A 115,343-nucleotide genomic window follows, 5' to 3' on the forward strand; every position below is an offset into this window, starting at 1 on the left:
CGAGCGGGCGGTGTTCGTACTGCGGGAGGTCTTCGACCTCGGCTATGACGAGATCGCGGACGCCGTCGACAAGACCCCGGCCGCCGTCCGCCAGATCGCCCACCGCGCGCGCAACCATGTCGCCGCGCGCCGACCGCGGGGGGACGCTTCCCCGGCCAAGGCCCGCGACGCGCTCGACGCCTTTCAGCGGGCGGTCCAGACGGGCGACATGCAAGGCCTGCTCGACGTCCTCGCACCGAACGTCGTCCTGCTGACCGACGGCGGCGGAGTCGCTCGAGCCGCGATGGCGCCCGTCGTGGGCGCCGACCAGGTGACTCTCGTGCTGGGTCGGCTCGTGACCGCGGCGTCGCTGCGGACGGTACAGGTCAACGGAAACCCCGCGCTGATCGTCAGATTGGAGGGAGAGGCCGACAGCGTCCTGACGGTGCGCATTGACGACGGCCTCGTCACCGGGCTCTATGCCGTGTGCAATCCCGAGAAACTGGCGCGGATCGGCCTTGAGACCACAGTGAGCCGCTGCCCCGAAGAGCTCAGATGACCCGGCCCGTCAGCCACCGTCCACCCGCAGCCAAAGAAGCCGCAGAACACATCACGTCGCTCCTGGCCCCGCAACTCGCGCAGGTCGACGTCAAAGTCGACTTCACCGTCGGCATGAGAACGGAAGATCGCCAACACGTCGGCAGTCGGCCAGACCCGCAGGTCCGGGCACTCGGCATCCGCCGGCCGGAACAGCACGGCCTCCGCCCGGGGCACCGGAAGCACCGCCTCCCCCTCGGAGTACCGGCACTCCCAGCCCTTCTCCGCGACAAGGTCGAGGACCGCCTGCCAGTCCTGCATTGAGGCATCCGGGACACGCACGTCCGGCAGCGACCCCATCAAGTCCGAGTCGAAGAGGCACTGCACGTCATCCCACAGCAGATCAGCCCCGCGCCACGCTGCCCGGCCCACCGACCCGACGCGCTCCCGTTTCCCTTGACCAAGGACATGGAGGCCCTCCGCGCACCTGGCGCACCCCGGCCGCCCTGCCCGCCGCCGCATGACCAACGCTTCCCGGCCACCGGCCTGCCACTTCGCCCGCCACGTGTCCACGGCCTTCGGCGACGCCCTGAAGACCACCGCCGCATCCTCACGGTTCCGCCCCGCCACCGACGCGGCCACCGCCCTCCACCGCACGACCTCCTGCACCGACGGCGACAGATGCCGCGCGCCCCACCAACAGATCTCTCACCCAGCCCAACGGCCCAGGACCCGAGCCGTCTCGGACCAACGGGGAGGTCCGACCCCGTCGAGGTGCGTACCGCGTGCGTTTCTCTCCATCCACGCACACGGTACGGAGAATCGGCAGCACGCCCCCAGCCGAACGATCTCGGTCAGCCGAGAAAACTCAGCCGCACCTTCCGGTCCGCATTGTCGACGTTGGTGTCCACCAGGCACACCGACTGCCAAGTCCCCAGTTCCAGTCTGCCGTCGATGACCGGGAGGGTGGCGTGCGGGGGGACGAGGGCGGGGAGGACGTGGTCGCGGCCGTGGCCGGGGGTGCCGTGGCGGTGGTGCCAGGGGTGGTCGGCGGGCAGGAGGGTGCGGAGGATGGCGAGGAGGTCGTCGTCGCTGCCGGCGCCGGTCTCCAGGACGGCGATGCCGGCGGTGGCGTGGGGGACGAAGACGTTGAGGAGACCGTCTCGGCCGGCCGCGACGTCGTCGAGGAAGCTCGCGCAGTCGGCGGTGAGGTCGCGGACCGTCTCGCTGGAGCCGGTGGCGAGGTGCAGGACACGGGTGTCGAAGGCGTCAGGCATACCGTCATCCTCGGGCATGGGCCCCGGCGCGCGCGGGGCGACCCGCCCTGCCGGTGGACCGGAACCTCCGGAACGGGTGGCGGGCGGAAGGCACGGATCCGATAGGCCGCGTCCGCCCACCGAGGCACCATCGACCGTGCGTGGAGGTCTCGTCACGTGCGGCGGCATGTCGCGATCCGTCCTGCTCGCCACGCGCGGTCACACCCGACCTGCCGCGGGTGTCTCAGCCGCGTGTCGACGCGACCGCTGACGTCCTTCCTCCCCGCCTCCCTCGCGCGCGAGGCCGGAGCCGGACGCCCGCGGGTTGCTCGACCGGCCCGGAAGCAGCGGCGCGGGCGGAGCCCTTTTGGCGGCGGGCGGCCGCTGACCGGCGGAGCGGCACGGGCGGGGCGTCGGGAAGAACCCGGCGCCCCCGTCCGTTCGCAAGGACGTGAAGCAGAACGGGACCCCGCACTCCGAAGCCCCCCGCCCCGTCGACGTGCTCGTGGCCGGCGCCGGGCAGGCGGGCCTGTCGGCCGCCTACCACCTGCGCAGGTCGGGGCTCGAGCCCGGCGAGGACTTCCTGGTCCTCGATCACGCGCCGCGTCCGGGCGGGGCCTGGCAGTTCCGGTGGCCGACGCTGACGTACGGCCGTGTGCACGGTATGCACGCCCTCCCCGGTATGGAGCTGACGGGCGCGGACGACTCCCGCCCCTCCGCCGAGGTGATCGGCGCGTACTTCCGCGAGTACGAGGAGACGTTCGGGCTGCGGGTACGCCGGCCGGTGCACGTGCGGGCCGTGCGCGAGGGCGACGGCGGGCGTCTGCTGGTGGAGACCTCTGAGGGGGACTGGGCGGCCCGGGCCCTGATCAGCGCGACGGGCACCTGGGACCGGCCGTTCTGGCCGCGCTACCCCGGGCAGGAGGAGTTCCGGGGGCGACAACTGCACACGGCGGGCTACCCGGGCCCGGAGGCGTTCGCCGGGCGGCGGGTGCTGGTGGTGGGCGGCGGCACGTCGGCGGTGCAGCACCTGCTGGAGATCGCGCCCGTCGCCGCGGCGACCGCCTGGGCCACCCGCAGGCCGCCGGAGTTCCGGGAAGGCCCTTTCGACGAGGACCAGGGCCGGCAAGCGGTGGCCCGGGTCGACGAGCGGGTTCGGCAGGGGCTGCCGCCGCGCAGCGTGGTCTCGGTGACGGGCCTGCCGATGAACGAGGCGATCCGGCGGGGCGTGGCGGACGGGACGCTGGCACGGCGCCCGATGTTCGAGCGGCTCACCGCCGAGGGTGCCGTGTGGGCGGACGGCTCGGCCTTCGAGGCAGACGTGGTGCTGTGGGCGACCGGGTTCCGTGCGGCGGTGGACCACCTGGCGCCGCTGAGACTGCGCGAGCCCGGCGGCGGCATCCAGGTCGACGGGACCCGGGTGGTCCGCGACCCCCGCATCCACCTGGTCGGCTACGGCCCCTCCGCCAGCACCATCGGCGCCAACCGGGCGGGCCGGGCGGCGGTCCGGGAGACAGGCGCGCTGCTGGCCGGGGAGGCGGTCGCGGTCTGACCGGACAGCCGGCGGTGCCCCGGGGTGGGCGGGCGCTCGGTGATCGGGCCCCGGTCCGTGGTCCGTCCTCGCCTGGCTCGGGCCGCTGCTTTCGCGCGCCGCCGGTCAGCCCGTGCCGCCGGCGGAGCCGGAGCGGCGTTGACGGTTGAACTCTTCGACGTGGGCGCGGTGTTCGGCGTAGTTGTCGGTGAAGCGGGTGTCGCCGGGGCGGACCGTCACGAAGTACAGCCAGTCGCCCGCGGGCGGGTCGAGAGCGGCGCGCAACGCGTGCTCGCCCGGGTTGCCGATGGGGGTCGGGGGCAGGCCCCGGCGTGCGTAGGTGTTGTACGGGCTGTCGGTGCGGGTGTCCTCGTGGCTGGTGTCGAGGGTGGAGCGGCCGAGGGCGTAGTTGAGGGTGGAGTCCATCTGCAGGGCGCGGTCCTGGTCGAGGCGGTTGTGGATGACGCGGGCGACCTTGCCCATGTCGCCGGGGGTGTCGGCCTCGGCCTGGACGATGCTGGCGAGGATGACGGCCTGGTAGGGGGAGAGACCGAGCCGGCGCGCTCCGGCGTCGAGCCCGGCCCGGCGGAAGCGTTCGTCGGCGGTCTCGGCCATGAAGGTCAGCAGGGATGCGGGGGTGGTGGAGTCGTCGAGGGGATAGGTGGCGGGGAAGAGGTACCCCTCGGGGTTCCCGTCGGCCGCGTCGGGGAGGGCCAGGCGGGTGTCCTTCGCCGCCTGCCGGGTGGCGCCCGCGTGGAGGCCGAGGGCCTGGTCGGCCAGGGCGTAGACCTGGGTGGCCCGGCGGCCCTCGGGGACGGTCAGTGAGCCCTGGCCGCGAGGGCTCTCCTCGTCCGGGAGGAGCAGGACCGTGACGACCGTGGCCGCGGCGGCCAGCAGGCCGGCGGTGAGCAGGGCGAGCCGGCCCCGGCGGGTGAGGCGGGGAGTCCGTCGGGGGGAGGCGTGCGGCATGGGCGCACGCTATCCCGCCGAAGTGGTCAGTTCGGGCATGTCGCCGGGGGTGGCGGCCGTGGGGTGGGCGTCCTTGCGGACGAGTGCCGCGTACAGGCCGTCCTGGGCGAGGAGGGCCTCGTGGGTGCCGCGTTCGGCGATGCGGCCGTGGTCGAGGACGACGATCTGGTCGGCGTCGCGGACCGTGGAGAGACGGTGGGCGATGGTCAGGGTGGTGCGGTCGGCGGAGAGGGCGTCGATCGCCTCCTGGACGGCCTGTTCGGTCCGGGTGTCCAAGGCGCTGGTCGCCTCGTCCAGGACGAGCACCGGCGGGTCGCGCAGGATGGTGCGGGCGATGGCCAGGCGCTGTTTCTCGCCTCCGGAGAAGCGGTGTCCGCGCTCGCCGACCACCGTGTCGTACCCCTCGGGCAGCGCCGCGATGTGGTCGTGGATCTGGGCGGCGCGGGCGGCCGCGACCAGTTCGGCGTCGGTGGCCCCGGGCTTGGCGAAGCGGAGGTTCTCCGCGACCGAGGCGTGGAAGAGGTACGTCTCCTGGGAGACGACCCCGACCGCGCGGGCGAGCGTGGCGAAGTCCAGCTCCCGCACATCGACGCCGTCCAGGGTGACGCGGCCGCCGGTGGCGTCGTAGAGGCGGGGGACGAGGTGGCTGAGGGTGCTCTTGCCGGAGCCGGTCTCCCCGACGACGGCCAGCGAGGTGCCGGCCGGTACGGCGAGGTCGATGGCGGAGAGCACCGGGCTCTCCTGCTCGGCGTAGGCGAACTCGACGCGCTCGAAGCGGATCTCGCCGCGGATCTCCTCCAGCCGCACCGGCTTCTCCGGTTCGGTGATGTCGGCCTCGAGGTCGAGGTACTCGAAGATCCGCTGGAAGAGGGCGAGGGAGGTCTGCACCTGCACGCCGGTGGTGAGCAGGCTGACCGTGGGGCGGAAGAGGCCCTGCTGGAGGGAGACGAAGGCGACCAGGGTGCCGAGGGAGATCTCGGGGCCCTGGACGTGCTGGGAGAGGCCGGCGGCCCAGTAGATGAGGGCGGGCATCGCGGCCATCACGATGCTGATGACCGACATCCGCCAGCGGCCGGCCATGCTGGAGCGGACCTCCAGGTCGACCAGGCGGTCCGACTCGTCGCGGAAGGCGCGGGTGAGGGAGTCGCCGCGGCCCATGGTGCGGCCGAGGAGGATGCCGCTGACGGAGAGGGACTCGGTGACGGTGGCGGCCATGGCGGCCATCTGCTTCTGCCGGTCGGTGGCGATGCGTTTGCGTTCACGGCCGACCCGGCGGCTGATCCAGACGAAGGCCGGCAGGAGCACCAGCGAGACCACGGTGAGCCGCCAGTCCAGTGCGAGCATCGCGACGACGGTGGCGATCACGCTGGTGAGGTTGGAGACCAGCGAGGTGGCCGTCGAGGTGACGGTGGCCTGCATCCCGCCGATGTCGTTGGAGATCCGGGACTGGATCTCCCCGGTGCGGGTGCGGGTGAAGAAGGCCAGGGACATGCTCTGGAGGCGGGCGTAGACGGCGGTGCGCAGGTCGTGCATGACGCGCTGGCCGACGGTGGTGGAGATGAGCGTCTGGAGGACGCCGAAGACGCTGGTCATGACGGCGGCCGCGATCATGCCGAGGGCGAGCAGGCTCAGCAGGCCGGTGCGCCGCTCGGGAATGGCGGTGTCGAGGATCTCCCGGAGCAGGAACGGCGTGACGACCGAGACCAGCGAGGCGGCGGCGACGAGCAGGCCGACCATCGCCAGCCGCCCCCGGTACGGGCGGAAGAGGCGGACGATCCGCCGGATCTGGCGTGGCCGGCGCGGGGCGTCGGGGTCCTCGGGCGGTGGGGTCCAGGTGGGGGACGGTTCGGGACGCATGGGCTCCTTCGACGGGGCGTGGCGGTCGGCGCCCTCCACGCGGAGCGCGGGCCCGTGCGGTGCGGGCACGGCGGCCGGCCGACAGGCGCGGCACCCCGGCGCTTTCGCGGGCGCGGGCCGCTCGGTGTCCGGATTTTCCGGACACCGAGCCAAGGACAACGCAGACCATAGCTCATTGTTACCTATGTACACAATGAACGAGGTCCTGTTAGTGTTCCCGCATGGATTCACCCGACCCGGACGGGGTTCTCGCCGAGCAGCTCCTGCGCCTCACCCGCCGGCTGCACCGGCTCCAGCGCCGCCAGCTGGAGCCGCTCGGCATCACCCCGGCCCAGGCCCGCCTGCTGCGCACGGTCGCCGTCTGCGAGCGGCCGCCGAGAATGGCCGACCTCGCCCAGCGCCTCGAAGTGGTCCCCCGCGCGGTCACCAGCCTGGTGGACGGGCTGGAGGAGGCGGACCGGGTCCGCCGGGTGCCCGACCCGGAGAGCCGGCGGGTGGTCCGGATCGAGCTGACCGAGGGCGGCCGCCAGGCCCTGCGCGCCATGCGCAGCGCGCGCCGGGGCGCGGTGGAGGAGATCCTGACCCCGCTGACCGCCGAGCAGCGGTCGACCCTCGGCGGTCTGCTGGCGACCCTCGTCGACAGCCCTGGCCTGTGCGGCGAGACCGCTCCCCCGCCGGGGGTGGACCACTGAGGCACCGTGGCGCCGGCCGCCCGTCGAGCCACCGGCTTCTCCGCCCGGCCCGCCGCGCCCGGCGCGGACCCTCCGCTCGGGGCCGCCACCGGCCCGCTTCTCACCTGCTCCCGGGCGGCGGTCCCGCGATCTGCTCGGAAAGCCGTACCAAGTCGTCCAGCCGCCTTTGGAGTTCGCGCGGCCCCCGCATACCGGGAAAGCGTACGGTCACGATCCCGTCCCGCAGTTCCCAGCCGTCCAGGTCCAGCTCCAGCGTCCGCGCTCGGACCTCCTCGGTCACCAGCGCGCGGGCACGGGCCCGGTCCCGGGCGGCGATCCGGTAGCGCCTCTCGAAGGGGTCGCGCCCCCGCGCCGGCCACCTCAGCACGGGTGCGGGCGCGTCCACCCGCACCCTTGGCAGGTCCTTGACGCGCCTCAGCGGCCGCAGGTGGACGACGACCGAGCGCACGACCTCGGCGCCCAGCCCCATCCCTTCGTGGCAGACGACCCAGACGTCCACCCCTTGGAGGCGCTGCCGTCCCACCATCCAGGGCGGGTCGCCCGCACGGATACCGCGGCGCACCGTCGCCGGCTGTTCGGGCATCCTTTCGTCGGTGACGACCCGCCAGCCGTACGCGGCCGCCCCCTCCCGGAGCGACGCGCGCCTCCGTTCCGCGGCCTGCCGCTCGGGCCGCCCGGCCCGGACCAGGAGGAACACCCCGGCGAGGAAGGCGACGACTACCGAGACGAAGACGATCGTGAGCGTCGACATCACCCATCCGTACCCCATCCGCCGAGGCCGCCGCCAGGGCCCGGGGCAGGGCCCATGGGCCCTGCCCACCGCGTTCGCCCACGCGTCGGGCGCCACGCGGTGCCGGGCCGTCCCGCGGCCTGCGGCCCGCGACGGGAACGACGGAGGTCAGGCGCGCAGGGACGCCTTGTCGCCCATCACCACCACGGGGTGCTGATCCGGTTCGAGGGTGCGCAGGAGGTGACGCATCCCCTGCTCGGAGAGGCTGACGCAGCCGGAGGTGCCGCTGCCGTGGTCGAGGTGGAGCCAGATGCTGCCGCCCTTCGACCGGCCCTCGGGGCGGGCCGGGTCGTTGGGCGGGGTGCCCTTGACGCGGTTGTAGTCGACGGCGATGACGAGGTCGAAGTCGTGCCAGTGCGACTCGGCCCAGGTGCGCGGCGCGGCGAAGGCGTCACTGCGGGTGTAGGGCAGCCCGCCGGGCCCCGGGTCGGCGAGGACGCCGCCCGCGTCGGTGAGGGTGAAGACGCCGACGGGGCTGCGCTTGTCGTCCTCGTGGTGGTCCGGCGTCCACCCCTTCTTGCCGTTGTGCGCGGGCCAGTGGGCCCGTTCCTTCCAGCCGTCGCCGTCCTTCGTGTACAGGACGACGGTGGCGGTGCTGCGGTCGGCGCCGTCGCCGCGGACGGCGACCACCTGCCGGGTGTCCTCGGGGATCTGCTTCTGGAAGCGCTCGGAGATGCCCGGCAGTGCGCCCGGGACGGCCGAGGACGCGTGGGCGTCGGGCCGCCGCGCGTCGTCCGCCCGTTCGGCAGTGGTGCCGCCCGAGCCGCACGAGGTGAGCAGGAGGGCCGCGGCGGCGGCGAGCACGCTGCGGAACACGGTCGGGTGAGTCGCGGTCAGGCGCATGGACCCCATGGTCCCACCGTCGTCCCGGGCGGGAACGGGCACCGGCGCGAACGCGCCGCCGGGTACGCCGGGCGTGCGGCCGAAAGCCGTGGGAGGCGGCCGTTTAATCGGTTGCCGGTGCGTTCCCGGCAGGCGAGGCTGTCACGGTTTGCTCCTGCTCCACCGAGTTCCGCTCCCGCTGCACCGAGTTCTGGGACACCATGCAGATTCGCGACCTTCCGTACACCGATCCGGGCGAGCCCGACACGCGCTCCGGACCCCGATTCCTGATCTGGCTGGGGCGCATGCAGCTCGGCGGCCAGTGCAAGTCGCTCGCCTGGGGGTTGCTGCACTTCCTCTCCATCGCCGCCCTGCCCTACGGGGTGGGTATCGCCGTGGAGGCGGTGGTGGCGGGCGAGAGCGGCGGCCTGGCGTTGGCCGGCGGAGTGCTGGCGGTCTTCGGCATCGGCGTCGCGGCGGGCGACCTGATGCTCCACCGCACCTCCGTCACCAACTGGATCACGGCCGCCGCCCGGGTCCAGCAGTTGCTGGCGCGCCGCACCGCCGTACTGGGGGCGGCGCTGACCCGGCGGGTCGCCGCCGGCGAGGTGGTCGCGGTCTCCACCGGCGACGTGGAGAAGATCGGCTGGTTCGTGGAGGCGCTCTCCCGTTTCACCGCGGCCGCCGTGACCGTACTGGCGGTCTGCGCCGCCCTCCTCGTCTACCAGCCGGCGCTCGGCGGGGTCGTCGCGGTCGGCGTACCCGTGCTGGCCCTCGCGGTGCTGCCGCTGCTGCCGCCCGCCACCCGGCGCGCCGACCACCAGCGGGAGAAGGCCGGGCGCGCCACGGAGCTGGCCTCCGACACCGTCGCCGGGCTGCGGGTGCTGCGCGGGATCGGCGGCGAGCAGCTCTTCCTCGGCCGCTACCGCGACGCCTCCCAGGAGGTCCGCCGGGCCGCCGTGCGCAGCGCCCGGATGTGGGCGCTGATCTCGGCGGTGCAGGTGCTGTTGCCGGGACTGCTGCTGGTGAGCGTGGTCTGGTACGGCGTGCATCTGGCGCAGCTCGGGCGGATCACGGTGGGCGAGCTGGTCACCGTGTACAGCGCGGTGATGCTGCTCGCCTACCCGCTGCGCCACTTCGAGGAGATCGCCATGGCCTACTCCTTCTCGCGTCCCTCGGCGCAGCGCGCGGCTCGGGTGCTGGGGCTGCGCCGGGAGGACGCCGGGGCGGACGCGGTCCCGGCCGGGCCCGGGGGCGAGGTGCCGCGCGGCGACCTGTACGACCCGGCGACGGGGCTGCTCGCCCCCGAGGGCGTCCTCACGGCGGTGGTCTGCGGGGACCCGGATCTGGCGGGCCGGCTGGCGGAGCGGCTCGGCGGTCACGCGCCCCGGGACGAGGACGCCGCGCCGGTGCCCTCGGCGCTGCTGGGCGGGGCCGCCCTGGACGAGCTGCCGCTGGCCGTGGTCCGCGCGGCAGTGCTGGTGCAGGACAAGGACCCGGTGCTGTTGTCTGGCACCCTCGCCGAGCTGCTCGACGTACCGTCCTCGGGCCGGGTCGCGGGCACCGAGGCGCTGACGGCGGCGTACTGCGGTGACGTGCTGGAGGCGCTGGCCCAGGCGTCGGCGGAGCCGGACGGCGACCCGATGCGGACCCGGATCACCGAGCGGGGGCGGTCGCTCTCCGGCGGCCAGCGCCAGCGGCTGGCGCTGGCCCGGTCGCTGGTGGCCGACCCGCCGGTGCTGGTGCTGGACGAGCCGACCTCGGCGGTGGACGCGCACACCGAGTCGAGGATCGCCGCACGGCTGCGGGCCTCACGGGGCGGGCGGACCACGGTGGTGCTGACCTCCTCGCCACTGCTGCTGGACGGCGCCGAGCGGGTGGTGCTGATCGACGGGGGCGCCGCGGCGGCCGTCGGCACCCATCAGGAACTGCTGCGGCGCGACCCGCGGTACCGCGCGGTGGTGACCCGCGAGACGGAGGCGGAGCAGGACGCCCGCGAGGCGTCGGGCCCCCGGGGCACCGGCGAACGGAACGAGATCGAGGAGAAGGCATGATCGGGCTGGCACCCCCCGCCCACGACCCGGCGGCGCCGACCGAGGCGACGAAGCTGCCGGTGGCCGGAGCGGCCACGGTCCGGGCGTACGTCGCCGACCTGGCCCGGCGCCACCGCACGGCGTTTTTGATGCTGGTGACGGTCAACGCGGTCGCGGTGATCGCCTCCATGGCCGGGCCGTACCTGCTGGGCGGGCTGGTCGAGGACGTCTCGGCGGGCGCCGCGGACGTGCCGCTGGTCCGTACGATGCTGCTGTTCACCGCCGCCCTGGTGGTGCAGGCGTTCTTCATCCACCGGGTGCGGCTGCGGGGCGCGATGCTCGGCGAGGAGGTGCTGGCCGATCTGCGGGAGGACTTCCTGGTGCGTTCGGTCGAGCTGCCGCCGGGCGTGCTGGAGCGGGCCGGGACCGGTGACCTGCTCTCCCGTATCACCACCGACGTCGACCGGCTCGCCGACGCACTGCGGGAGGCGGTGCCACAACTGGCGATCGGCGCGGTGTGGATCGTGCTGCTGCTCGGCGGGCTGACGGTGACGGCGCCGACGCTGGCGCCCGTGGTGCTGATCGCCCTGCCGCTGCTGCTGGTGCTGTGCCGCTGGTACTTCCGGCGGGCCCCGGCCGCGTACCGGTCGGAGGCGGCCGGGTACGCGGCGGTGGCCTCCGCACTCACCGAGACGGTGGACGCGGGGCGGACCGTGGAGTCGCTGCGGCTGGGCCCCGAGCGGATCGCCCTGTCCGACCGCCGGATCTCGGAGTGGACGGCGTGGGAGCGCTACACCTTGTGGCTGCGCTCCGTCCTGTTCCCCGCGGTCTCCGTGACCCATGTCCTGGTCCTCGCCTCGGTGCTGCTCATCGGCGGTGTCTACGTGCTCCAGGGCTGGATCGGCGTCGGCCAGCTCACCACGGCGGCGCTCATCTCGCAGATGCTCGTCGAACCGGTCGGCATCGTGCTCCGCTGGTACGACGAGTTGCAGGTGGCGCAGGTGTCGCTGGCCCGGCTGGTGGGGGTGCGCGAGGTGGAGCCCGAGCCGGGTGACGCCGCGGAGCGGCCCGAGGGCCGCGCGGTGCGCGCCGAGGACGTCCACTTCGGCTACCGGCCGGGCGTGGACGTGCTGCGGCAGGTGACGCTGGCGGTCGAGCCGGGGACCCGGCTGGCGCTGGTGGGCCCCTCGGGCGCGGGCAAGTCGACGCTGGGCCGGCTGCTCGCGGGGATCTACGGGCCGGGCAGAGGGCGGCTCACCCTCGGCGGCGCGGAGCTGGCGCGGATGCCCGCCGAGGAGGTCCGCTCGCACGTGGCGCTGGTCAACCAGGAGCACCACGTCTTCGTCGGCTCGCTGCGGGACAATCTGCGACTCGCCCGGACGGACGCCGGGGACCAGGAGCTGTGGCGGGCGCTGGCGGCGGTCGACGCGGAGAGCTGGGGCCGGGCGCTGGCCGACGGGCTGGACACCGAGGTGGGCTCGGGCGCGCTGGCGCTGACCCCGGCGCAGGCGCAGCAGGTGGCGCTCGCCCGGCTGGTGCTGGCCGATCCGCACACGCTGGTGCTGGACGAGGCGACCTCGCTGCTGGACCCGCGTGCGGCGCGGCACCTGGAGCGGTCGCTGGCCCGGGTGCTGGAGGGCCGGACGGTGGTGGCCATCGCGCACCGGCTGCACACGGCGCACGACGCGGACCTGATCGCCGTGGTGGAGGGCGGCCGGATCACGGAGCTGGGCCCGCACGACGAGCTGGTCGCGGCCGGCGGCGCGTACGCGGCGCTCTGGCGCTCCTGGCACGGGTGAGACGGCGCGGGCCCCCTGCTCCGCGGAGCAGGGGGCCCGCGCTTCAGACGAGGTTGAGGGCGGAGATCCCGCCTATCCCGCCGAGGAGCATGAAGGCCGGCATCAGGACCTTGATCTCCACCCAGCTGCCGGCCTTGAACCGCATCGCCTTGGGCGGGCCGACCGGGTACCAGCGGCGGCGGCCGACGGGGATGGGCCACAGGATCGGGCAGCCGGAGACGGTCAGGGCGTCGCCGATGTCGTGCACCAGGGCGCCGAGGATGATCGGCAGGCCCAGCCACAGGTACTCCTGGCCGGGCTCGGTGAAGAGCCATCCCGCGCCGTTGCCCGGCTCGTCCAGGATGCCTGCCAGGATCCAGGCCCCGGCGGCGCCCAGCAGCCAGACCAGGACGTCGCTGGAGACCCGCGCCTGCCGCCAGAGCAGGCCCTCGACGGCGAGAACCATGTGGATGAAGAGAAGGGCGAGCACCGCCCACCGGCCGCCGAGCACGGCGGCGGCCGAGGAGCCCGCGCCGATCAGCACGGCCCAGACCCAGGTGTGGGTCAGCGTGCGGTGGCCGCCGTTGCGCCGGGGGTCGCCCTTGCCCCGGGTGGACTTGTAGACGGCTGCCGAGAGCCGGTCGATGATCTCGCAGAGGCCGCGGGATATGGGGCCGAAGGCTCGGGAGATGGTCGCCGACTTGTGGTCGAGGTCGGGGGCGAGGGCGGCGCCCGCGCAGATGAGCGCTCCGGTGACCAGTACCGGCCACGGCATGGTGTGGCCCATCGCGGTGGCGAGCGCTCCCACGCCCAGCCAGGCCGCTGCTCCCGACAGTGAGTGCGCCGGTCCCATCATGGCTGTGTCCCCGCCCCTTGCTTCCGCTGTCCGTGTGCCGTCCCGCGGGCAGCGGGCGCGGTGCTCGCCGCGCCGGTGCCGCCGGTGGTCCGATCGCTTCCGTTCGCTGCCCAGTTGGCGGTTCACCTTAGCGTCGATGATCTTCGCACGGTCGTCCGATTCCGTGATCGGTACGGAAGGAAGGCAAGATGGGGGCGTGACCCTTATCGATCAGCTGCCGCCGGACGCCGACCCCGATGCCCTCTTCGACGCCTTCTCGTCCTGGGTCGAGGAACGGGGCATCACCCTCTATCCGGCCCAGGAGGAGGCGCTGATCGAGGTGGTCTCCGGGGCCAATGTGATCGTGTCCACGCCGACCGGGTCCGGCAAGAGCCTGGTCGCGGCGGGCGCGCACTTCGCGGCGCTGGCCCAGGACAAGGTGACGTTCTACACCGCGCCGATCAAAGCGCTGGTCTCGGAGAAGTTCTTCGACCTCTGCAAACTCTTCGGCACCGAGAACGTCGGCATGCTGACCGGCGACGCCTCGGTCAACGCCGACGCGCCGGTGATCTGCTGCACCGCCGAGGTGCTCGCCTCCATCGCGCTGCGCGACGGCCGCGCGGCCGACGTCGGCCAGGTCGTGATGGACGAGTTCCACTTCTACGCCGAGCAGGACCGGGGCTGGGCCTGGCAGATCCCGCTGCTGGAGCTGGAACAGGCGCAGTTCGTGCTGATGTCGGCGACCCTCGGCGACGTCGCGATGTTCGAGAAGGACCTGACGCGCCGCACCGGCCGCCCGACCTCGGTGGTCCGCTCGGCGACCCGCCCGGTGCCGCTGTCGTACGAGTACCGCACGACGGCGCTCACCGAGACGCTGACCGAGCTGCTGGACACCCGGCAGGCGCCGGTCTACATCGTGCACTTCACGCAGGCCCAGGCGGTGGAGCGGGCACAGGCGCTGATGAGCATCAACATGTGCACGCGGGAGGAGAAGGACCGCATCGCCGAGCTGATCGGCAACTTCCGCTTCACCACGAAGTTCGGCCGGAACCTCTCGCGGTACGTCCGGCACGGCATCGGGGTGCACCACGCGGGGATGCTGCCGAAGTACCGGCGGCTGGTGGAGCGGCTGGCGCAGGCCGGTCTGCTGAAGGTGATCTGCGGGACGGACACGCTGGGCGTCGGCGTCAACGTGCCGATCCGCACGGTGCTGTTCACCGCCCTCACCAAGTACGACGGCACCCGGGTGCGGGTGCTGCGCAACCGTGAGTTCCACCAGATCGCGGGCCGTGCGGGCCGGGCCGGTTTCGACACCGCCGGGCTGGTGGTGGCGCAGGCGCCGGAGCACGTGGTGGAGAACGAGAAGGCGCTGGCCAAGGCCGGTGACGACCCGAAGAAGCGGCGCAAGGTGGTCCGCAAGAAGGCACCCGAGGGGTTCGTCGCCTGGTCGGAGCAGACCTTCGAGAAGCTGATCGCCTCCGAGCCGGAGCCGCTGACCTCGCGCTTCCGGGTCACCCACACGATGCTGCTGTCGGTCATCGCCCGGCCGGGCAACGCCTTCGAGGCGATGCGCCACCTGCTGGAGGACAACCACGAGCCGCGCAAGCAGCAGCTGCGCCACATCCGGCGGGCCATCGCCATCTACCGCTCGCTGCTCGACGGCGGCATCGTGGAGAAGCTGGACGAGCCGGACGCCGAGGGCCGCATCGTCCGGCTCACCGTCGACCTCCAGCAGGACTTCGCACTCAACCAGCCGCTCTCCACCTTCGCGCTGGCCGCCTTCGACCTGCTCGACCCGGAGTCGCCGTCGTACGCGCTGGACATGGTCTCGGTGGTCGAGTCGACGCTGGACGACCCGCGCCAGATCCTGCACGCGCAGCAGAACAAGGCGCGCGGCGAGGCGGTCGCGGCCATGAAGGCCGACGGGGTGGAGTACGAGGAGCGCATGGAGCGGCTCCAGGAGGTCTCCCATCCCAAGCCGCTGGAGGAGCTGCTCTTCCACGCCTACGACACCTACCGGCAGAGCCACCCGTGGGTCGGCGATCACCCGCTCTCCCCGAAGTCGGTCATCCGCGACATGTACGAGCGGGCGCTCTCCTTCACGGAGTACGTCTCCTTCTACGAGCTGGCCCGGACCGAGGGCATCGTGCTGCGCTACCTGGCGAGCGCCTACAAGGCGCTGGAGCACACCGTCCCCGACGACCTGAAGTCGGAGGACCTGGAGGATCTGACGGCGTGGCTGGGCGAGTTGGTACGCCAGGTCGACTCCAGCCTGCTCGACGAGTGGGAGCAGCTCGCCAACCCGGCGGAGATGACGGCCGAGGAGGCGCGAGAGAAGGCGGACCAGGTCAAGCCGGTGACGGCCAACGCCCGCGCCTTCCGGGTGCTGGTCCGTAACGCCATGTTCCGCCGTGTGGAGCTGGCCGCCCTGGACAACCTCGCGGAGCTGGGAGAGCTGGACGGCGACGCGGGGTGGACCGCCGAGCGGTGGGGCGAGGCGATGGACGCGTACTGGGACGAGTACGACGACCTCGGTACCGGTCCGAACGCGCGCGGCCCCAAGCTGCTGCTCATCGAGGAGCGGCCCGAGGACGAGCTGTGGCGGGTCCGCCAGACCTTCGAGGACCCGAACGGCGACCGCGACTGGGGCATCAGCGCGGAGGTCGACCTCGCCGCCTCCGACGCGGAGGGCCGGGCCGTGGTCCGGGTCACCGACGTCGGCCGGCTGTGACGCCGCACGGGCCACCGGGCCGAGGACACGGGAGGGACGGGACATGACGAACGCAGCCGAGCAGCTGGTGGAACTGCTGGACCTGGAGCGGATCGAGGTCGACATCTTCCGGGGGCGCAGCCCCCAGGAGTCGCTTCAGCGCGTTTTCGGCGGCCAGGTCGCCGGGCAGGCGCTGGTCGCGGCCGGGCGCACCACCGAGGGCGACCGGCCGGTCCACTCGCTGCACGCCTACTTCCTGCGCCCGGGGACGCCCGGGGTGCCGATCGTCTACCAGGTGGAGCGGGTCCGCGACGGCCGGTCGTTCACCACGCGCCGGGTCACCGCGGTGCAGCGGGGCCGGACGATCTTCAATCTGACGGCCTCCTTCCACAGGCCCGAGGAGGAGAGCTTCACCCATCAGCTCCCGCCCGCCCGGAGCGTGCCGGACCCGGAGACCCTGCCGACCGTCGCCGAGGAGGTCCGCGAGCACCTCGGCGAGCTGCCCGAGGCGCTGGAGCTGATGGCCCGCCGTCAGCCGTTCGACATCCGGTACGTGGACCGGTTGCGCTGGTCGCCCGAGGAGATCGAGGGGGCCGAGCCGCGCAGCGCGGTGTGGATGCGTACCGTCGGCCCGCTCGGTGACGACCCGCTGGTGCACACCTGCGCGCTGACGTACGCCAGCGACATGACGCTGCTGGACGCCGTCCGCATCCCCGTCGAGCCGCTCTGGGGCCCGCGCGGCTTCGACATGGCCTCCCTGGACCACGCCATGTGGTTCCACCGTCCCTTCCGCGCCGACGAGTGGTTCCTGTACGACCAGGAGTCCCCGGTCGCCACGGGTGGCCGGGGACTCGCCCGCGGCCGGATCCACGACCGCGAGGGCAACCTGCTGGTCTCGGTCGTCCAGGAGGGTCTGTTCCGGAAGCTCACCCGGTGAGCCCGGGCGAACAGCCCGAGGACGTCCCCGCTCGCGCCCCCGGCCCGGCGGCGCAGGCCCTCGCCGCGGTCCGGCTGCGCGAGGAGGGCCGCCCGCGGGAGGCGCGCGAGCTGCTTCTGCCGCTCTGCGCCGCCCATCCCGAGGACGCCGGCCTCGCCTACCAGACGGCGTGGGTGCACGACGTGCTCGGCCTGGAGGCGGAGGCGGTCCCCCACTACCGGCGTGCACTCGCCCTGCCGGGGCTGGCCGAGGCCGACCGGCGCGGGGCGCTGCTCGGCCTCGGTTCGACGTACCGCGTGCTGGGCCGGGCCGAGGAGGCGGTGGAGACGCTGAGCGGCGGGGTCAGGGAGTTCCCGGACGACGCGGCGCTGCGCGCCTTCCTCGCCATGGCCCTGTACAGCGCCGGCCGGCCCAAGGAGGCTCTGGAGCTGGCCCTGGCGGTGCTGGCGGACACCAGCGCCGATCCGGGGATCGCCGCGTACCGGCGGGCCATCCGGCACTACGCGGATGATCTGGACGACCTGTCCTGACCGGCCGGGGTCTGCCGGGCCCGGCTCCGGCCGTCCTTGCGGGCGGGCCCGGTGGAGCCGGGGCCCGGTGGCTGGGGCGGCCGGTTCGGTGTGGGCCTGCGCACGCTCCCAGCGGGGCGTCCGCAGAGGCGGGCGGGTCGCGGCGGGCGCCGGACCGCGTGCTGTGCCGGGTGCGCCGTCGCGCGGGCCTCGTCGACCAGTCCGGCGAACTGGCCCGCGTACCGCTCGGTCTCGGGGCCGGGGAGCGCCCGGGTCAGCGGCTCCAGAACACGCTCGGCGGTCCTGCTCCGGGCGCGGGCGAAGAGCGCGCGGGGGCGGACGGCTTCGAGGTGCCGCAGTTCGTCGGGGGTGAGCAGCGCGGCGGGGTGCGGGCGCGGCAGGAGGGCGGCCACGGCGGCGGCCCGTTCCCAGGCCGTTCCGGCGCGGTCGAGGCGCTGGGACAGGACCCTGCGGCGCCAGCTGCGGGGGCGGGCGTCGTCGCCGGTGGCGAGCAGGCGGCGCAGTGGCGCGGGGAGCTGCCCGGTCAGAGGGACGACCTGGTGGCGGCGGACCGTGCGGAGTTCCTCGGCGAGGTAGCGCCAGACGACGCAGTGGTAGCGGTTGAGCCGGCAGCGGACCGGGACGAGCAGGCCGAGTCGGGCCAGCTTCGCGAAGCGTTCCTCGGTGATGCCGAGCAGCGCGGCGCCGTCGCGCGCGCCGGTCGTGGCGACCTGGGCGCGCAGCCCGTCGGGGCCGTCGAGCGAGCCGTGCAGCCGCCGGATCTCGCCGGCGGGTACCTTGGGCCGCTCCCCCGGTCTCCCGGTGCCGCGGGTGGTGGCCAGCAGGCCGAGCCCGACGGCCGTCTCCACCTCGCTCTGCCGCAGTCCGAGCGCCCGGGCGGCGGCCTCGGCGCTCAGCGTGACCGGTCCGGCCGGCTCCGGCGGAGCGCTCCAGGGGGCGGCGTCCGGCCCGGGAACGGCGCGCGGCGCGGGAACGGCTGAGGAAAGGTCAGAAAACGGCATGGTCGGTTCTCCCCGTGAGCGGTGTCGTGCCCTGGAGAAGAACCGTAACCGCGTCGCGGAGATCTCGCCGAGCCTGTGGACAACTCCGAGGTACGGCGGATCACCGCAGGTCAGCGGCCGAGCAGCCCACCTGGGCGGCTCTCCGGGATGCGCACGTCGACGCCGAGGTGCTCACCCACCCGGTTGACGAGGAGCGTCATCTCGTAGGCGACCAGGCCGAGGTCGGCGTCGGCCGAGCTGAGGACGCACAGGCAACTGCCGTCACCCGCGGCGGTCACGAAGAGGACCGCGTCGTCGAACTCGATCATCGTCTGCCGGACCGCGCCCGCCCGGAAGTGCTGGCCGGAGCCCTTGGCGAGACTGTGCAGCCCGGAGGAGACGGCCGCGAGGTGCTCGGCGTCCTCCCGGGCGAGGTCGCTGCTGGCCCCGGTGACCAGGCCGTCGTTGGAGAGGACGAGGGCGTGCCGCACGAAGCTCACCCGCTGGGTGAGGTCGTCCAGCAACCAGCCGAGTCCCTTTTTCTGTGCCATGATCCGGTCTCTCCCCGTGTCCGTCCCCCTGCCCGGAGGATCTGGTCCGCAAGCCTTCCCCACTGCCGCCGTCCGGGCAAGCAAGATGGGGACATGGCTCAGAAGATGACTGAAGCAGCATGGCGCGCATTCGTCTCGGAAGGCACGCGAACCGCCAAAGTGGCCACGGTACGGGCGGACGGGAGCCCCCATATCGCCCCGGTCTGGTTCGTTCTGGACGGCGGGGACGTGGTGTTCAACACGGGAGCGGCCACGGTGAAAGGCCGCAATCTGGCCCGGGACGGCCGGGTGTCGCTCTGCGTGGACGACGAACGGCCGCCGTTCTCCTTCGTGGTTCTCCAGGGGCGCGCCCGGCTGAGTGAGGACCCGGCGGAGCTGCTGCACTGGGCGACCCGCATCGCGTCCCGTTACGTGGGCGAGGACAGGGCCGAGGAGTTCGGCGCCCGCAACGGGGTGCCCGGTGAACTCCTGGTGCGGGTCGAGGTGGAGAAGGTCACCGGGATCGCGGACGTGGCCGACTGACCTCCGGCGGCGGGTCACCCGACGGCGGTCCGCAGCCGGGCGGCGTGCCGCCTCCCCGCGTGCTCCACCAGGCTGACCAGGACGCCCTTGACGGCCGCTCGGTCGCGGACGTCGCAGAGGAGGACCGGGGTGCGGGAGCCCAGGCCGAGGGCTTCGGCGGCGTCCTCGCCGTGGTGGCCGCGGACGCCGCCGAAGCAGTTGACGGCGACGACGTGAGGAATCTCGCGGTCCTCGAAGTGGTCGACGGCGGGGAGGCAGTCGGGCAGGCGGCGGGGGTCGGCGAGGACGACCGCGCCCAGGGCACCGCGCGCGAGATCGTCCCCGAGGAACGAGAACCGGTCCTGGGCGGGGGCGCCGAAGAGGCAGAGGGCCAGGCCGTTCTTGAGGGTGATCCGGCCGTAGTCCATGGCCACCGTCGTACCGGCCGGCCGGGTACGCGGGCCGCTCGCCGGAGCCTCGGTGCGCAGCGGGCGTGTCTCGCTGACCGTGCCGACGAGAGTGGTCTTGCCTGCCCCGCAGCCGCCCGCGACGACGATCTTCAGCGTCAAGGGCGGCTCGCCGGCACCGGTGACGGCGGGCTGGAATGCGTTCATGTGCGGTCTCGTCTCCGGGTGGTCCGAGCGCGCCGGCCAGGGTGTCGGCACGGGGCTCCCCTGGCTCCGGGACGTTAGCCGCGCCGGTGGCGCACGGCGAGGGCGCGTTTCGGAAACTACCGGGAACGGACCGTGTGTGTCGGCCCGCGATCAGCGCGGGACAGCCGATGTGCACCCGTGCACGGGAGATCATGGGCGGATGAGCCACGATCACGCACACGTACGGGAGTTCTTCACGCCCCGCGCCGCCGGCTGGGACCGCAGGTTCGCGGGTGACGGCCCGGCCTACGAGGCGGCCGCCGGGGCACTCGGCCTCCGTCCGGGTGACACGGTCCTGGACGCCGGGTGCGGCACCGGCCGGGCGCTGCCCGCGCTGCGGGCGGTCGTCGGGCCGTCGGGGACGGTGCTGGGCGCCGACCTCACCGAGGCGATGCTGGCCGAGGCGGCCCGGGCGGGCCGCCGGGAGGCCGGGGCGCTGCTGCTGGCGGACGCCGGGCGGCTGCCGCTGCGCACCGGCGCACTGGACGCGGTGTTCGCCGCGGGACTGGTCTCGCACCTCGCGGACCCCGCTGCCGGGGTCCGCGAGTGGGCGCGGGCGGTGCGGCCCGGCGGCACACTGGCGCTCTTCCACCCGATCGGCCGGGCCGCCCTCGCCGCGCGGCAGGGGCGCACCCTCGCCCCGGACGACCTGCGTGCCGAGGGACCGCTCACGGCGCTGCTGGAGGCGAACGGCTGGCGCATCCGGTCGTACGCGGACGAGCCGGAGCGCCACCTCGTCCTGGCCGGGCGGGCGGGGTGACCGGCCGGCCCGGTCAGCCCTCCTCGCCCGCCGTCTCCGGCACCCTGTCACCGGCCGGGGCGGACTGGTGCGGGACGGGGCAGCCACGGACGCCGGGAACCGGGAAGGTGCCCAGCTCCGCGACACGGTAGCCGTCCGGGTACCCCTTGATCTCCGGGTTCTGCCGTGCGTAGTGCGGCTCGGTGCGCGGGGCCATCAGCCGGACCGCCCGGCCGCGCAGCCGGACGGCGCCCCGGACCACACGCCGGGTGAGCGGGCCGGGACGGTCGTAGCGGAAGGCGTCGAGGAGCGGGGCGTCGAGCAGGGCGAGGGTGGCGGTGCGCAGCAGCGGGGCGAGTGGCCTCGGGTACCAGGAGGCCATCAGGTCCAAGGTGGCGTCGGAGACGGTGCGGGCCTTCTCGTCCCAGCCGAAGTGGTCCCGCTCGTAGGAGTCGAGGAACTCCTCGAAGGCGGCGTAGTCCTCGGGGACGTCCCGGATGCCCAGGTGGCGGCCGAGGGTGCGGTAGTACGCGGCGGCGGCCTCGGCCTCGTGACGGGAGAGGCGGCGCCAGCCGTACCGGTCGATCCAGCGTCTGGGGACGACGACGAAGGTGCACAGCACGTACCGCATGTCGTCGTCGCTGATGTCGTAGCTGCGGTGCATGCGGTTGATGCGCCGGATCGCGGTGCGGCTCTCCTCGTGGTCGAAGCCGTGCTCGACCACGGCGTCGAGGAGGAGCGCGGTGTCGTCGTACCGCTTCTGGGTGCGCTCGGTCAGCTCGGCGGTCTCGGCGAGGAGCCGGCCGATGCTGGGGACGGCGTAGGTGCGGTAGAGGGCGAGTTCGAGGGCGCGGGCGTAGTCCCAGGGGAACTCGTGGGTGGCGGTGAGCCGGTAGATCTCCAGGTGGTCCTTCTCCGGGTCGAGCGTACGGATGTGCCGGAGCCGGTCGTAACGCTGCACTGGCTGCCCCCTTCGGTCGTCGGCCCGTCAACTCTACGGTCCGTCACGGGTGGTGGCGCCGTGTCATTCCGGCCTCCCCGGACCGGCCGGGCGGCGGCCCGCGCCGGGTTCGGTGAACGTCCGGGAACGGTGGCCGCGGGACTCTCGACGCCTGGGTTACCCACTGGTTAGGGTGCGCCGACGACAGCGCCCGGGCCTCGCCCGGGCGCGGGACGCGGGACCGATGACGTGGGGAGCTGTCATGGCGGACGTCGAGGGCGGCGGGCATCGCGGCGGTGCGGCCGAGGCCGGCGAAGACTCGCTCTACGTGCTGACCGCGATGGTGATGACGCCGAGTCGTTTCCCCGGGGTCCTCGGTGACGATTTCCCGGCGGCCTGTGCGGCGCTGGGCCTGGTCCCGGCGCCGGACGGGTACGGCCTGGTCCTGGGCCAGGACGGCGCGGGGGCGCGCTGGACGGTCGTGGTGGACGACGTGCCGCTGGTCGCGGTGGCCGTCGCCGCCTGGGACTGCGGCATGGAGTACGACCTGTCGCCACGCGAGGAGACCGTGGTGGCGGCCCTGCCGGGGTGGCCCCTGGAACTGGCGGTGCGGACGCCCGGTGTGCCCGCCCCGCACGACCCGGAGCCCGACACCGAGCTGGCGGCTCTGCCGAGGCTCGCCCCGCCAGACGCCGGGCAGTGGGGCGGGGCGCAGCGGCGGCTCGGGGCGGACGAGATCGCGCTGCGCTGGGCCGAGTGGCGCCAGGAGACGGACACCTCGGAGTTCACCTGGTCCGGTCCGGCAGAGCCCGGCGCGGAAGGGGCGGACGGCGGCGAGGACGGGGCGGCCGGCGGTGAGGCCGCACACGCGCACCCCGGGGTGCGCCGGGCGTTGCGTGAGGCGCACGGCTACCTCACGTCGCCGCCTCCGCCGGGCCGGGTGCGTTCGGCCTTCGCCTCCGGCGAGGCGAGGACGCTGCGGGCCGACGGGCCCGGCTGGTCGCTGGTGGCACGCACCGACGACATCGCCTACGTGCTGCTGGACGAGGAGCCGGGCCAGGTGCTTCCGGTGGGCCGGGGCGCACGGCTCCCGGCGCTGCTGGAAGGGCTGGCGGCGCTCGCGCCCCGGGAGACCTGAGGCGCGGGCTCCCCACCACACCGCGCCGGGCCCCCGGGTGTGGTGCCGGCCCATGGCTGGGCTGCCGGGGCCGCCGCACGATAAGGCGCTCACAGCGTCCGAACGTGCTTGCCCGGGAGGCATGTCATGAGGTTTCTTCGCAGGGTGGAGCGGGCCGGGGCCCGGTCGGCGGCGGACGGCGGGCCCCTGGCCGGGGAGGAGGGCCCACGAGGGTTCCGCTCCCCCGCGCGCACCCGCCCGCCCGGCCCCGTCGTGGTCCTGCTGGCCACCACACTGGCAGCCGTCGCGGCGACCGGGGCGGGCCCGGCGGCCGGGGCGGACCCCGAGCGGGGCGCGGGATGCGCGGGGCCGGAGCGACTGCCGGTGCCCGGCGCCGAGCACCAGCGGGTGGTGTGTCTGCCCGATCTGACGACGGCTGGGCTCGCCGGGACCCCGTACACGGACATGGCGGACCAGGCGGGGCTGACGGCGGCGGGGACACGGAATCCCTCGGGGGTGCCGGGGCGTCAGGTGGACGGCTACTTCCCGGACGACTCCACGTTCAACACCACGCACGGCTGGAACCACGACGCGCAGTTCGTGATCCGGCTGCCCGAGCGGTGGAACGGCGGCCTGGTGGTGACCGGCGCCCCCGGCACCCGCAAGCAGTACGCGACGGACACCGCCGTCTCCGACCACGTCCTGGCGCGCGGATACGCGTACGCGGCGACCGACAAGGGCAACAGCACCGTCGACTTCCACCAGGACGGCAAGAGGCCCGGTGACGCGGTGGCCGAGTGGAACCGGCGGACGACGGAGCTGACCCGGGCGGCGAAGAAGGTGATGGCCCAGCGGTACGGGAGGGCGCCGCGCCGCACCTACGTCACGGGCCTCTCCAACGGCGGCTACCTGACCCGCTGGCAGCTGGAGAACCGGCCGGAGCTGTACGACGGCGGGGTGGACTGGGAGGGTTCGCTGTGGACGGCCGACGGGCCGAGCCTGCTGACCTCGCTGCCGACGGCGGTGGCGCACGGCATCGGCGCGGCCGACGACAGGGCCATGTACCGGGCCGGGTTCGCGCGCGGCTCGGAGTTCCTGTGGGAGTACCACCGCACCGCCTACTGGGGCGTCACGCAGAAGACGTACCGGGCGGAGTTCGACCCCTCGTACGACCCGGCCTGCCCCGGTGCCTCGGCCGGTTCGACGGTGGAGGAGATCCTGGCGCCCTGCGCCTCGGACGCCCGCTACCACCTGGAGCGGCGTCCGGCCTCGGTGCGGCGGGCGCTGGGGAAGGTGGCGCTGACCGGCCGGATCGGCAAGCCGCTGCTGACGCTCCACGGCGACCTGGACACCCTGCTGCCGCTCGCCGCCGACTCGGCCGTCTACCGCCGGATGACCGACCGCGCCGGCGCCGGGCGGCTGCACCGCTTCTACACGGTGGCCGGGGGCACCCACACCGACGGCTTGTACGACAGCCACCCGGACCGGCTGCGGCCGATCCTGCCGTGCCACCGCTCGGCCTTCGACGCGCTGACGGCCTGGGTGGAGCGGGGCACGCCGCCGCCGGCCGACCGGACCGTGGCCCGGCCGGCCGGCGGTGACGTGGTGAACTCCTGTCCGCTGCGGTGAGGCGGCGGGACGCTCAGCGCCCGAGCTGGCGACGCCGCCGGTCGCGCAGCCGGCGGCGCTGGGAGGGGTCGAGGGCGAGGTAGGCGGCGGCCGGCACGCCCAGCACGATCAGGAGCGCCGCCCACCAGGGCAGCCAGATCAGCAGGAGCAGGCCGACCGCCACCCCTCCCACGGCGATCTTGGTGTTCGTCGACATGTCGATGACCTCCTCGGTGGCGGGGTCCGCCGTCTGAGGTGACAACGCGGTGCCCGCGCCGCTGGTTCCAGTGTGCTCGTCCGCGCGTCCTGAGGCGCCACGGCGGGGTCAGGCGGCGCAACGCAGTACCTCCCCCACTTCGCGGAGGTGGGCGAGCACCTGTCGGCAGGAATCCGCCGCCCCCGACCCCGGCGTGGGGGAGGCCGAGCCGCGCGCAGCGGGCGCGGACCAGGGGCCGGGCCGGGCGCAGGCCGGCAGGTGGGGGCGGGGCGTGCCGGCGAGGAGACGGTGCTCGATCTGGTGGTCGAGGCCGCCGAGGAACCGGTCGGTGACGGGGCCACCCTCAATGGTGCGGGCGGTCAGCACCTGGCGGCGCAGGTGCCCCGGCGCGGGCCGTCCGGGCCGGTCATCTCCCTGCCCTCGCGGTTGGGCGAAGGCAAGGCCGGGACGGAGCCCGGAGAGGGCCTGGGGGGGGCGGCGAAGGCGACATCGCAGACGTGGCCGGAATCACCAGTTGCCAGAAGGCCGTGCCGGTCCTGGTGCGGTACCCTCGGCCGCTCAGTAGCAAGTAGTCAAATTTGAGGAATAGCCATCCCCGTGCAGATGTGCCCTCCCTTCACCCCCACCGAGGTCCGGTCCCTCGCCGCCTGCCCCGCGGTCTTCCTCCCGGGCGACCCGGCGCGCGGCGGCACCGTCGCGTTCTTCCCGTCCTCACCGGCCGGCCCGCCCCGGGTGCCCGGCGCCGAGGTGCGGGAACTCCCCCTGGTCCTGCCCGACGACGACGGGTCGCTCCGGGTCCAGCCCGTACGCGCGGTCCTGCTGCCCGTCGCCCGGGCGGTCCCCGTCCTGACCCGGGCCCGGGTCCTGGACGACGCCCACCCGGCGGCCGCCTTCTGGGGCGCCGCCGCCCTGCTCGCGCTGGACCTGCTCTCCCGGGGTCTGCTGCTGCCCGGCCTCTCCCCCGCCGATCACGACGCCTGGCGGTGCGGCCCGCTCGGCCCCGACGAGCTGGCGCGGGTCCGCGGACTCGCCGCGTCCATGCCGCCGACGGCACACTGCTGCCCCGTCGCGGCGCCGCCCGGAACCGAGGCGGCCGAGCTCCGGCTGACCGGACCGGAGCGGCTGCTGCGGAACTTCCTCGACGCCCTCGCCGACGCCCTGCCCCGCACGGCGGCCGCCCCCGCCCTCGCCGGGAGCGACGCCTACACCGCCGGGCCCGCCCAGCGCCTTCCGGAGCAGCGGGACTGGGCAGCCGACGTGGCCGCCGGGCACGACGCGGGAGTCCGGCTCTCGCTGCGGGTCGAGGCGCCCGCCGGGATCGACGGCGCGGGTGAGGTCCCCGGCACCGGTGACGGCGCCGGGGCGCTGGGCGCTTTCCGCGCGGTGCTCCAGTTGCACAGCCTGAACGACGCCGCCCGGGTGGCCGAAGCGGCGGAGGTCTGGGCCGGGACGGACGACGGCGCCTTCGGACCCCGCACCCGGGTCGACGCGCTGCTGGCGCTGCGCCGCGCGGCCGGGGTGTGGGCTCCGCTGTCCCCCCTGCTGGCGGCGGGCGTCCCGGACGCCGTGGAGCTGGCCGACGAGGAGGTCACGGAGCTGCTGGGAGAGGGCCGGAAGGCGCTGGCCGGCGCCGGGGTCGAGGTGTACTGGCCACGGGAACTGGCGCGGGGACTGACGGCCCGCGGGGTGATCGGCGCGACCCCGGACGCGGGCGGCCAGGGGACGGGGCCCGCACTGCTCGGCGCCGACTCCCTGCTGACGTTCAGCTGGCGGTTCAGCCTCGACGGCCGGGGGCTGAGCCGGGAGGAGCTGGACGTCCTGGCGGAGGCCAAGCGGCCGTTGGTGCGGCTGCGCGACCGGTGGGTGCTGATCGACCCCGCGCAGGCAGAACGGGCCCGCGGGCGGCGCGAGCACGCCCTCGCGCCGATGGACGCGGTGGGCGCCGCCCTGACCGGCTCCGCCGATGTCGAGGGCGAGCGCGTCGAGGTGCGGGCCTCCGGCGCGCTGGAGGAGCTGCGGGCCCGGATCGCCGATCCGCACCACGCCGAACCGGTGCCCGTGCCGGAGGGGTTGGCCGCCACCCTGCGCGACTACCAGCAGCGAGGGCTGAGCTGGCTGGCGGGGATGACCTCGCTGGGGCTCGGGGCCTGCCTCGCCGACGACATGGGGCTCGGCAAGACGGTCACCCTGATCGCCCTCCACCTGCACCGGCAGGCCGGTTCGGCGACGGCGGGGCCGACGCTGGTGGTGTGCCCGGCCTCGCTGATGGGCAACTGGCAGCGGGAGATCGAGCGTTTCGCCCCCGGCACCGCGGTACGCCGCTACCACGGCGCCGCGCGCTCCGCCGCCCCGCTGCCGGAGAGCGGCTTCGTCCTCACCACGTACGGCACGATGCGGCTGGACGCCGAGGCGCTGGCGGGCCAGGCGTGGGGCATGGTCGTCGCCGACGAGGCGCAGCACGTGAAGAACCCGTACTCCTCGACCGCCCGTCAGCTACGCGCCATCCCGGCGAAGGCACGGGTGGCGCTGACCGGCACCCCGGTCGAGAACAACCTCTCCGAGCTGTGGGCGGTGCTCGACTGGACCACCCCCGGGCTGCTCGGCAGGCTCGGCACCTTCCGGCGGGTGTACGCCCGGGCCGTCGAGGCCGGCGACGACCCGGCGGCCGCGCGGCGGCTGGCCCGGCTGGTGGGCCCCTTCCTGCTGCGGCGCCGCAAGTCCGATCCGGGGATCGCCCCGGAACTGCCGCCGAAGACGGAGACGGACCACGCGGTGAGCCTCACCGCCGAACAGGCCGGGCTGTACGAGGCGGTGGTCCGCGAGACGCTGGCCGCGGTGGCCGCCGCCGACGGCATGGAACGGCGCGGCCTGATCGTGCAGCTGCTCACCTCGCTCAAGCAGATCTGCAACCACCCCGCCCAGTATCTGAAGGAGGACCGGCCGCGGGTCGGCGGCCGCTCCGGCAAGGTGGAACTGCTCGACGAGCTGCTGGACACCATTCTGGCCGAGGGCGCCGGGGTGCTGCTCTTCACCCAGTACGTGCGGATGGGCCGGCTGCTGGAGCGGCACCTCGCCGCGCGCGGGGTGGCCACCCAGTTCCTGCACGGGCAGACGCCCATCTTGGCCCGCGAGGAGATGGTGCGGCGGTTCCAGGACGGCGAGGTCCCGGTCTTCCTGCTCTCCCTCAAGGCCGCCGGAACGGGCCTGAACCTGACACGGGCGGAGCACGTGGTCCACGTCGACCGCTGGTGGAACCCGGCGGTCGAGGCGCAGGCCACCGACCGCGCGTACCGGATCGGGCAGACCAGGCCCGTGCAGGTCCACCGGATCGTCACGGAGGGCACGATCGAGGACCGCATCGCCGGCCTGCTGGTGCGCAAGCAGGCGCTCGCCGACGCGGTGCTGACCGGCGGCGAGGCGGCGCTCACCGAGCTGAGCGACGCCGAACTGGCGGAGCTGGTCACGCTGCGGAGGGCCACGCGGTGAGCGGCGCCGAAAGCGGGCGGCGGGACGACGGGACGACGGAGGAGAGCGGGATGTGGGACGAGGTTGAGGAGTTCGAAGAGCAGACCGGCTCTGCCGGCGAGGAGCGGACGTTCGCGGCACTTCCCCCGGCGCACGGGCGGGGCTTCGCCACCAGTTGGTGGGGCCAGTCGTGGCTGCGGGCGCTGGAGGAGACGGCCCTGGACTCCGCGCAGTTGAAGGCGGGGCGGCGGCTGGCGCGGGCGGGCGCGGTCGGCGCGGTGTCGGTCCGCCCCGGCCGGATCACGGCGATGGTGCGGGACCGTGCGGGCGTCGCCCACCGGGCGGACGTGGTGTGGGAGCCGCTCCCGCCCGGGGGCTGGGACCGCTTCGTGGACATGGCCGTCGAGCGGGCCGCGCACGTGGCGGCGCTGCTGGACCGGGAGATGCCGCCGCACCTGGTGGAGGACGCGGCCCGGGCGGGCGTGGACCTGCTGCCCGGCATCGGCGACCTGGAGCCGTCCTGCACCTGTGAGGCGTGGGACCACTGCGGGCACACGGCGGCGCTCAGTTACCAGATGGCGCGACTGCTGGACCAGGACCCGTTCGTCCTGCTGCTGATGCGCGGCCGTCCGGAGCGGGCACTGCTCGACAGCCTCCAGGTGCGCGGCGCCCGGCGCGCCGGCCCCGCACCGGCCGCCCCGGTGGAGGGCGTGGCCGCGGGCGAGGCGTACGCGCTGGGGGTGCTGCTCCCGCCGTTGCCCGAGCTGCCGGAGCCGCCGGAGTACGCCGGCGAGGTGCCGCGCCTGGACACGGAGACGGCGCCCGCACCCGGCGTGGACGCCCGCGCGCTCTCCTTCCTCGCCGGGCGGGCGGCCGAGGAGGCTCGGCGTCGGCTGGCGCGCGCCGTGGCCCCGGGGCACGCCGACTCGCCGGTGGAGGCGGAGCCGTCCCTCGCCGAGGACGCGGTACGGCTGGCGGCGGCCCGGCCCGGCCCGGAGGCGGCCGCCCGGCTCGCCGATGCCTCGGGGCGGAGCCGGGAATCGCTGGAACTGGCGGTGCGGGCCTGGGAGTTCGGTGGGGCCGCCGCGCTGCGGGTGCTGGAGGAGGACGAACCGCCCGGCACGGAGGCGGCGGCGCGGGCGCGGGCGGCACTCGACTCGGCGTGGGAGGAGGCCGAGCGCCCTGCCCTCCGGGCGGCCCGGGGCCGCTGGTCACTCCCGGCCGAGGGGGTCCAGGTGCGGTACGCGCCGGACGGCCGCTGGTGGCCGTACCGAAAGGAGCGCGGGCGGTGGGCTCCGGCAGGCCCGCCGGCCCTGGACCCGGCTCAGGCGCTCGACTCGGCCCGGGCCGCGGAGTGAGCCGGGCGGGCTCGTGCCCCGGCGGCCCCCGGCGCACGGGCCCGCCCCGGCCCGTACGCCCTGAACGCGTGGCCGCGCGCTCCCCCCGGCGGGCGATTGAAGGGTGATCTTGGTTCGGCGACCGTTGGGGGCACGGCTTCAAGGGCCACGGACCGCGGCCGGGCCCTTGGGGCGGGCCGCCGGGGCGTCCGGTGGCCGGCTCGCGGTGCGGCGGTGGGACCCGCCGCGCCGTGTCGCACCTCAACGGGAGAGAACATGTCCACCAGCAGGCTGAAGCGCACACTGACGATCGCCGGAACGGGGGCGGCCCTGGTGGGGGCCCTGGCGATCGGAGCGGGCCCGGCCCAGGCGGCGACCGCGGTGGTCGCCTGGACGCACGGCAAGGTGCACGCGGGACCGGCCCTCGGGGAACGGGTCGTCAGCCATGTCAACAACGGCTACAGCTACACCGGCCTGTGCTGGCTGGAGGGGGACCTCGTCAACGACAAGGGCATCTCCAACCGCAACTGGGTCCGGTTGCAGCTGAACAGCGGGGGCATCGGTTATGTCAGCGCCGTCTATCTGAAGGGCAACGACAAGGGCAACGTGCCCAACCACTGCTGACCCCTGAGACCGGCGCCTCCTCCCGCCGGTCCCGACGGCGCCGGCCCGGTTCCGGGCCGGCGCCGTCGGTGTGCGGGCGGCCGGGCAGCGGGCACCCCGGCCGGGCGGTCAGCCGCCGAGGCCCGCGTCCCAGTCCGACGGCAGCGCCTCGGTGGGGAAGTCGCTCGGCAGCTCCGTGGGGAAGTCCGACGGGAAGCCGGACGGGAGCTCCGACGGGAAGCCGGACGGGAGCTCCGTGGGGAAGCCGCTCGGGAACCCCGAGGGGAAGTCCGAGGGCCAGGCGGTCGGGGCGTCGCCCGGCGGCGTCGCGTCGGGCGCCGGGGGTTCCTGCGAGGTGGTGGCCGTCGGCTGCGGTCCCGGGCCGGACGGCAGCTGGTCCTCGCCTTCGTCCCGGCCCGCCAGCAGGATCAGCACCAGGGCGATGGCGGCGACCGCCACAGCCGCCGCGACGAGCATCAGCAGCCCGCGACGCCGTCCGCCGTCGCCGGGCGGGGGCGGCGGCCAGGGGCCGCCCGGGTGGCCGCCATGTCCGGAACCGAAGGCTGCGGGCCCGGCGGGCTGGCCGGCGCCACCCGGCGGAGGCGGTCCGGGCAGGGGCGGACCGGGCGGCGGACCGGGCCCCTCCGGCGGCCTCGGCCCGGACGCCCCGGCGGGCGGCGCGCCCTCGCCGGGGAGCGGCGGGGGCACCGGCTCGGGGGTGGGTCCGCCGTCGCCGGGCGGAGGAGTCGGGGGCTGGGGTGGTTCGGGCGGCGTGGCCATGACCCCAGGTTCCCGTGATGAGGCGTCAGATGGCCACCCCCTGAGGGGAATCGCGACAGATCCCGGACATGGGCGGGGCGGGGACGCGGTCCTCCCGCACCCCCGCCCCGCGCAGGTCCGGCCCGGTTCAGCCCCGGGCGGCCAGCAGGTGGTCCATGGCCAGTTGGTCGAGGCGTTCGAAGGCCATGCCCCGGTCGGCGGCGGCGTCCACGTCGAACTCCTCGAAGGCGGAACGGTCGGCGAGCAGGCCGGCCAGGCCGTCCTCGGCGGTGGGCAGGGCCAGTTCGGGAAGGCGGGCGGCGCGCAGCGCCTCCCGGACCTCGGGGTCGGCGCGGAACGCGGCGGCGCGCTCCTTGAGGATCAGGTAGTTGCGCATGCAGCCGGCCGCCGACTCCCAGACGCCGTCCAGGTCCTCGGTCCGCGGCGGCTTGAAGTCGAAGTGCCGGGGCCCGTCGTACCCGGCGGTCTCCAACAGGTCGACCAGCCAGAATGCCGACCGCAGGTCGCCCGCGCCGAACCGGAGGTCCTGGTCGTACTTGATCCCGGACTGCCCGTTGAGGTCCAGGTGGAAGAGCTTGCCGGACCACAGGGCCTGGGCGATGCCGTGCGGGAAGTTGAGCCCGGCCATCTGTTCGTGGCCGACCTCCGGATTGACGCCGTAGAGGTGGGGGCGCTCCAGCCGCTCGATGAAGGCGAGGGCGTGGCCGATGGTGGGGAGCAGGATGTCGCCGCGCGGCTCGTTGGGCTTCGGCTCGATGGCGAAGCGCAGGTCGTAGCCCTGGTCGACGACGTACTGGCCGAGCAGGTCGAAGGCTTCCTTCATCCGGTCCAGGGCCTGCCGGACGTCCTTGGCCCCACCGGACTCCGCGCCCTCGCGGCCGCCCCAGGCGACGTAGGTGGTGGCGCCGAGTTCGGCGGCGAGGTCGATGTTGCGCAGCGTCTTGCGCAGGGCGTAGCGGCGGACGTCGCGGTCGTTGGCGGTGAAGCCGCCGTCCTTGAAGACCGGGTGGGTGAAGAGGTTGGTGGTGGCCATCGGAACCTTCATCCCGGTGGCGTCCAGGGCCTGCCGGAACCGCTTCACGACCGCCTCACGCTCGCCCTGGGAGGCGCCGAACGGGATGAGGTCGTCGTCGTGGAAGGTGACGCCGTGGGCTCCGAGTTCGGCGAGCCGGTGGACCGAGGTGACCGGGTCCAGCGCGGGCCGGCAGGCGTCACCGAACGGGTCGCGGCCCTGCCAGCCGACGGTCCACAGGCCGAAGGTGAACTTGTCCGCGGAGGTGGGCTGATACGTCATCGTGCGGCTCCCTGGAAGGTATTCGTTCGCGGCGTTGACAAATTACTGGCGGGAGGGCGGGATGGGAAGGGGGCCGGATGGTCGACCCGGGCCGCCGAGCGTGGCAGGCTCGGCGCACCACCCCCGCACGCCGCCGCCGCACGCGCCCCGGCACGCTGCGGCCAACCAGCAGAGACGGAGAGGCCGATGTCAACCGCCGAGGGTCCGCTCGTCGTCGGAATCGACAGTTCCACCCAGTCCGCCAAGGCCCTCGTGGTCGACGTGGGGACGGGCCGGGTCGTGGCGGCCGGCCAGGCCCCGCACCGTGTCACCACCGGTACCGGCCGGGAGAGCGACCCGCGCGACTGGTGGTCGGCGCTGGCCGAGGCGGTACGCGCCTGCGGTCCGGCCGCCCACCAGGCGGCCGCCGTCTCGGTCGCGGGCCAGCAGCACGGCCTGGTCACCCTGGACGCCGACGGGGCCCCGGTCCGCCCGGCCCTGCTCTGGAACGACGTGCGCTCCGCACCGCAGGCGCGCCGCCTGGTCGCCGGACTCGGGGGGCCCGAGGAGTGGGCCGACCGGATCGGCAGCGTGCCCGGCGCCTCCTTCACCGCCGCCAAATGGGCGTGGCTGGCCGAGCACGAGCCGGAGTCGGCCCGCGCCACGGCCGCCGTCCGCCTCCCGCACGACTACCTCACCGAGCGGCTCACCGGGCACGGCACCACCGACCGCGGCGACGCCTCGGGCACCGGCTGGTGGGCGGGCTCGAAGGAGGCGTACGACGACACGGTGCTGGAGCTGATCGGCCTGGACCGGGGGCTGCTTCCCGAGGTGGTGGCTCCCGGGGAGGTCGCGGGCACCGTCCGCGACGGCGATCTTCCCTTCGCCCGGGGCACCCTCGTCGCCGCCGGGACGGGTGACAACGCGGCGGCCGCGCTCGGCCTCGGCCTGCGCCCGGGCACGCCGGTGCTGAGCCTCGGCACCTCCGGCACCGCCTACGCGGTCTCCGTACGCCGGCCCGCCGACCCCACCGGGACCGTCGCGGGGTTCGCGGACGCCCGGGGAGACTGGCTGCCGCTGGCCTGCACCCTCAACTGCACCCAGGCCGTGGACCGGGTCGCGGCCCTCTTCGGCCTGGACCGCGAGGCGGTCGAACCGGGCGGCTCCGCCACCTTCCTGCCGTACCTCGACGGCGAGCGGACCCCCGATCTGCCGCACGCCTCGGGCCTGCTGACGGGGCTTCGGCACGACACCACGCCGGGCCAGATCCTCCAGGCGGCCTACGACGGCGCGGTGCACTCCCTGCTCGACGCGCTCGGCCTGGTCCTCGACGCCGACGCCGACCCGGCGGAGCCGGTCCTGCTCATCGGCGGCGGCGCGAGGGGCACCGCCTGGCAGCAGACGGTACGGCGGCTGACGGGGCGAGCGGTGCGGGTGCCGCGCGCCGCCGAACTGGTCGCGCTCGGCGCCGCCGCGCAGGCGGCGGGCCTGCTGACCGGCGAGGACCCGGCCGCGGTGGCCCGCCGCTGGGGCACCACCGACGGTCCGTTGCTGGACCCGCTGCCCCGCGACGAGGCGACGGCCGACCGGGTCGCGGGCGTGGTGCGGAGCGCGGGGGCGCTCTGGGAGACGGACTGAGCCCGGCGCCACCGTCACCCGGCGCGCTCGATGAGGCCCCGGGACACGGCCGGCCGAGGCCGGAGCGGGCGCGGGCGCGGACGCGGTGCCTTCCGCCGCGCCCGCGTCCGCTCGCCCGTACCCCCTACCGATCAGTCATCTACGCGCGTACCGTGCTGTCGTCGCCGCGCCGGTGCGCACGCCCGGGCTCGCGGTGGCGCACGCACCATCCGCACACGCGCCACCCCCGTCCCGGTGCCCCATGCCCGGGGCGGGGCGGTTCAGCGGGCTGCCGTGCCGGCGGCCCGGTACCCCCCACCGAGAGGCAGGACCGCCGTGGAACGTCCCAGGAACCCCCTCGCCCGCAGAAGACTGCTGAAGACGGCGGCCGCGCTGCCGGCCGTGCTGCTCGCCGGTTCGGCCGGGCCCGCCTTCGCCGGCCGGGCGGAGACCCGCCGCCGCCCCGACGCCGACTGGGTGCCGGCCGCCCCCGGCAACTACACCGTGGCCAACCGGCCGCGCGAGTACCCGGTGGACTTCGTCGTCATCCACGTGACGCAGGAGACGTACGCCGACACCCTCGGCATCTTCCAGAACCCTGCCAAGAAGGTCTCGGCCCACTACGTCGTACGCTCCGCCGACGGGCATGTCGCCCAGTGCGTGCGCGAGGCCGACGTCGCCTGGCACGCGGGCAACTGGGACTACAACACCCGCAGCATCGGCATCGAGCACGAGGGGTGGGTCGACCAGCCGGAGTACTTCACCGACGAGCTGTACTCCGCCTCGGCCGCGCTCACCGCGGCGGTCTGCGACTCGTACGCCGTCCCGAGGACGCGGGCGCACATCATCGGCCACCACGAAGTGCCCGGCGCCACCCACACCGATCCCGGCCCCCTGTGGGACTGGGACCGCTACATCGAGCTGGTCCAGGCCGCCTGAGCGGCCGGCCGCGGGGCGCGCGCCCCGCGGCCGCCTTGTCACCAGGTCACCCGGAGCTGCTCGGGGCTGCGCGAGGTGCCGGCCGGGCGCCAGCTGACCGCCTGTCCCGGTTCGGCCAGCCGCAGCCCGGGGAGACGGACCGCCAGCCGGTGCAGACCCAGGTGGAGTTCGAGCCGGGCCAGCCACGCCCCCAGACAGTAGTGGGGCCCGGCGCCGAAGGAGAGCGTGGGCGCCGGGAGGGGGGTGAACAGCGCCTCGGTCTGCGCGGCGGGGAAGACCGCCGGGTCGCGGTTGGCGGTGGTGGAGTCGGCGAGCACCACCGATCCGGCCGGGATGAGCACCCCGCCCACCTCGGCGTCCTCGATGGCGCAGCGGGTGCTGCCCGGGTCGTCGCCGAGCGGGATCAGGTGGATCAGGCGGGCGGCGGCCAGTTCCGCCGACGCCTCGTCGGCCAGCCGGGGCCAGGCGTCCGGCCGCTCCCCGAGCAGGTAGAGCAGGGAGTTGCCGAGCATCGTCATGGTGCTGTCGTGGCCCCCCGCCACCAGTCCGCAGATAAGGCTGACCAGTCGGGCCTCGGGGATGCCGCCCTCCTGGTCGGCGGCCCGCACCAGGCTGCTGACGAGGTCGTCGCCGGGGGCGCGGCGCCGCTCGCTGAGCAGCCGGGCGCCGAAGGCCGAGAACTCCGCGAGCGCCGCGTCCACCTCCTCCCGCGGGCGGGTGCCGTCGCAGAAGGCGTGTTCGCTCCAGTGGCGCAGCCGGCCGTGCGCCGAGGCGTCGAGCCCCATCAGGCGGCTGATCACCGCGAGCGGCAGCGGCAGGGTGAACTCGGCGACGGCGTCCACCGGGCCGCCGCGGGCGGCCATCTCGTCCAGCAGGTGGTCCACGATCGCGGCGATCCAGGGCCGCCACCGGGCGACGGCTCGCGGGGTGAAGGCCCGGCGCAGCGTGCGGCGCAGCCGCAGGTGCTCCGCCCCGTCCTGGTTGAACATCAACTCGGGGTCGTCCACGAGGCCCGCGGCCTGCGAGCGGGCGGGGCCGTCCCGGTCGTAGAGCGCGGCGCGGCCGAAGCGGCTGTCGCTGAGCACCTGGCGCACGTCGGCGTAGCGGTCCACGAGCCAGCCGGGAGAACCGTCGGGCAGGGTGCACGGCCGGGGCGGCCCGGGTTCGGCGGGCCCGCGCCGGTGGAGCGGGGCGAGCGGCGGTCCGGCCTGCGCGGGGAGTGCGGTGGACAAGGTACCTCCGGGCGGTGGTCGTACGGGGACGAGAGGCGCGGCGGGACGGGGCGGGACGCCTGGCGGCGACCCGGCGCCGGTCACAGGGCGACCAGGACTTTGCCGAAGTTGGCCGTGCGGTCGTGGTAAAGGCTGCCGTAGGCGGCGGGGATGGCGTCGAAACCGTGGTGCAGCGTGTGGTCGCAGACCACCTCGTCGCGGCGGAGACGCTCACCGAGGTCGGCGTGGAGGGCCTGCCAGTTGGCGTCGGTGAACCACTCCAGGGAGAAGATCCCGCGCACGGTGGTCCGCGGGAACATGATGTGCGGCAGGAGTCGCGGCCCGTCCGCCTCGCCGCCGACCTGGGTCGCCCACTGCCAGCAGACGGCCACCTTGCTGCCGACGTTGAGCCGGGCGAAGACCGCGTCGGTGACGGCGCCGCCGAGGTTGTCGAAGTAGAGGTCGACGCCGTCGGGCACGGCCCGGTCCAGTGCCTCGCCCACCTCCTCGGCGGTGTCGCCGTGCCGGTAGCGGACGACCGCGTCGAAGCCGAGCCCGGTCAGGTAGGCGGCCTTCGCCGGGCTGGAGGTGGTGCCGACCACCCGGACCCCGGCGAGCCGGGCGAGCTGGCCGGCCAGGGTGCCGACGGCTCCGGAGGCGCCGCTGATCACCAGGGTCTGGCCGGGCCGTGGCGTCAGGAAGGTGGTGAGGGTGGCCCAGGCGGTCATACCGGGGCCGCCCGTCGCGCTGAGCGCGGTCTCCAGGGGCACGGCGGCGTCGTACCAGTGGCGGCTCAGGCGGCGGTAGGCGGGGAAGACCATCGGGAAGGTGCCGGTCTGCCAGAGCCTGGGGGCGCCGTCGCTGATCACGTGGGACTGCCAGCCGCCGAAACCCTGGACGAGGTCGCCGGGCCGGTGGGCGGCGCGCGGCCCGGCCTCGACCACCTCCATGATCGAGTCGGCACCCATGTGGCCGCCGACGGGGGTGTCGAGGGCGATGCCCTGGAGGTAGGGGTCGACCGACACGTAGAGGGTCTTGAGCAGCATCTCCTCGGGTGCGAGGTCGATGGCGACGTCCTCGACCACTTTCTCGTAGACCCGGTCGACGTCCGGGGTGCCTGGCACGTGCTCGCGGACCACCCACTTCTTGATCTTCACTGCGGCTCCTTCGGCGCGGGGGCGGCTTCCTGTTGCGGCCCGACGGGGATGACGAGGTGGGTGGGGGGCGGCGCGGACGTGTCGACGGAGGCGGTGAAGGGCAGGCCGTCGTCGCGGCAGACGAACTGCATGACGTGGCGGCCGGCCGCGGCGGCGCGGATCAGGCCGCCGGTGGTCGCCCAGACGCCTGACTGGTAGAAGTCGCCGAGGCCGGGCAGGCCGGGGCCGTGCCGCTTCACCAGTTCCTCCAGCGTCTCGCCGCTCTCCACGAACGGCTGCCAGCCGAGCACCGTCCCGTCGTGGTTGCCGGTGTAGCGGACTTGAGTGAGGGGGCTGGAGACGTCTCGTACGGCGATGGACTCCTCCAGGCCGGGGAAGCGCTCCTCCAGGAACGCCACCAGCGCCTTCCTGGCCCGGTGCTTGGCGGCGTAGTAGCCGCGCCCGTGGCGCACGGGCAGGGTGTGCAGCTCCTGTCCGCCCCGGCTGCGGGTGGCCTGCTCGGGGCCTTCGTCCAGGGCGCGCCAGGGGGCGATGTCGCAGAAGTAGGTGGCGTAGACGACGCTCGTGCCCGGTGGCGAGAGTTCGGGGTAGTGGCGGTTGCGGAACTGGACGTTGATGCTCGGGTGGCGGATGCCGGTCAGCTCGGCGGCCTGCTCGTCGGTGAGGAGGTAGGTGGTGCAGGGGTCGGCCTCGGGGAAGTCACGCCGCAGGCCGAGGAAGAGGGTGAAGTAGCCGGGGAAGACCATGCCGGGGCGGTGCAGGGTCTCGGTGTAGAGCCGCCGGTAGGCGTCGTCGAGGTAGCGGCCGCCGAGGAACTTGTTCATGGTGGTCGGGCCGTCGGCCGCCGACACCACGATGTCGGCCCGCAGTTCACGGCCGTCGCTCAGGCGCACCCCGGCGGCCCGGTCGTTCTCGACGATCACCTCCTCGACCTTGGTGTTGTACGCGATCTCGCCGCCCAGCCCGAGGTAGCGCCGCTCGATCGACCGGGCGACGCCGAGTGAGCCGCCCTGGGGGACGCCCGCGGAGAGGTTGGCGTGCGAGGCGAGCTGGAAGTGGGTGGGCAGGACGGGGAAGTTGGGATGCTTCTCGTAGAGGACGAAGTTGAACGCCTGCCGCAGCAGCGGGTCCTGGAAACGGGCCGCGTACTCCGCCATCAGCACGGAGATCGTCTTGCGCACGGCGTTGGCGTACGGGACGAAGGAGGCGAGCATCCGCAGCCGCTCCAGGCGGCCCATGAGGCCGACGGGTTTGAGGAAGGGGTAGACGGCGAGGGCCTTGCGGAAGGCGCGCAGGCGGCCGCAGAACTCCTTGATCCGCTGGGCGTCGGCGGGCGAGAGGGCGGTGAGGTGGGCCTGGAGGCGGTCGGGGTCGGAGTAGAAGTAGACGGCGCGTCCGTCCTGGCCCCGGACGACGTTGAAGACCTCGAAGTGACGGACCTCCTTGCCCTGGAGGGCGCCGAGCTCCAGCCAGATCTGGTGCATCTCGTTGCCCGGGCCGCTGCCCAGCATCCAGCTGACGCAGGCGTCCAGGGTGTAGTCGCCGCGCTCCCAGGCGGTGCAGCAGCCGCCGGGGATCTCGTGCATCTCCAGGATCCTGGTGCGGTAGCCGTTCATCTGGGCGTAGCAGCCGGTGGAGAGACCGCCGAGCCCCGCCCCGATGATGAGCATGGTCTCCCGGCGGCCCGCCGCCGGTGCGGTGGACCGCTCCCCCGCTGTCGTCATGAGTCGCGCCTTTCCTCGGGGTGCCAGCGGTCGAGCTGCGGGAGCCGGCCGAGTCTGCCGGGGTGCCAGAGCTCGCCGCCGGTGCTCTCCTGGGCGCGGAAGGGCAGGCCCAGTTCCGCGCAGAGGTACTGGACGGCGAAGCGGCCGGTGGAGGCGGCGCGGATCAGGCCGCCCATGCCCACCCACTGCCCGGCCATGGAGAAGCCGGCCAGTCCGGGCAGCCGCATCCGGTCCTTGCCGACCAGGTCGGCGGCGATGTCGTCGGCGTCGGAGAACGCCTTCCAGGCCAGGATGGAGCCGTTGTGGTTGCCGGTGTAACGGCGGGTGGTCGCGGGGGTGGCGACGTCGACCAGCTCGATCCGCCCGGCACACTCGCGCCAGCGCCGGGTGAGGAAGTCCCGGACGAAGGCGGCCACCCGGCGCTTCTCCTCGCGGTAGCGCCGGCGGTCGGTGCGGCGCAGTTCGGCCCAGTGGGCGTAGTCGCTGAAGTAGGTGCAGTGGACCACGGACCGGCCGGGCGGGGCGAAGCCGTCGCAGTAGCGGGAGCGCAGTTGCACGACGAGGCTGTTCTGGAGGGCGCCGGGCAGCCGGGCTCCCTCCTCGGCGGCGAGCAGGTACGTGGTGCTGTGCGCGTCCTCCTCGGGAAGGGGGCCGTCGATTCCGACGAACGCGGAGACCACGGCGGGGAAGAGGGTGCCGGGGGCCTCCAGCAGTTCGTCGTAGAGCTTGTCGACGCGCGGGCCGGTGTACTTCCCGCCCAGCAGGCCGTGGACGGTGGTGTGGCCGTCGCAGGCGGAGACGACGTGCTCGGCGTAGTAGCGGCGGCCGCCGCGCAGTTCGAGGCCGATCGCCCGGTCGTTCTCGACCAGGATCCTCTCGGCGCGGGCGCGGTAGCTGACGGTTCCGCCGAGCCCGGTGTACCGCTCCTCGACCGAACGGGCCAGGCCCAGCGAACCGCCCTGCGGGAAACCGGCGTTGCCGTGGTGGGCGGCGGCCATGTTGAAGAGGTAGGGCAGCAGCGGGAACCCCTCGGGGTCCTGGAAGAAGATGTTGCGGAACGCCTTGCGCAGCAGCGGGTCCTCGAACCGGTCGGCGAAGCGGTGCATCGGGGTGGCGGCGGTGCGCCAGAAGAGGCGGAAGGCGGGCAGCACGGTGCGCAGGGTGGCCGCTCTCTCGCGTACCGTCCGCAGGGCGGGGGCGGTGAGGAAGGGGTACAGCTCGATCTCGGTGAACCGCCGCAGGTCGCGGCAGAAGGCCCGGATCTGCCGGGCGTCGGCCGGGGAGACCTCCAGCAGGTGGGCCTGGAGCCGGTCGGGGTCGTTGTAGAAGACCACCGACCGGCCGGTCTCGTCGGTGACCTTGTTGAACAGCTCGAAGTTGGTGACGGTCTTGCCGTCGAGCGCGCCCAGTTCCCGCCAGACCTGGTGGGCGTCGTTGCCCTCGGCGGTGCCGATCAGCCACTCGATGCAGTAGTCGAAGAGGTAGCCGTCCCGGGACCAGGCGGTGCAGCAGCCGCCGGGGAGCACGTGCTTCTCGAAGATCCGGGTGCGCATGCCGCTCATCTGCGCGTAGCAGCCGGTGGCGAGTCCGGCCATGCCGGCGCCGACCACGAGGACGCGCGGCGGGCTGCCCGGAGCGGGCTCGCGCCGGGTCCACTCGCTGTCCTCCTCACGCCGCACGGCCGGCCTCCCCCGTCAGCAGGGCGCGGACCAGGTCGGCGTTGCGCGGGAGGTGCTCCGGGTCGAGCATGTCGGCGTGGGTGCCGGAGCCGCGCAGGACGCGGGTGCCGGTGGTGGAGCTGCCGTGCCAGGCGCCGGGGACGCCGGCCGCGTAGAGCGCGGTCTTCTCCTCGTCGGACAGGACGCTCACCGGGGCGCTCACCGTCCCCGTGTTGGGGTTGCGGCCGCAGAAGCTCAGGTACTCGGCGGCGTGTTCCAGCACGGCGGCGGTGACGATCTGTGAGCCGGTGTGCTTGTGAAGGTGGCCGGCGAGTTCCGCCTCGAAGGCCTTCAGCCCGTCGGCGCCCGGTTCGAACACCTCGGTGACGCGCCGGGAGTCGAGGATCAGCACGTGGCCGACGCTGCGGCCGCGCGCCTCCAGTACGCGGGCCACCTCGAAGGCGAGGTTGCCGCCGAGGGAGTAGCCGAGCAGCCGGCATTCCCCCTCGGGCCGGGCCGCCTCCACGAGGTCGGCGTAGCGGGCGACCTTGTCGTCGCCCGGCAGGTAGTTGAAGGCGACGACCCGGTACTCGGGGAGCTGGGCGGCCAGGCCGCGGTAGACGAGGCCGTGGCCGCCGGCGGGCGGGAAGCAGAAGAGGGGGTCCGGGGCGCCTTCGTTGAAGGTGAGGTGGGGCAGTTCGGCGGCGGTGGTGCCGGTGACGCGTTCCTCGACGGCGGCGGCCATGCCGTGCAGCGTCGTCACCTGGTAGAGGCGGCTGACGGGGACGGCGACGCCGAACTCGGTCCGCAGGTGGTGGAGGAGTTCGATGAGTTTGATGGAGCTTCCCCCGCATGCGAAGAAGTCGTCGCCGAGGCCGGCCCGGTCGAGGCCGAGCAGCGCCTCCCAGTGGCGGGCCATGCTGATCTCGTAGAGGGTCACCGGCGCCTCGTACGCGTGGTGCCGCTCGCCGCCGCGCGGCTCGGGCAGGGCGCGGAGGTCGACCTTGCCGTGCGCGGTCAGCGGCAGCTCCGCGACCTCGGCGAGGTGGGCGGGGACCATGTGCGCGGGCAGGGCGGCCGCGAGGTCGCGGCGCAGGGAACGGAGGTCCAGCGCGGCGCCGGGTTCGGGTACGCAGTAGGCGCACAGGACGGCCTCGCCGGTGGCGTCGGCGCGGACGGCGGCCACGGCGCGGGCGACGCCCGGCCAGCCGGTCAGGTGGGACTCGATCTCACCGGTCTCGATGCGGTGGCCCCGCAGTTTGACCTGCCCGTCCTGGCGGCCGAGCAGGTGGACGCGGCCCTCGGCGTCCCAGCGTGCGAGGTCGCCGGTGCGGTAGAGGCGTTCGGGACGGGCGCCGGGCTCGCGGCTGAGGACGCGGGTGGTGAAGCGGCGCGCGGTCAGCTCCGGGTCGCCCGCGTAGCCGAGGGAGACGCCGTCGCCGCCGATCCACAGCTCGCCGGTGACGCCGGGCGGCACGGGCGCGCCGTACGCGTCGAGGATGTACAGGGTCGCGTGCGGCAGGGGCCGGCCGGCCGGCACGGTCAGGCCCGGTTCCAGACCGTCGGCCGGACCGGCGAAGAAGGCGCTGTCGATGGTGGCCTCGGTGACGCCGTAGGAGTTGAGGACGCGGGTGCCGGGGCCGCAGAGGGCGCGCAGCCGCCGGTACTCGGCGACCTTCCAGGTGTCGGAGCCGACGACCAGGAGCCCCAGGAAGTCGAGCCGGTCGCCCTCGCGTTCGCAGTGGTCCATCAGACCGCGCACGAGGGCGGGGACCAGTTCGGCGCAGTCGACCCGCTCGGCGCGCAGGGTCCGGTACAGACGGGCGGTGTCGAAGACCAGGTCGCGGTCGGCGAGGACCAGGGTGCCGCCCGAGCACAGGGCACGCACCAGGTCGCCGGTGAAGACGTCGAAGGACGGCTGGGCGGTCTGGAGGTGGACCCTGACGTCCCGCTCCAGGTGGTAGGCGGTCCGCCAGGCCTCGTAGGCGGCGGCGAGGTTGCGGTGGCTGGCCTGGACGGCCTTGGGGACGCCGGTCGTGCCGGAGGTGTGGATGACGTACGCCGGGGCGTCCGGGTCGTCGGTGGTGTCCGGGGCCGGCCCGTCGCTCTCGGCGGCGCGGAGCTGGCCGGGGGTCACGGCCGGGCAGGGCACCATGGCCGGGGTGCCGTCCGTCCGCGGCCCGGTGACGAGCAGGTGGGCCCCGGCGCCCGCGAGGACCTGGGCGGTGCGGTCGGCGGGCAGGGCGGGGTCGAGCGGCAGGTAGGCGCCGCCCGCCTTGAGGACCGCCAGCAGGGTGATGATCAGGTCCGGGGACTTGTCGAGCCGCAGGCCGACCACCGAACCGGGGCCGACGCCGAGTTGGCGCAGCCGCCGGGCCCGGGCGTCCGCGCGCCGGTCGAGTGCGCCGTAGGTGAGCCGGGCCGAGGCGCCGTGCGGGGCGGGCACGGTGACGGCGACGGCGTCGGGGCGGGCGGCGGCGGCCTCGGCGATCAGGCGGTGGACGGGCCGGTGGGCACCGAGTGCCCGCTGCTGGGCGGCGGCCTCCCTGGCGCCGCTCCACTCGCCGACGAGCTTCTCGTGCTCCTCGGCGCCGACCATCTCCAGCGCGGGGGTGGCGGTGTCGGGCCGGGCACGGGTCATGCTGTCGAGGAGATGGACGTAGTGCCCGGCCATCCGGCGGACCGTCTCCGGGTCGAAGAGGTCGGTGTTGTACTTGAGGACGGCGTGGAAGCGCCCCTCCGCCTCGTCCTCGTAGACCGAGAGGGTGAGGTCGAACTGGCCCTCCTCCTCGGGGAGTTCGATGTACTCCAGCCGGTAGCCGTACTGCTCGGTGGCGACCTTGTGGGTGAGCAGGATGAACATCGCCTGGAAGACGGCCGAGCGGCTGGGGTCGTGCGTCAGGCCCAGTTCCTCCACCAGCAGGACGAACGGGTACTCCTGGTTGTCCAGCCCGTTCAGCACGGTGGCGCGGACCTGGTCCAGGAGTTCGGCGACGGAGGGCGCGCCGGAGAGGTCGGCGTGCAGCGGCAGCGGGTTGACGAAGTAGCCGTAGACCGAGGCGAACTCCTGCTGGGTGCGGCCGGTCACCGGGCTGCCGACGATGACGTGGTCCTGGCCGGAGTAGCGGTGCAGGAACAGGTAGTAGGCGGAGAGCAGCACCATGAACGGGGTGACGCCGTGGCGCTGCGCGAGGGCGTGGACGCGGGCGCTCAGCTCCTCGTCGAGGACGAAGAACTCCGAGGCACCGTTGTGGGTCTGCACGGCCGGGCGGGGCCGGTCGGTGGGCAGGTCCAGCAGCGGGACCTCGGCGGGGAGGTGGGAGCGCCAGTGGTCGAGCATGGCGCCGGCCTCGGGGCTCGCCAGGAAGCGGTTCTGCTGGTTGAGGAAGTCGACGTAGCGGGCGGGTACCGGCGGCAGGGACGGCTCACCGCCCCGCTTCAACGCCTCGTAGACGCTGAGCAGTTCCTCGATGAAGGTGAAGGTGGAGACGGCGTCCGAGACGATGTGGTGGACGGCCTTCATGATGATCCAGCGGTCGTCGCCGCGCCGGAAGAGGCGGAAGCGCACCAGCGCGTCGCGTTCCAGGTCGTAGCGGGCGCGGTACTCGCGGATGATGGTCCGCCGGATCTCCTCCCACTCCTGGCCCTCGACGTCGAAGAGGGCCAGGTCCGGCTCCGCCTCGGCGGCGGTGCGCTGCACCGGCCGGCCGTCGCTCAGGTGGAAGGTGGTGCGGAGCGCGGGGTGGCGGGCGATCAGCCTGCGGACCGCCTTGAACATCAGCTCCGCGTCGAGTGCGGCCCGGACCTCGACGGCGCCGCCGATGTTGTACGCGTACCCCTCGGGGTTGAGCTGCTTGAGGAACCAGAGGGCCTTCTGGTTCTGGGTGAGCGGGTGGTCGCCCTCGTCGGTGAAGAGTTCCACGGTGGCGGTGTCCGCGCCGCCGCCCTGGTCGGCGACCCGCTCGGCGAGCGCGTCGTGGAGCCGGTCGGCGAGTTCTCCGACGGGGGTGCCGCTGAGCAGCGCGACGACCGGCAGCGCGACGCCGAACTCGGCCTGGGCCTTGGCCCGCACCTCCATGGCGAGCAGCGAGTCGAGGCCGAGCGCGCCGAGGCCGCCCGCCGGGTCGATCTCCTGGACGGGCGTGCGCAGCACGGCGGCGACCAGGCGGGTGAACCGCTCGGCGACCAGTGCGCGGCGCTGTTCGCCGTCGGCGGCGCGGAAGGTGTCGAGGAAGCCGCCGCCGCTGTCGGCGGGGGCCTGGGCGGCCGCGGCGAGGTCGGCGACGAGCGCGGGCGGCGCGTCGTACCAGGCGAGGAAGGTCCGCCAGTCCACGACGGTGGCGACGACGAGCTGGGCGCGGTCCTGACCGAGGACGCGTTCCACCACGCTCATGCCGACGTCCGGGGTGAGGCTGCTCATGCCCCGGCTGTGCAGGTAGTGCTCCACCAGGCCGAGTTCCTCGATCATGCCGGTGGCCCAGGGGCCCCAGTCGAGGCTGAGGGCGGGCAGGCCCTCGGCGCGGCGGCGGTGGGCGAGGGCGTCGAGGAAGGCGTTGCCCGCGGCGTAGTTGGTCTGCCCGGCGGTGGTCAGCAGGGAGGCGACGGAGGCGAAGAGCACGAAGTGGTCGAGCGGCTCGTCCCGCAGGTGCTTGTCGAGCAGGTACGCGCCGACGGCCTTCGGGTCGTGGACCGCGTCGAAGGCGGCCCGGTCCAGGTCGGCGATCCGGGTGTCGCGGACCTGCCCCGCCAGGTGGAAGACGCCGCGCAGGGGCGGCGGGTCGCCCTGCCGGTGGGCGTCGAGCCAGGCGGTCAGCGCGGGCTCGTCGGTGACGTCGACCGGGGCGACCACCGCGTGGGCGCCGAGCGCCTCCAGCTCCTTGAGAAGGGCGACGGCGCGCCCCTGTGCGCAGGCCGGGTCGGTGCGCCGCCACTCCCGGCGGGGCGGCAGCGGGGTACGGCCCATCAGCACGAGATGGCGGGCGCCGCGCCGCACCAGGGTGCGGCAGAGCAGGCGGCCCAGCGCGCCGAAGGCACCGGTGACCAGGTAGCTGCCGTCGGCGCGCAGCCGCAGCGGCAGCGGGTGGGTCAGGCCGTCGGCGGGGCGCAGTCGGCTGGTGGCGCGGCGGGCGCCGCGCAGCCCGATCTCCTCCTCGTCGTCGGTGCGGAACTCGCGCAGCAGCGCCTCCGCCTCGGCCCGGGCCCCGGCGCCCCCGGGGTCGTGCGCCGGGTCGAGGTCGATCAGCTTGCCCCGGTGGCCGGTGAGTTCCTGGTGGCGCAGGACGCGGGTGACGCCCCAGACGGGTGCGCCGAGCGGTTCGACGGTCTCGCCGGGGGTGACGGGCTGCGCCCCGCGGGTGACGACGTGCAGGGCGCAGGGCTGCTGCCGGGCCTGGAGGACCCGGGCGAGGGCGACCAGCCCGTAGGCACCCACGTCGGCGGCGCGCCGCAGCTCCTCGCGGCCGCACCTCGCGTACGCCGGCAGTCCGAGGCCGGCCAGGTGGACGACGGTGCCCCGGAAGGGCTCGCCGTCCGCGTCGAGGTCGGCGAAGAGACGTGCCAGGTGGTCGTCGGAGTCCGGGGCGAGGGTGAAGGCGGTGCCCGCGGCGTCCCGGGTGTAGGAGCCGCCTGGCCGGACGGTGCGGCAGCGGTGGCCGAGACCGGCCACCAGCGCGGCGAAGGCGGCGCCGACTCCGCCGGGGCGGCCGTCGGTGAACAGCAGCCAGTCACCGGCGGTCCCGGCGGTGGTGCCCGCCTCCCCGGGGCTCCCGGCGCTCCCGGCGTTCTCGGGGTGCCCGGGCCACGGCAGGTCGGTCCAGGTGGGGACGGCGAGCCAGGAGTCGACGGTGGCGCGGGAGACGGAGGTGGACGCCTTCTCCACGTCCGCGGCGCGGAATCCGCGCAGATGGCCGAGAGGGGTGCCGTCCTCGGCGTACAGGGCGAGGTCGGCGACGAGTTCGTCACCGTCGTCGCGGGTGATCACGCCGTGGGCCCACAGGCGGCGGTCACCGACCGGGGCGAGGCTCAGCTCGGCGAGGGAGAGGGGCAGGCGGATCCCGGTGGCGGCCGGCGGGACGCCGTCGGGCGGGATCTGTCGGGTCAGCAGCGACTGGAAGCAGGCGTCGAGCAGGACGGGGTGGAGGTGGTGGCGCGCCGCGTCGTCACCGATTCCTGCGGGCGGGCTGACGCGGGCCAGCACTTCGCCGTCGCCGATCCAGACCTCGTCGAGCGCCTGGAACGCCGGCCCGTAGTGGTAGCCGAGGGCGGCGAGTCCGGCGTAGCACTGCGAGCCGGTGAGCCACTGGCGGCTGCGGGCCTGCACGGCGGCCGGGTCCAGCGGCGGTCCGGCGGCGAGGGGCTGGGCGGTGCGGACGACGCCGGTGGCGTGGACGGCGCGTTCGGCGCCGGGACCGGCGGGTGCGGAGGCGATGGTGAAGCCGGCGCTCTCCAGGTCGAGGGTCAGGTGCACGGTCCGGGTCTCCTCCTCCGAGAGGAAGAGCGCCTTGCGCAGCTCGATGCCGGCGAGGACCGCCGAGGAGCCGCCGGTCAGCGCCAGCACGGCCTGGGTGGCCATCTCCAGGTAGCCGGCGGCGGGGAACACCACGGAGTCCTGGATGCGGTGACCGGCGAGATAGGGCAGCCGCTCGGTGTCGAGCTCCGCCTGCCAGGCGGGGGCCGGGTGGTCGGTGCGGCGCCCCAGCAGGGGGTGGTCGAGGCGGCCGAGGCGGACCCGGGCGACGTTCTCCGGCTCGGTCCAGTGGCGGTCGCGCCGCCACGGGTAACGCGGCAGCGGCACGGTCCGCCCGGCCGGCTGGAGCACGTCCCAGTCGATGTCGACGCCGAGGTTGTGGAGGGTCGCGAGGGAGGCGGCGAACCGCTCGGGCTCGTCCTCCTCCCGGCGGACCGAGGGCACCGTGACGGCGCTCCGCCCGGTGGCCTCCAGGCATTCACGGATGGAGTGGGCGAGGGCCGGGTGCGGTCCGATCTCCAGGAAGAGGCGGTGCCCCTCGTCGGCGAGCCGGTCCACGGCGGCCCGGAAGGCGACCCGGTCGCGGACGTTCCGCCACCAGTACGCCGCGTCCAGCGCCACCCCGTCGGCGGGCCCCTCGATGCCGGTGAGGTGGACGGGTACCTGGGCGGGACGTGGTGCGAGCCCCGCCAGGGAGGCGAGCAACTCGTCCTTGATCCGGTCCATCTGCGGGCTGTGGTAGGGCACTTGGACGGTCAGGAGTCTGGCGAAGACCTGCTCGGCGCCCAGTTCCTCGGCCAGCCTGACGAGCGTGTCGCGGTCCCCGGCCAGGGTGACCGAGGTGGGGCTGTTGACGGCGGCCACGCAGACCCGGCCGGCGTAGGGCCGCACCCGGCGCTCGGCCTCCTCCTCGCCGAGGCTCACCGCGAGCATGCCCCCGCTGCCGGCGAGGGTGTGCTGGAGGCGGCTGCGGTGGACGGCGATCCCGACCGCCTCCTCCAGGGAGTAGACGCCCGCCTCGTGGAAGGCGGCGATCTCGCCGGTGCTGTGGCCGACCACAGCGTCGGGCCGCACCCCGTAGGAGCGCCAGAGGGCGGCCAGACCGGCCTGGACGGCGAAGTTGGCGGGCTGCGCCAGCCAGGTCTCCGCCATCCGTGAGGTCTCGGCGCCGGCCGCCAACTCGTCGAGCAGCGACCAGCCCGCGAGCCGGCGGATCTCCCGGTCGCAGGCGGTGACGACCTTCCGGAAGACGGGCTCGCTCTCCAGCAGTCCCCGCCCCATCCCCCACCACTGCGGCCCCATGCCGGTGAAGACCCAGACCAGTCGCCGGTCCTCGGGCTCCAGCCGCCGCCCCTGGACCACCCGGGGGTGGGGCTCGCCGCGCAGGTGGGCGTCGAGGGCCTCGGCGAGGGAGGCGCGCGTGGAGTACACGACGGAGAGCCGGGACTCGAGGTGCTGGCGCCGGTGGGCGAGGGTGTGGCCGAGGTCGGCGAGGGCGGGCCGGGCGCCGTTGCCGCCGTCGAGTTCGCGCCGGATGCCGGCCGCCCGCTCGGGCAGGGCGTCAGGGTGGCGGGCGGTCAGCGGGAGGATGCTCCAGCCGGGCCCGCCGGGGCGTGCGGACTCCTCGGGCACGGGCGCGGCGGCCCGCCCCGGCTCGGAGGCCCTCCGGGGCGCGGCCGTGCGGACCGGGGGCTCCTCCAGGACGAGGTGGGCGTTGGTGCCGCCGAAGCCGAAAGAGTTGACCCCGGCCCGGGCCGGCCCTTCGTGGGCGGGCCAGGCGGTGGCCCGGGTCGGGATGGTGAAGGGCGAACCCTCGTAGTCGATGGCCGGGTTGACGGTGTCGAGGTTGATGTGGGGCGGGATCACCCGGTGTTTCAGCGCCAGCGCCGTCTTGATGAGCCCCGCGACGCCCGCCGCCGACTCGGTGTGCCCGATGTTGGTCTTGACCGAGCCGACGTAGCAGGCGGCGCCCGGGGCGCGGCCCTCGGTGAGGACCCGGGCCAGGGCATTGGCCTCGATGGGGTCGCCGACCGAGGTGGACGTGCCGTGCGCCTCCACGTACTGGAGGTCCCCGGGGGTGATGCCGGCCTGGGCGCAGACCCGCCGCACCAGGGAGGTCTGGGCCTCGGCGCTGGGCACGGTGATGCCGTTGGTGCGGCCGTCCTGGTTGACGCCGCTGCCGACGACCACCGCGTGGACCGGGTCGCCGTCGGCGAGCGCCTCGTCCAGCCGCTTGAGGACGACCAGGCCGACGCCCTCGGCGCGTACGTAGCCCTCGGCGGACGCGTCGAACGCCCGGGAGCGGCCGTTCGGCGAGAGGAAACCGCCCTTGGTCTCGGCGATCGTGTACTGCGGTGCCGAGTGCAGCAGGACGCCCCCCGCGAGCGCCAGGTCGCTCTCGCCCCGCAGGAGGCTCTGGCAGGCCAGGTGGACGGTCACCAGGGAGGAGCTGCACGCCGTGTCGACGGTGAGGCTCGGCCCCCGGAAGTCGAAGCAGTGCGAGATCCGGTTCGAGACCATCGTCATCATGGTGCCGGTCGCCGTGTGGGCCGCGAGCGTCCCGAAGCTCAGGTCGGCGAACTGGAGGATCTTGTAGTCCAGGGTGAAGGCGCCCACGTAGACACCGGTGTCGGTGCCCGCCAGGCCGGCCGGGCGCTGCCCCGCGTCCTCCAGCGCCTCCCACGCCACCTCCAGCAGTTTGCGCTGCTGGGGGTCCATGTGGTCGGCCTCGCGGGGGCTGATGCCGAAGAAGGCCGGTTCGAACTCGTCGAAGCCGTCGATGTACCCGCCCCGGCCCGTTGCCAGCTTCCCGGGCTTGTCCCGGTGGCGGCTGGCCAGGGTGGCCGCGTCGTAGCGGTCGGGCGGGGTGGCGGTGAGGCAGTCCTTGCCGGTGACCAGGTTCCGCCAGAAGCCGCGGTGGTCGGTGGCTCCGCCGGGCAGCCGGCAGCCGATGCCGATGATCGCCACCTTGCCCGTCGTCGCCTCGTTGATCGCGTCAGCCAAGTTCGCACACTCCTCAGTTGGTCGCGCCGCCGTGGGACGGCGCGGTCGGCGGTACGGGGGCGGAGCCCGGTCAGGCGGGGCCGCTCCGGCGCCGCTTCGCACGGCGGAGGGGATGGAGCAGACTGGCGAGGATGTCGCCCGTCCCGGGGAACGACGTGGGGTCGCTGAGTCCGACGGCGGCCGGCTCACGGCCGGGGTGCCAGGTGAAGCTGCCGAAGAGGTGGTCCCAGCAGGAGAGGTCGGAGCCGTAGTGGCCCGCCTCCGCAAGGTCGGTGCTGTGGTGCAGCCGGTGCTGTTCCGGGCTGGCCAGGACGTGGTTGAGGCGCCCGATGCGGACGTCGATGTTGGCGTGCACGAAGTAGCCCTGGGCGGCGGTGAACAGACCGGCCGCGAGGACCGCCTCCCGGGAGAAGCCGACCAGGGCGAGGGTGAGCTGGACGGCCCCCTGGGCGACGACGATGTCGAGGACGTGGTTGACGCCGTTGTTGGCGACGTTGACCTTCTGGGGAACGTGGTGGACGCCGTGCAGCCGCCACAGCCACCGGTTGGTGTGGCCCAGCCGGTGCGCCAGGTAGCCGGCGAGCGATCCGCTGAGCAGCGCGGCCGGGACCTCGGCCCCCAGCGGGAGCGCCGGGTCGGCCGGTGCCACCACGCCGACGGCTCTCGCCACCAGCAGTTGCGCCACCGCGCTGCCCGCCATGGTCAGCAGGAAGTACACGCCGTACCAGCGCCATTCGGCGGCGCTCGGGTGCCAGTCGCGCTGGTGCGGGATCAGTCGCTCCAGCACGGTCAGGTAGAGCAGTACGCCGACCAGGAAGAGCGGGCTGACCCGCTCCGGGTCCCACCCCAGGCTCAGCGCGGCACCGGCCACCGCGACGGTCGCCGCCAGGAGCAGCGGGTACGCGGCGCGGCGGAGCAGCGCCCTGCCCCGCCCGGCGAGGGGTTCGGGTACGGATATTTCTCCAGCAGGGATTTCTTCGGGGAAGAGCCCCTCGGATTCGGCACCACCATGAGACATGCGCGACCCCCAGGAATGCGGTCGTCATCGGAATTGATCTGCTTCATGGACTCTTTCCACGGCGCAGCGAAAAATGGCTGGCAGACGTCGGGGAGGCCGCGGGGAACCGCGCGGGACACCGGGGGAAGGACGAGAGGGAACACCGACAAAACCCAAGCAGGAACTGTGCTTTCGGGAGAACGGGCGAGAAACCCGACCCGCCCGGGACGCGCCGGCGCTTCACCCGGAGCGAGCCCGAGTGATTCTTATCCTTTTCCGGCTTCTTCAACCCTCCACCAAAGGGTGGTTCATCGCAGGCCGGGTCCGAACGAATTCACCGCGCGCACATTGAACAGGACCCGGAGCGGGGTGGAACGGAAATACCGGCGGCTGTCGCCGATGTGAGTTACTTAATACGTTTATCGGTGCGGGCGGCGGCCCTTCGCCCCGCCCCGGCGGCACACCGCCCGTCACCCGTACGGAGCCGCGCCATCCGCCCCGCCGTACGGCACCGTGCGGCGCGGGCAGGTGGCCCGGGGTGCCCGCGCGCCCCCGTCCCGCCGCGTGGCGCGACCCGGGTGCCGCGGTGAGACTGGCGAGTGCGGCTCTGGAGGTGAGTGGACGATGACGACCGTCGAGGAATCCGTCGAGGTGGCGGTGGACCTGCGCACCGCGTACGACCAGTGGACCCGGTTCGAGGGGTTCCCCCGGTTCATGTCCGTGGTGAAGCGGGTCCAGCAGATGACGCCCGGCGTGAGTGTCTGGGTGATCGGCACGGGACCCCTGCGCCGGGAGTTGCGGGCCGAGATCCTGGAGCAGGTGCCCGACTCGCACCTGGTCTGGCAGGGGCTGGACCGGCGCGGACTGCGGCACCGGGGCGAGGTGCGGTTCCGGTCGCTGGGGGCTGACCGTACCGAGGTCACCCTGCGGATGGAGGTCGGCGGACGCGCCCTGCTGGGGCTGTTCTGCGGTGTGCCGGGAGCGGCCCGCCGCGTCGTGCGCCGGGAACTCGGCAACTTCCAGCGGTTCATCGAGGGACTGGGCGAGGCCGGCGAGGGCTGGCGCGGCACCATCCGCAACGGGCACGTGAGGCCCGGCATGCCGGAGATCTCCAGGAGCCGGGTGCCCACCTGGCCCGTGGGCTGACCCACGCGCGGAACTACAGCGACGAGAGGCGAACCGGTGAAGAAGCCGCCCAGCGAAGAACCCCAGGAAGACCTGACCGTCACACCGCCGAAGACGTGGGCCGCGGGCGTCCCGGCGGTCGTGCACGCGCTGGAGTACTCCCTGGCGCAGACCTCGCCGCGGGAGACCGCGGTCGACCTGCTGACCATGAACCAGGTGGGCGGGATCGACTGCCCCGGGTGCGCGTGGGCGGACCCCGCCCCCGGCCACCGGCACCGCAACGAGTACTGCGAGAACGGTGCCAAGCACATCAACGACGAGGCGACCACGCGCCGGATCACGGCGGAGTTCTTCCGCGAGCACCCGGTCTCCGAACTGGCCGAGCGCTCCGACCTCTGGCTCAACCAGCAAGGACGGCTCACCGAGCCGATGGTGAAGAAGCCCGGCTCCGACCACTACGAGCCGATCAGCTGGCGCGGCGCCTTCGAGTTGCTGGCCGGCGAGCTGAAGTCGCTCGCCTCCCCCGACGAGGCGGCCTTCTACACCTCGGGCCGGGCCAGCAACGAGGCCGCCTTCGTGTTCCAGTTGTTCGCCCGGGCCTTCGGCACCAACAACCTGCCCGACTGCAGCAACATGTGCCACGAGTCGAGCGGCTTCGCCCTCCACGAGACGCTGGGCACCGGCAAGGGCACGGTCAGCCTCGAGGACCTGCACCACGCCGACCTGATCTTCCTGGTGGGGCAGAACCCGGGCACCAACCATCCGCGCCAGCTCTCCGCGCTGGAGGAGGCGAAGCGCAACGGCGCCCGCGTCGTGGCGGTGAACACGCTGCCCGAGGCGGGGCTCATGCGGTTCAAGAACCCGCAGAAGGCGCGCGGGGTCATCGGCCGGGGCGTCAAGCTCGCCGACCGGTTCCTGCACATCCGCCCCGGCGGCGACCTGGCCCTCTTCCAGGGGCTGAACCGGCTGCTGCTGGAGGCCGAGGACGTCCGGCCCGGCGAGGTCCTCGCCCACGCGTTCATCGAGAGCGACACCAGCGGCTTCGCGGAGTTCGCCGAGCACACCCGGCAGATCTCGTACGAGGAGGTGCTCAGGGCGACCGGGCTGACCCTGCGGGAGATCGAGGCGGTCCGCGACGACGTGCTGCGCAGTGAACGGGTCATCGTCTGCTGGGCGATGGGCGTCACCCAGCACAAGCACGGCGTGCCCACCATCCGGGAGATCGTCAACTTCCTGCTGCTGCGCGGCAACCTGGGCCGCGCCGGGGCGGGCGCCTGCCCGGTGCGCGGCCACAGCAACGTGCAGGGCGACCGCACCATGGGCATCTGGGAGCAGATGCCCGACGCCTTCCTCGACGCGCTGCGGGACGAGTTCGGCTTCGAGCCGCCGCGCCCGCACGGGCTCGACTCGGTGAACACCATCAAGGCGATGCGCGAGGACCGTGTCAAGGTCTTCCTGGCCCTCGCCGGGAACTTCGTACGGGCCGCCCCCGACAGCGAGGTCACCGAGGAGGCGATGCGGCGCTGCCGGCTGACCGCCCACATCTCGACCAAGCTCAACCGGTCGCACACCGTCTGCGGGGAGACCGCGCTCATCCTGCCGACCCTGGGCAGGACCGAGAAGGACTTCCAGGCCGGCGGCGAGCAGTTCGTCACGGTGGAGAACTCGATGAGCGAGGTGCACACCTCGCACGGGAAGCTGAAGCCCGCCTCCCCGCTCCTGCTCAGCGAGGTCGCCATCCTCTGCCGGCTGGCCCGCCGCACACTCGACGGGGCGCCGCCGCTGCCGTGGGAGGAGTTCGAGGCCGACTACGGGTCGATCCGCGACCGGATCTCCCGCGTCGTGCCCGGACTGCACGACTTCAACCGGCGGGTGACCCGGCCGGGCGGGATCAGGCTGCCGAACCCGGTCAACGAGGGCGTCTACCCGACCGCGACCGGCAGGGCGCTGTTCACCCGCAACACCTGGGAGATGCCCGAGGTGCCCGAGGGCCACCTGCTCCTCCAGAGCCTGCGCTCCCACGACCAGTGGAACACCGTCCCGTACACCCTCGACGACCGCTACCGGGGCATCCACGGGAGCCGCCAGGTGGTCATGGTCAACCCGGAGGACCTCACCGCCCTCGGTCTCGCCGAAGGCGACCGCGTGGACCTGGTGAGTGTCTGGGAGGGCGGCGTCGAGCGGCGCGCCGAAGGCTTCCAGGTGGTGCCCTACCCGGCGTCGCGGGGGTCCGCCGCCGCCTACTACCCGGAGACGCAGGTCCTGGTGCCCCTGGAGAGCGTGGCGGACATCAGCAACCAGCCCACCTCGAAGGGCGTCCTCGTCCGGCTGGACCCCGCCCGCTGAACCGCCCGCGTACGGTCTGAGGGCCCTGGTGACAAGAGGTCACCAGGGCCCTCCTCCGTGGGCCCGCGGGCCGCCACGACGGAAACTTTCGCGGCGGCCGGGCGCGTAGCGGCAGGTCAGGACCGCCGCCAGTGATGTAGACCAGCGACGCCCACGGACGGGCCTTTACGCCGGTCTACGCGCGTGCATTACTTGTGTCGTGCTCATGGCGAGCGCGTCGACCGGGTGCCTGCGCCCCGGCACCGCTCACCAGCGCGATCCACGGCTACACCCCCCCACTCGTGCCTGGAGGCAGTCATGCCCGCGTACAGCTCTCTCGCACGCCGCGTCCGCAGACCCGCGGTCGCCCTCCTCGGCGGTCTCGTCAGCGCGTCCCTGGCCCTGACCCTGGCCCCCACCGCCGCCGCCGCGCCCATGGCGCCGCCGCCCGGCAAGGACGTCGGGCCCGGCGACGCGTACATGGGTATCGGCACCCGCATCGAGCAGGGGCTCGGCGCCGGCCCCGACGAGCGCACCATCGGCCCGGCCGACACCAGCGGTGTCCAGGGCATCGACGTGTCGCACTGGCAGGGCTCCATCAACTGGAGCTCGGTGAAGGCGGCCGGGATGTCCTTCGCCTACATCAAGGCCACCGAGGGCACCAACTTCAAGGACGACCGGTTCAACGCGAACTACACCAACGCCTACAACGCGGGCCTGATCCGCGGGGCGTACCACTTCGCGCGGCCCAACTCCTCCTCCGGCGCCGCGCAGGCCGACTACTTCGCCAGCAACGGCGGCGGCTGGTCCCGTGACAACAAGACGCTGCCCGGCGTCCTGGACATCGAGCACAACCCCGCGGGGGCCATGTGCTACGGCCTGTCCACGACCCAGATGCGCACCTGGATCAACGACTTCCACGCCCGGTACAAGGCCCGCACCTCCCGCGACATCGTCATCTACACGACGGCGAGCTGGTGGAACACCTGCACCGGCAGCTGGAGCGGGATGGCCGCCAAGGCCCCGTTCTGGGTGGCCCACTGGGGGGTGAGCAAGCCGACGGTTCCCAGCGGCTTCCCGACCTGGACGTTCTGGCAGTACTCGGCGACGGGCCGGGTCGGCGGCGTGAGCGGTGACGTCGACCGCAACAAGTTCAACGGCTCCGCCGCCCGCCTGCTGGCCCTGGCCAACAACACGGCGTGAGACGGGCGGAGGCCCGGGGCGCGACGGTCGCACCGCGCGTCCCGGGCCTCCCGCGGCCTACCGCATCCGGCCGATGCGCTCCCGCACCCGGCGGGCGTCGCGCAGCCGCTGTTCGTAGGTGGCGCCGACCGCGAGCAGCAGCAGTCCGGCGAGCGCCGGGACCGCCCAGCGCGGCAGGGCGTCCAACACCTGGGCCACGTGCGGCGCCAGTTCGTGCAGGGCGTCCAGCGCCAGCACACCGCCGCCCAGCAGCAGCGGGGCCTGGAGCCGGTACACCGCCCCGGTCAGCGTCACCGCCAGGGCCGCCAGGCCCAGCAGCAGCGGCCGCTGCCAGTGCGGGTCGACCCAGGCCGCCAGCAGGCTCGGCACCAGCGTCACGGCCAGCCCGGGGCCGTACGCCACCCAGGACGACGCCTGCGGGTCCGTACGCCGGCGCAGGTGACCGACGGCGCAGGCGAGCGCCGAGACCGGCAGAGTGTACGCCTCCGGGTGCGTCACGCCGAGGGCCCCGAGCCCGACCCAGGCGGCCAGCGTGAAGAGGACCGCCGCCACCCAGCCCGAGGCGGGCCTGCGTTCGGGGCGCACCGCGGTCGCCGCCGCCAGCACGCCGCAGAGCGCGAGCACCAGCGCGAGGTACGGCCCGTCGGTCACCGACAGGCCGCACGCCACCACCGCGCAGAACGCCCCCGCCGCCTCCAGCGGCACCACCGCGGTGGGCACCCGCAGCGCCGGCCCGAGGCCCACCGCGACCGCCGGCACCGCGAGGACCACCACGGCGGTACGCGGCGCGCCGAGCCCCAGTGACGCCCCCGCCGCCAGCGCCAGCGCCAGGGCGCACAGCACCGCGAGCACGACGGCGACCGCCCGGTCCGCGACCGCCTCCGTCCGGGCCGCCGCCCCCGCGAACAGCACCAGCAGGACACCGAGGACCGCGTACGTGGCGGGCTCGGCGGCCAGCGCGAGCAGGCCCGTGTGCACCGCCCCGGCCGCCGCGCAGCCCAGCGCCGTCCCGGCGGCGCCCCGGGGCACCCGCGGCACCGCCACGGCCACCGCCAGCAGGGCCGCGACCAGGAGCGCGTCCACCGCCAGGGCCACGGCGTACGGCACGTCCGCCGTCATCAGCAGCACCGGTACCGCCGTCGCGGCGAGGCCGAGCGCGCAGGCGCCGGCCACCGCCGGCCACCCGGTGCGCGGGCGGCCCGCCTGGACGAGGGAGGCGTACGCCGCCGCGAGCAGGACCGCCACCACCAGCAGCACCACCGGCACGGAGACGGCGTCCGGCCACGCCCCGGCTCCGCCCGCCACGTCCCGTACGCCCCGCGGCGCTCCGGACCACACCCCGGTCACCACCGGGAAGGGCGCCACCACCGCGACCGAGGCGGCGGGCAGGACCGCCAGCACCGAGACACCCGTCACCGCCGCCGACGTGCCCAGCAGCCCGGTCCGCACCGGTCGCGGCACCGCTTTGATCCGGGACACGGGCACCAGTGCCGCCGCGCACAGCAGGTAGGCCAGGACCGCCCAGCTCCACGTCACCTCGGTACGCAGCACACCGCCGACGCCGGCCACCGCCGCCAGCCCGGCCACCGCTCCCCCGGTCACGGCCGCCTCCCGGGTGGCCCGCCACCCGAAGGCGAGCGCCACCACGGCGGCGGCCAGCAGCAGCGCCCCCGGCCCGGCGGCATCGGACGCGCCGTTCGCCCTCAGCGACTGCCCGACACCGATCAGCAGCCCGGCCCCCCAGCTCGACCCGGCCGCCGTCCAGGCGGTGATCCGCACCGCGAGCCCTCGCGCGCGCACCGCCGGCAGGACGCCCCCGGCCGCCGTCGCCAGCAGCGCCCAGCCGATGAGCAGCGCGGACCCGTCGGCCGCCCAGACACCGAGCACCAGCGGGAACTGTCCCGCCACCACCGCGGCCGGCAGCGGCAGCCGCAGCCGCCCCAGCCCCAGGCCGTACACCGTCCACCCGGCGGCGAGCACCCCCGCGGCGAGCGCCGCGTAGCCCGCGCCGTCCGTCTCCGGCACCACCGCCGCGCGCAGCGCGTACGCGTCGAGCACCGTCAGCAGCAGCGCCACCGCGGCCACCGACTCGGCCGTCGCGACGAGCCCGCGCCGCAGCAGCGGCACGGGCGCCGCCAGCGCCGCCGCCGTCACCGCCGCCAGCACGGTGGCGCGCCCCGCGATCCCCATCTCACCCCAGCTGAACAAGGTGAACGCGATCGCCGCGACGGCCAGCAGCAGCCCGCCGAGGACCAGCAGTACGTGCTGCGCACCGGGCGAACCGGATGCCGTGCCCGGTCCGGCCGGCGGGGCCCACCCCGGGGCGGGCCGAGCGTCCCGCGACGGCCGCGCGTACCGCGCACGCTGCGCGTGCAGCGCCGCCGTCAGCCAGGCACGGCGACGCAGCAACTGCGCCCGCCGGGCGTCCAGCCGGACCAGCTCGCGGTCGAGGAGCACCAGCTCCTCGGCGGGTGACGACGGCTTGTATGTCATGCCCCGGAGTGTGCCGCCGCCCCACGAGCGCGGACATGGGCTCAGGTACTCACTTCGGGTACTCAGGGCCGGTGCCGAGGAGAACGGCCTCCGCCCCGGAGGCTTCCGCCGTCAGGGCCCTGGACCCCGTGCCCTCGGCGCCGGCTCGCCGGGGGTGGGGCCCGCCGGCGCCAGTCATGGACGGGCCGAGCCCGTGCGCGCGGCCGGGGGTGCTCCGCGTGCGGCACGCGGAGCACCCCCGGGGAGGTCCTGGGCGCCCGCCGCACGCGCCGGCGCCGAGCCGGGTGCGGCGGGACTCCGCTCACCGGCCCCGCCCGGTCACGGACGCGGGCCGCGAGGCCGCTCCCGGCCGGCCCCCCGGGAACCGCCCGGATGCCATGCGTGGGCACCGGCCGCGGGGGAACCCGTGGCGACGTGCCTCATGCCGATGGGAACACCTCCGACGACGCCTCGCGGCCGCAGCTCCGGCGCGTCCTGTCCACCCGCCTGCTCTACTTCTTCATCCTGGGGGATGTCCTGGGGGCGGGCGTGTACGTCCTGGTGGGGCAGGTCGCGGCCGCGTCCGGCGGTGCCGTCTGGGTGCCGCTGCTCACCGCGCTGCTGCTCGCCCTGCTGACGGCGGCGTCCTACGCGGAACTGGCGACCAAGTATCCACGGGCGGGCGGCGCCTCCCACTACGCGACGCTGGCGTTCGGGCCGGCGGCCGGGTTCGTCGCCGGGTTCTGCATGCTGGCCGCCGGGATCGTCTCGGTGGCCGCACTGGCCCGGGGCTTCGCCGGGGACTACCTGTCGGCCTTCGTCACGCTGCCGGTCGCCCTGGTCGCGGTGGTCTTCCTGGCGGTGCTCGCGCTGGTCAACGCCCGCGGCGTCAAGGAGTCGACCCGGGCCAACGTCGTCGCGACGCTGATCGAGGTCGGCGGCCTCGCGGTCATCGTGGCACTGGGGGTGTGGCTGCTGCTGCGCGGCGACGGCGACCCCGGGCGGCTCACCGAGCTGGGCACCGCCGAGAAGGGCACCGCGGCGGCCGTACTCAGCGGCTCCGTCCTCGCCTACTACTCCTTCGTCGGCTTCGAGACCTCGGTCAACGTCGCCGAGGAGACCCGCGACCCCAGGCGTTCCTACCCACGCGCCCTCTTCGGCGCCCTCGCCACCGCGGGCGCCGTCTACGTCCTGGTCGGCGCCGCCGCCTCGGCCGCCGTCCCGACCGAGGTACTGGCCCGGTCCAGCGGGCCGCTGCTGGAGGTCGTGCACGCGGCCGGCGGTGTCCCGCCACTCCTGTTCAGCGCCGTCGCGCTGGTCGCGGTGGCCAACGGGGCCCTGCTCACCGGCATCATGGCCTCCCGGCTGGCCTACGGCATGGCCCGGGACGGGCTGCTGCCGTCCGTGCTGACCCGGCTCCTGCCCCGCCGTCGCACTCCGTGGGCGGCGATCACCGCCACCACCGTGCCCGCGCTGCTGCTGGCCCTCACCGGCAGCGTCGCCGCCCTCGCCGCCACCCTGGTGCTGCTGCTCCTCGTCGTCTTCCTCCTCGTCAACACCGCCGTCCTCGTGCTGCGCCGGCGGGAGGGGGCGCCCGGGCACTTCCGTGTCCCGGCCGCGCTGCCCGTCCTGGGCGCGGCCTCCTGCGTCCTGCTGGCCACGCAGGTCGAGGCCGAGGTGTGGCTGCGCACGGCCGTGGTGCTGGGGGTGGCGGGGGTGCTCGCCGTGGTACCCGCCGTGCGGCGGCGCCGCGCCGGGCGGGCGACCGGAACCGGGCGGGACGGGGAGTGGCGTCGCCCGCCGCCCGCGTAGCCGCGCGGTCCCCGGGCAGGCGGCGGGCAGAACCGGACACCGGGGCGGCCGTGCGTCCCCCGGGTGGCCCACCACGGAACCGGCGGGGGCGGGAACGGATGTGAGGACCACCCTTGAAACGCGTCAGGAGCAGCGCATGAGTGACAGCAAGAACCCGCTGAAGGCCGTGGCCGAGAAGGCCGCCGAGGCGGTGCTCGGCCGTGAGGGCCCCGAGGACGGCGTCCCCGGCAAGCCCGCCAGCGCCAGTCCGCCGGTGGCCGAACCGACCACGCCGCACGAGCCCCTGCCGCCCAAGCCCGACCAGACGGGTCCCGCGACGGTCAGCCCCACCGGCCGGCCCACCGGGGCCGGCCAGGCCGACGTGGCGCAGGGCGGGGCCTACCTGACCAACGCCCAGGGCACCCGGCTCCACGACACCGACCACTCGCTGAAGGCCGGTCCGCGCGGGCCGGTGCTCCTCCAGGACCACCACCTGCGCGAGAAGATCACCCACTTCGACCACGAGCGCATCCCCGAGCGGGTCGTCCACGCCCGGGGAGCAGCCGCGCACGGTGTCTTCCGGGGCTACGGCACCGCCGCCCGGATCTGCAAGGCCGCCTTCCTCGGCGAGGACGTCAAGACGCCCGTCTTCGTCCGCTTCTCCACCGTGCTGGGCTCGCGCGGTTCGGCCGACACGGTGCGCGACACCCGGGGCTTCGCGACGAAGTTCTACACCTCCGAGGGCGTCTTCGACCTGGTCGGCAACAACATCCCGGTCTTCTTCATCCAGGACGCCATCAAGTTCCCCGACGTCATCCACGCGGGCAAGCCGCACCCGGACCGGGAGATCCCGCAGGCGCAGAGCGCCCACGACACCTTCTGGGACTTCGTCACCCCTGCACAGCGAGGCGACCCACCACACCCTCTGGAACATGTCGGACCGGGGCATCCCCCGTTCGTACCGGATGATGGAGGGCTTCGGCGTCCACACCTTCCGGCTGGTCGACGCCGAGGGCGGCACCACGCTGGTGAAGTTCCACTGGAAGCCCAGGCTCGGCGTGCACTCCCAGGTGTGGGAGGAGGCGCAGATCACCGGCGGGGTGGACCCGGACTTCCACCGCCGCGACCTGGCCGACGCCATCGAGGCGGGCGCCTTCCCGCAGTGGGAGCTGGGGGTGCAGACCTTCCCGGACAACCCGGAGCAGACCTTCGAGGGCATCGACCTGCTCGACCCGACGAAGATCGTCCCCGAGGAACTGGCCCCCGTCCAGCCGGTCGGCCTGCTCACGCTCAACGCCAACCCGTCCAACTACTTCGCCGAGACCGAGCAGGTCGCCTTCCACACCGGCCACCTCGTCCCCGGCATCGACGTGACCAACGACCCGCTGCTCCAGGGCCGGATGTTCTCCTACCTCGACACGCAGCTGACCCGGCTGGGCGGACCGAACTTCGCCCAGCTGCCGGTCAACCGCACGCACGCCCCGGTCAACGACATGCTGCGCGACGGCATGCACCAGACCGCCGTGCACCGCGGCGTCGCTCCGTACCGGCCCAACTCGCTGGACGGTGGCTGCCCCTTCCTGGCGGGCGCCGACGACGGGGCGTACGTCGAGGTGCCGGCCGAGGTGGCGGCGGGCCGCAAGGTCCGCGAGGCGCCCGCCTCCTTCGACGACCACTTCACCCAGCCCCGGCTGTTCTGGCTCAGCATGACGCCGGTCGAACGGGAGCACATCGTCGCCGCGTACACCTTCGAGCTGGGCAAGTGCTACGAGCAGGCCGTCAAGGAACGCGCGCTGAAGGTGCTGGCCCGCATCGACACCGAGCTGTGCGAGCAGGTGGCGACCGGCCTCGGCCTGCCCGCCCCGGCCGCCGAGGAGCCCCTCGCCGACCCCGCTCCGAGCCCCGCCCTGTCGCAGGTCGGCCAGACCTGGCCGCTGGACGGCCGGATCGTCGGCATCGTCGCCGACGCGGACGCCGACCTCGCGGGTGTCCGGTCGCTGCGTCGGTCGCTGCTGGAGCGCGGCCTGGTGCCGCTGGTCATCGCCCCGGCCGGCGGGAAGCTGGGCACCGGCGACGACGCCGTCACGGTGCAGCGGACCTTCGCCACCGCCCGCTCGGTGGAGTTCGACGCGGTCGTGCTGGCGGGGACCCCCGCGGCGGGCGCCGACGCGCTCGGCGCGCGGGACGCCAAGGCCGGTGACGCCCACGCCTCCTCCGTCAGCGACCCCCGGCTGCTCCTGCTGGTCTCCGAGGCGTTCCGGCACGGCAAGGCCATCGGCGCGTGGAACGGCGGCGAGCAGGTCCTCCCGGCGGCCGGCTGCCCGCTGACGGCGCCGGGCGTGGTCACCGGTGACAGTGCCGCCCAGGTGCTGGACGAGGTGACCACGCTGCTCGGCGCCCACCGCGTGTGGGAGCGTTTCCCGACCACCCTCTGACCGGCCCGCCGGGCCCCCCGGTCCGCACCACCGCCCCCGGCCTCGTCGCGAGGCCGGGGGCGCGCGTCGTACGGATACTCCCGCGCCTCGCGCATCAGTCGCCGGTCAGCGGGTACCCAGGCCGGACGCCGATCCGCCGAGAGAGAAGGAAGCCCGATGCGCGCTCTGGCCCTCGTCTGCAGCCTCAACGCCTCGCCCACCCCCTCCAGCAGTCATCACCTGGCCGACCAGGTGATGGCCGAGCTGGCCTCCCGCGGCATCCCCGGGGAGACGGTGCGGGTGGCCGACCACTCCGTCCTGCCGGGGGTCGCGCCGGACATGGGCGAGGGGGACGACTGGCCCGCACTCCGGGAGAAGGTGCTGGCCTGCGACGTCCTGGTGCTGGCGACGCCCATCTGGCTCGGGCACCCGTCCAGCGTCTGCCAGCGGGTCCTGGAGCGGCTGAACGCCGACACCTCCGAGACCGGCGACGACGGGCTGCCCCTGATGTACGGCAAGGTCGCCGCCGTCGCCGTGGTGGGCAACGAGGACGGCGCCCACAAGGTGAGCGCCGACGTCTTCCAGGGCCTCAACGACGTGGGCTTCACCCTGGCCGCCGGCGCCGCCACGTACTGGGTCGGCGAGGCCATGCACGGCACCGACTACCAGGACCTGCGGGAGACCCCGGAGGCGGTCGCCAGTACGACACGGGCCCTCGCCGCCAACGCCGCGCACCTGGCGCGCCTCCTGGACGACGCCCCGTTCCCCGCGAGCTGACGCCGCCCGCCGCCTCTAGCCACGGGGCCTCATCGCCCGGGCCCGGCGGCGCGCCGCCGCCCGGCCCGCCGGAGAGAGGCACCACGTCCACCAACGGTCGAGGAGCGGCTCGCCGGCTGTGTCCGCCGGCAGGGTGGCGGGCCAGCGCAGAGCGCGGGCCTGGGCGCTCACCTTGGCGCCGCCCGCCACCGGGTCCACCGCCAGCACGGGCACCCCGGCCCGCAGCCCCAGCACCAGTCCGTGCAGCCGGGTGGTGAGGACCAGGTCCCAGCCGCCGGCGAGGGCGAGGAACTGCTCCGGCGTGGCGCACAGCCGCCAGTCCCGGGAGTCGAGCCGGGTCTCCGCGGGCACCCGGGCGCAGTCCCGCCGCGCCACCCAGTCCCGGAGCAGCGCCCCGACCGACTCGTGGCGCCGCGCCGCCCCGTACTCCCCCTGCCCCTCGGTCAGGACCACGCCGACGACCGGCGGCAGGGGCCCCACCGCCGCGCGGGCCGAGAGGTCGGCCCGGGGGCTTCCCGCACCGTCCCGGGCGAGAACCAGGTGGAAGCCGGTCACCTCCGGCGCGCCCGGATCGACGACGCTGACGTCGACCGCCAGGCGGCGGCAGTGGGCGTAACGCCGGTGCAGCGCCCTGATCTGCTCGCCGTGCAGCGGTCCGCAGACGAAGAGGAGGTGGCCGTACTCCTGCGGCCGGGCGGCCTCCAGATGCAGGGCGTCCGGCCGGAATCCGGCGCTCCAGGCGGTGTCGTACGCGAGGCCCGCCCGGGTCAGCGCCGCCTCGGCCGCGCGCAGGGCCAGCACGTCCCCGGCGGTCACCTCCCCGTCCTCGAAGCTGAACCACCCGGTGACCAGCAACCGCTGAGGCCCGTCCGGGTGGTCACGCAGCGTGGCGATCACGTCGTCCATCGGGTCGTTCACGGCATCGCTCCAGTTCAGCGGGGGTGAGCGGCGCTCACCTGGAGGTACGAGGCGTCGCGGGGCGCGGTCGGGGGCGGGCCGCGCGACGTGTGGACCGCCGCTGCGCGGGCACCCAGTGGCGTTGCCCCGCCCGGTCGTGCGAGGCCCGCCCCTCCTGCCTACCCCCTACGCCCTCGCCCTCTCTCCTGCGAAAGAAGGACGGACATGGCACCGAAGCTCACGCGCAGCGACTGGCGTCGCGCCCTGGTGACCGGCGGCGCCGGATTCCTCGGTTCCCACCTGTGCGAACGGCTGCTCGACGCGGGTGCGGAGGTCGACTGCGCCGACAACCTGCTCTCCGGCGACCTGGGCAACGTCGCCCACCTGACCGGGCGCCCCGGCTTCCGGTTCGTCGAGTGCGACCTCGCCTCCCCGGGATGCGCCGAGGAGCTGCCCGGCCCCTACGACCTCGTCCTGCACTTCGCCTGCCCGGCGTCCCCGGTCGACTATCTGCGGTACCCGCTGGAGACTCTGGACGCCGGCAGCGGCGGCACCCGCCACGCGCTCTCCCTGACCGAGCGGGACGGCGCCCGGTTCCTGCTCGCCTCGACCTCCGAGGTGTACGGCGACCCACTGGTCCACCCGCAGCGCGAGGACTACTGGGGCAACGTCAACCCGGTCGGCCCCCGCAGCGTGTACGACGAGTCGAAACGCTTCGCCGAGGCCCTGGTGACCGCGCACGCGAGCGTCCGCGGCACCGACGCGGGCATCGTGCGCATCTTCAACACCTACGGCCCCCGGATGCGCACCCACGACGGCCGCGCCGTGCCGACCTTCGTCCGCCAGGCGCTGGCCGGTCAGCCGGTCACGGTGGCGGGGGACGGCAGCCAGACGCGGTCACTGTGCTTCGTGGACGACACCGTGGACGGCGTGCTGCTGGTGGCCGCGAGCCGCTCGGTGCGGCCGGTGAACATCGGCGGGAGCGACGAGGTGACGGTCCGGGAGATCGCCGAGAAGGTCGTGGAACTGACCGGCTCCCGCTCGACCCTCGTCTTCGTCGACCGCCCGGTGGACGACCCGGAGCGCAGGCGGCCCGACACCGCGCTCGCCCGTGAGCTGCTCGGCTGGGAGCCGGTGGTCGGCTGGGAGGAGGGGCTCAAGCGCACGATCGCGCACTTCGCGGGGGCTCCCGGCACCGGCACCGGGCCCGCCCCCCTCGCCGACCGGAGCGGCGCCTGACACCACCCGCCCTCCCCGCCACGTCGTCACGTTGGAGCCCTCATGCGCATTCTCGGAGTCAACGCCCTCTTCCACGATCCCGCCTGCGCCCTGGTCGTCGACGGCCGGGTGGTGGCCGCCGCCGAGGAGGAGCGGTTCAGCCGCCGCAAGCACGGCAAGCGCCCGCTGCCCTTCTCCGCCTGGGAGCTCCCGGAGCTGTCCGCCCGCTGGTGCCTGGAACAGGCCGGGCTGACCCCGGCGGACCTGGACGCGGTGGCCTACTCCTACGACCCGGGGCTCTCGGCACCGGCCGACGAGCTGGGCCTGGACGACCCCTGGGACTGGCTGCGGCAGGACTACGCCCGGCAGGCCCCCGGCTTCCTCGCCGAGGCGCTTCCGGGGCTGGCTCCCGGCAAGGTCCGCTTCGTCCCCCACCACATGGCGCACGCCGCGTCGGCCGGCATGGCGGGCCCGCACCGGGACAGCGCGGTGCTGGTCCTCGACGGGCGGGGCGAGTGCGGGGCGTACCTCGCCGGGCACTACCGGGACCGGGAGCTGACCGTCCTCGCCACGCAGGACCTGCCGGACTCGGTCGGCCTCTTCTACGAGGACCTGACGGAACACCTGGGCTTCCTGCGCAGCAGCGACGAGTTCAAGGTCATGGCCCTGGCCTCGTACGGCACGCCGCGCTTCGCCGACCGCATCCGGAGCTACGCGCGTCCCGAGGGGAACGGCCGGTTCCGGGCGCGTCCCGTGCCCTGGCGGGAGTTCACCCCGCGCCGGGGGCCGGGCGAGCCGTGGACGCGGGACCACGCGGACCTGGCCGCCAGCGCCCAGCAGTGCCTGGAGGAGACGGTGCTGGGGCTGGCCCGGTGGCTGCACGAGCAGACCGGTGAGGCGGCGCTGACCTTCGCCGGCGGCGTGGCCCTCAACTGCGTGGCCAACACCCGGCTGTACCGCGAGGGGCCGTTCCGCGAGGTGTGGGTGCAGCCGGCGGCCGGGGACGCGGGGACCGCCGTCGGAGCGGCGCTGCACGTGGCGCGGGAGAAGGAGCCGGTCGGCCCGATGCCGACCCCGGCGCTGGGCCGCGGCTGGAGCGACGAGGAGCTGCGGCAGTGGCTGGAGACCGCGGCCGTCCCCTACGAGGAGCCCGCGGACATCGCGGCCGTGGTCGCCGAGGAGCTGGCCCGGGACGGGGTGGTCGCCTGGTTCCAGGGACGGTCGGAGTTCGGGCCCCGGGCGCTCGGCCACCGCTCGCTCCTGGCCCACCCCGGCCGGGCCGCCAACCTGGAACGGCTCAACGCCGTGAAGGGCCGGGAGGAGTTCCGGCCGGTGGCCCCGATGGTGCTGGCCGAGCGGGCGGCGGAGATCTTCTCCGGTGGTCCGCTGCCCAGTCCCTACATGCTCTTCGTGCACGAGGTGGCCGAGGAGTGGCGCGAGCGCGTACCGGCGGTCGTGCACGTCGACGGCACCGCCCGGGTCCAGACCGTGGACGCCCGCGAGGAACCGCTGGTGGCACGGATGCTCACCGCGTTCGAGGAGCGCACCGGGCTGCCGGTGGTGGTGAACACCAGCCTGAACACCGCGGGCCGCCCCATGGTCGACGATCCCCGCGACGCCCTGGAGTGCTTCGGCTCGGCCCCGGTCGACCTGCTGGCACTGGGGCCGTTCGCGGTCCGTCGGGGGAGGTTCTTCGGATGAGCGTGGCCGATCCCCGGCAGGTACGGGGCGACGGGGGCACCGGTGCGCCGGACGCCCCGGCGTACGCCGTCGTCGTGCCGACCATCGGCCGGGAGTGCCTGGCCGACTGCCTGGCGGCGCTGGCGACGGCGGACGGGCCGCCGCCCGTCGAGGTCGTCGTCGTGGACGACCGGCCGGAGCCGGGCGACGAACTGCCGCTCGCCGCCGCCGGGGTGCTTCGCGACCGGCTGCGGGTGCGGGCGACCCACGGCGCGGGCCCGGCCGCCGCCCGCAACGCCGGGCTGCGCGAGGCCGGCGCCCCCTGGGTGGTCTTCCTCGACGACGACGTACGGGTGGACGCGGACTGGCGGCGCCGGCTGGCGGCCGACCTCGCGGCGGCCTCCCCGGCGACCGGCGGGGTCCAGGGGCGGCTGGTGGTGCCGCTGCCCGAGGACCGGCGGCCCACCGACTGGGAGCGCGGGACGGCGGGCCTCGCCGACGCCTCCTGGGCCACCGCCGACATGGCCTACCGGGCCGACGCGCTGCGGGCGGTGGGCGGGTTCGACGAACGGTTCCGCCGGGCGTTCCGGGAGGACGCCGACCTGGCGCTGCGGGTACTGGGCGCCGGCTGGGAACTGCGCCGGGGCGCGCGCACCACCCGTCACCCCGTCCGGCCCGCCGGCCCGTGGGTCTCGGTACGGGCCCAGCGCGGCAACGCCGACGACGTGCTGATGACGCGGCTGCACGGCCGCGACTGGTGGACGCGGGCCCGCGCCCCGAAGGGCAGGTTCCCCGGGCACCTCCTCGTCACCGCCGCCGCGGCCGCCGTCTCCCTCTGCCTGCTCACGGGCCACCGGCGCCCCGCCGCGCTGGCGGCCTCGCTGTGGGCGCTGGGCACGGCCGAGTTCACCGCGGCCCGGCTGCGGGGCGGCCCGTGGACGGCCCGGGAGGTCGCGACCATGGCGGCCACCAGCGTGCTGATCCCACCGCTGGCCGTCGGCCACCGGCTCGCCGGAACGGCCCGCCACCGCGGCGCCCGGCCCTGGCAGGGCGCCCCGTGACGCCCCCCGCCGGTCCGCCGGGGGCCCCGGCCGAGGGCGCTCAGGTGTGGGACGCCGTCCTCTTCGACCGGGACGACACCCTGGTGGTGGACGTCCCCTACAACGCCGACCCGGCCCGGGTCCGGCTCATGCCCGGCGCCCGGGAGGCGGTGGGGCTGCTCCGGGAACGCGGGGTGGCGACCGGCGTCGTCAGCAACCAGTCCGGGGTCGGGCGAGGCCTGCTCACCCCGGGCGACGTACGCCGGGTCAACCGGCGCGCCGACGCCCTGCTCGGCGGGCTCGACGTGTGGGTCTTCTGCCCGCACGCCCCCGGCGAGGGGTGCGCCTGCCGCAAACCCGCCCCCGGGCTCGTCCTGCGGGCGGCGCGGCGCCTCGGTGTGGCTCCGGAGCGGTGCGCGGTCGTCGGGGACATCGGAGCGGACGTCGCGGCCGCGCGGGCCGCGGGGGCGCGCGGCGTGCTGGTGCCGACCGCGCGGACCCTGGCCGAGGAGGTCGCGGCGGCCCCGCACACCGCGCCCGACCTGCTGAGCGCGGTCCGGGAACTGCTGGCCGCCGTCCGTCCGGAGCGGGTTGCGGCCCGGCCGGCGCGGCCCGGAGGGGAGGCCCGGTGAGAGCGCTCGTGGCACGGCTCGACAGCTTCGGTGACGTCCTGCTGGCCGGCCCCGCCGTACGGGCGGTGGCGGCCGCGGCCGACCAGGTGACGTTCTGGTGCGGCCCGCGGGGCGAACCGGCCGCCCGGCTGCTGCCGGGCGTCGACGACGTCCTGGTGTGGGAGGCGCCGTGGGAGGGCGTGCGGCCCCCGGCGGTGGACCCGGCGGCCGTGCGGGCGATGACGGACCGGCTGCGCGCGGGCGGGTACGACACGGCGCTGGTGCTGACCTCCTTCCACCAGAGCCCGCTGCCGGCCGCGTTGCTGCTGCGGCTGGCCGGCGTGGGCCGCGTCGGCGCGGACAGCACCGACCACCCCGGCAGCCTGCTGGACGTCCGGCACCGCCGGCTGCCCGGCCGGCACGAGGCCGAGGCCGCCCTGGACACCGCCGGGGCGATGGGGTTCGCCCTGCCCCCGGGCGACGACGGCGCGCTGCGGGTGAACCCGCCGCCGGACACCGTGCCGCTCACCGGCAACGGGCCGTACATCGTGGTGCACCCGGGCGCCAGCGTCCCGGCGCGGACCTGGAGCGCGGAACGGTGTGCCGAGGCGGTGGCGCTGCTGGCCGACGCGGGCCACCGGGTCGTGGTGACCGGCGGTACGGAGGAGCGGCGGCTGACCCGGTACGTCAGCGGGGACGTCGCCGTGGACCTCGGCGGCCGTACGGCTCCCCGCGTGCTCGCCGGAGTGCTGCGCGGGGCCGAGGCCGTGGTCTGCGGCAACACCGGACCGGCCCACCTGGCGGCCGCCGTGGGCACCCCCGTCGTCTCGCTGTTCGCCCCGGTCGTCCCGGCTGAGCGCTGGGGGCCCTACCGGGTTCCGGCCGTGCTGCTGGGCGACCAGGGGGCGCCGTGCGCGGGGACCCGCGCCCGTGACTGCCCGGTGCCCGGCCACCCGTGCCTGGAGCAGGTCACGGCGGCCGATGTCGTGCGGTCCGTGCAGAAGCTGCTGAAGGAGGCGGAATGAACATCTTGATCTGGCATGTGCACGGGTCCTGGACGACCTCGTTCGTCCAGGGGCCGCACGGCTACCTCGTCCCGGTCCTGCCCGGCCGGGGCCCCGACGGCCGTGGCCGGGCGCAGACCTGGCAGTGGCCCGCCACGGTCCGCGAGGTCGTCCCGGAGCGGCTGCGCGAGGAGCAGATCGACCTGATGGTGCTCCAGCGCCCGCACGAGGCGGAGCTGGCGGAACGGTGGACCGGGCGGGTGCCGGGCCGCGACGTGCCCGCCGTGTACGTGGAGCACAACGCGCCGGACGGCTCGCCTGAGCGCACCCGCCATCCGCTGGCCGGGCGGTCGGACATCCCGGTCGTGCACGTCACGCACTTCAACCGCCTCATGTGGGACTGCGGCCGCGCCCCGACGACGGTGGTGGAGCACGGCGTCGTCGACCCCGGTCCGCTGTGGAGCGGCGAGGTCGAACGGGCCGCGGTCGTCGTGAACGAGCCGGTGCGCCGGGGCCGCACGACCGGCACGGACCTGCTGCCGTCGTTCGCCGAGACGGTGCCGCTGGACGTCTTCGGGATGGGGACCGGGGGGCTGGCCGGCCACCTGGGCCTGCCCGCCGACCGCTGCCGCGCCCAGGACCTCCCGCAGAGCGAGTTGCACGCGGCGATGGCCCGGCGGCGGCTGTACCTGCACCCGGTGCGCTGGACCTCCCTCGGGCTGTCGCTCCTGGAGGCCATGTTCCTGGGCATGCCGGTGGTCGCCCTGGACACCACCGAGGCGCGGGACGCCGTCCCCCAGGAGGCGGGCGCCGTCTCGAACCGGCCGGAGGTGCTGCGCGACGCGGTGCGCGGGCTGCTCGCCGACCACGGCCTGGCGCGGGCGGCGGGCGAGGCGGCCCGGGCCGCGGCACTCGACCGGTACGGGCTCCGGCGGTTCCTGGACGACTGGGACCGGCTCATGAAGGAGGTCGCGCGATGAGGCAGCCCCGAAGGACGCCGCGGCGCGTCGCGATGGTCTCGGAGCACGCCAGTCCGCTGGCGGCGCTCGGCGGGGCGGACGCGGGCGGCCAGAACGTCTACGTGGCACGGCTCGCCGGGGAACTGGCCCGCCGGGGCCACGAGGTGACCGTCTACACGCGGCGCGACGACGAGAGCCTGCCGCCCCGGGTCGCGGCCGGCGGCTTCACCGTCGAGCACGTGGCGGCGGGCCCGCCCGGCCCTGTCCCGAAGGACGAGTTGCTGCCGTTCATGCCCGCCTTCGGCGAGCGTCTGGCCCGGGACTGGACGGCCCGTCCGCCGGACGTGGTGCACGCCCACTTCTGGATGTCCGGCACGGCGGCGCTGGCCGGGGCCCAGGGGCCGGGCGTGCCGGTCGTGCAGACGTTCCACGCGCTCGGCACGGTCAAGCGGCGCCACCAGGGGCCCGCCGACACCAGCCCGCCCGGGCGGATCGCCACCGAGGCCGAGCTGGGCCGGCTGTGCCGGACCGTGCTCGCGACCTGCGCCGACGAGGTCCGCGAACTGCTGGCGATGGGGGTGCCGTCGCACCGGGTGGCCGTGGTGCCCTGCGGCGTGGACACCGACCACTTCTCCCCGGTCGCCGGTGTGCCCGCCGGCGGCCCCGGCTCCCCGCGCACTCTGCTGGCCGTCGGCCGGCTGGTGCCGCGCAAGGGCTTCGACCGGGCGATTCGGGCGCTGCGGCACCTCCCCGACACCCACCTGCTCGTCGCGGGCGGCCCCCACGCGTCCCTGCTCTTCGCCGACCCGGAGGCCGAGCGGCTGCGGAAGATCGCCGCGGAGTGCGAGGTGGCCGACCGGGTGACCCTGCTGGGCGCCGTGCCGCACGCGCAGATGCCCGCGCTGCTCTCCCGGGCCGACCTGGTGCTGTCGCTCCCGCAGTACGAACCCTTCGGCATCGTGCCGATCGAGGCGATGTCCTGCGGGGCGCCGGTGGTGGCGACGGCCGTCGGGGGCCAGCTCGACACGGTCGTCGACCAGGTCACCGGTGCGCACGTGCCGGGCCGGCCGGAGGGTTCGGGACCGGACGGCGACCGCTTCCTCGTCCGGGTCGTCCGCGACCTGCTGGACGACCCCGCCCGCCTGGCGCGGTACGGCGCGGCCGGGCGGCGCCGGGCACTGGACCACTACACCTGGGACCGGGTGGCCGACGGTGTCGCCCGGGTGTACGAAGGAGCCATGGCGGCTCCCCCGCTCTCGGAGGCAGCTCGATGAAACCGGGTATCGACGCACATCCCCGCACCCCGCAGCCGGCCGGGACCGACGACCGGCACTGCGACGAACTCCTCACGGCCCTGGCGGCGTTCCGCCGCTCGGCGCCGCTGCTCCACCGCTGGGGCGGCACGCTCGCCCAGGCCCTCGGCAGCGGCGCGCGCCTGCTCGTCGCGGGCAACGGCGGCAGCGCCGCGCAGGCCCAGCACCTGACGGCGGAACTGGTGGGCCGCTACCGCGACGACCGGCCGGCCTACTCGGCACTGGCCCTGCACGCCGACACCTCCTCGACGACGGCCATCGCCAACGACTACGGCGTGCAGGAGGTCTTCGCACGGCAGGTCAGGGCGCACGGCCGGGCCGGCGACGTGCTGATGCTCCTGTCCACCAGCGGGGCCAGCGCCAACCTGCTGGCCGCCGCCGAGCAGGCGCGCGGCGCCGGGATGGCGGTGTGGGCGCTGACCGGCCCGGCACCCAACCCGCTGGAGGCCGTGTGCGACGAGGCGCTCTGCGTGGACGCTCCCGTCTCGGCGACCGTCCAGGAACTGCATCTGGTCGCGGTCCACATGCTCTGCGAGTCCTTCGACCGGGCGGTGGAGCTCACCGCCGGCCCGGCCGCGGTGGTGGAGGCGCCGCCCGCGGACACCGGCCTGACGGGGACGGAGGCCGGGCAGTGACGGCGCGCGCGCCGCTGGTGGTGGTCGGGGACGCGCTGCTCGACGAGGACGTGCACGGCCGGGTGGAACGGCTGGCGCCCGACGCCCCCGTGCCGGTGGTCAGCGGCGCCCGAGCGGTGCGGCGGCCGGGCGGCGCGGCGCTCGCCGCCCGGCTCGCCGCCCGGGACGGCCGGGAGGTCACCCTCGTCACCGCCCTGGGCGCCGACCCGGCCTCGCGGGCGGTCCGGGAACTGCTCGCCGGGTCGGTGCGGCTGGTCGAACTGCCGCTCTCGGGCACGCTCCCCCGCAAGACCCGGGTACTGGGCGCGGACCGCCCGCTGCTCCGCCTCGACGAGGGCGACGGCCGGGCCGGGGAGGCCACGGAGGAGGCCCGCTCGGTGGTACGCGCCGCCCGGGGCCTGCTCGTGGCGGACTACGGCCGGGGCGCCGCCGACGTCCTGCGGGCCGGACTGGAGCGGGCGGCCGCCCGTACGCCGGTCGTCTGGGACCCGCACCCGCGCGGTGGCCCGCCCGTTCCCGGGACCCGGCTGGTGACGCCCTCCGCGGCCGAGGCCGCCGGCTTCGCTCGCCGCCTCACCGACGACCCGCCGCACGGCTCAGCCCCTTCGGGCCCGGGGACGCTGGAGCGGGCCGTCCGGGACGCCGGGCTGCTGCTCGACGCCTGGGGTGCCGCCGCCGTCGCCGTGACCCTCGGCGAGCGGGGGGCGCTGCTGACCCACGGGGAGACGCCGCTGTTCGTCCCGGCGGCGGTGTCCGCGCACGGTGACGCCTGCGGTGCGGGCGACCGGTTCGCGGCGACCGCCGCCGGGCTGCTGGCGGACGAGGCCCTGCCCGAGGAGGCGGTCCGCGCCGCCGTGGCGGCCGCCACCCGTTACGTCGCGGAGGGCGGTGCGGCGTCGGTCGTCGCCGACGGCCGGCCGGAGACGGCGTCCGCGCCGCCGGGCGCCCGCGAACTGGCCGAGCGGGTACGGGCCCGGGGTGGCACGGTGGCCGCCGCGGGCGGCTGCTTCGACCTGCTGCACGCCGGGCACGTGGCGCTCCTGGAGGCCGCCCGCCGTACCGGCGACTGCCTCATCGTCTGCCTCAACTCGGACGCCTCCGTCCGCCGCCGCAAGGGCCCCGGCAGGCCGCTGGTGGAGGCGGCCGACCGGATGCGTGTCCTCAACGCCCTGGAGTGCGTGGACGCCGTCGCCGTCTTCGACGAGGACACCCCGGAGCGGCTGCTGGGCGAACTGCGCCCGCACATCTGGGCCAAGGGCGGCGACTACGCCCGGTCGGCGCTGCCGGAGACCCGGCTCGTGGAGAGCTGGGGCGGCCAGGTGCTGCTCCTGCCCTATCTGGACGGGCGGTCCACCACCACGCTGGCCGAACGGGCCGCGCGCCCGCCCGCACCCGCGCCGGAGGGTACGCCGTGAGCGCCGCCGCGACCGGGCGGCCGACGGTGCTCGTCCTGCGGGCCCTGGGCCTGGGCGACCTGCTCGCCGGGGTGCCCGCGCTTCGCGCCCTGCGCCGCGCCTTCCCCGGCCACCGGACGGTCCTCGCCGCCCCCGCCGCGCTGCGGGAGGCGGCCGCCGCGACCGGCGCCGTGGACGCGCTGTTCCCCGCCGCCGCCCCGGGCCGCGGCGTGCCGGACCTGCGCCACTGGCCGGGCCCGCCCCCGGAACTCGCCGTCGACCTGCACGGCACCGGCCCGCTCAGCCGCGACGCGCTGGCCGCCCTGACGCCCCGGCGGCTGCTGGCGTACGCGCGGCCGCAGGGCGGCGCGGCGGGCCCCCGGCCGCGCCGCTCGGAGCACGAGCGGGAGCGCTGGTGCCGGCTGCTGCGGGCGCACGGTGTGCCGGCGGACAGCGGTGACCTGCTGCTGGCGGCGCCCCCGGTCGCCTCGCCCGCCCCGGACGCGGTGGTGCTGCATCCCGGCGCCGACGCCGTCGCCCGGTGCTGGCCCGCCGAGCGGTACGCCCAGGTCGCCGCCACGCTGGCCGCTGAGGGGCACCGGGTCGTCCTGACGGGCGGGCCGGGCGAGGACGCCCTGGTCGCCGCGGTGGCGGGCGCCGCGGGGATCGGCCCGGACCACCTGTTCACCGGCGGGCTGCCCTTCTCGCGGCTGTCGGCCCTGATCGCCTCGGCCCGGCTGGTGATCAGCGGCGACACCGGTCCCGCCCATCTCGCGGCGGCCCACGCGGTGCCCTCGGTCACCCTCTTCGGCCCGGTGCCGCCGAGCGCGTGGGGCCCGCCCCCTCGGCGGCGGCACGCGGTCCTGTGGCACACCGGCCCGCCCGGCGATCCGCACGGGACCGCCCCCGACCCGCAACTGCTGCGGGTCACCGTGGACGAGGTGCTGACCGCCGCCCGCAACCGCCTCCCGGCGGCCGGCGCCGCGACGCCGGCCGCGGACGGGGAAGGGAGCGCCCGTGTCCGCTGAGTCCCCCGCGAACCGGGCCGACGGGCGGACCACCGTCGCCGTCATCACCCGGGACCGGCCCGGCAGCGCCCTGCGCACGCTGGACCGGCTGGCCGGGCTGCCCGAGCGCCCGCCGGTGGTGGTCGTCGACAACGGCTCGGATCCGGAAACCACCGCCGTCCTGCGACGCCACCCCGTCGGCGCCCGCGTCCTGCGCCCGCCCCGCAACACCGGCGCGCTCGGCCGAAACTGGGCGGTGCGCCAGGCCTCGACCCCCTATGTGGCGTTCAGCGACGACGACTCCTGGTGGGAGCCGGGGACGCTGCGCCGCGCGGCCGACCTGTTCGACGGCCACCCCCGGCTCGGGCTTCTCGCCGCCCGCACCCTGGTCGGGGACGAGGCCGAGGAGGATCCGCTCAACGCCGTCCTCTCCGCCTCCCCCCTGCCGCCCGCCGCCGACCTGCCCGGCGTTCCCGTGCTGGGTTTCCTCGGCTGCGCGGCCGTGGCCCGCCGCTCGGCCTTCCTCGGCGCCGGGGGCTACCACCGCGTCCTCTTCTTCGGCGCCGAGGAGACCCTGCTCGCCTACGACCTCTCCGCACTCGGCTGGGGCGTCGTCCACGAGCCCTCCCTCGTCGCCCGCCACCACCCGGACACCGCGCCCCGGCCCGGCCGCACCTCCCTGGTCCGGCGCAACGAACTGCTCACCGAGTGGCTGCGCAGGCCGCTGCCGGTGGCGCTCGGCAGCACCCGGCGGCTGGCGGCCGACGCGCTCGGCGGGGACGCGGCCGCCCGCGGCGCGCTCGGCGGGGCCCTGCTGCGGCTGCCCCGGGCGCTGTGGCACCGCAGGCCGCTGCCGCCGCCGGTCGAGGCGGCCGTCCGCACCGTACGGAACGTGCCGCCGCCCCCTCGCCCCGTGGAGCGGACATGACCGAGCATCCCGTGGCGACGACGCCCGGCAGGGCGGGCCCCGACGACCGGGTCAGCGTCGTCGTGATCACCCGCGACCGCCGTGAGGAGCTCCTGCGCACCCTGCGGCTGCTGCGGGACCTGCCGGAGCGGCCCCCGGTCCTCGTCGTGGACAACGACTCCACCGACGGCACCGCCGAGGCGGTGTCCGCCGCGTTCCCCGGGATGACCCTGCTGCGGGCCGGGAGCAACCTGGGCGCCGTCGGGCGCAACCTCGCGGTCGCCCGCGTCCGTACGCCGTACGTGGCCTTCTGCGACGACGACAGCTGGTGGGAGCCGGGCTCGCTGCGTGCGGCCGCCGACCTGCTGGACGCCCGCCCCCGGCTGGCCGGGGTCACCGCGCGCATCCTCGTGGAGCCCTCCGGCGAGGAGGACCCGGTCGTCGCGGAACTGCGCGACTCGCCCCTGACGGGACCACCGTGGCTGCCCGGCCCGGCGCTCGGCTCCTTCCTGGCCGCCGCCACCGTCCTGCGCGCCGACGCCTTCCGGCAGGCGGGCGGCTTCCACCCGGCGCTGTGGCTCGGCGGCGAGGAGGAACTGCTCGCCACCGACCTCCAGCGGGCGGGCTGGTGGCTGAGTTACGCGCCCGCGCTGACGATCCACCACGCCCCCTCCCGGCTCCGGGACTCCCGGGCCCGGCGGATCGTCGGCCTGCGCAACACCCTGTGGTTCACCTGGCTGCGCCGCCCGCTGTGGTCCGCGGTCCGCCGCACCGCCCATCTGGCGCGCACGGTGCCCCGGGACGCCGCCTCGGTGACCGCCTTCGGCCGGGCACTGGCCGGACTGCCCTGGGTACTGCGGCTGCGCGACCCGGTCTCCGCGCCGCTGGAGGCACGTATGCGGGCCTTGGAGGAGGCGCAGCGCGCGGGTGGGTCACGACGGTACGTCGGCTGACCCGCGCTCCGGGCCGGCGGCGGCCTGATCGCTCTCCACGTGGCTGCGGACCCGGGCGCACGCCTGGGCGATCAGGCGGGAGACGTGCATCTGGGAGAGCCCCAGCTCCGCCCCGATCGAGCCTTGCGTCATGGAGCGGAAGAACCGCAGGTACAGGATGCGCTTCTCCCGCTCGGGCAGCGCGGCCAGCGCGCGCCGCACCGACTCGCGGTCCTCCACCAGGGCGTACCCCGGTTCCGCGGCCCCCTGCACGTCCCCCACCGCGAACGGCACGTGCGGGTTGAGCAGGGCCTCCAGGGAGACCGGCCGGTAGCTGTGCACGGCCTCCAGCCCCCGGCGTACGTCCTCGCCGGACAGTGCGGTGTGCGCGGCCAGCTCCTCGACGGTGGGACGGCGGGGCGCGGTGCGGGGCCCGAGTGCGTTGAGGGCGGCCCGGACGACGGTGCACAGCTCCTGGACCCGGCGCGGGACGTGCAGGCCCCAGGTGTTGTCCCGGAAGTGCCGCTTGATCTCCCCGCGCACGGTGGGCACGGCGAAGCTCGCGAAGGCCCCCGCCCGCTCGGGGTCGTAGCGGTCGATCGCCTTCATCAGGCCGAGGGCGGCCACCTGGCAGAGGTCCTCGTAGGGCTCGCCGCGCTCCTGGTAGCGGGAGGCGAGCCGGCGGGCCATGGGCAGCCACGCCTCCAGCAGCGCCGCGCGCAGCCGCTGCTTCTCCTGCCCCTCGGGCAGCGCGCGCAGCCGGCGGAACCACTCGGCCGTACGTCCGGGGTCCGGCTCGTCCGGGAAGCGCCGCGGTGCGGTGATCGTCATCGGTGCGCTCCGGGGTGCCAGGTTCACGAGGACTCGGGAGGTGCCCGACGCCCCGGCCCGCGAGTTGCCCGCTCACCTGTGGCCAGGACCGGCGCCTTACGTCCATCCTGTCGGTCCGCTCCCACCTCGCACCTTTTGGCGGCCGGTCGGACGAGCCGCCGTGCCGCTCGCGGCGGCGGTGCCGGTGCGGGGGCCGACGTCCTGTGCGAGATTGAGGCTGACCGGCCCCGGCGGTCCCGGTCACCCGAGAGGGACTCTCGTCCCCGCCGCGAGCGGGAAGGGATCACCATGCAGACGTTCCTGCCCTGGCCCGGCTTCGCCGCGTCGGCCGCGGTCCTCGATCCGCGCAGGCTGGGCAAACAGCGGGTCGAGGCGCTCCAGGTGCTGCGCGGCCTGACCGTCCCCGGCTACGGCTGGCGGCACCACCCCGCCGTGCGGATGTGGACCGGCTACGAGGAGGCGCTGGTCCGCTACGGCCTCGACGTGTGCGAGACCTGGACGGCGTCGGGCCGCGCGGACACCTGCGCGGCCTCCCTGGTCGCCGGCTTCGCGGACCGCCGGACGGACCCGGACGTACGGACCCAGGAACAGCTGGCCGCCGACGGCGAGTTGCCGCCCTGGCTCGGCGACCCGGCGTTCCACCGCAGCCACCGCTCGGCCCTGCGCGCCAAGGATCCGGCGTTCTACGCGCCCGTGTTCCCCGACGACCCCGACGACCTGCCGTACGTCTGGCCCGCCTCGGACCGGGACCACCCGAAAAAGTGAGGGTGTGGTGAGCGAGGGGCGCGCCCGAGCGGCCGGGGACAGCCGTCGCACGCCGGCCGAATGAACGGGGTCCGGCCCGGGCCGACGCGCCCGCCCCGTCCGTCGGCCGGGGAGCGGCAGGCGCCAGAACGGAGGTGCCCCGCCGCCTCGGCCGGCCGGCTCCGGTCACCGAAGACGACCGAGGGCCGGCTTCGGATGTCCCGAAGCCGGCCCTCGATCTACGACTCTCACGAGTCGGGACGACAGGATTTGAACCTGCGACCCCTTGACCCCCAGTCAAGTGCGCTACCAAGCTGCGCCACGTCCCGGTGCGCGGTCTGCGGTGGTGCTGCCGACCGCGCGAGAAGAACTTTACCCCACGTGCGGCAGTGGTTCGGCATCCGTGGGGAGGCGGCTCAGGCGAGGGCCGCGCGGGCCTGTTCGGCGAGGGCGTCGGCGCCGCACAGTCGGGCCAGCCGCAGGCCGCGGTGGAGTTGGTCGCGGTCGGCCGCGGCGAGGCCGAGGGCGATCCGGGCGCGGGCCAGCTCGTCCTGGGCCGGGGATTCCTCCAGGTGGGCCACGGCCCGGGCGTGCAGGGCAGGGGCGGCCTCGGCCGGGGCGAGGGCGGCCTCGCAGCCGAGCGCCATGCCCAGGGCGGTCGGGGTGCCGAAGCGTTCGGCGTCGACGCGCAGGCGGCGGGTGAGGGCGTGGGCGCGCTCGGGGTCGCGGTCGGCCAGGGCGGCGGCCAGGTCGCGGGGCCAGGGGGCCCAGACCGGGTTGTGGCGGCCCCGCCCGGCCGCGGCGGAGGCGGCCTCGAGTTCGGCGACGGCCTCGTCGGCGCGGCCCAGGGCCAGCAGGAGGCGGCCGCGGACGCTGGGGGCGTCGGGCAGGATCATGGCGTCGGGGTAGGGCGGGCCGAAGCCCCGGGCCAGGGCGAGGCGGTGTGCCTCGGCGGTGCGACCGCGGGCCAGGAGGGTGTCGACGAGCAGGCAGACGGTGCCCCGGTGGACGGGGAGTCCGGTGCCGATGCTGTCGGCGAGCCGCAGTGCCTCGCCGAGGCGCGTCTCGGCCTCGGCGAGACGGCCGCGCCGCCGCAGGACGGCGCCGGTGAGCATGTGGGCGAAGGCCAGGTGGCCGCCGCTCCAGCCGGAGCTCTCGCAGGCGCGCACGGCTTCGCCGAAGAGCTGCTCGGCGTGGTCGAGTTCGTCGATCCAGGTGTAGGTGACGCCGGCGAGGCACGGGTATGCGAAGCCCCAGGTGGTGTCGGTCCAGCCGAGGCCCGGGGCGGGGCGGCCGTCGATGAGGGCGCGGGCGCAGAACTCGGCGACGACGGTGTGGTTCTCGCCGCGCAGCATCCCGTCGAAGGCCCGCAGGGTGAGCAGGGCCCGTTCGGCGTTGTCCTCGCCGGTGAGGGGGTCGGCCAGCTCGGCGAGGCGGCGGGAGCGGCCGGGGCCGTCGTCCTCGGTGGCGCGGAAGGCGTCGTACATGAAGTGGGCGGTCCGCAGGCGTGCGCGTTCGGGGCCGGGGTCGGTGGTGGCCGCGGCGAAGGCGACGCTGAGGGAGGCTTCGCGCATCTGCTGGTTGCGGGCGAGCGCCTGGGCGAGGCGGAAGGTGGCGTCGGCGCGCAAGGTGTCGTCGAGGCCGGGGAGTTCGAGGGCGGCGCGCAGGTGGCGGACGGTGTCGGCGGGTGAGGTGAACAGGGCGGCGCGGCCCAGTTCGTGGTGGACGAGGGCGCGCAGATGGTGCTCGGGCGGTTCGCGCAGAGCGCGTTCGAGGCAGCGGCGGGCCGCGTCGGGCGCGCCGACGGCCAGGTGGTCGCGGGCGGCCCGGCGTAACTGCTCGACCAGGGCGGAGTTCTCGCCGGGGTGGACCTCCAGGAGGTGGCGGGCGGCGGCGGCCGGGCCCGTCCCCTCGGCGGTCAGGAGCCAGGCGGCGCGGCTGTGGAAGGCGGTGCGCAGGGGGCCGGGTACGGCGTCGTAGACGGCCTGGGCGACCAGCGGATGGGTGAAGTCGACGGTGTCGCCCGGTCTCAGGACGCGGGCGGCGCTCAGGTCGGCGGCGGCGCCGGCCCGTCGGGCGGCCGAGAGTCCGGCGAGGCTGCCGGCGAGCCGCAGGGGTACGCCGGCGCCGAGGACGGCGGCGGCCCAGGCGAGCCGGGCGGCGTCGGGGCCCAGGGCGCCGAGGCGGTCGGCGAGCCGGGGGCCGCGGACGGTGGCGGCGAGTTCCCGGACGGCGGCCGGCTGGTCGGTGCCGGGGGCGAGCGGGTGCTCGCTCAGGTGCGTGAGGAGTTCGACCAGTTCGTAGGGGTTGCCGCCGGTGGCGGTCCACAGTTCGCGTCCGAGGGTGTCGGGGACACCGGTGCCCAGGGTGCGGCCGGTGAGGTGGGTGGCGGCCTCGGGGGTGAGGGCGCGCAGCGTGACGCGCTGGCGGGCGGCGGTGCCCAGCGTGCCGAGGTGCGGGCGGCTCTCCTCGGCGGCGTGCTCGGCGGGCCGGTGGGCGACGACCAGCAGGAGCGGGAGGCGGGCCAGGCCGGGGGCGAGGGCGGAGAGCCAGCCGAGGGACTCGCCGTCGGCCCAGTGGGCGTCGTCGAGGACCAGGACCAGCGGGCGGTCACGGTGGCGGCGGGCGGCGCGGGCGGCCACCTCCACCAGGGCGTCCTGGACGCCCCGGGGGTCGGCGGGGGTGGACCCCGGGGCGTTGAGGCCGAGGGCGGGGCCGGCCAGGGCGCGGTGGGGGCCCAGCAGGTCGGCCCGGCCTCCGGGTGCGGCGAGGTCGGGGGCGAACAGGGCGCGGGCGGTCTGGAAGGGGACGGCGGTGGTCGCGGGGTCGGCGCGGGCGGAGCGGACGGCGCAGCGTTCGGCGGCCCGGGCGCGGACGGCGGCCAGGACGGAGGTCTTGCCGATGCCCGCGGCACCGCTGTAGACGAGCAGGCCGCCCTCGGGACGGGCGCGGCACAAGGCGTCGACCGCACGGTCCGCCGCCGCGAGTTCCAGGTCGCGTTCCAGCAGCGGGTCACCGGGCCACGGGGGCGGCGTGGTCGTCATGCCTGTCCAAGGGGGCTCGTCCGAGGTGCGGTTACTCCGACGAGCCTAGTCGTCCCGGTGGTACGGGCGACGTACTTCGGCCGCTTCCGGACGCCCGGCGCACCCCGGGCGTGCGGAGAGCGGGTGAGGGGTGCGGGCCGGGCTCCGGCGGTGGCGGGCAGGATGGAGGGATGGAACCCAGGGATGACAGGAGCGGGGCTTCGGGCGAGGAGCGCGCGGTGGTACGGCCCGGCCGGGCGCGGGACCGGGACGCCGAGGGCAGGGCACGCAACGCCCGCCCCCGGGACGGCCTGGGCCGCCCCCTGCCGTACGGCGCGCCGGGGGTGCCGAGGGCGCCGGAGGGAGTGGTCCGGACGGCCGGCGCGTCGGTGGACGAGGCCCAGGAACTGCTGCGGGCGGGGCGGCCCTTCCACGCGCACGAGGTGTTCGAGGACGCCTGGAAGTCGGGGCCCGAGGAGGAGCGCGCCCTGTGGCGCGGGCTGGCCCAGACGGCGGTGGGACTCACCCACGCGGCCCGGGGCAACACGACCGGCGGGGCCCGGCTGCTGCGGCGCGGTGCGGACGAGGTGGCGCGGTGGGCCGCTGCCGGCGGGCCGGCCGAGGCGGCTCCGGGCGGTCTGGACACGGGCGGCGTGGTGGCGTGGGCGCGGGCCCTGGCGGACCGGGTGGACGCCGAGGGCCAGGTGGCGGACGCGGCGGCCGTGGCACCGCGGTTGCGCGCGTCGCACTGAGGGGGCGCGCGCCGGCCGGGGGCGCCCGGCCGGCGCCGCCCGCGCGGGCGGGGTCACCGGAGCGGACCGGGTCCGGGTGCGTCCGTGGTGGGGCGGTGTGAGGGTGGCGGTTGTGACGCTCACCGATGAGTCCGTGCCGCAGGCCGCCGCTCCGCCGGTGCTGGACCGGCGGCGGCGCAACATCGTCTTCGTCACGGTGACGCTGGGCGTGCTGCTGGCGGCGCTGGACCAGACCATCGTGGGGACGGCGCTGCCGACGATCGTCTCGGAGCTGGGCGGGGCCTCGCACATGTCGTGGGTGGTCACCTCGTACCTGCTGGCCGAGACGGTGGCCACCGTACTGGTCGGCAAGTTCGGCGACCTGTTCGGCCGCAAGGTGGTCTTCCAGATCTCGGCGGTCGTCTTCATCACCGGCTCGTTCCTGTGCGGCCTCGCCACCGACATGCTGCTGCTGATCACCTGGCGCGCGGTGCAGGGCGTCGGCGCGGGCGGGCTGATGGTGACGGCGATGGCGCTGATCGCCGACGTCATCCCCCTGCGGGAACGCGGCAAGTACCAGGGCGCGATGGGCGCGGTCTTCGGCGTCTCCACGGTGGTCGGCCCGCTGCTCGGCGGTCTCTTCACGGACCATCTGACCTGGCGGTGGGCGTTCTACGTCAATGTCCCGATCGCCGTCGTCGTGGTGATCGCCGCCGCCCGGACGATCCCGGCGGTACGCGCGGCCCACAAGCCGAGGATCGACTACCTGGGGATCGCGCTCGTCGCGGTGGGCGCGAGCGCCCTGATCCTGGCGACGGCCTGGGGCGGTAACGAGTACGCCTGGGGCTCCCCGGTGATCATCGGTCTCTTCGCGGGCGGCCTGGTGGCACTGGCGCTCTTCTGCCTCGCGGAGACCAGGGCGCGGGAGCCGATGCTGCCGATGCGGCTCTTCCGCAACCCGGTCTTCAGCGTCTGCGCGGTGCTCAGTTTCATCGTCGGTTTCTCGATGCTGGGCGCGCTGACCTTCCTGCCGACCTATCTCCAGTACGTCGACGGGGACTCGGCGACCTTCTCGGGGGTGCGTACCCTGCCGATGGTGGTGGCGCTGCTGGCGGCGTCCGTGGTGAGCGGCACCGTGGTGGGCCGGACCGGGCGGTACCGGATCTTCCCCCTGGCGGGGTCGCTGGTGATGGCGCTCGGGCTGTTCCTGCTGTCCCGGATGGACGCGGGCACCAGCGAGTGGCTGGAGTCGCTGTACATGGTGGTGCTCGGCGCCGGCATCGGTCTGTCGATGCAGGTGCTGACGATCGTCGTGCAGAACACCGTGGACTACGCGGACCTGGGCACCGCCACCTCCGGTGTGACCTTCTTCCGGACCCTGGGGAGCGCCTTCGGCACCGCGGTCTTCGGCACCATCTACGCCTCGGCGCTCGGCCCCAACCTCGACGAGGGGGTGCGTTCGGCGGCCGCGGCGGGCGGGGTGGACCCGGCGGCGCTGGCGCAGGCGGCGCAGAGTCCGCAGGGGGTGCACGGGCTGCCCGGGACGGCGCGCGGCCCGGTGGTGGAGGCGTACGCGCAGACCCTGCACACGGTGTTCCTGTGGACGGTGCCGGTGGCGCTGCTGGGATTCCTGGTGGCGCTGTTCCTGAAGGAGGTCCGGCTGCGGGACAGCGCGCGGCACGGCTCGACCGACATGGGCGAGGGGTTCGCGACACCGGGCACGGGCGACTCCGAGCGGCTGCTGGAGTGGGAGGTGGCCAACGTGCTGCGGTCGGCGGACTCCCGTACGGCGCGGCGGATCGTGGCGGAGTCGGACACCAGGCTGGACGCTGCCGGGGCGTGGGCGGTGATGCAGGTGGAGCTGTTCACCCGGCTGGTGGGACACGCCGGGCTCGGCCTGATCGCGGCCCGCCGCCAGATGCCGCCGGAGGTGCTGCTGCCGGTCTTCGACCGGATGGTGGACGAGGGCTATCTGCTGCGCACCGGCTCCCTGCTGACCCACACCCGTGCCGGGGCACGGGAGGCCACGGTCATCACCGAGGCGTGGGCGCGCTGGCTGCGTACCCGGCTGGACGAGGACCGGGGCGTGCCGGCCGACCGGGATCTGCGCCGCGCGGTGGACGCGATCACCAAGCGGCTGCTGGCGGAGGATCTGGCGCTGGGGCTGACGGAGCAGCGGGGGCCGGTGGGGTCGACGTCGGCCAAGGCGGTGCTCTGACTCCGGGGGCGGCGGCCCGGGGCGTCCGTGCGCACGGGCGGTGTCCCGACGACCGGTTCACACCACCGGGGCGGACGCGGCCGTCCGCCCCGTGGCCGGTGAGGCCGAGGCGCGCCCCGAGGGTCGGAGCCGGTGCACGTGGCACGGTCCCGGTCAGCCCGGCCGGTGCTTCCCCGACCTCCCCTCGCGCCGCCCTTCCGGCCGGGAACGCGCCCGGCCCGCACACCGGGTGCGGGCCGGGCGGGAGGCTGAGGCCGCTGCTGGGGCCCGTCACCTCGTCACGGGTAGAAGTGCGTCAGCGACTCGGCGACGCAGACCGGCTTGTCGCCGCCTTCGCGTGCGAAGGTGAAGGCGCGCGTCATCCGGACGCCGCCGCGCTTGACGGGGTCGACCGAAGCCACCCGGGCGTGCAGGCGGACGCGGCTGCCGACGGGGACGGGCGCGGGGAAGCGGACCTTGTTGACGCCGTAGTTGAGCGCCATGCCGATCCCGCTGACCTGGAGCAGTTCGGCGAACATCGGGATGCCCCAGCTCAGTACCAGGTAGCCGTGGGCGATGGTGCGCCCGTACGGGCCGTCGGCGGCGCGGGCGGTGTCGGTGTGGATCCACTGGTGGTCGCCGGAGACCGCGGCGAAGGTGTCGACGGTCTCCTGGCTCACCTCCCACCAGCGGGAGTGGCCGAGGTCCTGGCCGGCGAGGGCGGTGATCTCCTCGATGCCGTGGGCGGTGCGGGGCACGGGTGGCGCCTTTCTGCGAGCGGGATGGTCCGGGTCAGGCCGTGGCGACGGCGGGGGCGGCGGCGCGGGCCACCTCGTCGTCCTTCTCGTAGTTGCGGCGCTTGAGCAGCAGGAGCATGCAGCCGAGGGTGAGCGCGACCTGGAAGACGGCGTAGGCGATGACGGCGGTGATGGAGCCGGTCTGGTTGAGGAGGAACTGGCCGACGATCGGGGTGGTGCCGCCGAGCAGGGTGCCGCAGAGCTGGTAGCAGAGCGAGATGCCGGTGTACCGCAGGTGGGCGGGGAAGCGGCTGGCGAGCATACCGGCGAGGGCGGCGTAGTAGAGGCAGTGCGGGATGGTGGCGACGGCGACGCCGAGCATGGCCAGGCCGTAGCTCTCGGTGCTGATGAGGACGAACATCAGCGGCATCAGCACCAGTTCGGGCACCAGCATGAAGGTGACCGCCCGGGACCAGCTGCGCATCCGGGTGGCGAGGACGGCGCCGAAGGGCTGGGCGATGATCTGGGTGATGTTGGCGACCAGGATGATGGTGAGGAAGGAGCTGCGGTCGAAGCTCAGCTCGGTGGTGGCCCAGGAGAGGGCGAAGGTCGACTTGAAGTAGGTGGCGGAGAGCCCGATGGTGCAGGCGCCGATGCCGAGGACGATCAGCATGGGATGGCTGCGCAGCACCTCGGAGAGCGGCACCTTGGCGGTCTCGCGCTTCTCGATGACGCGGGCCATCGCGGGCGACTCGGTGACCTTGAGCCGGACGAAGAGGCCGACGACGACCAGCAGCGCGGAGGCGAGGAAGGGCACCCGCCAGCCCCAGGCGACGAAGGCGTCGTCGGGGAGCTGGCTGATGGCGAGGAAGCTGAGGGTGGAGAGGGTGTTGCCGACCGGGGAGCCCTGCTGGGCGAAGGCGCCGTAGAGGATCGACTTGCCCTTGGGGGCGTGCTCGGAGGCGATCAGCACGGAGCCGCCCCACTCGCCACCGAGGCCTATGCCCTGGATCATGCGGATGCAGACCAGCAGGATGGGCGCGGCGACGCCGATGCTGGCGTAGCTGGGCAGCAGGCCGATCGCGGTGGTCGAGACGCCCATCAGGAGCAGGGTGATGACCAGGGTGGTCTTGCGGCCGAGCTTGTCGCCGAAGTGGCCGAAGACGATGCCGCCGAGCGGACGCGCGAGGAAGCCGACCCAGAAGGTGGCGAAGGCGACGAGAGTGCCGAGGGCGCCTTCGAGTTCGGGGAAGAACACCTTGTCGAAGACGAGAGCGGCGGCGGTTCCGTAGATGTAGAAGTCGAACCACTCGATGGTGGAGCCGATGAAGGCTCCGATTCCCGCGCGGCGGGCGGTTTTGCTCCGCGCCTGGTCGGCGGTGGTGCTCATGACGGCTCCCATGGGCGGCGTTGATCGCGGAAGGTGGGGTGGGGGCGGGCCTGCGGTGGGCCGCGTACGCGGAGTGGTGGGGGCGTCCCGCCCCGGTGCCTCCGGTGTGATGGCCGCTACGGTGCCAGGCGGCACCGAGAGCGGTCCAATACCAAATAGCTGATGCAGTGAGACGGTCCCGGTATCACCGGGACCGTCTCCCGCCGGGCCGGAGCCGGCCGGTCAGGCCCGGGCGAAGACCGCGGCGAGTCCCTGCCCGCCGCCGACGCACATGGTCTCCAGCCCCCAGCGGGCCTCGCGGCGGCGCATCTCGTGGGCGAGGGTGGCGAGGATCCGGGCGCCGGTGGCGCCGACGGGGTGGCCGAGCGAGATGCCGGAGCCGTTGACGTTGATCCGCTCGTGGTCGCCCTCGGTGAGCCCCATCAGCCGGGTGCAGGCGAGGGTCTGGGCGGCGAACGCCTCGTTCAGCTCGATCAGGTCCAGGTCGGCGAGGGTGAGCCCGGCCTTTTGAAGGGCGGTGGCGGTGGCGGCGACGGGGCCGAGCCCCATCGTCTCGGCGGGCACGCCCGTGCGGGCGAAGGAGACCAGGTGGACGAGGGGGGTGAGGCCGAGCCGTTCGGCGGTGGCCCGGCTGGTGACCAGACAGGCCGCGGCGGCGTCGTTCTGGCCGCTGGCGTTGCCCGCGGTGACGGTCGCCTCGGGGTCGGTGGCGCGCAGGATCGGCCTGAGCGCCGCGAGCTGCTCGGCGGTGGTGTCGGGCCGGGGGTGCTCGTCGGTGTCGACCAGGGTCTCGCCCTTGCGGGTGCGGACCGGTACGGGCACCGTCTCGTCGGCGAAGCGCCCGGCCGCGAGGGCGTCGGCGGCGCGGCGCTGGGAGCTGAGGGCCAGCGCGTCCTGGTCCTCGCGGGTCACGGCGTAGGCGCGGCGCAGGTTCTCGGCGGTCTCGATCATGCCGCCGGGTATCGGGTGGTGGACGCCGCCCGCCTCGGTACGGCCCCGGGCGAGCGAGTCGTGGAGCTGGAGTCCGGGGCCTCGGATGCCCCAGCGGCCCTCGTGCGTGTAGTAGGGGGCGGCGCTCATCACGTCGACGCCGCCGGCGATCACCACCTCGCTGAAGCCACCGCCGATCTGGAGGGCGGCGTCGATGACGGCCTGGAGTCCGGAGCCGCAGCGCCGGTCGATCTGCACGCCCGTCACCCGGTCGGGCAGCCCCGCGTCGAGGGCGGCGACGCGGCCGATGGCGGGGGCGTCACTGGTCGGGTAGGCGTGACCGAGGACCACCTCGTCGATCCGCTCGGGGTCGACGCCGCTGCGCTCGACGACGGCCGAGACGACGTGCGCGGCGAGCGCGGCGGGGCGCTGCCCGGCGAGCGCCCCGCCGAACCGGCCGATGGGGGTGCGCAGGGGCGAGCAGACGACGATGTCCCCGGCGGACGGGGAGGGGGACGGGGCTGCGGACATGGGGCGGGGCCTCCTGAGTACGTCACGGGTGCGCGGGCCGCCCTCGTACGGTTCAGGGCGGCCCGCGTCGACCCTCGCACCGGCGGGCCCGCGACTTCCAATACTCAGTTCCTCGCCGACTGAGACGGCGAGCGTCTCAATCGGCGGCGCCGGGCGGTGTCGGCAACGCCTGCTCGGCGACGGCGAGGACGCTGCGCAGGGCGGCCGAGGGGTTGTCGGCCCGCCAGGCGAGCGCCGCGTGCAGGCGGACCGGTTCGGCGTCCAGGGGGCGGTAGACGAGGCCGGTGGACTGGATGTGCTGGACCGAGGTCAGGGTGAGGGTGACGCCCACGCCGGCGGCGACCAGGGCGAGGATCGTGTGCGAGTCCGGGGCCTCCTGGACGACGCGCGGGGTGAATCCGGCCCCCTCGCAGGCGCGGACCATGGCGTCGCGGAGGCTGGAGCCGGCGTTGGCCGGGAAGCTGACGAAGGGCTGGTCGGCGAGGTCGGTGAGGGCGATGCGCTCGCGGGCGGCCAGCGGATGGTCGCCGGGCAGGGCGCAGATCAGCTCCTCCTCGCCGATGACCCGGGTGCGCACGCCGGGCCGGGAGGCGGGCAGGCGGACGAAGCCGAGGTCCAGGCTGCCCTCCGCGACGCGGGCCAGCGCGGTGTCGGCGTAGGTCTGGCCGGTGAGGACCAGCTCGATGCCGGGGTGGGCGGCGCGGACGGCGCCGGTGAGCAGGGGCAGCGCCTCGTGGCTGGAGGCCCCGGCGAAGCCCACGGTGACCCGGCCGTACTCGCCGCGCCCGGCCGCCTTGACGGCGCGGACGGCGAGGTCGAGGTCGTCCAGGACGGTGCGGACCGGGCCGAGGAAGGACTCGCCCGCGCTGGTCAGGCGGACCGAGCGGGTGTTGCGCTCGAAGAGCTGGGCGCCCAGCTCCTTCTCCAGCTGGCGGATCTGCTGGCTCAGCGGCGGCTGCGCCATCTGGAGCCGCTTGGCGGCGCGTCCGAAGTGCAGCTCCTCGGCGACGGCCACGAAGGCGGTGAGATAGCGCAGTTCCACGGTGTTCCTCAGGGGATTGTTCAGCTGGGCGTCTTGATGTGACCTTAATTCGGTATTGGACGGCAATCAATAGTCGCTGGCACCGTGAGACCCGGCCGCCGTGCGGGTGTTCGCGGACACCCGAGGGCGCCGCCCTTTCGATCCGTACGCGCCGAGGAGTCGCCTGCCGTGGAACCATCCGTGGCCCCGCCGGACAAGACCATGTCGATGAGGGACGCCGTGGCGGCGTTCGTGCACGACGGCGACACGGTCTGCCTGGAGGGCTTCACCCACCTCATCCCCACGGCCGCCGGGCACGAGATCATCCGACAGCGCCGCCGCGACCTGACGGTGGTACGGATGACCGCCGACATCGTGGTCGACCAGATGCTGGCGGGCGGCTGCGTCAAGCGGCTGGTCTCGTCGTTCGTCGGCAACTCCTCCGCCGGGTCCCTCGGCGAGCTGCGCCGCCGGGTGGAGCGCGCCGACCCCGAGCCGCTGGAGTTCGAGGAGTACAGCCACCACGGCATGGTCTGCCGCTACCAGGCGGGCGCCCAGCGCCTCCCCTTCCTCCCGCTGCGCAGCTACGCCGGCAGCGACCTGCCCCGGATCAACCCGGCGCTGCGCAAGGTCACCTCGCCCTACCCCGGCCCGGACGGCGAGCCGGAGCAGATCTACGTGGTCCCCCCCGTCAACCCGGACGTCACCTTCATCCACGCCCAGCGCGCCGACCGGCTCGGCAACACCCAGATCTGGGGGCTGACCGGCGTCCAGGCGGAGGCGGTGTACGCGGCGAAGCGGGCCGTGGTGGTGGTCGAGGAGATCGTCGCCGACGAGGTGGTCCGTGCCGATCCCAACCGCACCGCGGTACCCGCGCACGCGGTGGACGCGGTGGTGCACTGCCCGCGCGGCGCCCACCCCTCCTTCGCGCAGGGTTACTACGACCGGGACAACGCCTTCTACCGCTCGTGGTCCCACATCAGCAAGGATCCCGAACGGCTGCGCGCCTGGCTGGACGAGTGGGTGTACGGCACCCGCGACCACGCCGAGTACGCGGCCAGGCTCGCCGGCCACTTCCGCGACCACCTCGCCGTGGGCGAGGCGCTGAGCGGGCAGGTCGACTACGGGCGGCGGTTGTGAGCCCCGCTCCCGGCCCGGCCCGCGCCCCCGCTCCCGCACCCGCGACCGAAGGAGTCCCGCCGATGACCACCGCTTTCCCGCCCGCCGCCGTCTCCTCCGACGCCGCCCCGACGGCCGCCGGGGCGACCTCCTCCGAGCTGCTCGCGGTGGTCGCCTCCCGCGCGCTGGCCGGGCGCCGCACCGTCTTCGCCGGGATCGGACTGCCGACCCTGGCCGCCTCCCTCGCCCATCTGACCGTGGCCCCCGGTCTGGAGATCGTCTACGAGTCCGGGGTGTGCGGCGCGCACCCCGACCAGTTGCCGGAGACCATCGCCGACGCGGTGCTCATCACCGGCGCCGAGGCGGTGCTGCCGATGGCGACGCTGTTCGGCGCGGTCCTCCAGGGCGGCCACATCGACGTCGGCTTCCTCGGCGCCGCCCAGATCGACCGGTGGGGGAACCTCAACTCCTCGGTGATCGGCGAGTGGGAACGCCCGCAGGTGCGGCTGCCGGGTGCCGGCGGCGCGATGGAGGTGATGGCCAACGCGCGGGAGATCTTCGTGGTGATGCGCCGTCACACGCCCCGCTCGTTCACCGCCGAGCTGGACTTCTGCACCTCGCCGGGGCCCGACCGGGCACTCGCCGACGGCATCCGGCCGCTGGGTTCGGGCGTCACCCGGGTCGTCACCGACCTGGGACTGCTGGAGCGGTCCGGCGTCGGCGAGGAACTGCGGCTGACCGCCGTCCACCCCGGGGTCACCGTCGAGCGGGTGCGGGAAGCGACCGGCTGGGAGCTGGCCGTCGCCGAGGAGGTCGCGGTGATCGAGCCGCCGTCCGCCGCCGAACTGCGGCTGCTGCGCGAGGACGTCGACCCGGGGCGGGTCTATCTCCGCTGAGTCGTCCCCCGCCGCCGCTCCCTTGCCCTCCCCACCCCTCCGCCTCACCCCCTACCGAGGAGCATCCCCGTCATGCGCATCAGAGTCGTCGGCGCCGGAGTCATGGGCCGGGGCATCGCCCAGTGGGCGGTGACCGCCGGGCACACCGTGGAACTGGGCGACACCCGCCGGGAGTCGGTGGAGGAGGCGGTCGGCTTCGTCCGCGGGATGCTCGACCGGGCCGCCGAGAAGGGCCGGCTGGGCCGCGCCGAGGCGGACGGCGCGGCCGCACGGCTCGTACCGCTGGACGCGCCGGACGTGCCCGGCGAGGAGGTGGAACTGGTGATCGAGGCGGTGCTGGAGGACCTGGCCGTCAAGACGGAGCTGTTCCGCCGCCTGGAGGAGGTGCTGCCGCCGGCCGCCGTCCTCGCCACCAACACCTCCTCGCTCCCGGTCACCCTGATCGCCGCCGGGCTGCGGCAGCCGGAGCGGCTCATCGGACTGCACTTCTTCAACCCGGTGCCGCTGATGAAGGTGGCCGAGGTGATCCCCGGCGCCCGGACCCGGCCAGGGCTCGCCGAGTGGCTGGCCGGTACGGTCCGGGCGAGCGGGCACGCCGCCGTCACCGTCGCCGACACCCCGGGCTTCCTGGTCAACCACGCCGGCCGCGGCCTGGTCACCGAGGCCCTGGCACTGCTGGAGGAGCGGGTCGCCCCCGTCGAGGCGGTGGACCGGATCGCGCGCGACGTGCTGGGTCTCAGGATGGGCCCGTTCGAGCTGATGGACCTGACCGGTCTCGACGTCACCGCGAAGGTCGTCGACACCATCTGGGAGGGGTTCCGGTACTCCGAGCGGCTGCGCCCCTCCTTCCTCACCCCCAACCGGGTCGCCGCCGGGCTGCACGGCCGCAAGACCGGCGAGGGCTTCTACCGGTACGGGCCCGAGGCGCCCGAGCCCGCGCCGGAACCGCCGGTCACCGGTGACGCCCGGCGTGCCGTGCGGATCACGGGGACGGGGCCCGACGCCCGGGCCCTGCGCGCGGCGCTCACCGCGGACGGGGCCGAGGTGCTGCCCGAGGGAGGCGACGCGCCGGACGCCCTGGTGCTGGTCCCCGTGTGGGGCACCGGCGTCGCCCGGGCCGTGGCCGAGCTGGGGCTGCCGCGCGGGCGGAGCTTCGGCCTCGACCCGCTCTCGGTGGACCGGCCGCGCCGCGTACTGTCGGTGACCCCGGCCGCCGACCCGGTGGCGGCCCGTGACGCCCGGGCGGTACTGGCGGCGGGCGGGCACACCGTCACGGCGGTGCGCGACACGGCCGGTTCGGTGGCGCAGCGGCTGCTCTCCTCGATCGTCTCGGTGGCCGCCTCCGTCGCCGAACGCGGACTGGCCCGGCCCGCCGACATCGACACCGCCGTCACCGCCGGACTCGGCTACCCGCACGGCCCGCTCGCCTGGGGCGACCGGGTCGGCGCGGACCGGCTGCTGGAGCTCCAGTCGGCGCTGCTCGACGCCACCGGTGACCCGCGCCACCGGCCGACCCGCTGGGTGGCCGACCGCGCACGGCTGGGCCTGGCCCTCACCGATCCGGGCACCGGTCCCCAGACGGCGTACGGCTGACCCGCCGGACGTGACCCGCCCCCGCACCCACCCGTCCGTCCGGCACACCGGGCGTGCCGACGCGCTGAAGGAGAACACACCGTGCTGACAAGGGATTTCGGCCTCACCGAGACCCAGCGCGACTTCCGGTCCCTGGCCGCGGAGTTCGTCGACAAGGAGATCGTGCCGCACGTGCGCGACTGGGACCGGGCGGAGCGTGTCGACCCGGCCGTCGTCAAGCGCCTGGGCGAGCTGGGCATCCTCGGCCTGACGCTGCCCGAGGAGTTCGGCGGCGTCGAGGCGGACATGCTCTCCTACACACTGGTCACCGAGGAACTGGGGCGCGGCGACTCCTCGGTGCGCGGCATCGTCTCGGTCTCGCTCGGGCTGGTGTCGAAGACGATCGCCACGCACGGCACCGACGAGCAGAAGGCCGAGTGGCTTCCCCGGCTGGCGGCGGGCGAGGCACTGGGCTGTTTCGCGCTGACCGAGCCAGGGACCGGGTCGGACGCGGGATCGGTGTCGACGCGCGCGGTCCGCGACGGCGGTGACTGGCTCATCGACGGCGCCAAGATCTTCATCACCAACGGCACCGTCGCCGACGTGGCGCTGGTCTTCGCCCGGACCGGTGGGAAGGGCCTGACCGCCTTCCTGGTGCCCACCGACGCCCCCGGTTTCACCGCCACCGAGATCCACGGCAAGCTCGGGCTGCGCGGCCAGGCGACCGCCGAGCTGACCCTCGAGGGCGTCCGCGTCCCCGACTCGGCCCGGCTCGGCGAGGAGGGCCGGGGCCTCGGCATCGCGCTCGGCACCCTCTCGCGCGGCCGCGTCTCGGTAGCCGCCGGCGCCGTCGGCCTCGCCCAGGGCGCCGTCGACGCGGCCGTCCGGTACGCCACGGAGCGCACCCAGTTCGGCAAGCCGATCGCCTCGTTCCAACTGGTCCAGGAACTGCTGGCCGACTCCGAGGTGGACGTGCGCACGGCGCGGCTGCTGACCCACCAGGTGGCGCGGATGGCGGACGCCGGGGCGAGCCCGAAGGAGTACGCGACGGACGCCTCGGTGGCCAAGTACCACGCGAGCGAGGCCGCCGTACGGGTCAGCAACAACTGCCTCCAGGTCTTCGGCGGCTACGGCTACATCGACGAGTACCCGGTCGGCAAGTACCTCCGCGACGCCCGCGTCCTCACCCTCTACGAGGGCACCAGCCAGGTGCAGAAGCTGATCATCGGCCGCGCCCTGACCGGCGTGGACGCGATGAACTGAGACACCCGGCTCGTCCGGCCGGGCGTCCGCATCCCGGACAGGGGGTGCGGACGCCCGGCCTCGTCGTGGACGGCCCGGCCCGCGCCTCGGCCGGAGAGGCTCACCCGCCGTCCGCCTCCACCTCTCCGAACTGGGCTTTCACTCCTGCGTCGACCGCGCGGCACGGCTGACCGGACCCCGCACACCCTCGCGCGTCTCACCGCGCCTCTCGCCATACGAGACGCATTCCCCTGATCGCCCTCGCCGTCCTTACAGTGGCGCACATGTTCGGACCCGCACGCCGTCTGGCGCTCGCCCTCTTCGCGGCCACGCCGTGGAGCGTGGACGACGCGCTCTGTCGCAGCTGACCCCTCCGCGCCCGCTCCCCACGAGGGCATGGCGCGCACTGTGCCGTCCGGCCTCCCCGCCTCTTCCCGGAGTACCGCTGTGACCACCGCTCCCCCCGCCGGGGCACCGCCCCGCGCCGCCCTGATCACCCCCTCCCCCACCTCGGTGCCCGCCCCCGAGGCGGGCCCCGCCCCTGCCGTACGCCGGGGCCCGCTGACCGTCGCCGCCGGGATCGGCGTGCTGCTCTGCGCGTACGTCTTCGTGCGGCACGGCGCCAAGCCCGGTGTGCTGCTCCTGCTGGGCACCGGCCTCGGGTACGCCCTGTTCCACTCCCGCTTCGGCTTCACGTCGGCCTGGCGGCAACTGGTCGCCGTCGGCAACGGGACCGGGCTGCGCGCCCACACCCTGCTGCTCGGCACCACCGCCACCCTCTTCGCGCTGGTCCTCGGGACGGGGGCGGGTCTGTTCGGCTCCACCCCGGCGCCCAGCGCGGGCTCGCTCGGTGTCGGGCTGCTGATCGGGGCGTTCGTCTTCGCCATCGGGATGCAGCTCGGCGGTGCCTGCGCCTCGGGCACGCTCTTCGCGGTCGGCTCGGGGCAGTCCTCGATCGTGCTGACCCTGTTCGGCTTCATCACCGGGTCGACGCTGGCCGCTTGGCAGTTCGGCCTGTGGAGCGACCTGCCCGCGCTCGACCCGGTCCTCCTCTCCGACCACGTGGGCCGGTTCGGCTCCTGGGCGGTGACCGTACTGGCGCTGGCCGCCGTCTGGTGGATCGCCCGCGCCGTGCAGGCCCGCCGCAACCCGCCGCCGGTGAGCGCGCCGCCCTCGGCGCGCGGCACGTGGGCCCGCGTGGTGCGCGGCTCGTGGCCCCTGGCCGCGGGCGCGGTGGCGCTCGCGGTGCTCGGCGCCGCCGTCCTGCTCGTCTCCGGCGGCGCCTGGGGCATCACCAGCGCCTTCGCCCTGTGGGGCTCGAAGGTCGTCGGCTTCCTCGGCGGCTCCCCGGAGAGCTGGGCCTTCTGGCAGCAGCCGGGCAGCGCCGCACAGCTCGCCGGCCCCGTGCTCGCGGACAAGAACAGCCTCACCGACATCGGCATCATGGTCGGCGCGGCCCTCGCCTCGGCGGCCGGCGGCGTCTGGACCCTGCACCGGGGCATCCCCGCGAGGACAGCCGTGGCCGCCGTGCTCGGCGGCGTGCTGATGGGCGTCGGCGCCCGGCTGGCGGGCGGCTGCAACATCGGCGCCTACCTCGCGGGCATCGCCTCGGGCTCCCTGCACGGCTGGCTCTGGGGTGCCGTCGCCCTCGCCGGCACCTGGGCGGGCCTCAGGCTGCGCCCCTTCTTCGGCCTCGGCAACCCGAAGCCGAGCGACAGCGTGTGCTGACGGCCCCCGTCTCCGGCCCACGGCGCCCTTGGCCCGCTCAGCGGGACGGGGGCGCCGTCGCGCCCGCCTGATCTCCGCCGTGCGGCAGCGCCAGGCCGAGCGGGGTCGGGCGTACGCCACCGAGCGGCCGGTCCGGCGCAGGGTGACCAGGCCGCTCCGGCGCAGCGCGGTGAGGTGGGCGGAGACCGTGGCGGGGCTCAGGCCGCGGACCCGGGCCGGCCCGGAAGTGGTGGCGGGTTCCTCCAGCGCGGCCGGCAGCAGGGCGCGGCCGCGTCCCAGCAGCCCGGCGAGGGCGTGCGGCGCGTCCGGCCGGCCACGCCACAGGTCGCCGACGCCGCGCGCCGGGTACACGACAGTGGGCTGCCACGGCGGGTCGGTGACCACGGTGAGCGCCGGCCACGGGCGCTGTGCCGGGCCCCGCGCGCCGCACGCCCGTTCGGGCGCCCGCAGCCTCCTCCATCGCCCGTTTCCCCCAACACCCGTGCGCCTTAAGGTGTTTCGCAAGCGTGAGCTACGCGCGTACCATCGCGGACCACAGTCGCGGCAGGCGTCCAGGGCGGGGGCGGAGGGTACGGGAAGCGCTGGGCGCGCCGGGCCCGGACGAGCCACGGGGACAGGCGGCCACGCCGGAGGCCAGGGCGGTGCTTGACCGGGCACCGCACGCCGGCGACCAGGACCGCGGCGGGCGCAGCACGGACGAGGGGGACTCGGCAAGGTGACGGAATCGGCGGTGGGAGCGGGCGTCCTCGGGCGCTGGGGGATCATCTCCCTGGCGGGTGAGGCGCTGGGCCGCCCGCCGGAGGAGGAGCGGCCGGTGACCGTCCTGCTCGGCCCGCGCGGCAGCGGCGCCAGCGAGACGCACAGCGCGCTGATGGAACGGTACGGCCCCTCCTACCCCTTCGCCTACCTGCGGTTCGCCCCCGGCCAGGCGCTGCTGCCCCGGTACGCGCTGGGGCTGCTGGCACGGCAGTTGGAGCGGCGGCTGCCGCAGTACCGCCGCACGTCCTTTCCGCTGCTGACCCTGGGGCTGCTCGCCTCCGACGAGGACCTGTCGATGACCTCGCTGGAGGAGGGCCGACGCTCCATCCAGCAGCGGCTGCGCCACTTCCAGCAACAGGCGGAGAACCGCTACGGCGACTACCTGGCGGCCTTCTTCGAGGTGGCGGGCGGCGCGATCGGCGCCCCCGAGGGCGCCTCGACGGCGGCCCTCGCCCTGCTCAACGACGCGCTGCGACGCGGCCGGCGGCGGCTGCCCGGCGGCAACCGCTTCGGGCAGGCCGCCCACTGGTACGGCGCCCATCCGCTGACCCGCGCCCAGGACCGCTGGGAGGCGCTGACCGAGCTGAACTCCTGGCGGCACCGGGGCCACGAGGAGGACCGGGACCGCCTCGACCGCATCCTGTTCTCCGCGTTCCTGGAGGATCTGCGGCGGGGCGCGTCACCGTCGTTCTCGCCCCGCTCCTTCCTGCTCCTGCTCGATCAGGCCGACACCCGTTACGGGCGCCGCTTCCTGGACCTGCTGCTGCGCGCCCGGCACGACGACACCGTGGTGGCGAGCGGCCCGTGCGACCCGCTGACGGTGGTCGCGAGCTGCAACCGGTGGCTGCCCCGCTGGGGTCCGGCCTCCGGCGAGCAGTGGCCGTGGCAGTTGCGGGTACCGGACGGGGCGTCGCTGGACGACTGGCGGGCGCACCGGCCACCGCGGGACGGCGAGGACACCTGGTGGTACCCGATCAGGCTGCGCGACCTCCAGCAGGAGGAGGTGCACACCCTGGTGGAGAAGCAGTTGCACACCCACCCCGGCCTGTCGCCCTTCACCCGGCTGACCCCCTTCATCCACCGGCTCACCGGCGGCCTGCCCAAAGGGGTCAGCCAGGTTCTCCAGGCGCTCCAGCAGGCCGACGGGGAGCGTGCGCCCGGGCCCGCCCAGGAACGCTGGCTCAGGACGCTGCCGGACCGGATCGTGCTGGTCGGCGAGGAGCAGCGGACGCTGGCGGACGCGGCGCTGGACTCGCTGCTCGACGGTTTCGACCAGCGTGAGCGGGACCGGCTGGCCGAGTGTGCGGCCGCGCCCGACCTGTACGTCGGCACGCAGGTGCTCGGGCACGGCGAGGCCCTCTTCACCCAGTTGCGCATCCGCCGCCTGATGGACGGCCCGGGGTCCTTCACCCCGGCGCTCCACCCGTGGCTGCGGCGGCTGCTGCTGTGGAAACTCGCCACGCGGCCCAGCGACTGGGACGCGGCGCACGACCTGCTGGCCGAGCACGCCCGGGAGGCCGGCAGGACCGCCGCCCGGATGTACCACCGGCTGGCCACCGGCCGTCTGGAGGAGGTGGCCGACCACCTGCTGGCCCGTTTCGCCGAGTTGCCCGCGACGACCTGGATCAGCGAGTTCGACAAGGTCACGGCGGCGCCGAACCGGCTGGCCGGTGTCGGGGGGCCGCTGGAACTGCTGGCGGCCCTGGCGCCGCCCGAGCCGGGCGGCGCGGTGACGGGCCGGTCGGTGGTGCGCGGCCTGGTGGCGGCTCGCTGGCTGTGGAGTGATCCGCTGGCGGACCCGGGTATGCGGCTGGGCCATGTGCTGGCGGACGGATTCATCCAGCTCTCGCGGCTGGGGAGGAGCGACAACGTGGCCCTGCTGAACGAGTCGGAACGCTATCTGCACTGGCGTCCCTCGCGTACGACGACGGACGGGAGCTGAGGGCCGTATGCGCAGGATCGAGTGGCCGCTTCACCTGGTGGTCCGCTCCGTGGTGGGGGTGGTGGCGGCCGGGGTGCTGGCGGTGGCGGGCGTGGTGGCGTGGGACTGGTGGCAGGAGTCACGGGCCACCTGCCACGAGGACGTCGTCCGGCGCGGCCCGCACGACGAGTGCGTCGGCGTGACGACGGGCGAGCACGTCTTCGCGCCCCACCTGGAGGACGTCCAGAAACTCATCGCCGAGGAGAACGCCCGCGTCGAGGCGGAGGGCGACGAGCACCCGTACGTCTCGGTGGCGTATCTGACCTCGTTCACCCTCACCGACGACGACAGCAACTCGGAGGACTCGGTCCGCCACGAGCTGGAGGGCGCCTACCTGGCGCAGTACCGGCACAACCAGGGCGACCTGTCCGCCTCGCCGAAGATCCGGCTGCTGATCGCCAACACCGGCAGCGACTCCACGCAGTGGGAGTACGCGGTCGACCGGCTGCTGGAACGCAGGGACGGCCCGGACCGCCTCGTCGCCGTGACCGGGCTCGGGCCGAGCACCGAGCGGAACCTGGAGGCGCTGCGCAAGCTCTCCGACAACGACGTGGCGACGGTGGCGAGCATCATGACGGCCACCAACATCAAGGGCATCGACGGCTTCGTACGGGTCGCGCCGACCAACGTCGACGAGGCCCGGGCCGGTGCCGCGTACCTCAAGCGGGAGGGGTTCCGGACGGCGGCGATCGTGCAGGACGACGCGAAGTCCAACCTGTACGCGGCCACGCTGGCGCAGGCGTTCCGGGACGAGTACCCGGACGGAGAGCACCGGCTGGTCGGCGACTCGCTGTCGTACGACTCCTCGGTCCCCAGCGCCTGGGAGGGTGAGCTGCGGTACATCCCCGGCCACCTCTGCGAGGAGAAGCCGGAGGCGGTGTACTTCGCCGGGCGTGGCAGGCATCTGGCGCACTTCCTCAACGCGCTGGCCAACCGCAGCAGTTGCAAGGACCGCGAGTTCACGGTGCTGACCGGCGACGACACCACCAACCTGACGCCGCAGCAACTCGCCGACGCGGCGCGGACCGGCGTGCAGGTCTTCTACACCGGCCTGGCGCACCAGGACATGTACGGGAAGAACCCGCAGGCGGTCTCGAAGCTCTCCGCCGACCACTTCCTGCCCGGCGGCCAGATGGACGAGTGGTTCCCCGACGACCCCCGGTACGACGGCCAGGACATCATGGGCCACGACGCGGTGCTCACCGCCGCGAAGGGGGTCGAGATGGCCTCCAAGTGGCAGGGGCAGGACAAGGTGACCGGCGCTTCGGTGGCGCGGATGTTCCACCAGATGTCCGGCGCGCAGCAGGTGGCGGGGGCCAGCGGCTTCCTCTCCTTCAAGAAGAACGGCGACCCTCGCGACAAGGCGGTACCGATCCTGCGGCTCACCCCCTCGGGCCGCTCGGTCCTGGCCGACGTCTCCTCCGCCGCCGGCGAACCGGCCCGCGAGCAGTGACGCCCGCCCGTACGGCGCCCGGCCCCGCACCGGACGCCGTACGGACGCCTGGGTACGGTGGGCCTCCGCGCGCCGAGCCCGCCAGGAGACCGCCATGTCCACCCCGCCACCCCTCCCTCTCGCCGGTGTGACGGTCGTCAGCGTCGAACAGGCGGTGGCCGCGCCGTACGCGACCCGGCAACTGGCCGACCTGGGCGCCCGGGTGGTCAAGGTGGAGCGCCCCGGGGGCGGCGACTTCGCACGGCGGTACGACACCACCGTGCACGGGCAGGCCAGTTACTTCGTCTGGCTCAACCGCTCCAAGGAGTCGATCTGCCTGGACCTCAAGTCGCCCGAGGGGCGGCAGATCCTGGAGGAACTCCTCGCCGGGGCCGATGTCTTCGTGCAGAACCTCGCACCCGGCGCCGCCGACCGCCTGGGCCTGGACCCGGAGGGCCTCCAGGCCCGTCACCCCTCGCTCGTCCCGTGCCGCATCACCGGCTGGGGCGCGAGCGGCCCCTGGTCCGACCGCAAGGCGTACGACCTGCTGGCGCAGTGCCAGACAGGGCTGCTGTCGATCACCGGCACGCCCGAGGAGGCGGTCCGCTCGGGCATCTCGGTCGCCGACATCGCGGCCGGGATGTACGCCTGCAGCGGTGTCCTCACCGCGCTCTACACCCGGGCGACGACGGGTCGCGCCCCGACTGTCGACGTCTCCCTCTTCGAGGCACTGGCGGAGTGGATGGGCCAGCCCGCCCTCTACACGGAGTACGGAGGCACACCGCCGCCCCGGGTGGGGGCGCGGCACGCGACGATCGCGCCGTACGGCCCGTTCACCACGGCGGAGGGCAAGGACGTGCTGCTCTCGGTGCGGAACGAACGGGAGTGGGCGGCCCTGTGCACGGTGGTGCTCGGCACTCCCCGACTGGCGGTGGACCCGCGTTTCGCCACCGGCCCCGACCGGGTCGCGCACCGGGAGGAGCTGGAGGAGCTGGTGGCCGGGCGGCTCGCCGGGCTCGGCACCGAGGAGGCGCTCGAACTGCTGGAGGAGGCGGGGATCGCGGCGGCCGGGGTCAACTCGGTGCCGGAGTTCCTGGATCACCCGGTACTGGCCGAGCGCGGGCGCTGGCGGCAGATCGAGGTGCCCGGGACGGCCTCGCCGGTCCGTGCGCTGCTGCCCCCGGCCGACCTCGGCGGCGTCGAGGCGCCCATGGGCCCGGTGCCGGCGGCGGGGGAGCACACCCGGCGGATCCTGGCGTCGCTCGGCCACAGCCCGCAGCAGATCGCCCGGTTGCTGGCGGCGGGGGTGGCGGAGGCCGACGGCTGAGCCGCACGACGCGCCGCCGGGCTGCCGCGCGACACGGCGCGACACGGCGCGACACGGCGCGACACGGCGCGAAGGAGAACTCCTGAAGCGGGTCGCGGTGACGGGGTGCTGACGGACCCGGCGGTCTTCGCGGCGGCCGCCCGGCTCTGCCCCGCCCGTGCCTCCTGGCCGGGTCCGGGCGCCTAACGTGAACGCGAGCCGCGGGCGCCCGGTGGGGGCCGGCCCTCCGCCGGAACAGCTCGGGGACGCCGTCGCCGCCGGGCGCGGCGGGCCAGTGGGCGGTTCCGGCACCGTGCCGCTCGGCGACCAGGACCCGGACCGGGCCCCGGCGTGGAACGCCCCGCGCGCCGCCGGCCGCCCGGTGTGGAGGGCGGGCAGTTGGAGAGCGGGCCCGGTGGGAGGGGACCACGAAGGGTGCGTCACGGGCCCTGGACCGCCCCGCGCGGGGGCCGCCGGGCAAGGGCCCTCGTGTGAGGCCCTTGCACGGCGGGCCCGCCGTGCGTCCGCCGGGTCAGGCGGTCAGGCGGTCAGGCGGTCAGGCGGTCAGGCGGTCAGGCGGTCAGGCGGTCAGGCGGTCAGGCGGTCAGGCGGTCAGGCGGTCAGGCGGTCAGGCGGTCAGGCGGTCAGGCGGTCAGGCGGTCAGGCGGTCAGGCGGTCAGGGTGGCGTCGATCTCGCGGAGGAACTCCTTCAGGTCGCCGGGATCGCGCGAGGTGATCAGCTTCCAGCCGCCGGTGTCGTCGGTCACCACGGCCTCATCCACCCACTCGCCCCCGGCGTTGCGCACGTCGGTCCGGAGCGAGGCGTACGAGGTGAGGCGCTTGCCCTGGACGGCTCCGGTCTCCACGAGGGCCCACGGGCCGTGGCAGATCGCGGCGACGGGGCGGCCCGAGGAGGTGAAGGCGCGGACGATGTCCAGTGCCTTGTCGTCGAGCCGCAGCGAGTCGGCGTTGAGCGTGCCACCAGGGACGAGCAGCAGGTCGTAGCCGGCCGGGTCGACATCGGCGAGGGCGAGGTCGGCCTCGGCGGTGTCGCCGGGGTCCTTGTCGCCGACCAGGGTGCGGATCTCGCCGGCGGAGACACCGGCCACGTCGACGGGGGTGCCGTGGTCGCGCAGGTGCCGGACCGGCACCAGCAGTTCGTCCTGTTCGACGCCGTAGTTGGTCACGATCGCCAGGACACGGCTTGTGCCGTTGTCACTCATGTTCGTCCTTCCGGGTGTACGTCGTCGGGCGGGGTCTGACCCCACCCTCCAAAATAAGACATTCCTCACGTAAACGGGCACTTCTCGCGCCCCGCCCAGGCTCCCGGAGCGCGTGCCCGGCGGCGCGGGGCCCCATGCGCTCCCGGCCCCGGCCTTCAGCCGGGGCCGGACACGACGGGCCCCACCGGGCCGCGCACCGCCGCGAGCGACCCGGCGGGATCCGGCAACCGCCGACCGCCGACGGCGAGGCCGCGGCCCAGCCCGGCCAGACCCTTCACGACCTGAACCCACGATCCCCGCCGCGACACCACGTCACCCCGTCGGGTTCAAAGGTTTCTGCGACGCGCACCCTTGACGCCCGCTCAGCACACGCCTTCAATCAACCTGTGAAGGAACAGGCCGACCACCCCACGCCGGCCCGTACCCGCGAGCACACCCCGGCACCACCTGACAGTCCCCCCACCGCATTGACATGAGCACGACTATTCGTGAAGCGATGTGATGCCCCCGTGCACCGTTCCCGACGCCTCCCCACCGCCCTCTGGGCGGCCTCCCTCCTGTGCTGCGCGGGCCTGCTGGCCCCGGCGGCCTCCGCGGCCGCCGACGAGGCGGCCTCCCCCACCCGCACCGAGGCGGTCACCTTCGAGGACAACTTCGACGGTCCGGCCGGCTCGGCGGTCGACGGCGGCCGCTGGCAACTGGAGACCGGCGACAACGTCAACAACCACGAGAGCCAGTACTACACGCCGGGCTCCGACAACGCCGCCCTCGACGGCGACGGCAACCTGGTCATCACCGCCCGCAAGGAGAACCCCGGCGACTACCAGTGCTGGTACGGGCGGTGCGAGTACACCTCGGCCCGCCTCAACACGGCCGAGCGGTTCAACGCCGAGTACGGGCACGTGGAGACCCGGCTGAAGGTGCCGCGCGGCCAGGGCATGTGGCCGGCCTTCTGGATGCTCGGCGCCGACTTCGGCGAGGTGGGATGGCCCGCCTCCGGCGAGATCGACGTCATGGAGAACGTCGGCTTCGAGCCGTCCACGGTCCACGGCACCCTGCACGGCCCGGGGTACTCCGGCGGCGGCGGCATCGGCGCGGGGTACACCCTGCCCGACGGCCGGCAGTTCGCCGACGACTTCCACACCTTCGCGGTGGACTGGGCACCGGACCGCATCAGCTGGTCGGTGGACGGGCAGGTCTACCAGACCCGCACCCCCTCCGACACGGGCGGCAACCCCTGGGTCTTCAACAAGCCGTTCTTCCTGATCCTCAACCTTGCCGTGGGCGGCGACTGGCCCGGCAGCCCCGACGAGAACACCGTCTTCCCGCAGGAACTCGTCGTCGACTACGTCCGGGTGACGACCAGCGACGCGGCCTGAGGGACGAGGCGCTCCCCCCGGACACGCGCCCCCGGCCCTGACACCGTCCGGTGCCAGGGCCGGGGGCCGTCACGTGGTCCCGGCCGAGGCCCCGGTTCCGGCACCCGCACCCGGGCGCGCCGGAGGCTCCCGCTCCGCCCGGTTCGCCGCGGGCGGAACGCCGAGCGCTCCCCCCGGCGGCGGACCGCTCCTAGGCTGAGGCGGTGAGCAACCACTCGGCGAACCCGAATCCAGACGCCCGCCGGGGCACCGGCCCCCGCGCGCGCGAGCAGGCGGTGAAGGAACCTCTCTGGCGGCAGGTGGTGGGCGGCGCCCTGCGCGGTGAGCGCCGGGCGCAGGGCCGCACCCTCAAGGAGGTCTCCGAGGCGGCGCGGATCTCCATGCCGTACCTCTCCGAGATCGAGCGGGGCCGCAAGGAGGCGTCCTCCGAGGTGCTGGCGGCCGCCGCCGGTGCCCTCGGCCTGAGCCTCGCGGACCTGCTGGCCCTGACCCAGCGCGACCTGGCCCCGGCGGACCGGCGGGCCCGGCCCGAGGCGTCGGCCGCGCCGTCCGCGCCGCTGCGGATCGCGGCCGTGACGCGACTGCCCGGCCGCCCGCCGGCGGGGAGCGGCCCGGCGCGGGCGGAGGTCCGGCTGGCCGCCTGAGGCCGAGGGGAGGCGCCCCGGCCCCCGTACCGGGGCGCCTTTCGTCAGACCAGCGGCCGCCTGCGGGTGAGCACCTCGTCGGCCAGGCCGTAGGCGACGGCCTCCTGCGCGGTGAAGACCTTGTCCCGGTCCGTGTCGGCCCGCAGCCGCTCCACGCTGTGCCCCGTGTGGCGCGAGAGCACCTCCTCCGTCTGGCTGCGGACCCGGGCCATCTCCTTGGCCTGCACGCGCAGGTCGGAGACGGTCCCCTGGCTGCCGCCGCCGGCCGGCTGGCCGAGCAGCACCCTGGCGTGCTCCAGGATCAGCCGCCGTCCCGGCTCACCGCCCGCGAGCAGGACGGCGGCGGTGGAGGCGGCCTGCCCGACGCAGAAGGTCGACAGGGGCGCCGACACGAAGGTCATCGTGTCGTAGATCGCCATCAGCGAGGTGTACGCGCCGCCCGGCGAGTTGATGTACAGCGAGATCTCCCGGTCGGGCGCCACCGATTCCAGGTGGAGGAGCTGGGCGATGACGACGTTGGCGACGCCGTCGTCGATCTCGGTGCCGAGGAAGATGATCCGCTCGGAGAGCAGGCTGCTGTAGATGTCGAAGGCCCGCTCGCCGCGCGCGGTGCGCTCGACGACGGTCGGGATCGTGTACTGCGCCATGTCAGATCCCCGCCTTCCGCCGCGCGCCCGTGGGGCGGACGTCGTCCAGGGTGTGCACGACCCGGTCCACCATCCCGTACTCCTTGGCCTGTTCTGCGGTGAACCAGCGGTCGCGGTCGCTGTCCCGGCTGATCTCGGCCTCGGTGCGCCCGGTGTGCTCGGCGGTCAGCCGCTCGACGGCGCGCTTGGTGAACTCCAGGTTCTCGGCCTGGATCGCGATGTCGGCGGCCGAGCCGCCGATGCCCGCCGAGGGCTGGTGCATCATGATGCGCGCGTTGGGCAGCGCGAACCGCTTGCCGGCCGTTCCCACCGTCAGCAGGAACTGGCCCATGCTGGCGGCGAACCCCATGGCGAGCGTCGACACGTCGTTGGGGATCAGCCGCATCGTGTCGTAGATGGCGAGCCCGGCGGTGACCGAGCCGCCGGGACTGTTGATGTACAGGCTGATGTCGGTGCGCGGGTCCTCGGCCGCCAGCAGGAGCAGCTGGGCGCAGACGCGGTTGGCGGAGGCCTCGTCGACCTGGGTGCCGAGCAGGACGATGCGCTGGGTGAGCAGTTGGCCGGCGAGCTGGTCGTCGTAGCGGGTGGGTGTGGTCTCCGCGTCAGCGGCCGACCAGGCGGTGTGCGAGGGCGCCATGTCCGTTCTCCTCAGGTCCGGTACGGGGCGCCGACGCGCCCCGGTGACCTCACTCTGGCCGCCGCCGGACGAGGGGAACCGGTTCTCTGCCCGGAGCAGATTCGCCACGGGCAGATCCTCGTCGCCGGGTGTGGCCCCTCACTTCCTCCGCTCCGTCTCCACGGTGGTCGTGACCCGCACCAGAGCGGGCCGGCGCGGAGTGGACCCGAACCCGAAGGAGACCGGGGGCTCGACGGGCGTGAGCCGCCCCAGCTCCCGGTCCTGCCAGGTGGCCCGCGCGGAGGTGATCCGCCGCAGGTCGTGGGCGCCGTACCACTCACGGCGCCCCCCGCCGGCGCTGCCCCGGGTCCGGACGCCGGGGAGCAGCCGCGCGGGAGTGTCGAGCAGGGCCGCCCAGGCGGGCCGCCGGGCGAGGCGCACGGGTACGGCGCGCAGCAGCGTCCCCAGCAAGGGCCGGCGTCCCACCGCGAACCCCAGCGCGAGCGAGCCGGCCGTCACCCGCCACTCCGCCCCGTCCACCGACACCCGGACCGGGACGACCCGCACGTCCTCGAAGCGGTAGGTGGCGGCGACGTGGGCCGCGACCTCTCCGGTGGGGGCGAGCAGGGTGCGGCGCCCGTCGGCCCCCTCCACCATGACGTCGCTGAACGCGCCGAACGGCGACCGCTCCCAGTGCCCGAGCACCAGGCGGGTCCCGGAGTCCGTACCGACCCCGGCGATCCAGCCCTCGAAACGCTGCCGCCGCTCTCCCACAGCCGCAGTCTGCGGTACGGTGCCCCGCCGCGCACCCGGTGCGCCGGCCCGGCCGACGGCGCGGGCCCCACGGAACGGCCGCCGGCTCAGGGCCGGTCGCCGGCCGCCGGATCGCCCGGGCCGGGCAGCGCGTCGAGCCGGCCGGCCAGTTCGGGGTGAGCGACGCGGAGGGCCGGTCCGGCCTCGCGCAGCGGGTCCAGGAGAGCGGCCGGGTCGTCGTGGGCGAGGGCCTCGTCGAGGCGGGCCACGGGTGGCCGGGCCGCCGGGGGGAGGCCGGTGAGGCTGGTGACCTGGGCGGCGAGGCGGCGCAGGTCGGCGGCGTGCTGCCGGGCCCAGGCGCTCCGGCCCCGGTCGGCGGCCCGGCGTACGCGGGTGGCCTGCACGCGCTGCTCGCCGGTGGTGCCCGCGGCTCCCGGGCGGTTGCGCAGGTAGCGGCGCTCGGCGGCCTGGCGGCTGGAGACGCCGAGCGGGCGCGCCAGCTCGGCCCAGCTCGCGCCCGCCTCGCGCGCCGTCTCGACCAGGCCCGGTTCCCAGACGGCGAGCTGCTCCCGCAGTCGCCGCAGCAGGAGCAGGCTGGCGAGGACCTCCTCGGCGCCCGCTCCCTCACGGGAGGTGCCGGTGGTGCCGGACTCGGCCGCGTCCACGGCGTCCCGGATGGCTTCCAGCGCCCCGGCGACCGCCAGGAAGGAGGCCGGGCCGGGGGTGAAGGGCGTCGAGGTCCGCCCGGCGGGGCCGGGCCGGTCGGCGGTGGTCATGGGGCCTCCTGTTACCGCGCGGGGCCGCGTACCGCGCACGGTGCGTCCGTCGTCGTACGGGTGACATCCGGGGCGTCGCCGCCTGGACGACACTCTGCTTGTCATCGTTGCGATGACATGTTACAACGGTGTCAGGTGAAGCGCATGGCATCAACTGCCTGGACTTCTGGAGGTGTTCACCCATGCTGATGCGCACCGACCCCTTCCGCGAGTTCGACCGGATCGCCCGGGAACTGGCCGGACCCGGCACCTGGAGCCGCCCGTCGGCGATGCCGATGGACGCCTACCGCGAGGGCGACACGTACGTGGTCTCCTTCGACCTGCCGGGCGTCGACCCGGAGGCGATCGAGGTCGACATCGAGCGCAACATGCTCACCGTCAAGGCCGAGCGGCGCCCGTCCGCCAAGGCCGAGGACGTGCAGATGGAGCTCTCCGAGCGGCCCCTCGGGGTCTTCTCCCGCCAGCTCGTCCTGGCCGACACCCTGGACACCGAGCACCTGCGGGCCGACTACGACACGGGCGTCCTCACCCTGCGGATCCCGATCGCCGAGCGCGCCAAGCGCCGCCGGATCAAGATCGGCCACGGCGAGTCCCGCAAGGAGATCACCGGCTGATCCGCCCGGAGCCGCGGGCCGGTATCCATCCGGAGCCGCGGGTCCGTATCCCTCCGGCGTACGGCCGGCCGTGCCCCCGCCCCACCGCCCCGCCCGGGGCCTCCGCGGACGCCTCAGGTGTCCCGGGGCCCCGGGCGCCGCGTGCCCGTCCTCCCCGCCGCACCCCGGCGGGCCGCCCTCCGACACGAAAGGCGACCAGCAGTGCCGTACGGCCCCCACCAGACCACGTTCCCCACCCCGTCGCCCGGCTGGACGCAGTTCCTGGAGGCCGTCCGCTACCGCGGGGTCTACCCGACCCGCGCACGGGCCGAGGAGGCCGTCCGCCTGGTGCTCGCCGGGCTCGGCCGCCAGCTCGACGGGGACCACCGCGCCGCACTGGCCGCGCGGCTGCCGGCCGAGGCGGCCCGTCTCCTCACCCGCGAGACCCCGGACACCACCGCGCTGACCGGCCAGGAACTGGTGGCGGACCTGGCCGCGCGCACCGGCGCCTCGCTCGCCACCACCCGCTGGGACACCGGCTCGGTCCTCACGGTCGTCGCCGAGCTGGCCGGCCCCGTCCTCCTGGAGCGGCTGCTCGACCGCCTCCCGCCCGGCCACGCCCTGCTCTTCGGCCGCGCGGAACTGAGTCAGCCCGCCGCCTGATCCCGCTCTCCTCCCCCGTCCCGCGTGGACGGCGCACCGGCCGTCAGGGAACGGATCACGGGGAGGGCGTCGGCCGCGAGCAAGGGGGCGCGCACATCGCGGTCCAGGCCGGGGAGGTAGCCGAGGAGCACGTCGGCCGGCCCGGTGACCTCGACCTCGCCGAGGACGGCGGGCAGCAGCACGGTCTCGGCCCGGCCGGGCTCCCCGCTCCACGCCCCGCTGCGCACCCGCACCGGAGCGCCGACGTTGGTGAGGATCTGCGCGGTGGCGAAGGCGTGCCGCAGCGGCTCTGCCGTCCCGGCGGTCCAGCGTTCGAGGGCGAAGTGACGGCTCGCGGTCAGAAAGACCCGCTCGACCCCGTCCCCGGCGGCGATCCGCAGACCGGGGGTGAACTCCGGCCGCGACGCGAGGTCCACCTGCCGCATCAGCATGTCGAGGTTGGCCGCGAACTCCTCGTCCCCGACCGGTGAGCCGTCCTCCATGTTCCAGCGCATGGCGTGCTGCTGGATGTCGGAGGTCTGCTCGATCTCGTGGACGAGGGTGGCGGGACCGAAGCTGTGCGGGGTCCCGCCGGGCACGTGGACGGTCCGTCCCGCCCGGACCGGCAGCCGGCGGAGGACCCGGTCGGACTCCTGGGCCTCCAGCGCGGTCCGCAGCTCATGTGCCGTCACCCCTTCCCTGACCCCGCACAGGGCGGTCGCCCCCGGAGCGGCGTCGAGGATGTGCCACGCCTCGGTCTTGCCGTTGGGCTGCCCCTCCAGGCGGCGGGCGGCCTCGTCGTCCGCGTGCAGATGGACCGGCAGGGCACCGGAGGCGTCGATGAACTTGGTCAGCACCGGGAAGCGCGTCCCCGACCAGCCGGGGCCCATCAGTTCCTCGGGCCGGTCGGCGACCACCTGGCGCAGCGACCGGCCGGCCAGCGGCCCCTCCTGGACCGTCGCGACGGCGCCCGAGACGTCGCTGCACTCCCACGTCTCGGCGATGCTCCATTGCGGCAGGCCGGTCTTTCCCAGATGCCGGGCGATGGCCTGGCCGCCGAAGACCAGCGGTTTGGCGAGGGCCGTCAGCCGCAGCGGGTACAGGCCGGGGAGGCGCCCTTTCACAGGATCGGCTGGCCGCCGGTGACCGCGATCCGGGCGCCGGAGACGTAACTGGCCTCGTCCGAGGCGAGCATCACGTGGACGGGCGCCAGTTCGGCCGGCTGGCCGGGCCGTCCGAGCGGCACCTCGGCCCCGAAGCTCTCCACCTGGTCCGCCGGCATGGTCGCCGGGATGAGCGGGGTCCAGATGGGTCCCGGCGCCACGCTGTTCACGCGGATGCCCTTCGGCCCGAGCAGTTGCGACAGCGAGCCGGCCATGTTCGCGATGCCTGCCTTGGTCACGTTGTACGGGAGCAGTTGCGGCGGCGGGGCGTCGGAGTTCACCGAGGTGGTCGCGATGATCGTCGCTCCGGGCCGCAGGTGCGGGACGGCGGCCTTGGCGAGGTGGAAGAAGGCGCTGATGTTGATCGCCAGGGTCCGGTCCCACTCCTCGTCGGGGATGTCCTCGACGGAGTTCCGGGTCATCTGGAAGGCGGCGTTGCTGACCAGGACGTCCAGCCGCCCGAACTCCCGGATCGCGGTGTCGACGACGGCGCGGCAGTGGGCCGGGTCGGCGAGGTCCCCGGGGGCCGGCACGCACCGGCGGCCGGCCTCCTCGACCCAGTGCCGGGTCTGTTCGGCGTCCTCGTGTTCGTCGAGGTAGGAGACGAGCACGTCGGCGCCCTCGCGGGCGAAGGCGATCGCCACGGCGCGGCCGATGCCGCTGTCACCGCCGGTGATCACCGCCGTCTTCCCGGCGAGCCGCCCCGAGCCTCGGTAGCTCTCCTCGCCGTGGTCGGGCTCGGGGCGCATCCGGGCGGTGGAGCCGGGCGGCGTCTGCTGCTGACGGGGCTGGGACATGGCACTCCCCGGAGGTGGTCGTGCGGGCAGGGGCCGCGCCCGCTCCGGCGACGGGCCCGGGGTCGCGCGCCGGCACCATGCTCACCCGCCGCCGGGGAGTGCGCCATCGGGCGGGGGCTGCCCGGCCCGCGTCGTCCGGCGTGCGGGCGGGGAGTCCCGGGCCTGGCGGTACGCCGTCGACGGACCGGCCCCGGGGAGCCGGTGACCGCCGTCGACCAGGCGGGGTCCGGCGACCAGGTGGCCGCGAGGGCAGGCACGGACGGCGCCCCCGGCCATACAGCCGTCCCGCAGGCCCGGACGACGGGAGTGGGCGGCCGGTCCTCGCGAGAAATCCGTTCGGGCCGCTCGCGTGCGCGTGCCAAGATGAAGAGCTTCACCCTCAACTCCCGCTCACACAGCCTGAGATCGAACGGAAGCAAGCGCGTGCCCGACGCCCCGGACCGAGAGACCACCGAGCCGGACGACTCCCCGTCGCCGGAGGACGACGCGCCCCCGCGGCCTGCCGCCGAAGAGGCCACCGAGGGGCCCTCCGACCGGAGCTCCGGGACCTCTCGGCCTGGCCGGGCCCGGACGAGGACGTGGGCCGCCGCCGCACTGGGCGTCGTCGCCAGCACGCTGCTGGCGACGGCCGTCACCACCTACTTCGACGTGTGGAGCAGCAGCCGCTCCCCCGTACCCGCGGGTCAGGGCCTGCACGTGGAGTCGGAGGTCTGGTGGGACCTGACCCGGGACACCAAGGCGGTGCGCGTGGCCGGTGCCGTGGACGTGGCGAAGCTGGAACAGGACGCCATGGACAGCGGCACGGCTCTGGACGGGCTGGTCGACGGCGGCAGCACCTACGCGGGAATGATGCGGGTCAGGGTCACCCTGATGAACTTCACCAAGGTCCCCGTCTCCGTCACCGAGGTCCGCGCCCGGGTCACCGGCGAGACGCCGGCACCGGGGGGAGACCTGCTCTCCTGCGGGGGCGCCGAGGGCAGCATCGGCATCACCCGCCTCCGCGTCGACCTCGGCAGCTCGGACAAGGCCGCGCAGGAGTACGACGGGGAGAAGGTCGTCGGGCACTACCCGGTCCAGGAGATGCAGCTCGCCAAGCAGGACGAGCCCGCCGTCTTCGACCTCCGGGTGGAGGCCGGCGACACGACCGCCTCCTACGTGCTGGACGTGGTCTACCAGCAGGGCACGGAGAAGGGCCGGGTCGTGGTGGACAACGGGGGGAAGCCGTTCGTCCTGGCGCCCGCCGAGGGCGAGGTCGACAGCGCGTACCGGTGCGACGAGGCCATGACCGGCTGGAAGAGGGTCCGGTGAACGGGCGCCGGGTCTTCCTCGTGGCCTTCCTCGTCACCGCTGCCGTATGGGCGGGTGTGGCGGTTCCGTGGGCGAGTACCGCCCGTGCCCCGGGCCCCGCCGCCGCGCCGGGACCCGGCGCCTCCGCCGGGCCGAACATCGCCGTCGAGGGCCGGGACCGGGCGGCCGGACGGCAGGCGCTGGGCCTCGCCTGGTCCTCCACCTGGTCCGCCACCGTCCCGAAGGGCTCGGCCGTGCCGGACCGGGCACTCGGCGCCGGCCGGTGTGCCGAGCTGTTCCGGTGGGCGACCGGCCGGTCCGCCGTCGCCCGGGGCACGGCCACCGCCGCGTTCACCCTGACGGCGCCCGAGGACCGCGGCCTGGTGGTGCGCTCGTTGCGCGTCGTCAAGGGCCGGGAGCTGCCCCCGCCCGAGGGGACGGACGTAGAATGTCTGGGAGCCGCCGACCACGGCCTCCCCCAGTCGATGGAGAGCTGGGGAAGGCTCAGCCTGGACCACCCGCGCGAGCTCAAGCTGAGCCGTTCGGCCGGTCCGGGCGGCACCGTCGGCGGCGTGATCGAGACGCGCACGGCCGACTGCTCCTGCGAGTGGTGGATCGAGCTGGAGGTCTGGGAGGGCGACAAGCGGCGGACCGTACGGATCGACGACGCCGGAGCGCCCTTCACCCTCGCGCCGCCGGTGGCGAGGATCGGCACCCCGGCCGACGGCGGCGCGCTGAAGTACGGCACCACGGACCTGGCGCTGGCCCGCGAGGGCGGTGCCGCCGACCGCCCCCCGAAGGGGCTGTCGGTGAGCGCCTCGCGGCTCCTGGCCGGCAACCTCCAGGAGATGTGGATGGTCGCGGACCGCGAGCTGCCGGAGGTCGGCCGCCTCACCGCCAACCTGGACGTGCCCGGCGCCGTCTGCCAGCACGTGGAGCGGATCCTCGTCGCCGACGGCGCCCTTCCGGCGGGGCGCGCCGCCTACGCCGTCAGCATCGTGGACCCCTCCGGACGCCAGGACCTCGACGGGATCGTCGACGTCTCCCTGAACGTCCGGAAGACCGTCCGCCAGGGCGCCCCGCCCACGGGTTACGGCTGCTACCCGGACAAGTGGGTACTGCGGAGCAACGACGGCCAGACGGCCGGGACGGCCCGCCTCTCCGGTGACACCCCCCACCTGCCGGTCCTCAGCGGCGAGCCCGTACGGCTCACCCGTGAGACCGAGGGCGCCCCCGCCACCGACGCGCTCTTCCTCGGTGTCGAGGCGTGGGGCCCCGACGAGGTCGAGTACCACTTCACCCTCGACGTCACCGTCGTGGACGGGTCCGGGAAACGCGCCCGCCACACCGTCGACGACGCGGGCCGCCCCTTCGTCCTCGCCGCCCGCCCGGACGGCATGGCTCCACGGCACGAGAAGCACGCCTCCTACGAGACCGGGCACCGGCTCGGCGGCTGACCCCGGCCCGGGCGGCTTCCGGACACGACGAAGGGCCGGTTCGGATCCCTCCGAACCGGCCCTTCCACGACTCTGACGAGTCGGGACGACAGGATTTGAACCTGCGACCCCTTGACCCCCAGTCAAGTGCGCTACCAAGCTGCGCCACGTCCCGGTGCCCGCCTGACCTGGGGGTTTCCCCCTGGTCGAACGCGCAGGAAAACCATACCTCACTTGGGTCGGTGGTCGCGCACCCCTTTCCCGCGGGGCCCTCTTGACCTCAAGTGGAGTTGAGGTCGCACGGTGTCCGTATGACGACGATCACTTCGGACACGGCCCCGTCCTACGAGGACATCCCCCGGCTCATGAGCCTCCAGACCGGCGACGAGAAGCACGGCGCGGCCGCCACCTCCACACTCGACCCGCTGTGGGTGCTGTACGACCGGGTGCTCCGCGTCACCCCCGGCACCGCCGACGACCCGGGCCGGGACCGCTTCCTGCTCTCCAAGGGCCACGGCCCGATAGCGTACTACGCGGTCCTCGCCGCCCGGGGCTTCTTCCCCGAGGAGTGGCTGAGCGGATTCGGCGGGTTCGGCTCCCCGCTCGGCCACCACCCGGACCGGACGCTCGTACCGGGCGTGGAGATCGGCAGCGGGTCGCTCGGCCACGGGCTGCCGATCGGCGTCGGGGTGGCGCTCGGGCTGCGCGCACAAGGGCTGACGGAGCCGAAGGTGTGGGTGATGACGGGGGACGCGGAGCTGGACGAGGGGTCCAACGATGAGGCGATCACCTTCGCCGGCCTGACCGGGCTGGACTCGCTGCACGCCGTGGTGGTCGACAACGCCTCGGCCAGCCATGCCGCCCCCGGTCACCTCGCGGCCCGCTTCGCGGTGGCCGGCTGGTCCGCGCGGACCGTCGACGGCCACGACCACGAGGCACTGCACCGGGCCTTCACCGCGCCCCACGCGGGCCGCCCGCACGTCGTCATCGCCCAGGTCGGCCACTGAGCCCTCCGGCTCCGCCCTCCCCTCCCCCTCCGCCCAGCTTCTTCGAAAGGACCACCCCGTGGACTCCATGCGTGACCGCTTCGCGGACACCGTGCACCAACTGCTGGACACGGACCCGCGCGTCGCCCTGGTCATCGCCGAGATCAGCCGCGACCGGCTCCAGGGCGCCATCGCCGCCCACCCGGACCGCGTCGTCAACGTCGGCATCCGGGAGCAGCTCCTCGTCTCGGCGGGCGCCGGACTCGCCCTCTCAGGACTGCGCCCGGTGCTGCACACCTTCGCCTCGTTCCTGGTGGAGCGGCCGTTCGAACAGGTCAAACTCGACTTCGGCCACCAGGACGTGGGCGGCGTGCTGGTCAGCTCCGGCGCCTCCTACGACATGGCGTCGGGCGGCTACACCCACATGTCCCCCGGGGACGTGGCCCTCCTCGACACCCTTCCCGGCTGGACCGTGCACGTGCCGGGCCACGCCGACGAGGCAGAGGCACTGGTCCGCGCCGCCGTCGGCGCCGGGGACGACAAGGTATACGTACGCCTCTCCGAACGCGCCAACGCCGAGGGGCGCGCCCTGGACGGCACCCGGTTCCGGCAGGTGCGTGAGGGCCGAGCCGGGGCCGCCGTGGTCGCCGTGGGGCCGATGCTGGACCCGGTCCTGGCGGCGACCGAGGGACTGGACCTGACCGTGCTGTACGCGACGACCGTGCGGCCCTTCGACGCGGCCGGGCTGCGCCGGGCCGCGGTCGACCCTGACCGGGGCACGGCCGAGGTGGTACTGGTCGAGCCGTACCTGGCGGGGACCTCGGTACGGGCCGTCGGCGAGGCGCTCGCCGTGGTGCCGCACCGGCTGCTGGGACTCGGAGTGGGCAGGGAGGAGCTGCGGCGCTACGGGCGGCCGGAGGAGCACGACGCCGCGCACGGCCTGGACGCGGCCTCCCTGCGCCGGGACATCAGCGCCTTTCTGGCGCCGGGGCGGGGCTGACCTCGGTGGCGGGCCCGGGGGAACCCGCCACCGTGCGGTCGTCGGCGCGTTCCAGGTTCCGGATGGCGGGGACGCCGAGCAGGAGCGCGCCGACGACCAGGGTCAGCAGGCCGCCGGAGACCAGGACCACGTCGGTGCCGAGGAGGCCCGCGGCGGGGCCCGCGAGCGCCTGGCCGACGGGCATCATGGCCAGTGATCCGGCCACGTCGTAGGCGTGGATGCGGTTGAGCACCTCGGGACGTACCTGGGTCTGGACGCTGGTGGCCCACATCACGCCCCAGAAGGACATGCCCGCGCCCGCCACGGCGGCGCCCGCGCACATCGCGGGCACCCCCAGCCCCGCCCCGACGGTGCCGGGGAAGAGCCCGAAGCCGATGACCGCGACGGCCCCGGCGCGCAGCATCCGGCGCGGCCGGGCGCGCAGCGCCAGCAGGCCGCCGACGACGGTGCCGGCACCGAGGGCGGAGTTGACCAGACCGTAGGCGCGCGGGCCGTGTTCCTGGACCACGTCGGCGGCCACCAGCGGCACCGCCGGGCCGGAGACCGCCACCATGAACAGGCCCCAGATGGCGATGACGCCCCACAGCCAGGTGCGGGAGCGGAACTCCCGCCAGCCTTCGACCAGGTCGCGGCGGAACGCCGCCCCGCCCTTCCCCGAGGAGGAGCGTGGCGCGGCGGGCGGCAGGCGCAGCAGGACCAGGCAGAGGCCGCTGAGGCCGTAGGTGGCGGCGTGGG

General features: G+C 74.9%; 88 protein-coding genes, 2 tRNA genes and 4 pseudogenes (2 of these 94 running past the window's edge). 54 read left to right on the forward strand and 40 right to left on the reverse strand.

What is annotated here, in order from left to right:
- Positions 1-538, forward strand: partial view of an RNA polymerase sigma-70 factor gene (locus Sdia_RS20140; RefSeq protein WP_371874281.1) — the 3' portion only. 407 nt of this gene lie to the left of the window's left edge; only the last 538 of its 945 coding nucleotides appear in the window; its start codon lies off the left edge, out of view; its stop codon occupies positions 536-538.
- Positions 539-573: 35 nt separating this feature from the next.
- Here Sdia_RS20140 and Sdia_RS30300 read toward each other — a convergent pair.
- The 3 genes and pseudogenes from Sdia_RS30300 to Sdia_RS20150 form a co-directional block, all read right to left on the reverse strand.
- Positions 574-876 (reverse strand): annotated as a pseudogene (locus Sdia_RS30300) (hypothetical protein); the annotation flags it as partial.
- A 156-nt stretch (positions 877-1,032) separates the two neighbouring features.
- Positions 1,033-1,185: pseudogene (locus Sdia_RS30305) on the reverse strand (helix-turn-helix domain-containing protein); the annotation flags it as partial.
- Positions 1,186-1,370: 185 nt separating this feature from the next.
- Positions 1,371-1,793: a YjbQ family protein gene (locus tag Sdia_RS20150; protein WP_100453784.1), complete on the reverse strand. Its 423-nt coding sequence runs from the start codon at positions 1,791-1,793 to the stop codon at positions 1,371-1,373.
- 430 nt (positions 1,794-2,223) lie between these two features.
- Here Sdia_RS20150 and Sdia_RS20155 point away from each other — a divergent pair, with 430 nt between their 5' ends.
- On the forward strand, positions 2,224-3,324 hold the full coding sequence (locus tag Sdia_RS20155) for an NAD(P)-binding domain-containing protein (RefSeq protein WP_189499903.1): 1,101 nt from the start codon (positions 2,224-2,226) through the stop codon (positions 3,322-3,324).
- A gap of 105 nt (positions 3,325-3,429) precedes the next feature.
- Here Sdia_RS20155 and mltG read toward each other — a convergent pair whose 3' ends face one another.
- Complete coding sequence (gene mltG / locus Sdia_RS20160) at positions 3,430-4,272, reverse strand: endolytic transglycosylase MltG (RefSeq protein ID WP_100453782.1); 843 nt, start codon at positions 4,270-4,272, stop codon at positions 3,430-3,432.
- Positions 4,273-4,281: 9 nt separating this feature from the next.
- Complete coding sequence (locus Sdia_RS20165; RefSeq protein WP_115069318.1) at positions 4,282-6,129, reverse strand: ABC transporter ATP-binding protein; 1,848 nt, start codon at positions 6,127-6,129, stop codon at positions 4,282-4,284.
- A gap of 221 nt (positions 6,130-6,350) precedes the next feature.
- On the opposite strand from Sdia_RS20165, the gene Sdia_RS20170 reads away from it, so the two are divergent.
- Complete coding sequence (locus tag Sdia_RS20170) at positions 6,351-6,821, forward strand: MarR family winged helix-turn-helix transcriptional regulator (RefSeq protein ID WP_115069317.1); 471 nt, start codon at positions 6,351-6,353, stop codon at positions 6,819-6,821.
- Between the two features lie 100 nt (positions 6,822-6,921).
- Here Sdia_RS20170 and Sdia_RS20175 read toward each other — a convergent pair whose 3' ends face one another.
- Positions 6,922-7,572, reverse strand: coding sequence for a hypothetical protein (locus Sdia_RS20175; protein ID WP_115069316.1), 651 nt, complete (start codon positions 7,570-7,572; stop codon positions 6,922-6,924).
- Positions 7,573-7,719: 147 nt separating this feature from the next.
- A complete protein-coding gene (locus tag Sdia_RS20180) occupies positions 7,720-8,454 on the reverse strand; it encodes a L,D-transpeptidase family protein (protein WP_100454379.1) in 735 nt (244 codons plus the stop codon).
- 200 nt (positions 8,455-8,654) lie between these two features.
- Here Sdia_RS20180 and Sdia_RS20185 point away from each other — a divergent pair, with 200 nt between their 5' ends.
- Entirely contained in the window at positions 8,655-10,487 is a 1,833-nt protein-coding gene (locus tag Sdia_RS20185; protein WP_189499902.1) for an ABC transporter transmembrane domain-containing protein, read from the forward strand.
- The gene (locus tag Sdia_RS20190; RefSeq protein ID WP_100453777.1) at positions 10,484-12,265 is read left to right on the forward strand and encodes an ABC transporter ATP-binding protein; all 1,782 of its coding nucleotides are present in this window, start codon (positions 10,484-10,486) and stop codon (positions 12,263-12,265) included. The genes Sdia_RS20185 and Sdia_RS20190 overlap by 4 nt, the downstream gene beginning before the upstream one ends.
- Before the next feature lie 43 nt (positions 12,266-12,308).
- Here Sdia_RS20190 and Sdia_RS20195 read toward each other — a convergent pair whose 3' ends face one another.
- Complete coding sequence (locus tag Sdia_RS20195; RefSeq protein ID WP_100453776.1) at positions 12,309-13,100, reverse strand: metal-dependent hydrolase; 792 nt, start codon at positions 13,098-13,100, stop codon at positions 12,309-12,311.
- Between the two features lie 136 nt (positions 13,101-13,236).
- Here Sdia_RS20195 and Sdia_RS20200 point away from each other — a divergent pair, with 136 nt between their 5' ends.
- The 3 genes from Sdia_RS20200 to Sdia_RS20210 all read left to right on the forward strand — a co-directional run bounded on the left by Sdia_RS20200 (position 13,237) and on the right by Sdia_RS20210 (position 17,256).
- Complete coding sequence (locus Sdia_RS20200; RefSeq protein ID WP_100453775.1) at positions 13,237-15,810, forward strand: DEAD/DEAH box helicase; 2,574 nt, start codon at positions 13,237-13,239, stop codon at positions 15,808-15,810.
- 43 nt (positions 15,811-15,853) lie between these two features.
- Positions 15,854-16,726: an acyl-CoA thioesterase gene (locus tag Sdia_RS20205; RefSeq protein ID WP_100453774.1), complete on the forward strand. Its 873-nt coding sequence runs from the start codon at positions 15,854-15,856 to the stop codon at positions 16,724-16,726.
- Between the two features lie 74 nt (positions 16,727-16,800).
- The gene (locus Sdia_RS20210; protein WP_207205796.1) at positions 16,801-17,256 is read left to right on the forward strand and encodes a tetratricopeptide repeat protein; all 456 of its coding nucleotides are present in this window, start codon (positions 16,801-16,803) and stop codon (positions 17,254-17,256) included.
- Here the strand turns inward: Sdia_RS20210 and Sdia_RS20215 are convergent.
- Positions 17,226-18,257: a DUF6397 family protein gene (locus Sdia_RS20215; RefSeq protein WP_189499901.1), complete on the reverse strand. Its 1,032-nt coding sequence runs from the start codon at positions 18,255-18,257 to the stop codon at positions 17,226-17,228. The two genes, Sdia_RS20210 and Sdia_RS20215, sit on opposite strands and share 31 nt — an antisense overlap.
- Positions 18,258-18,367: 110 nt before the next feature.
- Positions 18,368-18,787, reverse strand: a complete 420-nt coding sequence (locus Sdia_RS20220; RefSeq protein ID WP_100453771.1) for a roadblock/LC7 domain-containing protein — start codon at positions 18,785-18,787, stop codon at positions 18,368-18,370.
- Positions 18,788-18,880: 93 nt separating this feature from the next.
- On the opposite strand from Sdia_RS20220, the gene Sdia_RS20225 reads away from it, so the two are divergent.
- Positions 18,881-19,309 (forward strand): PPOX class F420-dependent oxidoreductase, encoded by a 429-nt coding sequence (locus Sdia_RS20225; RefSeq protein WP_115069313.1) that lies wholly within the window; start codon positions 18,881-18,883, stop codon positions 19,307-19,309.
- A gap of 14 nt (positions 19,310-19,323) precedes the next feature.
- Here Sdia_RS20225 and Sdia_RS20230 read toward each other — a convergent pair whose 3' ends face one another.
- Entirely contained in the window at positions 19,324-19,902 is a 579-nt protein-coding gene (locus Sdia_RS20230) for a GTP-binding protein (RefSeq protein WP_100453769.1), read from the reverse strand.
- Between the two features lie 199 nt (positions 19,903-20,101).
- Between Sdia_RS20230 and Sdia_RS20235 the strand changes: the two genes are divergently transcribed.
- Positions 20,102-20,701 carry a class I SAM-dependent methyltransferase gene (locus Sdia_RS20235; protein ID WP_100453768.1) on the forward strand — a complete coding sequence of 200 codons (600 nt, stop codon included), beginning with the start codon at positions 20,102-20,104 and terminating at the stop codon, positions 20,699-20,701.
- Positions 20,702-20,714: 13 nt separating this feature from the next.
- On the opposite strand, the gene Sdia_RS20240 is transcribed toward Sdia_RS20235, so the two are convergent.
- Positions 20,715-21,641: an oxygenase MpaB family protein gene (locus Sdia_RS20240; protein ID WP_100453767.1), complete on the reverse strand. Its 927-nt coding sequence runs from the start codon at positions 21,639-21,641 to the stop codon at positions 20,715-20,717.
- Between the two features lie 241 nt (positions 21,642-21,882).
- Between Sdia_RS20240 and Sdia_RS20245 the strand changes: the two genes are divergently transcribed.
- A complete protein-coding gene (locus Sdia_RS20245; protein WP_115069312.1) occupies positions 21,883-22,758 on the forward strand; it encodes a hypothetical protein in 876 nt (291 codons plus the stop codon).
- A 126-nt stretch (positions 22,759-22,884) separates the two neighbouring features.
- Entirely contained in the window at positions 22,885-24,366 is a 1,482-nt protein-coding gene (locus Sdia_RS20250; RefSeq protein WP_229830361.1) for a tannase/feruloyl esterase family alpha/beta hydrolase, read from the forward strand.
- A gap of 13 nt (positions 24,367-24,379) precedes the next feature.
- Here the strand turns inward: Sdia_RS20250 and Sdia_RS20255 are convergent, their stop codons facing one another.
- Together Sdia_RS20255 and Sdia_RS20260 are read right to left on the reverse strand one after the other, a co-directional pair.
- On the reverse strand, positions 24,380-24,562 hold the full coding sequence (locus Sdia_RS20255) for a tail-anchor membrane protein (protein WP_100453765.1): 183 nt from the start codon (positions 24,560-24,562) through the stop codon (positions 24,380-24,382).
- 108 nt (positions 24,563-24,670) lie between these two features.
- Positions 24,671-25,030, reverse strand: a pseudogene (locus Sdia_RS20260) (acyl-CoA desaturase); the annotation flags it as partial.
- A 129-nt stretch (positions 25,031-25,159) separates the two neighbouring features.
- On the opposite strand from Sdia_RS20260, the gene Sdia_RS20265 reads away from it, so the two are divergent.
- From Sdia_RS20265 to Sdia_RS20275, 3 genes are all read left to right on the forward strand, one after another.
- Complete coding sequence (locus Sdia_RS20265; RefSeq protein ID WP_189499900.1) at positions 25,160-28,048, forward strand: SCO1167/SCO6262 family helicase; 2,889 nt, start codon at positions 25,160-25,162, stop codon at positions 28,046-28,048.
- A 50-nt stretch (positions 28,049-28,098) separates the two neighbouring features.
- Positions 28,099-29,385 carry an SWF or SNF family helicase gene (locus Sdia_RS20270; RefSeq protein ID WP_115069310.1) on the forward strand — a complete coding sequence of 429 codons (1,287 nt, stop codon included), beginning with the start codon at positions 28,099-28,101 and terminating at the stop codon, positions 29,383-29,385.
- 255 nt (positions 29,386-29,640) lie between these two features.
- The gene (locus tag Sdia_RS20275) at positions 29,641-29,988 is read left to right on the forward strand and encodes a hypothetical protein (protein ID WP_100453761.1); all 348 of its coding nucleotides are present in this window, start codon (positions 29,641-29,643) and stop codon (positions 29,986-29,988) included.
- A gap of 108 nt (positions 29,989-30,096) precedes the next feature.
- On the opposite strand, the gene Sdia_RS30310 is transcribed toward Sdia_RS20275, so the two are convergent.
- Together Sdia_RS30310 and xylA are read right to left on the reverse strand one after the other, a co-directional pair.
- The gene (locus Sdia_RS30310) at positions 30,097-30,426 is read right to left on the reverse strand and encodes a hypothetical protein (RefSeq protein WP_229830456.1); all 330 of its coding nucleotides are present in this window, start codon (positions 30,424-30,426) and stop codon (positions 30,097-30,099) included.
- Positions 30,427-30,874: 448 nt separating this feature from the next.
- Positions 30,875-32,041: a xylose isomerase gene (gene xylA / locus Sdia_RS20285; protein WP_115069309.1), complete on the reverse strand. Its 1,167-nt coding sequence runs from the start codon at positions 32,039-32,041 to the stop codon at positions 30,875-30,877.
- A gap of 186 nt (positions 32,042-32,227) precedes the next feature.
- On the opposite strand from xylA, the gene xylB reads away from it, so the two are divergent.
- On the forward strand, positions 32,228-33,658 hold the full coding sequence (xylB, locus tag Sdia_RS20290; protein ID WP_100453758.1) for a xylulokinase: 1,431 nt from the start codon (positions 32,228-32,230) through the stop codon (positions 33,656-33,658).
- A 315-nt stretch (positions 33,659-33,973) separates the two neighbouring features.
- Complete coding sequence (locus tag Sdia_RS20295) at positions 33,974-34,576, forward strand: N-acetylmuramoyl-L-alanine amidase (RefSeq protein ID WP_100453757.1); 603 nt, start codon at positions 33,974-33,976, stop codon at positions 34,574-34,576.
- A gap of 38 nt (positions 34,577-34,614) precedes the next feature.
- On the opposite strand, the gene Sdia_RS20300 is transcribed toward Sdia_RS20295, so the two are convergent.
- The 6 genes from Sdia_RS20300 to Sdia_RS20325 all read right to left on the reverse strand — a co-directional run bounded on the left by Sdia_RS20300 (position 34,615) and on the right by Sdia_RS20325 (position 50,813).
- Complete coding sequence (locus Sdia_RS20300) at positions 34,615-35,808, reverse strand: cytochrome P450 (protein WP_100453756.1); 1,194 nt, start codon at positions 35,806-35,808, stop codon at positions 34,615-34,617.
- Between the two features lie 80 nt (positions 35,809-35,888).
- The gene (locus Sdia_RS20305; protein WP_100453755.1) at positions 35,889-36,944 is read right to left on the reverse strand and encodes an MDR family NADP-dependent oxidoreductase; all 1,056 of its coding nucleotides are present in this window, start codon (positions 36,942-36,944) and stop codon (positions 35,889-35,891) included.
- The gene (locus tag Sdia_RS20310) at positions 36,941-38,614 is read right to left on the reverse strand and encodes a phytoene desaturase family protein (protein ID WP_100454377.1); all 1,674 of its coding nucleotides are present in this window, start codon (positions 38,612-38,614) and stop codon (positions 36,941-36,943) included. Before Sdia_RS20310 ends, Sdia_RS20305 begins: the two co-directional genes overlap by 4 nt.
- A 50-nt stretch (positions 38,615-38,664) precedes the next feature.
- A complete protein-coding gene (locus tag Sdia_RS20315; RefSeq protein ID WP_189499898.1) occupies positions 38,665-40,347 on the reverse strand; it encodes a phytoene desaturase family protein in 1,683 nt (560 codons plus the stop codon).
- Positions 40,337-49,795, reverse strand: coding sequence for a non-ribosomal peptide synthetase/type I polyketide synthase (locus tag Sdia_RS20320; protein WP_189499897.1), 9,459 nt, complete (start codon positions 49,793-49,795; stop codon positions 40,337-40,339). The genes Sdia_RS20315 and Sdia_RS20320 overlap by 11 nt, the downstream gene beginning before the upstream one ends.
- A 70-nt stretch (positions 49,796-49,865) precedes the next feature.
- Positions 49,866-50,813 (reverse strand): sterol desaturase family protein, encoded by a 948-nt coding sequence (locus Sdia_RS20325; RefSeq protein WP_229830358.1) that lies wholly within the window; start codon positions 50,811-50,813, stop codon positions 49,866-49,868.
- A 603-nt stretch (positions 50,814-51,416) separates the two neighbouring features.
- Here Sdia_RS20325 and Sdia_RS20330 point away from each other — a divergent pair.
- The 3 genes from Sdia_RS20330 (at position 51,417) to Sdia_RS20340 (ending at position 55,445) form a co-directional block, all read left to right on the forward strand.
- Positions 51,417-51,938, forward strand: coding sequence for an SRPBCC family protein (locus Sdia_RS20330; protein WP_189499896.1), 522 nt, complete (start codon positions 51,417-51,419; stop codon positions 51,936-51,938).
- 36 nt (positions 51,939-51,974) lie between these two features.
- Positions 51,975-54,263, forward strand: a complete 2,289-nt coding sequence (locus Sdia_RS20335; RefSeq protein ID WP_189499895.1) for an FdhF/YdeP family oxidoreductase — start codon at positions 51,975-51,977, stop codon at positions 54,261-54,263.
- A gap of 297 nt (positions 54,264-54,560) precedes the next feature.
- Positions 54,561-55,445, forward strand: a complete 885-nt coding sequence (locus Sdia_RS20340; protein ID WP_100453750.1) for a lysozyme — start codon at positions 54,561-54,563, stop codon at positions 55,443-55,445.
- Between the two features lie 57 nt (positions 55,446-55,502).
- Here the strand turns inward: Sdia_RS20340 and Sdia_RS20345 are convergent, their stop codons facing one another.
- Positions 55,503-57,938, reverse strand: coding sequence for an SCO7613 C-terminal domain-containing membrane protein (locus Sdia_RS20345; RefSeq protein ID WP_189499894.1), 2,436 nt, complete (start codon positions 57,936-57,938; stop codon positions 55,503-55,505).
- Between the two features lie 372 nt (positions 57,939-58,310).
- On the opposite strand from Sdia_RS20345, the gene Sdia_RS20350 reads away from it, so the two are divergent.
- The 3 genes and pseudogenes from Sdia_RS20350 to Sdia_RS20360 all read left to right on the forward strand — a co-directional run bounded on the left by Sdia_RS20350 (position 58,311) and on the right by Sdia_RS20360 (position 62,899).
- Positions 58,311-59,729, forward strand: a complete 1,419-nt coding sequence (locus Sdia_RS20350; RefSeq protein ID WP_124287855.1) for an APC family permease — start codon at positions 58,311-58,313, stop codon at positions 59,727-59,729.
- 136 nt (positions 59,730-59,865) lie between these two features.
- Positions 59,866-62,143, forward strand: a pseudogene (locus Sdia_RS20355) (catalase).
- 156 nt (positions 62,144-62,299) lie between these two features.
- Positions 62,300-62,899 carry a flavodoxin family protein gene (locus Sdia_RS20360; RefSeq protein WP_100453746.1) on the forward strand — a complete coding sequence of 200 codons (600 nt, stop codon included), beginning with the start codon at positions 62,300-62,302 and terminating at the stop codon, positions 62,897-62,899.
- A gap of 15 nt (positions 62,900-62,914) precedes the next feature.
- On the opposite strand, the gene Sdia_RS20365 is transcribed toward Sdia_RS20360, so the two are convergent.
- On the reverse strand, positions 62,915-63,805 hold the full coding sequence (locus tag Sdia_RS20365) for a polysaccharide pyruvyl transferase family protein (protein ID WP_100454373.1): 891 nt from the start codon (positions 63,803-63,805) through the stop codon (positions 62,915-62,917).
- Positions 63,806-64,021: 216 nt separating this feature from the next.
- Between Sdia_RS20365 and Sdia_RS20370 the strand changes: the two genes are divergently transcribed.
- The 12 genes from Sdia_RS20370 to Sdia_RS20425 are packed head-to-tail and all read left to right on the forward strand — an operon-like array spanning position 64,022 to position 76,517.
- On the forward strand, positions 64,022-65,035 hold the full coding sequence (locus Sdia_RS20370; protein ID WP_115069301.1) for an NAD-dependent epimerase/dehydratase family protein: 1,014 nt from the start codon (positions 64,022-64,024) through the stop codon (positions 65,033-65,035).
- 42 nt (positions 65,036-65,077) lie between these two features.
- Positions 65,078-66,715 carry a carbamoyltransferase family protein gene (locus Sdia_RS20375; RefSeq protein WP_164378225.1) on the forward strand — a complete coding sequence of 546 codons (1,638 nt, stop codon included), beginning with the start codon at positions 65,078-65,080 and terminating at the stop codon, positions 66,713-66,715.
- A complete protein-coding gene (locus Sdia_RS20380; RefSeq protein ID WP_189499893.1) occupies positions 66,712-67,755 on the forward strand; it encodes a glycosyltransferase family 2 protein in 1,044 nt (347 codons plus the stop codon). Before Sdia_RS20375 ends, Sdia_RS20380 begins: the two co-directional genes overlap by 4 nt.
- Positions 67,752-68,366: a D-glycero-alpha-D-manno-heptose-1,7-bisphosphate 7-phosphatase gene (locus Sdia_RS20385; RefSeq protein WP_181844087.1), complete on the forward strand. Its 615-nt coding sequence runs from the start codon at positions 67,752-67,754 to the stop codon at positions 68,364-68,366. The genes Sdia_RS20380 and Sdia_RS20385 overlap by 4 nt, the downstream gene beginning before the upstream one ends.
- Positions 68,363-69,370 carry a glycosyltransferase family 9 protein gene (locus Sdia_RS20390; RefSeq protein ID WP_189499892.1) on the forward strand — a complete coding sequence of 336 codons (1,008 nt, stop codon included), beginning with the start codon at positions 68,363-68,365 and terminating at the stop codon, positions 69,368-69,370. Before Sdia_RS20385 ends, Sdia_RS20390 begins: the two co-directional genes overlap by 4 nt.
- Positions 69,367-70,329: a glycosyltransferase gene (locus Sdia_RS20395; RefSeq protein WP_100453740.1), complete on the forward strand. Its 963-nt coding sequence runs from the start codon at positions 69,367-69,369 to the stop codon at positions 70,327-70,329. The genes Sdia_RS20390 and Sdia_RS20395 overlap by 4 nt, the downstream gene beginning before the upstream one ends.
- The gene (locus Sdia_RS20400) at positions 70,326-71,582 is read left to right on the forward strand and encodes a glycosyltransferase (RefSeq protein ID WP_100453739.1); all 1,257 of its coding nucleotides are present in this window, start codon (positions 70,326-70,328) and stop codon (positions 71,580-71,582) included. Before Sdia_RS20395 ends, Sdia_RS20400 begins: the two co-directional genes overlap by 4 nt.
- On the forward strand, positions 71,579-72,256 hold the full coding sequence (locus Sdia_RS20405; protein ID WP_164382948.1) for a D-sedoheptulose-7-phosphate isomerase: 678 nt from the start codon (positions 71,579-71,581) through the stop codon (positions 72,254-72,256). Before Sdia_RS20400 ends, Sdia_RS20405 begins: the two co-directional genes overlap by 4 nt.
- The gene (gene rfaE2 / locus Sdia_RS20410; protein WP_100453738.1) at positions 72,253-73,671 is read left to right on the forward strand and encodes a D-glycero-beta-D-manno-heptose 1-phosphate adenylyltransferase; all 1,419 of its coding nucleotides are present in this window, start codon (positions 72,253-72,255) and stop codon (positions 73,669-73,671) included. Before Sdia_RS20405 ends, rfaE2 begins: the two co-directional genes overlap by 4 nt.
- On the forward strand, positions 73,668-74,678 hold the full coding sequence (locus Sdia_RS20415) for a glycosyltransferase family 9 protein (RefSeq protein WP_229830351.1): 1,011 nt from the start codon (positions 73,668-73,670) through the stop codon (positions 74,676-74,678). Before rfaE2 ends, Sdia_RS20415 begins: the two co-directional genes overlap by 4 nt.
- On the forward strand, positions 74,668-75,585 hold the full coding sequence (locus Sdia_RS20420; protein WP_100453737.1) for a glycosyltransferase family 2 protein: 918 nt from the start codon (positions 74,668-74,670) through the stop codon (positions 75,583-75,585). Before Sdia_RS20415 ends, Sdia_RS20420 begins: the two co-directional genes overlap by 11 nt.
- On the forward strand, positions 75,582-76,517 hold the full coding sequence (locus Sdia_RS20425; RefSeq protein WP_115069299.1) for a glycosyltransferase family 2 protein: 936 nt from the start codon (positions 75,582-75,584) through the stop codon (positions 76,515-76,517). The genes Sdia_RS20420 and Sdia_RS20425 overlap by 4 nt, the downstream gene beginning before the upstream one ends.
- Here Sdia_RS20425 and Sdia_RS20430 read toward each other — a convergent pair.
- Positions 76,497-77,327, reverse strand: a complete 831-nt coding sequence (locus tag Sdia_RS20430; RefSeq protein ID WP_189499891.1) for a SigB/SigF/SigG family RNA polymerase sigma factor — start codon at positions 77,325-77,327, stop codon at positions 76,497-76,499. The two genes, Sdia_RS20425 and Sdia_RS20430, sit on opposite strands and share 21 nt — an antisense overlap.
- 288 nt (positions 77,328-77,615) lie before the next feature.
- Here Sdia_RS20430 and Sdia_RS20435 point away from each other — a divergent pair, with 288 nt between their 5' ends.
- Complete coding sequence (locus tag Sdia_RS20435; RefSeq protein WP_100453734.1) at positions 77,616-78,092, forward strand: MSMEG_6728 family protein; 477 nt, start codon at positions 77,616-77,618, stop codon at positions 78,090-78,092.
- Positions 78,093-78,326: 234 nt separating this feature from the next.
- On the opposite strand, the gene Sdia_RS20440 is transcribed toward Sdia_RS20435, so the two are convergent.
- Both Sdia_RS20440 and Sdia_RS20445 read right to left on the reverse strand, forming a co-directional pair.
- Positions 78,327-78,400: transfer RNA gene (locus Sdia_RS20440), tRNA-Pro, on the reverse strand.
- An 87-nt stretch (positions 78,401-78,487) separates the two neighbouring features.
- On the reverse strand, positions 78,488-81,115 hold the full coding sequence (locus Sdia_RS20445) for an ATP-binding protein (protein WP_189499890.1): 2,628 nt from the start codon (positions 81,113-81,115) through the stop codon (positions 78,488-78,490).
- A 170-nt stretch (positions 81,116-81,285) separates the two neighbouring features.
- Here Sdia_RS20445 and Sdia_RS20450 point away from each other — a divergent pair, with 170 nt between their 5' ends.
- Positions 81,286-81,846 carry a DUF309 domain-containing protein gene (locus Sdia_RS20450; protein WP_100453732.1) on the forward strand — a complete coding sequence of 187 codons (561 nt, stop codon included), beginning with the start codon at positions 81,286-81,288 and terminating at the stop codon, positions 81,844-81,846.
- Between the two features lie 112 nt (positions 81,847-81,958).
- Complete coding sequence (locus Sdia_RS20455; RefSeq protein ID WP_189499889.1) at positions 81,959-84,043, forward strand: MDR family MFS transporter; 2,085 nt, start codon at positions 81,959-81,961, stop codon at positions 84,041-84,043.
- A 278-nt stretch (positions 84,044-84,321) separates the two neighbouring features.
- On the opposite strand, the gene Sdia_RS20460 is transcribed toward Sdia_RS20455, so the two are convergent.
- From Sdia_RS20460 to Sdia_RS20475, 4 genes are all read right to left on the reverse strand, one after another.
- Positions 84,322-84,780 (reverse strand): MaoC family dehydratase, encoded by a 459-nt coding sequence (locus Sdia_RS20460; protein WP_100453730.1) that lies wholly within the window; start codon positions 84,778-84,780, stop codon positions 84,322-84,324.
- A gap of 34 nt (positions 84,781-84,814) precedes the next feature.
- A complete protein-coding gene (locus Sdia_RS20465; RefSeq protein ID WP_100453729.1) occupies positions 84,815-86,149 on the reverse strand; it encodes an MFS transporter in 1,335 nt (444 codons plus the stop codon).
- 222 nt (positions 86,150-86,371) lie between these two features.
- The gene (locus Sdia_RS20470; RefSeq protein WP_115069295.1) at positions 86,372-87,610 is read right to left on the reverse strand and encodes an acetyl-CoA C-acetyltransferase; all 1,239 of its coding nucleotides are present in this window, start codon (positions 87,608-87,610) and stop codon (positions 86,372-86,374) included.
- A 136-nt stretch (positions 87,611-87,746) separates the two neighbouring features.
- Positions 87,747-88,652 (reverse strand): LysR family transcriptional regulator, encoded by a 906-nt coding sequence (locus tag Sdia_RS20475; protein ID WP_100453727.1) that lies wholly within the window; start codon positions 88,650-88,652, stop codon positions 87,747-87,749.
- 201 nt (positions 88,653-88,853) lie between these two features.
- Between Sdia_RS20475 and Sdia_RS20480 the strand changes: the two genes are divergently transcribed.
- The 8 genes from Sdia_RS20480 (at position 88,854) to Sdia_RS20515 (ending at position 100,687) form a co-directional block, all read left to right on the forward strand.
- Entirely contained in the window at positions 88,854-89,771 is a 918-nt protein-coding gene (locus tag Sdia_RS20480) for a CoA transferase subunit A (RefSeq protein WP_100454368.1), read from the forward strand.
- A 62-nt stretch (positions 89,772-89,833) separates the two neighbouring features.
- The gene (locus tag Sdia_RS20485; RefSeq protein ID WP_100453726.1) at positions 89,834-90,646 is read left to right on the forward strand and encodes a CoA-transferase subunit beta; all 813 of its coding nucleotides are present in this window, start codon (positions 89,834-89,836) and stop codon (positions 90,644-90,646) included.
- A 72-nt stretch (positions 90,647-90,718) separates the two neighbouring features.
- Positions 90,719-92,239, forward strand: coding sequence for a 3-hydroxyacyl-CoA dehydrogenase NAD-binding domain-containing protein (locus Sdia_RS20490; protein ID WP_124287865.1), 1,521 nt, complete (start codon positions 90,719-90,721; stop codon positions 92,237-92,239).
- A gap of 81 nt (positions 92,240-92,320) precedes the next feature.
- Positions 92,321-93,481, forward strand: a complete 1,161-nt coding sequence (locus Sdia_RS20495; protein WP_124287866.1) for an acyl-CoA dehydrogenase family protein — start codon at positions 92,321-92,323, stop codon at positions 93,479-93,481.
- A 426-nt stretch (positions 93,482-93,907) separates the two neighbouring features.
- On the forward strand, positions 93,908-95,188 hold the full coding sequence (locus Sdia_RS20500; RefSeq protein WP_189499888.1) for a YeeE/YedE family protein: 1,281 nt from the start codon (positions 93,908-93,910) through the stop codon (positions 95,186-95,188).
- Between the two features lie 715 nt (positions 95,189-95,903).
- Positions 95,904-97,889, forward strand: a complete 1,986-nt coding sequence (locus tag Sdia_RS20505; protein ID WP_100453722.1) for a hypothetical protein — start codon at positions 95,904-95,906, stop codon at positions 97,887-97,889.
- Between the two features lie 7 nt (positions 97,890-97,896).
- Complete coding sequence (locus Sdia_RS20510) at positions 97,897-99,381, forward strand: ABC transporter substrate-binding protein (protein WP_124287867.1); 1,485 nt, start codon at positions 97,897-97,899, stop codon at positions 99,379-99,381.
- A gap of 94 nt (positions 99,382-99,475) precedes the next feature.
- Entirely contained in the window at positions 99,476-100,687 is a 1,212-nt protein-coding gene (locus Sdia_RS20515; protein ID WP_189499887.1) for a CaiB/BaiF CoA transferase family protein, read from the forward strand.
- Between the two features lie 647 nt (positions 100,688-101,334).
- On the opposite strand, the gene Sdia_RS20520 is transcribed toward Sdia_RS20515, so the two are convergent.
- Positions 101,335-101,889: a type 1 glutamine amidotransferase domain-containing protein gene (locus Sdia_RS20520; RefSeq protein WP_100453719.1), complete on the reverse strand. Its 555-nt coding sequence runs from the start codon at positions 101,887-101,889 to the stop codon at positions 101,335-101,337.
- A 509-nt stretch (positions 101,890-102,398) separates the two neighbouring features.
- Between Sdia_RS20520 and Sdia_RS20525 the strand changes: the two genes are divergently transcribed.
- Together Sdia_RS20525 and Sdia_RS20530 are read left to right on the forward strand one after the other, a co-directional pair.
- Positions 102,399-103,268, forward strand: coding sequence for a glycoside hydrolase family 16 protein (locus tag Sdia_RS20525; RefSeq protein WP_229830348.1), 870 nt, complete (start codon positions 102,399-102,401; stop codon positions 103,266-103,268).
- A 203-nt stretch (positions 103,269-103,471) separates the two neighbouring features.
- On the forward strand, positions 103,472-103,912 hold the full coding sequence (locus Sdia_RS20530; RefSeq protein WP_370464530.1) for a helix-turn-helix domain-containing protein: 441 nt from the start codon (positions 103,472-103,474) through the stop codon (positions 103,910-103,912).
- A 44-nt stretch (positions 103,913-103,956) separates the two neighbouring features.
- Here Sdia_RS20530 and Sdia_RS20535 read toward each other — a convergent pair whose 3' ends face one another.
- From Sdia_RS20535 to Sdia_RS20550, 4 genes are all read right to left on the reverse strand, one after another.
- Positions 103,957-104,559, reverse strand: coding sequence for a ClpP family protease (locus Sdia_RS20535; RefSeq protein WP_100453716.1), 603 nt, complete (start codon positions 104,557-104,559; stop codon positions 103,957-103,959).
- A 1-nt stretch (position 104,560) separates the two neighbouring features.
- Positions 104,561-105,196 (reverse strand): ClpP family protease, encoded by a 636-nt coding sequence (locus tag Sdia_RS20540; RefSeq protein ID WP_100453715.1) that lies wholly within the window; start codon positions 105,194-105,196, stop codon positions 104,561-104,563.
- Between the two features lie 138 nt (positions 105,197-105,334).
- On the reverse strand, positions 105,335-105,949 hold the full coding sequence (locus Sdia_RS20545) for a hypothetical protein (protein WP_100453714.1): 615 nt from the start codon (positions 105,947-105,949) through the stop codon (positions 105,335-105,337).
- Positions 105,950-106,035: 86 nt separating this feature from the next.
- Positions 106,036-106,704: a type III effector protein gene (locus Sdia_RS20550; protein ID WP_100453713.1), complete on the reverse strand. Its 669-nt coding sequence runs from the start codon at positions 106,702-106,704 to the stop codon at positions 106,036-106,038.
- 182 nt (positions 106,705-106,886) lie between these two features.
- Between Sdia_RS20550 and Sdia_RS20555 the strand changes: the two genes are divergently transcribed.
- Together Sdia_RS20555 and Sdia_RS20560 are read left to right on the forward strand one after the other, a co-directional pair.
- Positions 106,887-107,318: an Hsp20/alpha crystallin family protein gene (locus Sdia_RS20555; protein ID WP_100453712.1), complete on the forward strand. Its 432-nt coding sequence runs from the start codon at positions 106,887-106,889 to the stop codon at positions 107,316-107,318.
- Positions 107,319-107,519: 201 nt separating this feature from the next.
- The gene (locus tag Sdia_RS20560; protein WP_100453711.1) at positions 107,520-107,960 is read left to right on the forward strand and encodes a DUF2267 domain-containing protein; all 441 of its coding nucleotides are present in this window, start codon (positions 107,520-107,522) and stop codon (positions 107,958-107,960) included.
- Here the strand turns inward: Sdia_RS20560 and Sdia_RS20565 are convergent.
- Positions 107,945-109,063, reverse strand: a complete 1,119-nt coding sequence (locus tag Sdia_RS20565) for a class I mannose-6-phosphate isomerase (protein WP_189499886.1) — start codon at positions 109,061-109,063, stop codon at positions 107,945-107,947. The two genes, Sdia_RS20560 and Sdia_RS20565, sit on opposite strands and share 16 nt — an antisense overlap.
- Complete coding sequence (locus tag Sdia_RS20570; RefSeq protein WP_189499885.1) at positions 109,060-109,899, reverse strand: SDR family oxidoreductase; 840 nt, start codon at positions 109,897-109,899, stop codon at positions 109,060-109,062. Before Sdia_RS20570 ends, Sdia_RS20565 begins: the two co-directional genes overlap by 4 nt.
- Before the next feature lie 423 nt (positions 109,900-110,322).
- Here Sdia_RS20570 and Sdia_RS20575 point away from each other — a divergent pair, with 423 nt between their 5' ends.
- Entirely contained in the window at positions 110,323-111,207 is an 885-nt protein-coding gene (locus tag Sdia_RS20575) for a hypothetical protein (protein ID WP_115069285.1), read from the forward strand.
- On the forward strand, positions 111,204-112,643 hold the full coding sequence (locus Sdia_RS20580; RefSeq protein ID WP_100453709.1) for a hypothetical protein: 1,440 nt from the start codon (positions 111,204-111,206) through the stop codon (positions 112,641-112,643). Before Sdia_RS20575 ends, Sdia_RS20580 begins: the two co-directional genes overlap by 4 nt.
- An 80-nt stretch (positions 112,644-112,723) precedes the next feature.
- Here the strand turns inward: Sdia_RS20580 and Sdia_RS20585 are convergent.
- Positions 112,724-112,797: transfer RNA gene (locus tag Sdia_RS20585), tRNA-Pro, on the reverse strand.
- A 136-nt stretch (positions 112,798-112,933) separates the two neighbouring features.
- Between Sdia_RS20585 and Sdia_RS20590 the strand changes: the two genes are divergently transcribed.
- Both Sdia_RS20590 and Sdia_RS20595 read left to right on the forward strand, forming a co-directional pair.
- On the forward strand, positions 112,934-113,629 hold the full coding sequence (locus Sdia_RS20590) for a thiamine pyrophosphate-binding protein (RefSeq protein WP_189499884.1): 696 nt from the start codon (positions 112,934-112,936) through the stop codon (positions 113,627-113,629).
- Positions 113,630-113,687: 58 nt separating this feature from the next.
- Complete coding sequence (locus Sdia_RS20595; protein ID WP_189499883.1) at positions 113,688-114,608, forward strand: transketolase family protein; 921 nt, start codon at positions 113,688-113,690, stop codon at positions 114,606-114,608.
- Here the strand turns inward: Sdia_RS20595 and Sdia_RS20600 are convergent.
- Positions 114,577-115,343 carry the 3' portion of an MFS transporter gene (locus tag Sdia_RS20600; RefSeq protein WP_100453706.1) on the reverse strand. It continues 544 nt past the right edge of the window, so only the last 767 of its 1,311 coding nucleotides appear in the window; the start codon falls outside the window, past its right edge; its stop codon occupies positions 114,577-114,579. The genes Sdia_RS20595 and Sdia_RS20600 overlap by 32 nt on opposite strands.

The sequence above is a fragment of the Streptomyces diastaticus subsp. diastaticus genome, from assembly GCF_011170125.1.
In the GTDB taxonomy this organism is placed as follows: domain Bacteria; phylum Actinomycetota; class Actinomycetes; order Streptomycetales; family Streptomycetaceae; genus Streptomyces; species Streptomyces diastaticus.

Excerpts from the sequence above, each read along its gene's own strand:
- Sdia_RS20480 (WP_100454368.1), top strand. The coding sequence starts at position 88,854 with ATGTCGATGAGGGACGCCGTGGCGGCGTTCGTGCACGACGGCGACACG.
- Sdia_RS20215 (WP_189499901.1), bottom strand. The coding sequence starts at position 18,257 with ATGCCGTTTTCTGACCTTTCCTCAGCCGTTCCCGCGCCGCGCGCCGTT.
- Sdia_RS20550 (WP_100453713.1), bottom strand. The coding sequence starts at position 106,704 with ATGACCACCGCCGACCGGCCCGGCCCCGCCGGGCGGACCTCGACGCCC.
- Sdia_RS20350 (WP_124287855.1), top strand. The coding sequence starts at position 58,311 with ATGCCATGCGTGGGCACCGGCCGCGGGGGAACCCGTGGCGACGTGCCT.
- Sdia_RS20235 (WP_100453768.1), top strand. The coding sequence starts at position 20,102 with ATGAGCCACGATCACGCACACGTACGGGAGTTCTTCACGCCCCGCGCC.
- Sdia_RS20450 (WP_100453732.1), top strand. The coding sequence starts at position 81,286 with ATGGAACCCAGGGATGACAGGAGCGGGGCTTCGGGCGAGGAGCGCGCG.
- Sdia_RS20220 (WP_100453771.1), bottom strand. The coding sequence starts at position 18,787 with ATGGCACAGAAAAAGGGACTCGGCTGGTTGCTGGACGACCTCACCCAG.
- Sdia_RS20270 (WP_115069310.1), top strand. The coding sequence starts at position 28,099 with ATGTGGGACGAGGTTGAGGAGTTCGAAGAGCAGACCGGCTCTGCCGGC.
- Sdia_RS20400 (WP_100453739.1), top strand. The coding sequence starts at position 70,326 with ATGAGGCAGCCCCGAAGGACGCCGCGGCGCGTCGCGATGGTCTCGGAG.
- Sdia_RS20555 (WP_100453712.1), top strand. The coding sequence starts at position 106,887 with ATGCTGATGCGCACCGACCCCTTCCGCGAGTTCGACCGGATCGCCCGG.
- Sdia_RS20570 (WP_189499885.1), bottom strand. The coding sequence starts at position 109,899 with ATGTCCCAGCCCCGTCAGCAGCAGACGCCGCCCGGCTCCACCGCCCGG.
- Sdia_RS20340 (WP_100453750.1), top strand. The coding sequence starts at position 54,561 with ATGCCCGCGTACAGCTCTCTCGCACGCCGCGTCCGCAGACCCGCGGTC.
- Sdia_RS20375 (WP_164378225.1), top strand. The coding sequence starts at position 65,078 with ATGCGCATTCTCGGAGTCAACGCCCTCTTCCACGATCCCGCCTGCGCC.
- Sdia_RS20170 (WP_115069317.1), top strand. The coding sequence starts at position 6,351 with ATGGATTCACCCGACCCGGACGGGGTTCTCGCCGAGCAGCTCCTGCGC.
- Sdia_RS20405 (WP_164382948.1), top strand. The coding sequence starts at position 71,579 with ATGAAACCGGGTATCGACGCACATCCCCGCACCCCGCAGCCGGCCGGG.
- Sdia_RS20330 (WP_189499896.1), top strand. The coding sequence starts at position 51,417 with ATGACGACCGTCGAGGAATCCGTCGAGGTGGCGGTGGACCTGCGCACC.
- Sdia_RS20345 (WP_189499894.1), bottom strand. The coding sequence starts at position 57,938 with ATGACATACAAGCCGTCGTCACCCGCCGAGGAGCTGGTGCTCCTCGAC.
- Sdia_RS20540 (WP_100453715.1), bottom strand. The coding sequence starts at position 105,196 with ATGGCGCCCTCGCACACCGCCTGGTCGGCCGCTGACGCGGAGACCACA.
- Sdia_RS20230 (WP_100453769.1), bottom strand. The coding sequence starts at position 19,902 with ATGAACGCATTCCAGCCCGCCGTCACCGGTGCCGGCGAGCCGCCCTTG.
- Sdia_RS20380 (WP_189499893.1), top strand. The coding sequence starts at position 66,712 with ATGAGCGTGGCCGATCCCCGGCAGGTACGGGGCGACGGGGGCACCGGT.
- xylB (WP_100453758.1), top strand. The coding sequence starts at position 32,228 with ATGTCAACCGCCGAGGGTCCGCTCGTCGTCGGAATCGACAGTTCCACC.
- Sdia_RS20510 (WP_124287867.1), top strand. The coding sequence starts at position 97,897 with ATGCGCAGGATCGAGTGGCCGCTTCACCTGGTGGTCCGCTCCGTGGTG.
- Sdia_RS20470 (WP_115069295.1), bottom strand. The coding sequence starts at position 87,610 with ATGTCCGCAGCCCCGTCCCCCTCCCCGTCCGCCGGGGACATCGTCGTC.
- Sdia_RS20250 (WP_229830361.1), top strand. The coding sequence starts at position 22,885 with ATGAGGTTTCTTCGCAGGGTGGAGCGGGCCGGGGCCCGGTCGGCGGCG.
- Sdia_RS20225 (WP_115069313.1), top strand. The coding sequence starts at position 18,881 with ATGGCTCAGAAGATGACTGAAGCAGCATGGCGCGCATTCGTCTCGGAA.
- Sdia_RS20445 (WP_189499890.1), bottom strand. The coding sequence starts at position 81,115 with ATGACGACCACGCCGCCCCCGTGGCCCGGTGACCCGCTGCTGGAACGC.
- Sdia_RS20370 (WP_115069301.1), top strand. The coding sequence starts at position 64,022 with ATGGCACCGAAGCTCACGCGCAGCGACTGGCGTCGCGCCCTGGTGACC.
- xylA (WP_115069309.1), bottom strand. The coding sequence starts at position 32,041 with ATGACGTATCAGCCCACCTCCGCGGACAAGTTCACCTTCGGCCTGTGG.
- Sdia_RS20195 (WP_100453776.1), bottom strand. The coding sequence starts at position 13,100 with ATGATGGGACCGGCGCACTCACTGTCGGGAGCAGCGGCCTGGCTGGGC.
- Sdia_RS20425 (WP_115069299.1), top strand. The coding sequence starts at position 75,582 with ATGACCGAGCATCCCGTGGCGACGACGCCCGGCAGGGCGGGCCCCGAC.
- Sdia_RS20185 (WP_189499902.1), top strand. The coding sequence starts at position 8,655 with ATGCAGATTCGCGACCTTCCGTACACCGATCCGGGCGAGCCCGACACG.
- Sdia_RS20535 (WP_100453716.1), bottom strand. The coding sequence starts at position 104,559 with ATGGCGCAGTACACGATCCCGACCGTCGTCGAGCGCACCGCGCGCGGC.
- Sdia_RS20435 (WP_100453734.1), top strand. The coding sequence starts at position 77,616 with ATGCAGACGTTCCTGCCCTGGCCCGGCTTCGCCGCGTCGGCCGCGGTC.
- Sdia_RS20165 (WP_115069318.1), bottom strand. The coding sequence starts at position 6,129 with ATGCGTCCCGAACCGTCCCCCACCTGGACCCCACCGCCCGAGGACCCC.
- Sdia_RS20245 (WP_115069312.1), top strand. The coding sequence starts at position 21,883 with ATGGCGGACGTCGAGGGCGGCGGGCATCGCGGCGGTGCGGCCGAGGCC.
- Sdia_RS20310 (WP_100454377.1), bottom strand. The coding sequence starts at position 38,614 with ATGCTCATCATCGGGGCGGGGCTCGGCGGTCTCTCCACCGGCTGCTAC.
- Sdia_RS20180 (WP_100454379.1), bottom strand. The coding sequence starts at position 8,454 with ATGCGCCTGACCGCGACTCACCCGACCGTGTTCCGCAGCGTGCTCGCC.
- Sdia_RS20465 (WP_100453729.1), bottom strand. The coding sequence starts at position 86,149 with ATGAGCACCACCGCCGACCAGGCGCGGAGCAAAACCGCCCGCCGCGCG.
- Sdia_RS20515 (WP_189499887.1), top strand. The coding sequence starts at position 99,476 with ATGTCCACCCCGCCACCCCTCCCTCTCGCCGGTGTGACGGTCGTCAGC.
- Sdia_RS20490 (WP_124287865.1), top strand. The coding sequence starts at position 90,719 with ATGCGCATCAGAGTCGTCGGCGCCGGAGTCATGGGCCGGGGCATCGCC.
- Sdia_RS20150 (WP_100453784.1), bottom strand. The coding sequence starts at position 1,793 with ATGCCTGACGCCTTCGACACCCGTGTCCTGCACCTCGCCACCGGCTCC.
- Sdia_RS20275 (WP_100453761.1), top strand. The coding sequence starts at position 29,641 with ATGTCCACCAGCAGGCTGAAGCGCACACTGACGATCGCCGGAACGGGG.
- Sdia_RS20205 (WP_100453774.1), top strand. The coding sequence starts at position 15,854 with ATGACGAACGCAGCCGAGCAGCTGGTGGAACTGCTGGACCTGGAGCGG.
- Sdia_RS20590 (WP_189499884.1), top strand. The coding sequence starts at position 112,934 with ATGACGACGATCACTTCGGACACGGCCCCGTCCTACGAGGACATCCCC.
- Sdia_RS20255 (WP_100453765.1), bottom strand. The coding sequence starts at position 24,562 with ATGTCGACGAACACCAAGATCGCCGTGGGAGGGGTGGCGGTCGGCCTG.
- Sdia_RS20365 (WP_100454373.1), bottom strand. The coding sequence starts at position 63,805 with ATGGACGACGTGATCGCCACGCTGCGTGACCACCCGGACGGGCCTCAG.
- mltG (WP_100453782.1), bottom strand. The coding sequence starts at position 4,272 with ATGCCGCACGCCTCCCCCCGACGGACTCCCCGCCTCACCCGCCGGGGC.
- Sdia_RS20520 (WP_100453719.1), bottom strand. The coding sequence starts at position 101,889 with ATGAGTGACAACGGCACAAGCCGTGTCCTGGCGATCGTGACCAACTAC.
- Sdia_RS20200 (WP_100453775.1), top strand. The coding sequence starts at position 13,237 with ATGATCTTCGCACGGTCGTCCGATTCCGTGATCGGTACGGAAGGAAGG.
- Sdia_RS20430 (WP_189499891.1), bottom strand. The coding sequence starts at position 77,327 with ATGACGATCACCGCACCGCGGCGCTTCCCGGACGAGCCGGACCCCGGA.
- Sdia_RS20360 (WP_100453746.1), top strand. The coding sequence starts at position 62,300 with ATGCGCGCTCTGGCCCTCGTCTGCAGCCTCAACGCCTCGCCCACCCCC.
- Sdia_RS20325 (WP_229830358.1), bottom strand. The coding sequence starts at position 50,813 with ATGTCTCATGGTGGTGCCGAATCCGAGGGGCTCTTCCCCGAAGAAATC.
- Sdia_RS20395 (WP_100453740.1), top strand. The coding sequence starts at position 69,367 with ATGAACATCTTGATCTGGCATGTGCACGGGTCCTGGACGACCTCGTTC.
- Sdia_RS20485 (WP_100453726.1), top strand. The coding sequence starts at position 89,834 with ATGACCACCGCTTTCCCGCCCGCCGCCGTCTCCTCCGACGCCGCCCCG.
- Sdia_RS20175 (WP_115069316.1), bottom strand. The coding sequence starts at position 7,572 with ATGTCGACGCTCACGATCGTCTTCGTCTCGGTAGTCGTCGCCTTCCTC.
- Sdia_RS20190 (WP_100453777.1), top strand. The coding sequence starts at position 10,484 with ATGATCGGGCTGGCACCCCCCGCCCACGACCCGGCGGCGCCGACCGAG.